At 60.8% G+C, this 115343-nt stretch carries 94 protein-coding genes, 1 other RNA gene and 1 pseudogene (2 of these 96 running past the window's edge); 48 read left to right on the top strand and 48 right to left on the bottom strand.

Features of this window, described 5'->3' with window-relative positions:
• Positions 1-349, bottom strand: the 5' portion of a protein-coding gene (locus J3P94_RS10155; RefSeq protein WP_434573065.1) for a hypothetical protein. It extends 248 nt beyond the left edge of the window; the window shows 349 of its 597 coding nt (coding positions 1-349); the start codon lies at positions 347-349; its stop codon lies beyond the left edge, outside the window.
• A gap of 134 nt (positions 350-483) precedes the next feature.
• Here J3P94_RS10155 and J3P94_RS10150 point away from each other — a divergent pair, with 134 nt between their 5' ends.
• Positions 484-753, top strand: a complete 270-nt coding sequence (locus tag J3P94_RS10150; protein ID WP_434573063.1) for a pyocin activator PrtN family protein — start codon at positions 484-486, stop codon at positions 751-753.
• Between the two features lie 12 nt (positions 754-765).
• On the opposite strand, the gene J3P94_RS10145 is transcribed toward J3P94_RS10150, so the two are convergent.
• On the bottom strand, positions 766-1347 hold the full coding sequence (locus J3P94_RS10145) for a hypothetical protein (protein ID WP_434573062.1): 582 nt from the start codon (positions 1345-1347) through the stop codon (positions 766-768).
• A 24-nt stretch (positions 1348-1371) separates the two neighbouring features.
• Positions 1372-2463, bottom strand: a complete 1092-nt coding sequence (locus tag J3P94_RS10140; RefSeq protein WP_434573060.1) for a tyrosine-type recombinase/integrase — start codon at positions 2461-2463, stop codon at positions 1372-1374.
• 102 nt (positions 2464-2565) lie between these two features.
• Here J3P94_RS10140 and dusA point away from each other — a divergent pair, with 102 nt between their 5' ends.
• Positions 2566-3585 (top strand): tRNA dihydrouridine(20/20a) synthase DusA, encoded by a 1020-nt coding sequence (gene dusA / locus J3P94_RS10135; RefSeq protein ID WP_434573058.1) that lies wholly within the window; start codon positions 2566-2568, stop codon positions 3583-3585.
• Positions 3586-3763: 178 nt separating this feature from the next.
• On the top strand, positions 3764-4690 hold the full coding sequence (gene tal, locus J3P94_RS10130; RefSeq protein ID WP_305500037.1) for a transaldolase: 927 nt from the start codon (positions 3764-3766) through the stop codon (positions 4688-4690).
• 197 nt (positions 4691-4887) lie between these two features.
• On the opposite strand, the gene rssC is transcribed toward tal, so the two are convergent.
• The 3 genes from rssC to J3P94_RS10115 form a co-directional block, all read right to left on the bottom strand.
• Positions 4888-5370 (bottom strand): anti-sigma factor antagonist RssC, encoded by a 483-nt coding sequence (gene rssC, locus J3P94_RS10125; RefSeq protein ID WP_305500035.1) that lies wholly within the window; start codon positions 5368-5370, stop codon positions 4888-4890.
• A complete protein-coding gene (gene rssB, locus J3P94_RS10120; protein ID WP_434573055.1) occupies positions 5370-6551 on the bottom strand; it encodes a two-component system response regulator RssB in 1182 nt (393 codons plus the stop codon). The genes rssC and rssB overlap by 1 nt, the downstream gene beginning before the upstream one ends.
• A gap of 346 nt (positions 6552-6897) precedes the next feature.
• Entirely contained in the window at positions 6898-7587 is a 690-nt protein-coding gene (locus J3P94_RS10115; protein WP_434573053.1) for an MlaA family lipoprotein, read from the bottom strand.
• Between the two features lie 201 nt (positions 7588-7788).
• Between J3P94_RS10115 and J3P94_RS10110 the strand changes: the two genes are divergently transcribed.
• Positions 7789-8409, top strand: coding sequence for an HAD family phosphatase (locus J3P94_RS10110; RefSeq protein WP_305500030.1), 621 nt, complete (start codon positions 7789-7791; stop codon positions 8407-8409).
• A gap of 109 nt (positions 8410-8518) precedes the next feature.
• The gene (locus J3P94_RS10105; RefSeq protein ID WP_434573051.1) at positions 8519-8785 is read left to right on the top strand and encodes a DUF4404 family protein; all 267 of its coding nucleotides are present in this window, start codon (positions 8519-8521) and stop codon (positions 8783-8785) included.
• 213 nt (positions 8786-8998) lie between these two features.
• Here J3P94_RS10105 and queF read toward each other — a convergent pair whose 3' ends face one another.
• Positions 8999-9829 carry an NADPH-dependent 7-cyano-7-deazaguanine reductase QueF gene (gene queF / locus J3P94_RS10100; protein WP_434573050.1) on the bottom strand — a complete coding sequence of 277 codons (831 nt, stop codon included), beginning with the start codon at positions 9827-9829 and terminating at the stop codon, positions 8999-9001.
• A gap of 168 nt (positions 9830-9997) precedes the next feature.
• Between queF and J3P94_RS10095 the strand changes: the two genes are divergently transcribed.
• On the top strand, positions 9998-10678 hold the full coding sequence (locus J3P94_RS10095; protein WP_434573049.1) for a heavy metal response regulator transcription factor: 681 nt from the start codon (positions 9998-10000) through the stop codon (positions 10676-10678).
• The gene (locus J3P94_RS10090; RefSeq protein ID WP_434573048.1) at positions 10675-12027 is read left to right on the top strand and encodes a heavy metal sensor histidine kinase; all 1353 of its coding nucleotides are present in this window, start codon (positions 10675-10677) and stop codon (positions 12025-12027) included. The genes J3P94_RS10095 and J3P94_RS10090 overlap by 4 nt, the downstream gene beginning before the upstream one ends.
• 160 nt (positions 12028-12187) lie before the next feature.
• On the opposite strand, the gene J3P94_RS10085 is transcribed toward J3P94_RS10090, so the two are convergent.
• The 3 genes from J3P94_RS10085 to J3P94_RS10075 form a co-directional block, all read right to left on the bottom strand.
• Positions 12188-13432, bottom strand: coding sequence for a lipoprotein-releasing ABC transporter permease subunit (locus J3P94_RS10085; RefSeq protein WP_434573046.1), 1245 nt, complete (start codon positions 13430-13432; stop codon positions 12188-12190).
• A 62-nt stretch (positions 13433-13494) separates the two neighbouring features.
• Complete coding sequence (lolD, locus tag J3P94_RS10080; RefSeq protein WP_434573044.1) at positions 13495-14178, bottom strand: lipoprotein-releasing ABC transporter ATP-binding protein LolD; 684 nt, start codon at positions 14176-14178, stop codon at positions 13495-13497.
• A 7-nt stretch (positions 14179-14185) separates the two neighbouring features.
• Positions 14186-15436, bottom strand: coding sequence for a lipoprotein-releasing ABC transporter permease subunit (locus J3P94_RS10075; protein ID WP_305500020.1), 1251 nt, complete (start codon positions 15434-15436; stop codon positions 14186-14188).
• A gap of 94 nt (positions 15437-15530) precedes the next feature.
• Between J3P94_RS10075 and J3P94_RS10070 the strand changes: the two genes are divergently transcribed.
• Both J3P94_RS10070 and J3P94_RS10065 read left to right on the top strand, forming a co-directional pair.
• Entirely contained in the window at positions 15531-16121 is a 591-nt protein-coding gene (locus J3P94_RS10070) for a PilZ domain-containing protein (RefSeq protein ID WP_305500019.1), read from the top strand.
• A gap of 2 nt (positions 16122-16123) precedes the next feature.
• On the top strand, positions 16124-16846 hold the full coding sequence (locus tag J3P94_RS10065; RefSeq protein WP_003199672.1) for a glycerophosphodiester phosphodiesterase: 723 nt from the start codon (positions 16124-16126) through the stop codon (positions 16844-16846).
• 42 nt (positions 16847-16888) lie between these two features.
• Here the strand turns inward: J3P94_RS10065 and sthA are convergent, their stop codons facing one another.
• Entirely contained in the window at positions 16889-18283 is a 1395-nt protein-coding gene (gene sthA / locus J3P94_RS10060; RefSeq protein ID WP_245142796.1) for a Si-specific NAD(P)(+) transhydrogenase, read from the bottom strand.
• A 358-nt stretch (positions 18284-18641) separates the two neighbouring features.
• Positions 18642-19628 (bottom strand): FAD:protein FMN transferase, encoded by a 987-nt coding sequence (locus J3P94_RS10055; protein WP_434573041.1) that lies wholly within the window; start codon positions 19626-19628, stop codon positions 18642-18644.
• Between the two features lie 142 nt (positions 19629-19770).
• On the opposite strand from J3P94_RS10055, the gene J3P94_RS10050 reads away from it, so the two are divergent.
• On the top strand, positions 19771-21069 hold the full coding sequence (locus J3P94_RS10050) for an MFS transporter (protein WP_434573039.1): 1299 nt from the start codon (positions 19771-19773) through the stop codon (positions 21067-21069).
• 188 nt (positions 21070-21257) lie between these two features.
• On the opposite strand, the gene J3P94_RS10045 is transcribed toward J3P94_RS10050, so the two are convergent.
• The gene (locus J3P94_RS10045; protein ID WP_305500011.1) at positions 21258-22721 is read right to left on the bottom strand and encodes a glyceraldehyde-3-phosphate dehydrogenase; all 1464 of its coding nucleotides are present in this window, start codon (positions 22719-22721) and stop codon (positions 21258-21260) included.
• Positions 22722-22889: 168 nt separating this feature from the next.
• Between J3P94_RS10045 and mfd the strand changes: the two genes are divergently transcribed.
• From mfd to J3P94_RS10030, 3 genes are read left to right on the top strand one after another with little or no spacing between them, the layout of a single operon-like run.
• A complete protein-coding gene (gene mfd / locus J3P94_RS10040) occupies positions 22890-26339 on the top strand; it encodes a transcription-repair coupling factor (RefSeq protein ID WP_434573037.1) in 3450 nt (1149 codons plus the stop codon).
• A gap of 10 nt (positions 26340-26349) precedes the next feature.
• Complete coding sequence (locus J3P94_RS10035; protein WP_434573035.1) at positions 26350-26916, top strand: CsiV family protein; 567 nt, start codon at positions 26350-26352, stop codon at positions 26914-26916.
• Between the two features lie 11 nt (positions 26917-26927).
• Positions 26928-29621 (top strand): DEAD/DEAH box helicase, encoded by a 2694-nt coding sequence (locus tag J3P94_RS10030; protein WP_434573034.1) that lies wholly within the window; start codon positions 26928-26930, stop codon positions 29619-29621.
• A 260-nt stretch (positions 29622-29881) separates the two neighbouring features.
• Here J3P94_RS10030 and J3P94_RS10025 read toward each other — a convergent pair.
• The 4 genes and pseudogenes from J3P94_RS10025 to J3P94_RS10010 all read right to left on the bottom strand — a co-directional run bounded on the left by J3P94_RS10025 (position 29882) and on the right by J3P94_RS10010 (position 35929).
• Positions 29882-33174, bottom strand: a pseudogene (locus tag J3P94_RS10025) (SNF2-related protein).
• A gap of 114 nt (positions 33175-33288) precedes the next feature.
• The gene (locus J3P94_RS10020; RefSeq protein WP_434573033.1) at positions 33289-34029 is read right to left on the bottom strand and encodes an S-methyl-5'-thioinosine phosphorylase; all 741 of its coding nucleotides are present in this window, start codon (positions 34027-34029) and stop codon (positions 33289-33291) included.
• A gap of 10 nt (positions 34030-34039) precedes the next feature.
• Positions 34040-35050: a beta-N-acetylhexosaminidase gene (gene nagZ, locus J3P94_RS10015; RefSeq protein ID WP_434573031.1), complete on the bottom strand. Its 1011-nt coding sequence runs from the start codon at positions 35048-35050 to the stop codon at positions 34040-34042.
• A gap of 171 nt (positions 35051-35221) precedes the next feature.
• Positions 35222-35929 (bottom strand): TetR family transcriptional regulator, encoded by a 708-nt coding sequence (locus tag J3P94_RS10010; protein ID WP_434573029.1) that lies wholly within the window; start codon positions 35927-35929, stop codon positions 35222-35224.
• A 241-nt stretch (positions 35930-36170) separates the two neighbouring features.
• Here J3P94_RS10010 and lexA point away from each other — a divergent pair, with 241 nt between their 5' ends.
• Positions 36171-36779, top strand: a complete 609-nt coding sequence (lexA, locus tag J3P94_RS10005; protein WP_434573027.1) for a transcriptional repressor LexA — start codon at positions 36171-36173, stop codon at positions 36777-36779.
• 10 nt (positions 36780-36789) lie between these two features.
• Entirely contained in the window at positions 36790-37263 is a 474-nt protein-coding gene (sulA, locus tag J3P94_RS10000) for an SOS-induced cell division inhibitor SulA (RefSeq protein WP_434573025.1), read from the top strand.
• 72 nt (positions 37264-37335) lie between these two features.
• On the opposite strand, the gene J3P94_RS09995 is transcribed toward sulA, so the two are convergent.
• The 7 genes from J3P94_RS09995 to J3P94_RS09965 all read right to left on the bottom strand — a co-directional run bounded on the left by J3P94_RS09995 (position 37336) and on the right by J3P94_RS09965 (position 45757).
• A complete protein-coding gene (locus J3P94_RS09995; protein ID WP_003183419.1) occupies positions 37336-37569 on the bottom strand; it encodes a hypothetical protein in 234 nt (77 codons plus the stop codon).
• 105 nt (positions 37570-37674) lie between these two features.
• Positions 37675-38199: a DUF6586 family protein gene (locus J3P94_RS09990; RefSeq protein WP_434573023.1), complete on the bottom strand. Its 525-nt coding sequence runs from the start codon at positions 38197-38199 to the stop codon at positions 37675-37677.
• 209 nt (positions 38200-38408) lie between these two features.
• A complete protein-coding gene (gene topA / locus J3P94_RS09985) occupies positions 38409-41021 on the bottom strand; it encodes a type I DNA topoisomerase (RefSeq protein WP_434573021.1) in 2613 nt (870 codons plus the stop codon).
• A gap of 115 nt (positions 41022-41136) precedes the next feature.
• Complete coding sequence (locus J3P94_RS09980) at positions 41137-41373, bottom strand: DUF1653 domain-containing protein (protein ID WP_072389007.1); 237 nt, start codon at positions 41371-41373, stop codon at positions 41137-41139.
• Positions 41374-41482: 109 nt separating this feature from the next.
• Positions 41483-42658 carry an acetyl-CoA C-acyltransferase FadA gene (gene fadA / locus J3P94_RS09975; RefSeq protein ID WP_305499994.1) on the bottom strand — a complete coding sequence of 392 codons (1176 nt, stop codon included), beginning with the start codon at positions 42656-42658 and terminating at the stop codon, positions 41483-41485.
• Positions 42659-42688: 30 nt separating this feature from the next.
• A complete protein-coding gene (gene fadB / locus J3P94_RS09970; RefSeq protein WP_434573018.1) occupies positions 42689-44836 on the bottom strand; it encodes a fatty acid oxidation complex subunit alpha FadB in 2148 nt (715 codons plus the stop codon).
• 483 nt (positions 44837-45319) lie between these two features.
• Positions 45320-45757, bottom strand: a complete 438-nt coding sequence (locus J3P94_RS09965; protein ID WP_305499990.1) for a hypothetical protein — start codon at positions 45755-45757, stop codon at positions 45320-45322.
• A 102-nt stretch (positions 45758-45859) separates the two neighbouring features.
• Here J3P94_RS09965 and J3P94_RS09960 point away from each other — a divergent pair, with 102 nt between their 5' ends.
• Positions 45860-46300, top strand: a complete 441-nt coding sequence (locus J3P94_RS09960; protein WP_305499988.1) for a universal stress protein — start codon at positions 45860-45862, stop codon at positions 46298-46300.
• Between the two features lie 168 nt (positions 46301-46468).
• Here the strand turns inward: J3P94_RS09960 and J3P94_RS09955 are convergent, their stop codons facing one another.
• Positions 46469-48388 carry an ATP-binding cassette domain-containing protein gene (locus tag J3P94_RS09955; RefSeq protein ID WP_305499986.1) on the bottom strand — a complete coding sequence of 640 codons (1920 nt, stop codon included), beginning with the start codon at positions 48386-48388 and terminating at the stop codon, positions 46469-46471.
• Between the two features lie 213 nt (positions 48389-48601).
• Between J3P94_RS09955 and J3P94_RS09950 the strand changes: the two genes are divergently transcribed.
• Complete coding sequence (locus tag J3P94_RS09950) at positions 48602-50530, top strand: transglycosylase SLT domain-containing protein (protein ID WP_434573016.1); 1929 nt, start codon at positions 48602-48604, stop codon at positions 50528-50530.
• A gap of 145 nt (positions 50531-50675) precedes the next feature.
• Here the strand turns inward: J3P94_RS09950 and J3P94_RS09945 are convergent, their stop codons facing one another.
• The gene (locus J3P94_RS09945) at positions 50676-52454 is read right to left on the bottom strand and encodes an ABC transporter transmembrane domain-containing protein (RefSeq protein ID WP_434573014.1); all 1779 of its coding nucleotides are present in this window, start codon (positions 52452-52454) and stop codon (positions 50676-50678) included.
• Between the two features lie 250 nt (positions 52455-52704).
• On the opposite strand from J3P94_RS09945, the gene J3P94_RS09940 reads away from it, so the two are divergent.
• Positions 52705-52884, top strand: coding sequence for a PA1571 family protein (locus tag J3P94_RS09940; protein ID WP_123341965.1), 180 nt, complete (start codon positions 52705-52707; stop codon positions 52882-52884).
• Positions 52885-53047: 163 nt separating this feature from the next.
• Here J3P94_RS09940 and pdxB read toward each other — a convergent pair whose 3' ends face one another.
• On the bottom strand, positions 53048-54190 hold the full coding sequence (pdxB, locus tag J3P94_RS09935; protein WP_434573012.1) for a 4-phosphoerythronate dehydrogenase PdxB: 1143 nt from the start codon (positions 54188-54190) through the stop codon (positions 53048-53050).
• 349 nt (positions 54191-54539) lie between these two features.
• Between pdxB and J3P94_RS09930 the strand changes: the two genes are divergently transcribed.
• The gene (locus J3P94_RS09930; RefSeq protein ID WP_434574149.1) at positions 54540-55877 is read left to right on the top strand and encodes an MATE family efflux transporter; all 1338 of its coding nucleotides are present in this window, start codon (positions 54540-54542) and stop codon (positions 55875-55877) included.
• Here the strand turns inward: J3P94_RS09930 and tusA are convergent.
• Both tusA and rlmM read right to left on the bottom strand, forming a co-directional pair.
• Complete coding sequence (gene tusA / locus J3P94_RS09925; RefSeq protein WP_434573010.1) at positions 55874-56125, bottom strand: sulfurtransferase TusA; 252 nt, start codon at positions 56123-56125, stop codon at positions 55874-55876. The two genes, J3P94_RS09930 and tusA, sit on opposite strands and share 4 nt — an antisense overlap.
• Before the next feature lie 198 nt (positions 56126-56323).
• Positions 56324-57397: a 23S rRNA (cytidine(2498)-2'-O)-methyltransferase RlmM gene (gene rlmM / locus J3P94_RS09920; protein WP_434573009.1), complete on the bottom strand. Its 1074-nt coding sequence runs from the start codon at positions 57395-57397 to the stop codon at positions 56324-56326.
• A gap of 172 nt (positions 57398-57569) precedes the next feature.
• Between rlmM and acnA the strand changes: the two genes are divergently transcribed.
• Entirely contained in the window at positions 57570-60311 is a 2742-nt protein-coding gene (acnA, locus tag J3P94_RS09915) for an aconitate hydratase AcnA (protein WP_434573007.1), read from the top strand.
• Between the two features lie 181 nt (positions 60312-60492).
• Here acnA and J3P94_RS09910 read toward each other — a convergent pair whose 3' ends face one another.
• Positions 60493-62469 (bottom strand): fibronectin type III domain-containing protein, encoded by a 1977-nt coding sequence (locus J3P94_RS09910; RefSeq protein WP_434573005.1) that lies wholly within the window; start codon positions 62467-62469, stop codon positions 60493-60495.
• A gap of 372 nt (positions 62470-62841) precedes the next feature.
• On the opposite strand from J3P94_RS09910, the gene J3P94_RS09905 reads away from it, so the two are divergent.
• Positions 62842-63630, top strand: coding sequence for a lysostaphin resistance A-like protein (locus J3P94_RS09905; RefSeq protein ID WP_434573004.1), 789 nt, complete (start codon positions 62842-62844; stop codon positions 63628-63630).
• Between the two features lie 76 nt (positions 63631-63706).
• On the top strand, positions 63707-65272 hold the full coding sequence (locus tag J3P94_RS09900; RefSeq protein WP_434573002.1) for a methyl-accepting chemotaxis protein: 1566 nt from the start codon (positions 63707-63709) through the stop codon (positions 65270-65272).
• Between the two features lie 174 nt (positions 65273-65446).
• Here J3P94_RS09900 and J3P94_RS09895 read toward each other — a convergent pair whose 3' ends face one another.
• On the bottom strand, positions 65447-66133 hold the full coding sequence (locus J3P94_RS09895; RefSeq protein ID WP_434573000.1) for an alpha/beta family hydrolase: 687 nt from the start codon (positions 66131-66133) through the stop codon (positions 65447-65449).
• 97 nt (positions 66134-66230) lie between these two features.
• Between J3P94_RS09895 and ccoN (J3P94_RS09890) the strand changes: the two genes are divergently transcribed.
• The 18 genes from ccoN (J3P94_RS09890) to J3P94_RS09805 all read left to right on the top strand — a co-directional run bounded on the left by ccoN (J3P94_RS09890) (position 66231) and on the right by J3P94_RS09805 (position 82790).
• Positions 66231-67655 carry a cytochrome-c oxidase, cbb3-type subunit I gene (gene ccoN, locus J3P94_RS09890; RefSeq protein ID WP_305499963.1) on the top strand — a complete coding sequence of 475 codons (1425 nt, stop codon included), beginning with the start codon at positions 66231-66233 and terminating at the stop codon, positions 67653-67655.
• A gap of 10 nt (positions 67656-67665) precedes the next feature.
• Entirely contained in the window at positions 67666-68274 is a 609-nt protein-coding gene (ccoO, locus tag J3P94_RS09885; protein ID WP_434572998.1) for a cytochrome-c oxidase, cbb3-type subunit II, read from the top strand.
• A 5-nt stretch (positions 68275-68279) separates the two neighbouring features.
• Complete coding sequence (locus J3P94_RS09880; RefSeq protein WP_305499961.1) at positions 68280-68480, top strand: cbb3-type cytochrome oxidase subunit 3; 201 nt, start codon at positions 68280-68282, stop codon at positions 68478-68480.
• On the top strand, positions 68477-69430 hold the full coding sequence (gene ccoP, locus J3P94_RS09875) for a cytochrome-c oxidase, cbb3-type subunit III (RefSeq protein ID WP_434572996.1): 954 nt from the start codon (positions 68477-68479) through the stop codon (positions 69428-69430). The genes J3P94_RS09880 and ccoP (J3P94_RS09875) overlap by 4 nt, the downstream gene beginning before the upstream one ends.
• A gap of 481 nt (positions 69431-69911) precedes the next feature.
• Positions 69912-71354, top strand: coding sequence for a cytochrome-c oxidase, cbb3-type subunit I (gene ccoN, locus J3P94_RS09870; protein WP_186636610.1), 1443 nt, complete (start codon positions 69912-69914; stop codon positions 71352-71354).
• Positions 71354-71962: a cytochrome-c oxidase, cbb3-type subunit II gene (gene ccoO / locus J3P94_RS09865; RefSeq protein ID WP_305499959.1), complete on the top strand. Its 609-nt coding sequence runs from the start codon at positions 71354-71356 to the stop codon at positions 71960-71962. Before ccoN (J3P94_RS09870) ends, ccoO (J3P94_RS09865) begins: the two co-directional genes overlap by 1 nt.
• 5 nt (positions 71963-71967) lie before the next feature.
• Complete coding sequence (locus tag J3P94_RS09860) at positions 71968-72153, top strand: CcoQ/FixQ family Cbb3-type cytochrome c oxidase assembly chaperone (RefSeq protein WP_003175465.1); 186 nt, start codon at positions 71968-71970, stop codon at positions 72151-72153.
• On the top strand, positions 72150-73133 hold the full coding sequence (ccoP, locus tag J3P94_RS09855; protein WP_434572993.1) for a cytochrome-c oxidase, cbb3-type subunit III: 984 nt from the start codon (positions 72150-72152) through the stop codon (positions 73131-73133). Before J3P94_RS09860 ends, ccoP (J3P94_RS09855) begins: the two co-directional genes overlap by 4 nt.
• 148 nt (positions 73134-73281) lie before the next feature.
• Complete coding sequence (locus tag J3P94_RS09850; protein ID WP_434572991.1) at positions 73282-73536, top strand: type II toxin-antitoxin system Phd/YefM family antitoxin; 255 nt, start codon at positions 73282-73284, stop codon at positions 73534-73536.
• Positions 73537-73947 (top strand): type II toxin-antitoxin system VapC family toxin, encoded by a 411-nt coding sequence (locus J3P94_RS09845; RefSeq protein WP_434572989.1) that lies wholly within the window; start codon positions 73537-73539, stop codon positions 73945-73947. It begins immediately after the preceding gene.
• 229 nt (positions 73948-74176) lie between these two features.
• Entirely contained in the window at positions 74177-75592 is a 1416-nt protein-coding gene (gene ccoG / locus J3P94_RS09840) for a cytochrome c oxidase accessory protein CcoG (protein WP_434572988.1), read from the top strand.
• Between the two features lie 11 nt (positions 75593-75603).
• Positions 75604-76143: a FixH family protein gene (locus J3P94_RS09835; RefSeq protein ID WP_434572987.1), complete on the top strand. Its 540-nt coding sequence runs from the start codon at positions 75604-75606 to the stop codon at positions 76141-76143.
• 161 nt (positions 76144-76304) lie between these two features.
• Positions 76305-78755: a heavy metal translocating P-type ATPase gene (locus tag J3P94_RS09830; protein ID WP_434572986.1), complete on the top strand. Its 2451-nt coding sequence runs from the start codon at positions 76305-76307 to the stop codon at positions 78753-78755.
• 23 nt (positions 78756-78778) lie between these two features.
• Entirely contained in the window at positions 78779-78997 is a 219-nt protein-coding gene (gene ccoS / locus J3P94_RS09825) for a cbb3-type cytochrome oxidase assembly protein CcoS (protein ID WP_434572984.1), read from the top strand.
• The gene (locus J3P94_RS09820; protein ID WP_434572982.1) at positions 78990-79673 is read left to right on the top strand and encodes a sulfite exporter TauE/SafE family protein; all 684 of its coding nucleotides are present in this window, start codon (positions 78990-78992) and stop codon (positions 79671-79673) included. Before ccoS ends, J3P94_RS09820 begins: the two co-directional genes overlap by 8 nt.
• A 280-nt stretch (positions 79674-79953) precedes the next feature.
• Complete coding sequence (gene hemN / locus J3P94_RS09815; protein ID WP_434572980.1) at positions 79954-81336, top strand: oxygen-independent coproporphyrinogen III oxidase; 1383 nt, start codon at positions 79954-79956, stop codon at positions 81334-81336.
• 94 nt (positions 81337-81430) lie between these two features.
• Positions 81431-82165, top strand: a complete 735-nt coding sequence (gene fnr / locus J3P94_RS09810; protein WP_305499946.1) for a fumarate/nitrate reduction transcriptional regulator Fnr — start codon at positions 81431-81433, stop codon at positions 82163-82165.
• A gap of 76 nt (positions 82166-82241) precedes the next feature.
• Positions 82242-82790: an adenine phosphoribosyltransferase gene (locus tag J3P94_RS09805; RefSeq protein WP_434572978.1), complete on the top strand. Its 549-nt coding sequence runs from the start codon at positions 82242-82244 to the stop codon at positions 82788-82790.
• 143 nt (positions 82791-82933) lie between these two features.
• Here the strand turns inward: J3P94_RS09805 and recR are convergent, their stop codons facing one another.
• From recR to dnaX, 4 genes are all read right to left on the bottom strand, one after another.
• A complete protein-coding gene (recR, locus tag J3P94_RS09800; RefSeq protein WP_305499942.1) occupies positions 82934-83536 on the bottom strand; it encodes a recombination mediator RecR in 603 nt (200 codons plus the stop codon).
• A gap of 66 nt (positions 83537-83602) precedes the next feature.
• Positions 83603-84631 (bottom strand): NADP-dependent oxidoreductase, encoded by a 1029-nt coding sequence (locus J3P94_RS09795; RefSeq protein ID WP_434572976.1) that lies wholly within the window; start codon positions 84629-84631, stop codon positions 83603-83605.
• Between the two features lie 274 nt (positions 84632-84905).
• Complete coding sequence (locus tag J3P94_RS09790) at positions 84906-85244, bottom strand: YbaB/EbfC family nucleoid-associated protein (RefSeq protein ID WP_003183512.1); 339 nt, start codon at positions 85242-85244, stop codon at positions 84906-84908.
• Positions 85245-85306: 62 nt separating this feature from the next.
• A complete protein-coding gene (dnaX, locus tag J3P94_RS09785) occupies positions 85307-87385 on the bottom strand; it encodes a DNA polymerase III subunit gamma/tau (RefSeq protein ID WP_434572974.1) in 2079 nt (692 codons plus the stop codon).
• Between the two features lie 142 nt (positions 87386-87527).
• Here dnaX and J3P94_RS09780 point away from each other — a divergent pair, with 142 nt between their 5' ends.
• Positions 87528-88289: a substrate-binding periplasmic protein gene (locus tag J3P94_RS09780; protein WP_434572972.1), complete on the top strand. Its 762-nt coding sequence runs from the start codon at positions 87528-87530 to the stop codon at positions 88287-88289.
• On the opposite strand, the gene J3P94_RS09775 is transcribed toward J3P94_RS09780, so the two are convergent.
• Complete coding sequence (locus J3P94_RS09775) at positions 88247-89983, bottom strand: putative bifunctional diguanylate cyclase/phosphodiesterase (protein ID WP_434572970.1); 1737 nt, start codon at positions 89981-89983, stop codon at positions 88247-88249. The two genes, J3P94_RS09780 and J3P94_RS09775, sit on opposite strands and share 43 nt — an antisense overlap.
• A gap of 336 nt (positions 89984-90319) precedes the next feature.
• On the opposite strand from J3P94_RS09775, the gene J3P94_RS09770 reads away from it, so the two are divergent.
• The gene (locus J3P94_RS09770) at positions 90320-90634 is read left to right on the top strand and encodes a helix-turn-helix domain-containing protein (RefSeq protein ID WP_434572969.1); all 315 of its coding nucleotides are present in this window, start codon (positions 90320-90322) and stop codon (positions 90632-90634) included.
• Between the two features lie 7 nt (positions 90635-90641).
• Here J3P94_RS09770 and J3P94_RS09765 read toward each other — a convergent pair whose 3' ends face one another.
• The 8 genes from J3P94_RS09765 to J3P94_RS09730 form a co-directional block, all read right to left on the bottom strand.
• Positions 90642-90932, bottom strand: a complete 291-nt coding sequence (locus J3P94_RS09765; RefSeq protein ID WP_434572967.1) for a type II toxin-antitoxin system RelE/ParE family toxin — start codon at positions 90930-90932, stop codon at positions 90642-90644.
• The gene (locus J3P94_RS09760) at positions 90925-91170 is read right to left on the bottom strand and encodes a type II toxin-antitoxin system ParD family antitoxin (protein ID WP_434572966.1); all 246 of its coding nucleotides are present in this window, start codon (positions 91168-91170) and stop codon (positions 90925-90927) included. Before J3P94_RS09760 ends, J3P94_RS09765 begins: the two co-directional genes overlap by 8 nt.
• Positions 91171-91371: 201 nt before the next feature.
• Positions 91372-91468: signal recognition particle sRNA small type (gene ffs / locus J3P94_RS09755), an RNA gene on the bottom strand.
• Between the two features lie 268 nt (positions 91469-91736).
• Positions 91737-92897 (bottom strand): zinc-binding metallopeptidase family protein, encoded by a 1161-nt coding sequence (locus J3P94_RS09750; RefSeq protein WP_434572964.1) that lies wholly within the window; start codon positions 92895-92897, stop codon positions 91737-91739.
• Positions 92898-93125: 228 nt separating this feature from the next.
• Positions 93126-95483, bottom strand: coding sequence for an NAD-dependent DNA ligase LigA (ligA, locus tag J3P94_RS09745; protein ID WP_434572962.1), 2358 nt, complete (start codon positions 95481-95483; stop codon positions 93126-93128).
• Positions 95484-95632: 149 nt separating this feature from the next.
• Positions 95633-96484, bottom strand: a complete 852-nt coding sequence (gene zipA, locus J3P94_RS09740) for a cell division protein ZipA (RefSeq protein WP_434572960.1) — start codon at positions 96482-96484, stop codon at positions 95633-95635.
• Positions 96485-96741: 257 nt separating this feature from the next.
• Complete coding sequence (smc, locus tag J3P94_RS09735; RefSeq protein WP_434572958.1) at positions 96742-100230, bottom strand: chromosome segregation protein SMC; 3489 nt, start codon at positions 100228-100230, stop codon at positions 96742-96744.
• A 1-nt stretch (position 100231) separates the two neighbouring features.
• A complete protein-coding gene (locus J3P94_RS09730) occupies positions 100232-100891 on the bottom strand; it encodes a GntR family transcriptional regulator (RefSeq protein ID WP_305499923.1) in 660 nt (219 codons plus the stop codon).
• Between the two features lie 368 nt (positions 100892-101259).
• Between J3P94_RS09730 and xdhA the strand changes: the two genes are divergently transcribed.
• The 4 genes from xdhA to guaD all read left to right on the top strand — a co-directional run bounded on the left by xdhA (position 101260) and on the right by guaD (position 107391).
• Complete coding sequence (xdhA, locus tag J3P94_RS09725) at positions 101260-102714, top strand: xanthine dehydrogenase small subunit (protein WP_434572957.1); 1455 nt, start codon at positions 101260-101262, stop codon at positions 102712-102714.
• A complete protein-coding gene (xdhB, locus tag J3P94_RS09720) occupies positions 102707-105106 on the top strand; it encodes a xanthine dehydrogenase molybdopterin binding subunit (protein WP_434572955.1) in 2400 nt (799 codons plus the stop codon). The genes xdhA and xdhB overlap by 8 nt, the downstream gene beginning before the upstream one ends.
• 123 nt (positions 105107-105229) lie before the next feature.
• Positions 105230-106066 carry a xanthine dehydrogenase accessory protein XdhC gene (gene xdhC, locus J3P94_RS09715; RefSeq protein ID WP_434572953.1) on the top strand — a complete coding sequence of 279 codons (837 nt, stop codon included), beginning with the start codon at positions 105230-105232 and terminating at the stop codon, positions 106064-106066.
• A 20-nt stretch (positions 106067-106086) separates the two neighbouring features.
• Positions 106087-107391: a guanine deaminase gene (gene guaD / locus J3P94_RS09710; protein ID WP_434572951.1), complete on the top strand. Its 1305-nt coding sequence runs from the start codon at positions 106087-106089 to the stop codon at positions 107389-107391.
• 173 nt (positions 107392-107564) lie between these two features.
• Here guaD and J3P94_RS09705 read toward each other — a convergent pair whose 3' ends face one another.
• Positions 107565-108329, bottom strand: coding sequence for a GntR family transcriptional regulator (locus tag J3P94_RS09705; RefSeq protein ID WP_305499918.1), 765 nt, complete (start codon positions 108327-108329; stop codon positions 107565-107567).
• 242 nt (positions 108330-108571) lie between these two features.
• On the opposite strand from J3P94_RS09705, the gene J3P94_RS09700 reads away from it, so the two are divergent.
• On the top strand, positions 108572-109762 hold the full coding sequence (locus J3P94_RS09700) for a benzoate/H(+) symporter BenE family transporter (protein WP_434572949.1): 1191 nt from the start codon (positions 108572-108574) through the stop codon (positions 109760-109762).
• Positions 109763-109927: 165 nt separating this feature from the next.
• On the opposite strand, the gene J3P94_RS09695 is transcribed toward J3P94_RS09700, so the two are convergent.
• Entirely contained in the window at positions 109928-110269 is a 342-nt protein-coding gene (locus tag J3P94_RS09695; protein ID WP_434572947.1) for a YggL family protein, read from the bottom strand.
• Between the two features lie 234 nt (positions 110270-110503).
• Here J3P94_RS09695 and dacB point away from each other — a divergent pair, with 234 nt between their 5' ends.
• Positions 110504-111970 (top strand): D-alanyl-D-alanine carboxypeptidase/D-alanyl-D-alanine endopeptidase, encoded by a 1467-nt coding sequence (gene dacB / locus J3P94_RS09690; protein WP_434572945.1) that lies wholly within the window; start codon positions 110504-110506, stop codon positions 111968-111970.
• A gap of 44 nt (positions 111971-112014) precedes the next feature.
• On the opposite strand, the gene J3P94_RS09685 is transcribed toward dacB, so the two are convergent.
• Together J3P94_RS09685 and rlmKL are read right to left on the bottom strand one after the other, a co-directional pair.
• Positions 112015-114399, bottom strand: coding sequence for a sensor domain-containing diguanylate cyclase (locus J3P94_RS09685; protein ID WP_434572944.1), 2385 nt, complete (start codon positions 114397-114399; stop codon positions 112015-112017).
• Positions 114400-114541: 142 nt separating this feature from the next.
• A protein-coding gene (gene rlmKL / locus J3P94_RS09680) for a bifunctional 23S rRNA (guanine(2069)-N(7))-methyltransferase RlmK/23S rRNA (guanine(2445)-N(2))-methyltransferase RlmL (RefSeq protein WP_434572942.1) crosses the window boundary here: on the bottom strand, positions 114542-115343 show its final stretch. Its footprint extends 1469 nt past the window's final position; 802 of the gene's 2271 nt are visible here — the last part of the coding sequence; its start codon lies off the right edge, out of view; its stop codon occupies positions 114542-114544.

Raw genomic sequence — 115343 nt, 5'->3', positions numbered from 1 at the left:
GCCTGGAGACCATACGTCTGTCGCCAGCATTGTCGCTAAGGTAACGGCTGGCATCGCCCGATACATTTGCAACGAAATTCGCGACGGCAAACAATTTATCCAAAAGCTCACGCTCCGCCTGCTTCCCGGCTTGATATGCCCGCTGGTTTTGCGAACTGGCTACGGCAATTGCAACGATAATCGCAAGGACAGAACCGACAGCTTGCACCCATGCCGCCGCGTCCTTCTTGGCATCAAAAGCATCAAGCAATACAAACAGAGCCCACCCCAAAGCGCCGATAGCCAAAAACAACCACACCACCCATACCGTGGCCACGATCATAAGCGGTGGAACGTTCAACCCTTTCATTCAACCCGACACCTTACTATCAAAAAATCCGAGATATTGCCCAGCTTCATTGCTCCCCGTCCACGGAGGCCAAGCATGATGGCATTGATACCTCCAAATGTGGATGGACAATCAAACGGCATGATGGAGGCCGCATGAACACTCTTTTCCTGTTAATGGCCCAGTATGAAGGGCAAGCGGTTATCCCTCTTGATCGCGTCTGTAGTGACTATATGAATTTGACCGTGGAAAAATTCAAAAGAAAAAGACTCGATGGGGAAATCGACATTCCCGTTGTGAGGCTCGGTGCTGACAGTCAAAAGGCGGCATTAGGCATACACCTTCGTGACTTGGCAGAGTACATCGATAAGCAACGCGAGAAAGCAGCAAAGGAACAGAACCAGCTGATGGGACGCGCTGCTTAATATAAAGGGGCATCAGCCCCTTTTTTGCCCTGAAGGACATGCAAAGCTAGTTACATTTTGCCCATTATGAAATAAAAAATAATTGTACTTTTTATGAAGCGCGTAAGTTTTAGCCAAGTCATAAATCTCATAATATTTAGAGCTCGCAGTATTATAGCGCTTAACGTCCTCTGCCGTTCCACAATGCGGATTCGAGTCTAAATCCACTCCTAGAGCAGAAAATTCTGACATTAACAACTGAAGCTTAGTCTCGACATCCTTACGTGCTTGAGCCTCACTTAATGCACTTTGCTGATCTCTTAATTGCGCCAAAGATTTTTCATTCGCGCTTTTCTGTGATTTTATCTCAGATACAGTTCTGGCGACTTCATCCTCAGCTTTTTGCACATTGTACTCACGCTTCTGCAACTCAATTTCACGATCACTTTGAGTTTCCATGACCGAAGCTTTTTCCTCTAAGAATTCTATTTTCTTAGCGTTCAAATCCTCATAACCTTTCCAGAGAAATCCAAGCCCACTGGCATACATCACCAACAGAACAATCACTACTACAAAGTGCTGCTTAACAACGTCTATCATCCCCTTGAAACTCATAGTGAAGCTCACCCACCAATAAAATTAATCGTACAGATTTTCTAGCCACTTCCACGAGGCATATCGATCCCCGCGCCCCCTTAAGTGAGTATACCGTCGCAAGGAGTTCCAATCACGATGACCTGAAACACTCGACACCCTTGGAATATCCCAGTCCATCTCGAACAACCGACTCACCCCTTCATGCCGGAGGTCATGAAAATGAAGGTCAACTATCCCAAGCAACGGACAAGCCCTGGTGAAAGAGGCTGATACCGATTTACCGTTGAAAGGGAAAATCTCCCGCTCCACTTTGGGCATTGAATTCAAGATCGCCCATGCCTCGTCCGGCAAGTGACACCAGACGTCGTTACCTATTTTCTGACCAGGGTTCTTCATGTCTCGAACCAGCACCGCCTGCCTGGATTCGTCGATGTCCTCCCAGCGTATCCGAGTGATTTCTTCCTGCCGACGTGTCGAAAAGATAGCAAAAGCTATTATTTTTGGCATGGGGATCGAGTTATTTCCCCGAGTCTGCATTTCAAAGTAATGCTTCATCAGCTTGTCCAACTCATCAAGAGTAGGTCGGCGATTGCGCTCTTTGCTCTTGGTGACCATTCCGAGCTTACGCAACACCTTTCGAGCGTCAGTCATGGCAAGCGGATCTATCTCATACCCCCAGGCCGGCCGAGCGACCGACAGTACCGCTCCCAAATGCGACAAATCGTTGCCCACCGTCTGCGCCTGGACACCGCCCCCCTCTTTGCTCATTCGCCACTGAGCAAACTCCACCAGCTTCTGACTATTCAGCGCCGAATCATCGACCTCGCCCAGCCACGTCTCCTTGATCGCCGTCAGGGTTGCTCGTTTAGTCTTCCCCAGCGGCCGGATCTTTTCGTACTCGTCCAGGTACTGATCGATCATTTTTTGGATCGTCACGCCCTTCCGGTTCGCACGTTCGATAGCACCTGGCGCGGCCAGCTCCGTCTCCCGTCGCTTGATCCATGCCTGAGCCACCTGCTTCCGGTCGAAGGTTTGGCTTTCCTGATAAACTGTCTTCCCGTCCCGATTAATCCGTATCTGCGCCGTGTAGGCCGTCGAATTGTCCTTGCGCTTGCGTGATGTGATCGTGCCCATATCCAGTTGCTACATTGCCGAGACCGGTTGCTACAATGTAGCAACCGCTTTCCAAAAACAAGGAAAAATGGGTAAAAACTGCTGTATAAAAGATCAGTATTAATGAACTTAGAAAAACCTGAATCGCCTGTAAACACTGGATTGTCCCACCAAGAGCTGTCCCGCCGCTTCAGCGTTGCCCCCATGATGGATTGGACTGACCCCCATTGCCGGTACTTCCTGCGCATCCTCTCCAAACACGCCCTGCTCTACACCGAGATGGTCACCACCGGCGCCCTGCTCAACGGTGATCACGAGCGTTTCCTGCGTCACCACGAAGCCGAGCACCCGCTGGCCCTGCAATTGGGCGGCAGTGTTCCCGCCGACTTGGCCGCCTGCGCCCGAATGGCCGAGGAACATGGCTACGATGAAGTCAACCTGAACGTCGGTTGCCCCAGCGACCGGGTGCAGAACAACATGATCGGCGCTTGCCTGATGGGGCATCCGGAGCTGGTGGCCGATTGTGTGAAGGCCATGCGTGATGCGGTGTCGATTCCAGTGACGGTGAAGCACCGGATTGGAATAAATGGTCGAGACAGCTACGAACAATTGTGCGATTTCGTCGGGACAGTGCGTGAGGCCGGGTGCGGCAGTTTTACCGTGCATGCACGAATCGCGATTCTGGAGGGGTTGTCGCCCAAGGAGAACCGCGACATTCCACCGCTACGTTATGACGTGGTGGCGCAGCTGAAAGCTGACTTCCCTGAGCTGGAAATCGTCCTCAACGGCGGCATCAAGACGCTGGAGGCGTGTCATGAACACCTGCGGACGTTCGACGGCGTGATGCTCGGACGCGAGGCATACCACAACCCTTATCTGCTGGCCGAAGTGGACCAGCAATTGTTCGGCAGCACTGCGCCGGTCATCAGCCGCGCCGAGGCCCTGGCGCAATTGCGGCCTTATATCGCCGCCCACTTGGCGGCTGGCGGCGCCATGCATCACATCACCCGGCATGTGCTGGGGCTGGGCACGGGATTTCCGGGGGCGCGGCGGTTCCGGCAGTTGTTGTCGGTGGACATTCACAAGACGAAGGATCCGTTGGCGCTCCTGGATCAGGCCGGGCAGTTGCTTGAAGGGCGCTAACCATCACTTGCTTTGAACCTGCGCGCTGTTTTGGCATCGTATCTACCGATAGTTGCCCCGGCCTTTCAAACAGCCGTTTCCGGGTTGTTGCCGCTGGGGCCATCGATACCTCTTCACGCCCTTGAGTGGCTGCCGGCCCTCGGGTAATGTCAACGGACCCATAGGACAGAGCACGCTCATGACTTCCAAGCTGGAACAACTCAAGCAGTTCACTACCGTCGTGGCCGATACTGGCGACTTCGAAGCCATCGCCCGCATCAAACCGGTGGACGCCACCACCAACCCTTCCCTGCTGCTCAAGGCTTCGGCCATTCACGGTTATGCCGAACTGCTGAACGCCTGCGTGGCGGACTGCAAGGGCGACGTGGGCCTGGCCAGCGACCGTTTTGGTGTAGCGGTCGGGCAAGAAATCCTCAAGGTGATCCCGGGGCGCATCTCCACCGAAGTGGATGCACGCCTGTCGTTCGATACCGAGGCCATGTTGAAGCGCGCCCATCGCCTGGTCGACCTGTACGAAAAGGCCGGTGTGGGCCGGGATCGCGTGCTGATCAAGATCGCCTCCACCTGGGAAGGCATCCGCGCCGCCGAGCAACTGGAGCGCGAAGGCATCCAGTGCAACCTGACGCTGCTGTTCTCCTTCGCCCAGGCCGCGGCCTGCGCCGACGCCGGGGTGTTTCTGATTTCGCCATTCGTGGGCCGTATCTATGACTGGTACAAAAAGGCCAATGGCAATGACTACACCGGGGCCGACGATCCCGGCGTGCAGTCGGTGACGCGCATCTACAACTACTACAAGGCCAATGACTACAAGACCGTGGTCATGGGCGCCAGCTTCCGTAATCTCAACCAGATCGAGCAACTGGCCGGCTGCGACCGCTTGACCGTCAGCCCCGAACTGCTGGAAAAACTGGCCGCCGACGAGGGCAAGCTGGAACGCAAACTGGCGCCTGGCCAGGCCGGGGAAGCGCGCCTGAGCCTCAATGAGGCGCAGTTCCGCTGGTTGTCCAATGAGGATGCCATGGCAACCGAGAAACTGGCTGAAGGCATTCGTCAGTTCGCTCGGGATCAGGAGAAGCTGGAAGCGTTACTGCAAGCCAAACTCTGAGCTGAACCGACGGCATGCAAAAGGGCGAACCTGGATGGGTTCGCCCTTTTTTGTTCTGTTTGGCTCAAGAGATGGCGGATCGACAAACGCCACCGCGAGCAAGCTCGCTCCCACAGTTTCTGACCGAGTCCAACCTTGAACCCTGTGGGAGCGAGCCTGCTCGCGAAGGCCTCAGCTCGGTCTACAACACCCAGGAATCAGGGCCGCTCCAACGCACTCACCAAGTCATGGAACGCTTCACGATTGGAGTCGTTCAGCCCCATGAGGATCTTGTGCGCTTCAAGCACCTTGATCCGCACGTCCTCTTCGGACTGGTCCTGATCAGGCAGATCATCCAGGCATTCCGGGCATGGCACCGGATCGCCCACGATATTGAACACCTGATCGAAGCCCATCGACTGCAGCAAACGGGTAATGTCGTTGTGGGTGGTGACAACGGTCGGCAGCAGGCCAACCTTTTGCCGCGACAGGATCGACAATTTGGCCAGCAGGCCCAGGGTGGTGCTGTCGATGCTGCGGGTTTCGGTCAGGTCGATCACGATGGCGTTGAAGTTCAACGCGGTGAAGATCTTCTCGATTGTCGCATCCAGCGCCGAACACAGGGTCAGGCGCACTTCACCGACAAACTTCAGGACGAAGGTGCCGTCCTGCTCGGCGAACTGGATTCTACCGGTACTCATCAAAGATTCCTGCTCAACACTAACAGGGCGATATCATCCGGCATCTCCCCTAGCGTGGCTAATCCAAACACTTGCCGCAGGCCTTCCAGGCTGCCGCCCGCCGCACTTACCCGTTCAGGCAAGGCCGCTTCTTTCTCTTTGAGTGTAGGTTCCGACAAAAGGTCCAGAATGCCATCAGACATCAGCGTCAGGCTGAAAGCCGGAGGCAGTTCCAGCACGTGATCTTCATAGGTGGCCTCGTTGAACAGGCCTACCGGCAAGCCACGCCCTTCCAGGTAACGAACACTGTCAGGTGTGTACAACACGGGCAACGGCAGGTGACCGCCGATGCTATACGTCAACAAACCAGTCTCCTCGTCGATGACTCCACCGACCATTGTGACGTGTTTGCCCAGCTTACAACTGATCAGGCCTCGGTTGATATGCCCAAGGACCTCCGAAGGCTTGAATTCGGGCAACGTACCATTGCGCTTGGATTCGAACAGCAGGCGCGTGGTCATGAACTTCAGCAGTACGGTCACGAATGCCGACGAAGCACCGTGTCCGGAAACATCCGCCAGGTAGAAAGCCACTCGGCGCTCATCGACCCGGAAATAATCGACAAAATCCCCCGACAGGTACAACGACGGGATGATCTGGTGGGCAAAACGGAAACCGTCGACGGTCCAGGGGCTGACCGGCAGCATGTTCATCTGCACCTGACGCCCGGCGTTCTGGTCTTCCTGCAACAGGTTCAGGCTGGCTTCCAGCTCACGGTTGGCCGTTTCCAGCTTCTCGCGATAGCGCTGGTTCTCGACCAACAGGCGCGAGCGGTCCAGGGCTCGACGCACCGAATGCTCGAGCACTGCAAGGTCTTCCAGGGGCTTGATCAGGTAATCCGCCGCGCCCAGGCGCAATGCCTCGACCGCGTCGTTCATCACCCCCGCGCCCGACACCACGATCACCGGAGTCTGTGACGATAGCTCGGTGACCTGGCGAATGAGTTCGAGTCCGCCCATCTGCGGCATGCGCAGGTCGCAGATGACCAGGTCGGGCTTGTCCTGCTCGAATACCTGAAGACCCTGCTGGCCGTTGCTGGCCTGCAGGACGCTGAAACCACTGTCTTCCAAGTAGGCGGCGAGGCTGGCTCGCACCACTTCGTCATCATCGATTATCAGCAGCGTGGCACTGGTTTTTGGCATGTGGGCAAACGGCGCCAGAATTAGGTTGGCGTAGGGGGCTGGGCAACTGGGCCTGGCACGCACTACTGGATTCGCTTTCTAGCCTCTCTGTCGTACAGGTTTCAGGCCTTTGCCCTACACGCATATACATCAGAGGTGCCCTTCTAAGGCGCAGACGGTACTCCCATCCGCGGGGCGTTTCAAGCTCATGCAGATAGCCCGCTCGAGCTCTTTATTTGTCAAAGCACAGAGAGTTATAAGAACCGAGCGAAGCGTAACTCAATGGAAGGTTGATCCCGGCCCTGGACAGAAGCCAAAGCACGAAAGGCGGCCTTTCGGGCCGCCTTTCACATTCAACCGGCCGAAATCAGAAATCGTCTTCGACCTGGCCATCCTTGACCTTGAATTCACGGTTCTGCAGAAAGGCGTTGCGCAAGAACACATACTTGTCGCCACTGACCATTTTCTCGGCCGACAGCAGGCTGGCGCGGGTGTCGACGATGTTCAGGCCCCAGACCGAATTACGCACCGAGACGTTGTCGATGTAGGGGTATGGGGTGGCGTAGCTGTCGACCAGCTTGGCCGGCGCATCACGCAGAGTGCTCGGCCCGAGCAGTGGCAACATCAGGTAGGGGCCGCTGCCCAGCCCCCAATATCCCAGGGTCTGGCCGAAATCTTCATCGTTGCGCTGCAGCCCCATCTGGGTCCCGACATCGAAGAAGCCCAGCAGGCCGAACGTCGTGTTGAAGATCAACCGGGCAGTATCAACCCCGGCGGCAGCCGGCTTGGCTTGCAGCACATCGTTGGCCAGGTTGCCGACGTCACCGATGTTGCGAAACATATTGTGGATGCCGTCCTCGAGGAACTGCGGCGTCACGTACTGGTAACCCTGGGCCAGCGGCTTCAGCGCGTAGGTGTCGATGGTGTCGTTGAAGGTGAATATCGGACGGTTGACGCTTTCCCAAGGATCTTCTTCCGTGGCGGCGTGAGCGGCGAACGGCACCAGCAGAACGCTGGCAGATAGACACAGCTGAGCTAGACGATGGCTCCAGCGCATAGGGAAAAACTCCTTGGATTATTCAGGCAAGGGCGCCGAGCCCAGGCGGTAAGGTGGCTAGTATAAGGCGGAACGCGTGGATAGGCAGCACAGAAAAAGGAAGCTCTCCGTAGGAATTTTCCATACGGGTCGCCTTCATCCCACTGTAACCGGACTGTCATCGTGCCTCGTTAGGCTGCGGGTTATTTCAAGGACGTCCACATGCCCCGCGCCGAAGCCAAGCCCCTCCCCGCCCCCAGCCTGACGGCCGTCCTGTTTGGCCTCAGCGGATGCCTGGTTGATTTCGGCTCGCGTGCTCGCCAGCCAGGGATTGTGCCGGCCGAGCACACGCAACTTACACCCGGGGCGTTGGAAAGCCTGCAACGCCTGCGGCAGCTCGACATCCCCTGCGCCTGGCTTGACGAATTGCCGCCCGCCATCAGCCACGGGTTGGCGGCCTCACTGCCGGCATGGGTGAAATCTCCGCAACTTCCTGCAACAAATAATCCGTGGCCAGCGCCCCATGCCTGTTGGCAAGCCCTTATGGCGCTGGATGTCAGGCAACTGGATGGCTGCGTATTGGTCAGCGGCGAACCGAAGCTGTTGCAGTCGGGGCTAAACGCCGGTCTATGGACCATCGGGCTGGCATCCTGCGGCTCGCTGTGCGGCCTTACGCCCGCCGAATGGCAAGCCTTGAGCCAGCAGGAACGGGAAATCAAACGGGCCAAGGCCACGGTCCAGTTGTTCGGCCTGGGCGTGCATTCGGTGATCGATCACCTGGGCGAACTCGATACCTGCCTGGCCGATATCAGCCTGCGTCGCCTCAAAGGCGAGAAGCCGTGACCAGGATCATGCAGGGCGCTTGAGTGTGGATTACTCTTAAGGCAAGCCATGGACTTTTGACGCTGCGTCGCGGTCCATGGCAGTGCCTATCAATAAAGGGAGTACGCCAATGCCTGCCCGCCGCGAATTGCAAGAACAACTGAATGCCCTGCGCGAGCAATTGGAACAGAACCCGCCGCTGTCTGAGTCAGAGCGCGAAAACCTGCACCAGTTGATGGCGCAGATCGACTCTGAGATCCAATTGGAAAACCAACTTCAGGACAACAACCTGGTCGACGGCGTGAACCTGGCCGTGGAACGTTTTGAAGTGGACCATCCAACGATCGCCGGAACACTGCGCAATATCGTTAACACCTTGGGCAGCATGGGGATCTAAGCCCGTCAGACGCCAAAAGCCCTGCTATCGCCAGCAGGGCTTTTTAGTATCTGCGAATTGAAATGCAATCCACTGTGGGAGCGAGCTTGCTCGCGATAGCGGCGCGAAAGTCAGCACATATGTTGAATGAATGACCGCCTTCGCGAGCAGGCTCGCTCCCACAAGAGTCCTCCCACAAGGTCTCTTCCACAAGAACTCTTCAGGAAGGAAATTTTATTGCCGAACCAGACGCTGGTTCGGCAGTTGCACATCCTCGGTGCTGCGATACGGATTGATATCCAACCCACCCCGGCGCACATACCGCGCAAATACCGTCAACTTCTCCGGCTTGAGCAAGCGTTGCAGGTCGAGGAAGATCCGCTCGACGCACTGCTCATGGAAGTCCGAATGCTGGCGGAAGCTGACGATGTAAGCCAGCAGGCTGGCGTGGTCCAGCGCCGCGCCGCGATACTCCACCGCCACGCTGCCCCAGTCCGGCTGGCTGGTTACCGGGCAGTTGGACTTGAGCAGATGGCTGTGCAGGCTTTCCTCGACGATACGCGATGCATCGCAACGCAGCAGCTCCGGACGCGGGTGCTCATAGGAGTCGACAGTGATGTCCAGGTCGTCAACGCAGACACCGGGTAATTCAACGATGCCTTCGCTCTCGACATCCTTGAGGCTGCGAATCCGCACGCCTACCGGCTTGCCCGCCGCGGCCGAAAGGTCCTGGCGCAGCGTGGCTTCCAGGCTCGCGCTGTCGTTGAATGCCGTCTGGTTCAAGGAGTTCAGGTACAGCTTGAAGGATTTGGATTCGATGATATTTGGCGAATCCGCCGGGATCGCGAATTCACCGATGGCGACAACCGGCTTGCCGGACGGCAGCAGCCATGACAGCTCGAAACAGTTCCAGAAATCCACGCCCTTGTACGGCAAGGTCTCGGCCGTCAGGCCCAGTTCCGCCCATTTCGCGGTGCGCGGGATCGGAAACAGCAGTGACGGCGTGTACGTGGCGATGTATTCGCTGGATTTGCCCAGCGGCGAGTGTTCGGCTGCGGGATGCATGACGGAAACCTGACTGAAGAATCAGCGGATTCTACCAGCCTTTACGGTTTCCTTGAGCGCTTGCTCCGCCAACTGGCTTACAGTTGCATTACAACTTTGTCAGCTTGCCCCATGGCACCATGCACCACGGTATAACGCCCACGTTCAAACACAGCCTTGAGCCCTACCATGAAACTGCTGATCGTCGAAGACCAACTGAAAACCGGCCAGTACCTGCGCCAAGGCTTGAGCGAAGCTGGGTTCAACGCCGATCTGGTGGCTGATGGCAGCACCGGCCAGCAACTGGCCGTGAGCGGTGAATACGCGCTGTTGATTCTTGACGTGATGCTACCCGGCCGTGATGGCTGGCAGATTCTGCAAGCGGTGCGCGGCGCCGGGCTGGACACGCCAGTGCTGTTTCTCACCGCGCGGGATGCGGTAGAGGATCGTGTGCATGGCCTGGAACTGGGTGCCGATGATTACCTGGTCAAGCCCTTCGCCTTTTCCGAACTGCTGGCCCGGGTGCGCAGCCTGCTGCGCCGAGGCAGTTCGGCGGCCCAGGAAACCAGCCTGCAACTGGCGGACCTACGGCTGGACTTGATCCGGCGCCGGGTAGAGCGCGGTGGCAAACGCATCGACCTGACCGCCAAGGAATTTGCCCTGCTGGAGATGCTGCTGCGGCGCCAAGGCGAAGTATTGCCAAAGTCGTTGATTGCCTCACAAGTCTGGGACATGAATTTCGACAGTGACACCAATGTCATCGAGGTGGCGATCCGGCGTCTGCGGATCAAGATTGACGACGAGTTTCCCGACAAGCTGATCCACACCGTGCGCGGCATGGGCTATGTCCTTGAAGAGCGCAACCTGTGAGTCGCCGATGGTCGCTGAGCAATCGGTTGGCGCTGCTTTTCGCCGCCTGCACCGCCATCGTGTCGTTGTTTGCCGGCGTGCTGTTCAGCCGCGGCAGCGAGGCGCACTTCATCGAACTGGACCAGCAGTTGCTCGAAGCCAAATTGACTGGCGTGCGCCGCGCCCTGCAAGATGGCCCCAACCCCCAGGCGCGCCTGGCGGACGAGTTGAGCCGTCAGCCGGACCTTGCCTTGCGCATCAAGGACCGCGATGGCGTGCGCTGGCATGACAGCTCGATCCGCCTGCCGGTCCAGGTGCCTGAACGGCCCGGCCTGTCGACCCTCAACGACACCGACAATGACTACCGCGTATTAAACGCGCCGCTGGATCCCAATCGTGCGGATTCGCCCCAACTGACACTGCTGCTGGACATCACCCACCACCAGCATTTCCTGCAACGCATGCAGCGCCTGATCTGGCTGACCGTCGGCCTCTCGGCGCTGGCGACCGCCCTGCTTGGCGCCTGGGCCGCCCGGCGTGGCTTGCGCCCCCTGCGCCGTATGGGCGCCATTGCCAGCAGCGTCTCGGCACGTTCGCTCAATGCTCGACTGCCAGAAGAACACATGCCCGCCGAACTGGCGGAACTGGCCCACAGCATCAACGACATGCTTGGACGCCTCGACGATGCCTTCCAGCGCCTCTCCGCATTCTCCGCCGACATCGCCCATGAACTGCGTACGCCGTTGTCGAATCTGCTGACCCATACCCAGGTCACGCTCACCCGCGAACGCTCGTTGGGCGACTATCGCGAAGCCCTGCACAGCAATCTCGAAGAGCTGCAATGGATGGCACAACTGGTCAACGACATGCTTTACCTGGCCAAGGCCGACCATGGCTTGCTGGCCGTCCAGCGCGAACCACTGGAGCTGGCGCTGGAAACGGACCTGCTGCTGGAGTTTTTCGCGCCGCTGGCCGAAGACGCCGAGGTAAAGCTGAGCCGCGAAGGGAACGCACGCATCGAGGGCGACCGCAGCATGCTGCGCCGCGCGCTGTCCAATCTGCTGGACAACGCCCTGCGCTTCAGCCCAGGTGGTGGCGAGGTGCGGATACGGATTGTCGACGGGCCGCAGACTGTGCGCATCGACGTGGAAAACAGTGGCGGGGAAATTCCGGCGGCGCTGCTGCCGCGCCTGTTCGACCGTTTTTACCGCGCCGACCCGGCTCGCCAGGAAGGCAGCAGTGAACACGCCGGGCTGGGGCTGGCCATTACCCGCTCGATCATCCGCGCCCATGGCGGGGATATCCGCTGTGAATCGGCCGATGGCTGGACGCGGTTCGTGGTGGAGTTGCCAAAGGCCGGTCAGCCCTGACAAAAAACCCTGTGGCGAGGGAGCTTGCTCCCGCTGGAGTGCGAAGCGCTCCCAAAAAATCTGAAAGTCTGCACATCATCCATAATAAGCCCGCCGCCTTTGGGGCTGCTGCGCAGCCCAGCGGGAGCAAGCTCCCTCGCCATGGGGGCTTCCCGCGTTATCAGGAATACCGCAACGCCTGTGCAGGTTCGATCTTCGCCGCGCGCCAGGCCGGGTATACGGTGGCGAGGAAGCTGAGGATGAACCCGGCGGAGCAGATCAGCACCACGTCGCCACGCTGCAGTTCCGACGGCAGGTTGCTGACGAAGTACACGTCGGAACTGAAGATATGCTGGCCGCTGACCCGTTCCAGCCAGCCCACCAACGCGCTGACATTCAATGCCGCAATCACCCCCAGCACGCCGCCGATCAACGTGCCCACCACGCCGATCACCGTGCCCTGGACCATGAAGATTGCCATGATCTGTCGCGGCGTGGCGCCGATGGTACGCAGGATCGCGATGTCCGCGCCCTTGTCGTTCACCACCATGATCAACGTGGCGATGATGTTGAACGCCGCCACCGCGACGATCATCAACAGCAGCAGGCCGATCATGGTTTTTTCCATTTTCATGGCGCTGAACAGGCTACCCTGGGTGTGGGTCCAGTCGTCGGCCTTGTAGGCCGCGCCAAGCCCGCTGGCGATGTCACCGGAGACTTTCGGCGCTGCGTACAGATCTTTCACCGCCAGGCGCACGCTCTGTACCTGGTTCGGTTGCCAATGCTGCATCTGCGCGGCGTCGGCCAGGTGAATCAGCGCCATGGATCCGTCCAGCTCGGCGCCGACCTTGAACACCCCCACCACATTCAGCCGTTGCATCCGCGGGGTGATGCCCCCCGGCGCGGTGCTGACTTCCGGCACGATCAGGGTGACCTTGTCGCCGACATTCAAGCGAAAGCGCCGCGCGGTGATCTCACCGATCACCACGCCGAACTCGCCGGGCTTCAAGGCGTCGAGACGCCCCTGGACGATGTGCTGGGCGACAATCGAGACCTTGCCTTCCTGGGCCGGATCGACGCCGCTGATCTGGATCGGCTGCATCGAACCTTTATGGCTCAGCATCCCTTCCATCTCGGTGAACGGCACCGCAGCCGTCACTTCAGGATTTTTTAATGCCGCGGCGGCCACCGGTTGCCAATCGTCGATCGGGTTGACGCCGACGATAGTGGCGTGAGGCACCATGCCGAGGATGCGCGAGCTCATTTCGCGCTGGAAGCCGTTCATCACCGACAACACGACAATCATCGCCAACACGCCAAGGGCGAGGCCAATCATCGAAGTCATGGAAATGAACGAGACAAAACGATTGCGGCGCTTGGCGCGGGTATAGCGCGTGCCGATGAAAATCGATAACGGTCTGAACATTCGCTGGGCACCGTATGAAAATAAAAGACCCGGCGCCGTATCAGCTACCGGGTTTCGGTCGGTCAGATCGGCGTCAGGCGACCTTCCTGCAAATGCAGGACGCGGTCCATCTGCCGGGCCAGGTTCATGTCGTGGGTCACCACCAGGAACGCCGTGCGCATCGAGGTGCTGAGTTCCAGCATCAAGTCCTGGATGCCTTGCGCGGTATGGGAGTCGAGGTTGCCGGTCGGCTCGTCGAGCATCACCAGCCCAGGCTTGTTGACCAGGGCCCGGGCAATCGCCACGCGCTGGCGCTCGCCGCCGGACAGCTCGGCCGGCTTGTGCTCCAGGCGATGGCCCAGTCCCACGCGCTCCAGCAACGCCGTAGCTCGCTGGCGGGCTTCGGGAATTGCGGTGCGGCCGATCAACAGCGGCATGCAGACGTTTTCCAGCGCGGTGAACTCGGGCAGCAGATGGTGGAACTGGTAGACGAAGCCCAGGGAGCGGTTACGCAACAGGCCGCGGGCCTTTTCGTTCAGCGCCGAAAGCTCTTCGCCCGCCAGCCAGACGCTGCCGGCGGTCGGCGTATCGAGGCCACCGAGCAAATTCAACAAGGTACTTTTTCCGGAGCCGGAAGTCCCGACAATCGCCACGCGCTCACCGGGATGCAGCTCCAGTTGCAGGCCCGACAACACCACCACCGATTCCGGGCCTTCCTCGTAGGACTTGCCCAGGTTGCGGCAGCTCAAGATTGCTTTTTCACTCATGCCCGACTCACTCATAACGTAACGCCTCCGCCGGCTGGGTGCGCGCGGCACGCCAGGCTGGATACAGGGTGGCGAGGAAACTCAGGATCAACGCGGCGCCGCAGACCATCAACACGTCATCGGCCTGCAACTGCGAGGGCAGGTAGTCGATAAAGTACACGTCGGCGTTGAGAAACTTGTGCCCGATCAGCCCTTCGAGGGCGGCAATCGCGGCGCTGACATTCAGTGCGGCGAACATCCCGACCAAGGCGCCTACAAACGTGCCGATGACGCCGATGACGGTGCCCTGGACCATGAAGATCCGCATGATCTGCCCCGGCGTGGCGCCGAGGGTGCGCAGGATGGCGATGTCGCCTTTCTTGTCGTTCACCACCATCACCAGCGTGGAAATGATGTTGAACGCCGCCACGGCGACGATCAGCAACAGGAGCAGGCCGATCATGGCTTTTTCCATGCGGATCGCCTGATACAGGTTGCCATGGGTGCGGGTCCAGTCGCGGGCGTAATAACGGTCTTCGCCGAGCTGCTGGGCGATGTTCCACGCCACGCGCGGCGCCTGGAACAGATCATCGAACTTCAACCGCAGGCCCTGGACCTGATCCGGCTTCCAGCGATGCAGACGCGCGAGATCCTGAAGGTTGGTCACCCCCAGGTAACCGTCCAGCTCGCCGGCACCGACATGGAAGATGCCGACCACGGTGAAGCGCTTCATGCGCGGGAACATGCCGCCTGGAGTGACAGTGACTTCCGGCGCGACAAACGTCAGCTTGTCGCCGATGGCCACGCCGAGCTTGGTCGCCGCCTTGTCGCCGATCACGATACCAAAGCTGCCCGGCGCGAGGTCGTCGAGTTTGCCCTGCCGCATGAAGTTGTCGATGATCGACACCTGCCGCTCCAGCCCGGGATCGATGCCATTGAGCAAGACCTTGGAGACCTTGCCGTCGTTGGTCAGTAACCCCTGCATCTGGGTGAAAGGCGCAACGGCCAACACCTGCGGGTTCTGCTTGACCTTGGCGGCCAGGCTTGGCCAGTCGCTGATGGCTTCGCCGGTTTCGAGGGTCGCGTGGGGCACCATGCCCAGCACGCGGGTGCGCATTTCATGGTCGAAGCCGTTCATGACCGACAGCACGACGATCATCACGACCACGCCGAGGGCCAGGCCGATGATGGACGTCAGGGAAATGAACGATACGAAATGATTGCGACGCTTTGCACGGGTATAACGCGTGCCGATGAATACGAAGAGAGGTCTGAACATGTCGGGGCTTGTTCGGAGGGAAAAGGAACGTCCTTGTGGCGGGGGTCACAAACCAGCTTTACACTCAGACCACCGCCGCTACCATGGGTTCGCCATGTCGACATTAGATGAAGAAGATCGCCGCGAATACTACCGTATCGAGGACACGATCGCACTGGAAATTCGGCCCCTGTCCATTCCTGAAGCAGCCAGCCAGGAAGTGTTGCAGGATGAGTCCCCACTGTTCAACCTGCTCAGCGAGCTGCACCTGAGCGAGTTCGAATCACAACACCTGTTGCGCCAGATCAGCGAGCGCGAGCGCAGCATCGCGGCCTACCTCAAGGCCATGAACAAACGCATCGACCTGCTCAGCCAGGTCATCGCCGTAACGGTGCTCGGCGAAATCGGCGATCCCCAGCCGGTGATCATTTCCGAAGGCGGCATCGATTTCCAATACCCCAGCGCCATTGCCGTCGGCGCGCACCTTTCGGTCAAGCTGGTGCTGATGCCCCAGGCCCTGGGGCTGTTGTTGCGTGCCCGCGTCACCCATTGCGACCCCAAGGGCAACGGTTATGACGTAGGCACCGAGTTTGAGCACCCGACCGACGCCCAGCGCCAATTGCTGGCCCGCTACATCCTGCAGAAGCAGGCGCAGGAACGGCGCCTGGCCCGGGAACTGAACGAATCTGGCATCGATAAGGAATAACCGTGACCCTCATTTATGGCCACCGCGGCGCCAAGGGCGAAGCACCGGAAAATACCCTCACCGGTTTCCAGGAATGCCTCAAGCACGGCGTACGCCGTTGCGAGCTGGACCTGCACCTGTCCATGGACGGCGAGTTAATGGTCATCCACGACCCGACCCTCAAGCGCACCACCGATCGCCGGGGCAAGGTGGTCGAACACACCGCCGCTGAACTGGTGACTTATGACGCGCGCAAGGGCGGCCCGGGCTGGATCAAGCCGTGCCCGATTCCACGCCTGGAAGAGTTGTTCGAGAAGTGTGATTTCGAGCACTGGCAACTGGAGGTGAAAAGCGCCTCACGCACCCGCGCCGCCGCCACCGTGCTGGGCATCCGGGAAATGGCCCAGCGCTTCGGCCTGCTGGACAAGATCACCATCACTTCCAGTTCCCGGGAAGTGCTCAAGGCCGCGCTGGACCTGACTCCGGACATTTCCCGTGGACTGGTCGCCGAATACGCCTGGCTCGACCCGTTGAAGGTCGCCCAGAGCTATGGCTGTGAGATTCTGGCGCTGAACTGGACCCTGTGCACGCCGGAACGCCTGATCAAGGCGCAGCGCCAGGGGCTGCATGTGTCGGTGTGGACGGTCAACGAGCCCGCGCTGATGCGCAGGCTCGCCGACTTTGGCGCTGACAGCCTGATTACAGACTTTCCCGGTTTGGCCACTGCCACCCTCGAGAATTGCTGAAATCGGTCTCCCCGGCCGGCTCAGGCCACCGGCCGGAGCCGCTCAAAAAAGCCGGTTGAGCCCGTCGTAGGCCGCTACCCGATAGGCTTCGGCCATGGTCGGGTAGTTGAACGTGGTGTTGACGAAGTACTTCAACGTGTTCAGCTCGCCCGGCTGGTTCATGATCGCCTGGCCGATGTGGACGATTTCCGAGGCCTGGTAGCCGAAGCAGTGCACACCCAGCACTTCCAGGGTCTCGCGGTGGAACAGGATCTTCAGCATGCCTTGCGGCTCGCCGGCGATCTGCGCACGCGCCATGCTCTTGAAGAATGCCTTACCCACCTCGTACGGCACCTTGGCCTGGGTCAGCTCCTGCTCGTTCTTGCCGATCGAGCTGATCTCCGGAATGGTGTAGATGCCGGTCGGCACGTCGTTGACGAAGCGCCAACTGCCGTTGTCGACGATGCTGCCGGCGGCCGAGCGGCCCTGGTCGTGGGCGGCACTGGCCAGGCTCGGCCAGCCGATCACGTCACCGGCGCCATAGATGTTCGGCACGCAGGTGCGGTAGTTCTCGTCGACTTCGATCTGGCCGCGACTGTTGACCTTCACGCCGATGTTTTCCAGGCCCAGGGTGTCGGTGTTGCCGGTGCGGCCGTTGCACCAGAGCAAGGCGTCGGCCTTGATCTTCTTGCCGGACTTGAGGTGCAGGATCACACCGTTGTCCACGCCTTCGACACGCTCGTAATCTTCGTTGTGGCGCACGGTGATGTTGTTGTTGCTGAAGTGGTAGCTCAGGGCCTGGGAAATTTCCGAGTCCAGGAAGCTCAGCAATTGGCCACGGTTGTCCACCAGTTCCACCAGCACGCCCAGGCCGCTGAAGATCGAGGCGTATTCGCAACCGATCACGCCGGCACCGTAGACGATAAGTTTGCGCGGGGTATGCCCCAGGCTCAGGATCGTGTCGCTATCGTAGATACGTGCGTGGTTGAAATCGATGTCTGCCGGGCGATACGGACGCGAGCCAGTGGCAATGATGATGTGCTTGGCCACCAGTTTCTCGACTACGCCATTGCCGCAGACCACTTCGACCGTTTGCTCGTCGGCGAAGCTGCCCGTGCCGAAAAACACGTCCACACGGTTGCGGGCGTAGTAGCCGGTGCGCGACGCCACTTGCTTGGAAATCACCTTCTCGGCGCTCTTGAGCACGTCCGGGAAGGAGAACCAGCGCGGCTCGCCGATTGCCCGGAACATCGGGTTGGTGTTGAACTGCATGATCTGCCGGACCGAGTGACGCAAGGCCTTGGACGGGATGGTACCCAAGTGGGTGCAGTTGCCGCCGACCTGCCGACGGCTGTCGACCATCGCCACCTTGCGCCCTGCCTTGGCGGCGTTCATTGCCGCACCTTCCCCCGCCGGGCCGGAACCCAGTACCACCACGTCGTAGTTGTAGACAGCCATGCGTACTCCTCAGAACAGGCCGCGATGCCACAGTTGGCACCGACGGCTAAATCATGCCGGCCGGCGGCATGAAGGAACAATTTGGGACCGGTTCACGCGCCCGGCCACAGTCTATAGAAGCGTCAACGCCGCGCACATTACCCCTTGGTCGCGTCGTAGGCTAGGGGGCGCTCCCCTTTACCTGCGCTATTTCGCCACAGGTAACCTTTCATGGCGCTGTCATGCGTATACAAAAACCTGCCTGCATCATCGTGGCGAGGGAGCTTGCTCCCGCTTGAGTGCGAAGCGCTCACAAAAGGGGCCGCTACGCAGCCCAGCGGGAGCAAGCTCCCTCGCCACGGATTCATTGCTGGACGATCTATTGGGGTTTTCCGCCGACCATCCGTTCAAACGCATCGTTTGTGCGTACGACGAAACGCTCTCCATCGCGCAGCACAAAAAATACTCCGATGCCGTGCTCCTGGGCATAGTCCCAACCCTCTTCGGGACCGAGAATCAGCAACAGCGTCGATAGTCCATCGGCCAACATCGCTGAAGGATGAATTACCGTGACTGACGCCAGGTTGTGTAAGACCGGCGCCCCGGTGCGCGCATCAAAGGTGTGGGAGTAACGCTTGCCGCCCTGCTCGAAATATCTACGATAGTCGCCCGACGTTGAAACCCCGTAGCCGTTGACCTCGATGACACGCTCAGCCATTTGCCGATCGTTCCGAGGCTCTTCCAGGGCGATGCGCCAGGCCGACCCATCCGGCTTGTGCCCGGCAGCCTTGAGCTCCCCGGTGGCTTCGGCCAGATAGCTGTCGATGCCCAAAGCCTGGAGCTTCGCGGCGATGCGGTCGACGGCATAACCCGCCGCGATGCTGTTGAAATCGACTTCCACCGCGGCGTCCTTGCATAACCGGTCGCCTTCGATCCGCAAGTAGCCATGGCCAACCTGTCGTCGCGCCAGGGCCAGGGCCTCGGCGCTGGGCACCGCCTCTCGCCGGGATTGCGGGCCGAAGCCCCACAGGTTCAGCAAAGGCTCCACCGTCAGATCGAACGCGCCATGGCTTTGCGAAGATAGCTGCTCACCCACCCGGACAAGTTCAAGCACCGGTCCCGGCATGGTCAGGCAACTGCCGCCAGGCAGCGCATTGAAGCGCTCGATTTCCGAATCGCTGCGATAGGTGGAAAACAGCCGATCCACTTCAGCGAGAATTTTTCCCACCTCGGCCTGCACCACGTTCGGACCGGGCGTGGCGGCATGCCTGACGTACTGGACGGAATAACGGCTGCCCATGGTCGGGCCATCGAAGCGTTCCAGGTTATCGCCCCGGCCGCAGCCGGACACAACGCCGGCCAGCATCACAAGCCCAATCCATCGTCCAGTTAACAAATCTTCATCTCCCCACAAAACCACGCCGGCCATTATGGGCTACAGCGCATGCAAAAAACCCCTGTGGGATTGCAGTGCTTTCATACAAGATTGCCAGAGTGAGTACCTACACATGCCTTCCAACACGAGCAACGGCAAGGCGATTTTTCGCGTTGTCAGCGGCAACTTCCTGGAGATGTTCGACTTCATGGTCTATGGCTTCTACGCCACGGCCATCGCCAAGACGTTCTTCCCGACCGACAGTGCCTTCGCCTCGCTGATGCTGTCCCTGGCGACATTCGGCGCCGGATTCCTGATGCGTCCGCTGGGCGCGATCTTCCTTGGCGCCTACATCGACCGGCACGGCCGGCGCAAAGGCCTGATCATCACCCTCGCGATGATGGCCGCCGGCACGGTGCTGATCGCCTGTGTACCGGGTTATGCCACGTTGGGCGTGGCGGCGCCGCTGCTGGTATTGCTGGGCCGATTGCTGCAGGGCTTTTCCGCAGGCGTGGAACTCGGTGGGGTCTCGGTGTACCTGGCGGAAATCTCTACGCCGGGGCGCAAGGGCTTTTTTGTCAGTTGGCAGTCCGCCAGCCAACAGGCCGCCGTGGTCTTCGCCGGTCTGCTGGGGGTTGGCCTCAATCACTGGCTGAGCCCGCAGGAAATGGGCGAATGGGGCTGGCGCGTGCCGTTCCTGATCGGTTGCCTGATCGTACCGGTCATTTTTGTAATTCGCCGCTCGCTGGAAGAAACGCCGGAATTCCAGGCGAGAAAACATCGCCCTAGCCTGGCGGAAATCGTCCGCTCCATTGGCCAGAACTTCGGCATTGTCCTGGCCGGCATGGCACTGGTGGTGATGACTACGGTGTCGTTCTACCTGATCACGGCCTACACGCCGACATTTGGCAAGGCTGAGCTCAACCTGTCTGACCTGGATGCGTTGCTGGTCACGGTGTGTATCGGCTTGTCGAATTTCTTCTGGCTGCCAGTCATGGGCGCGCTTTCCGACAAGATCGGGCGCAAACCCCTGCTGCTGGCTGCGACAATCCTGGCGATCCTGACCGCCTGCCCGGCGCTGTCCTGGCTGGTGGCGAACCCCAGCTTCAGCCATTTACTGATCGTCGAGCTGTGGTTGTCGTTCCTGTATGGATCGTACAACGGCGCCATGGTGGTCGCCCTGACGGAAATCATGCCGGTTGAAGTGCGTACTACTGGCTTTTCCCTGGCCTATAGCCTGGCGACGGCAACGTTCGGCGGGTTCACGCCGGCGGCCTGTACCTATCTGATCCATGTGCTGGATAACAAGGCTGCACCGGGAATCTGGCTCAGTGGCGCGGCGGTGTTGGGGCTGATTGCGACGTTGGTACTGTTCAAGGGTAATAGGCATGAGCTGCGCACGGCGCAGGCCTCTGTAGTGGGCGGTGCCTGACAGATCGCCATCGTCGGATCGCCGCCCGGAGCAAGCTCGCTCCCACAGTTGACCGAGTTGTTGCTGATGTATGCGGTCCAATGTGGGAGCGAGCTTGCTCGCGATGACGCCCGCCCAAACACAGCAAAACCCAGACAAAAAAACGCCCCGACAAGTCGGGGCGTTTTTTACCAGCAGCTAAAGCTTACTTAGCGCGGAAACGCAGGCGGATTCACATCAGCCATGTCTTCCATTACGCGAACTACCTGACAGCTGTAGCCAAACTCGTTGTCATACCAGACGTACAGGACAACACGATTGTCCTGGACGATGGTCGCTTCGGCATCGACAACGCCAGCGTGGCGCGAACCGACGAAGTCGGTGGACACCACTTCCTGCGAGTTGACGAAGTCGATCTGCTTGTGCAGGTCGGAGTGCAGCGCCATGTAGCGCAGGTACTCGTTCATCTCTTCACGGGTGGCGGCTTTCTCAAGGTTCAGGTTGAGAATGGCCATCGACACGTTCGGCGTCGGCACACGGATCGCGTTGCCGGTCAGCTTGCCAGCGAGCTCAGGCAAGGCCTTGGCGGCAGCAGTGGCGGCACCGGTTTCGGTGATGACCATGTTCAACGCGGCGCTACGGCCACGGCGATCGCCCTTGTGGAAGTTGTCGATCAGGTTCTGGTCGTTGGTGTACGAGTGAACGGTTTCGACGTGACCGTTGATGATGCCGAACTTGTCATTCACGGCTTTGAGCACCGGCACGATGGCGTTGGTGGTGCAGGAAGCGGCGGAGATGATCTTGTCGTCAGCGGTGATTTCGGTGTGGTTGATACCGTGAACGATATTCTTCAGCTTGCCCTTGCCAGGTGCGGTCAGGACAACGCGGTCGATACCCGGGCAGGCCAGGTGCTGGCCAAGGCCATCGGCATCGCGCCATACACCGGTGTTATCCACCAGCAGGGCGTCCTTGATGCCGTACTGGGTGTAATCCACCTCGGTCGGGTTCTTCGCGTAGATCACCTGGATCAGGTTACCGTTGGCGGTGATGGTGTTGTTTTCTTCGTCGATGGTAATGGTGCCGTTGAAGGAACCATGCACCGAGTCGCGGCGCAGCAGGCTGGCACGCTTGGTCAGGTCGTTCTCGGCGCCCTTGCGCACGACGATGGCGCGCAGGCGCAGGCCGTCGCCACCACCGGTTTTCTCGATCAGGATACGCGCCAGCAGACGGCCGATACGACCGAAGCCGTACAGGACCACGTCGGTACCTTTACGAGCCGAAGCGTTCTGCTGACCAACCACGTCAGCCATTTCTTCGCGCACGAACTGTTCGGCGCTACGGCCATTGGCTTCGTTACGGAATTTGAACGCCAGCTTGCCCAGGTCCACCGAGGCCGCGCCGAGCTTGAGCTCGCTCATCGCCTTGAGCAGGGGGAATGTTTCGTGGACGGAGAGTTCGCTGTCGTCGGAAGAACGGTGGCGAGCAAAGCGGTGGGCCTTGAGGATCGCGATGACAGACTGGTTGATCAGGCTGCGGCCATAGATCGAGCTCACCACGTTGTTATTGCGGTAGAGCTGACCGATGAGAGGGATCATCGCTTCTGCGAGTGCTTCACGATCAATCCATTCACCAAGACACTGGTCGGGCTTCTGAGTCACGGTAACCTTCCACATGTAGGGGCTGAAAAAAGGGGCTACATTATGCCGCCGAGTCATCGGCGGAGCAATGCGCGCCCGTCGCGCCGTGGTTTTGCGTTCCTGCAGCATAGTCCGCGACTGACAGAAGCCCCCTTCCCCCGCTACAATTGTCGACTTTGTCGCAACGCTGGAGCTCAACCTTCCGTGCCCGTTCTGCGTCTTCCGCTTCTCCCTGCCGCGGCAGGTAAACAGCACTGGGGCAACCTGCCCGGTGCCGCCCTGAGCCTGGCCATCGCCGAGGCTGCCAGCGCTGCAAAGCGCTTTACCCTGCTGCTGACCGCCGACAGCCAAAGCGCCGAACGGCTGGAACAGGAGCTGGCTTTCTTCGCCCCGGATTTGCCAGTGCTGCATTTCCCGGACTGGGAAACCCTGCCCTACGATCTTTTTTCGCCGCACCAGGACATCATTTCCCAGCGCATCGCCAGCCTTTACCGGCTGCCGGAGCTCAGTCATGGCGTTTTGGTAGTGCCGATCACCACAGCCCTACATCGCCTGGCGCCGACCCAATTCCTGCTGGGCAGCAGCCTGGTGCTGGACATCGGCCAGAAGCTCGACGTCGAGCAAATGCGCACCCGGCTTGAGGCCAGCGGCTATCGCTACGTCGATACCGTGTACGAGCACGGCGAGTTCACGGTCCGCGGCGCGTTGATCGACCTGTTCCCGATGGGCAGCAAACTGCCCTATCGCATCGACCTGTTCGATGACGAAATCGAGACCTTGCGCACCTTTGATCCGGAAAACCAGCGTTCCATCGACAAAGTACAGTCGATCCGCCTGCTGCCGGCCAAGGAATTCCCCCTGCAAAAAGACGCGGTAACGCGTTTCAAGGCGCGGTTTCGCGAGCGCTTCGACGTGGACTTCCGGCGCTGCCCGATTTTCCAGGACCTGAGCAGCGGCATTACCCCGGCCGGTATCGAGTATTACCTGCCGCTGTTCTTTGAAGAAACCTCCACCCTGTTCGATTACCTGCCCCAGGATACCCAGGTATTTTCCCTGCCCGGCATCGAGCAAGCGGCGGAAAACTTCTGGAATGACGTGCGCAACCGCTACGAAGAGCGGCGTGTCGACCCGTCCCGTCCTCTATTGCCACCCGCCGAGTTGTTCCTGCCGGTTGAAGACTGCTTCGCCCGCCTCAAGAACTGGCCGCGCGTGGTGGCGAGCCAACAGGACGTGGAGACCGGCGTCGGTCGCGAACGCTTCCCCGCCAGACCGCTGCCGGACCTGGCGATCGAAGCCAAGGCCACGCAACCGTTGGCGGCCCTGGCCGGTTTCCTCGACCAATTCCCTGGCCGCGTGCTGTTCACCGCCGAGTCCGCCGGCCGTCGCGAAGTATTGCTGGAGCTGCTCGAACGCCTGAAGCTGCGACCGAAGACTGTCGACAGCTGGCCGGATTTCGTCGCTGGCAAGGAGCGCCTGGCAATCACCATCGCGCCGCTCAATGACGGGCTGGTCCTGGATGACCCCGCCCTGGCACTGGTCGCCGAGAGCCCGTTGTTCGGCCAGCGGGTGATGCAGCGTCGCCGTCGCGAGAAGCGCGCCGACGCTGCCAACGACGCGGTCATCAAGAACCTCACCGAACTGCGCGAGGGCGCGCCGGTGGTGCACATCGACCATGGCGTGGGCCGCTACCTGGGCCTGGCGACCCTGGAGATCGAAAACCAGGCCGCCGAATTCCTCACTCTGGAATACGCCGAGGGCGCCAAACTCTATGTGCCGGTGGCGAACCTGCACCTGATCGCCCGCTACACCGGCAGCGACGATGCGCTGGCGCCGCTGCATCGCCTGGGCTCGGAAACCTGGCAGAAAGCCAAGCGCAAGGCCGCCGAACAGGTGCGTGACGTGGCCGCCGAATTGCTTGACATCTACGCCCGTCGCGCCGCGCGCGAAGGCTACGCGTTCGCCGACCCGAAAGCCGATTACGAAACCTTCAGCGCCGGCTTCCCGTTCGAGGAAACCGTCGACCAGCAGACCACCATCGAAGCCGTGCGCGCCGACATGCTCGCGCCCAAACCGATGGACCGATTGGTCTGCGGCGACGTCGGCTTCGGCAAGACCGAAGTGGCGATGCGCGCCGCGTTCATCGCCGTGCACGGCGGCAAGCAGGTGGCGATACTGGTGCCGACCACCCTGCTCGCCCAGCAGCACTACAACAGTTTCCGCGACCGCTTCGCCGACTGGCCGGTGACCGTGGAAGTGATGAGCCGCTTCAAGTCGACCAAGGAAGTGAATGCCGCCGTGGCCGACCTGGCCGAAGGCAAGATCGACATCGTCATCGGCACGCACAAACTGCTTCAGGACGACGTGAAATTCAAAAGCCTCGGGCTGGTGATCATCGACGAAGAGCACCGTTTCGGCGTGCGCCAGAAAGAACAGCTCAAGGCCCTGCGCAGCGAAGTCGACATCCTGACCCTCACCGCCACGCCGATCCCGCGCACGCTGAACATGGCGGTGTCGGGCATGCGCGACCTGTCGATCATCGCCACGCCGCCGGCCCGTCGCCTGTCGGTGCGTACGTTCGTGATGGAGCAGAACAAAAGCACGGTCAAGGAAGCGCTACTGCGGGAGCTGCTGCGTGGCGGCCAGGTCTATTACCTGCACAACGACGTGAAGACCATCGAGAAATGCGCCGCCGACCTGGCCGAGCTGGTGCCGGAGGCCCGCATCGGCATCGGCCACGGACAGATGCGCGAGCGCGAACTCGAACAGGTGATGAGCGACTTTTATCACAAGCGTTTCAACGTGCTGATCGCCTCGACCATCATCGAGACCGGCATCGACGTGCCAAGCGCCAACACCATCATCATCGAGCGCGCCGACAAGTTCGGCCTGGCCCAGTTGCACCAGTTGCGCGGCCGGGTCGGCCGCAGCCACCACCAGGCCTATGCCTACCTGCTGACGCCGCCGCGCCAGCAGATCACCCCAGACGCGGAAAAGCGCCTGGAGGCCATCGCCAACACCCAGGACCTCGGCGCCGGCTTCGTGCTGGCCACCAATGACCTGGAAATCCGTGGTGCCGGCGAATTGCTCGGCGACGGCCAGAGCGGCCAGATCCAGGCCGTCGGCTTCACGCTGTACATGGAAATGCTCGAGCGCGCGGTCAAGTCGATCCGCAAGGGCGAGCAACCGAACCTCGACCAGCCCCTGGGCGGCGGGCCGGAGATCAACCTGCGGGTGCCGGCGCTGATCCCGGAAGACTACCTGCCAGACGTCCATGCCCGGCTGATTCTCTACAAACGCATCGCCTCGGCCACCGACGAGGAAGGCCTGAAAGACTTGCAGGTGGAGATGATCGACCGCTTCGGGCTGCTGCCGGAGCCGACCAAGAACCTGGTGCGCACCACGCTGCTCAAGCTCAAGGCCGAGCAACTGGGCATCAAGAAAGTCGACGGTGGGCCCAACGGCGGCCGCATCGAATTCGAAGCCCAGACGCCGGTCGATCCGCTGGTACTGATCAAGCTGATCCAGGGCCAGCCCAAACGCTACAAGTTCGAAGGCGCCACGATGTTCAAGTTCATGGTGCCCATGGAACGCCCGGAAGAGCGTTTTAATACCGTGGAGGCGCTGTTCGAGCGCCTCACTCCGACCACTGCTTGAAGGACGCCCAATGCGCCTGTTTCGCTCCTTGACGTTGTTGATGACCCTGGTCGCCCCCCTGGCCTTCGCCGACGACCTGTATCAGGTGGAAATGATCCTGGTTCGCCAGAATGCCGAACCGGCCATTATCAGTCGCGCCGCGCCGGAAGACTGGGACGCCGGCGCACAACGCCTGGGCGCGGACAGCCAGCGCACGCCAGCATTGGGCAACATCGTCGAAAAACTCAACGCCAGCGGCCAATACAGCGTGCTGATGCACAAGGCCTGGCAACAGAACCTGGGCGAACAGGGCAGCAAGGTCGCGGTCAGCGAAGGCACCGAACAGTTCGGCCAGTTTCCCATCGAGGGCACCCTGGAACTGAAACTGGGCCGCTTTACCGATGTCGACGCCGACTTCTGGGTCAACCAGATCGACGCCAATGGCCTGGTCACCGCCAGCGAACGCCTCAAGCAACAGAGCCACACCAAGAACGGCCAGCTGAATTTCCTCGATAACGGTCACCTCGGCCTGCTGATCAAGATCACCTCGCTGACCGCGCCCGCGCCACGGCAGGCGCCCGAAGCGATTCCGGACTGACCGGCGCGCCTATGCCCTCGCCCCTGAGCAAACCCCTGGCACCCTCCTGGGTCAATCGATTCAAGGAACAAAGCCTGGAGCGCGGACGCCGATACGCGCTGGAAAATCGCGTCAGGATCGTCGAGACCGGAGACAGCACCATCATCGCCAGTTGCGAAGGCTCTGGCGGCAGCGTCTATCGTCAGACCATTCGCCTCAAGGAGTCAGCCAAGGGCACGCTGATCCTGCTCGAAGCGGCTTGCTCCTGCCCGGTGCGCATCAACTGCAAACATTGCGCGGCGGTCTTGTTGCAGGTCCAGGAAACCCTGGCCTACCCAGCCGCCGAGAAAGACGCGCATCTGCTGGAAAAACTCCAGACCGTGCTCGACAACCGCAGCCCCAAGGCCCCGCCGCAGGTGCTCGTGGACAACGTGCAACCGGTGCCGCGCCTGTGGCTGGCGAGTATCGAGTTCAGCGCCTTCGAGCCACGCAACGGCAAGATGCAGCGCTACATCCAGCACCGCGCAGCCCTGTCTTTCAGCTATCTGGACGAATACGTCAGCGGCCAGCGCAACACCGACGTACTGATTCGCCAGGAAACCCAGACGCTGCGAATCAAACGCCAGACCGATGTGGAACAGTCCTACCGCGAACAACTGCGAATCCTCGGTTTCAAGGTCGCCACCCGGCAAAGCAAGGCGCTGCCGGAAAGCGCCGGCGAGCTTTATGAGATGGTCAACGACAGTGCCTGGTTGACCTTTACCCTTAATGACCTGCCAAAACTGCGCAACCAAGGCTGGGAGCTGCAGATCGACGAAGACTTCGGCTTCGACCTGACGGCTGTGGACGAGTGGTACGCCAGCGTCGAGGAAACTCCGGAGCGAGACTGGTTTGATCTGGAACTGGGGATCATCGTCAACGGCGAGCGCTTGAGCCTGCTGCCGATCCTGCTGAACCTGATGCGCTCGCACATCGAGCTGTTCAACCCGGAACGCCTGGCCCGGCGCCGCGACGACGAACTCATCCTGGTCAACCTGCCGCACCGTCCCAATTCGGAATTCGGCCCGCAGCAAGTCGCCCTGCCCTATGGACGCCTGAAGCCGGTGCTGGCGACCCTCGGCGAGTTTTACCTGCAAGAACCCGGCACCAGCAAACTGCGCCTGAACAGCGCGGACGCCCTGCGCCTGAACCCGCTGCAAGACATGCCGCTGCGCTGGGAAGGGGGCGAACACATCCGTGGCCTGGCCCAGCGGCTGCGCGACATCAAGGACTACACCGCGGCGGCACCGGAAGGCTTGAACGCAACGCTGCGGCCCTATCAGCTCGAAGGCCTGAGCTGGATGCAATCGCTACGACAACTGGAGGTTGGCGGCATTCTCGCGGATGACATGGGCCTGGGCAAAACCCTACAGACCCTGGCGCACATTCTCAGCGAAAAAAACGCCGGCCGCCTCGACAGGCCGTGCATGGTGGTGATGCCGACGAGCCTGATTCCCAACTGGCTCGATGAAGCCAGCCACTTCACCCCGCAGCTCAAGGTATTGGCCTTGTACGGTGCCGGACGCAAGAAACATTTCGAGCGGTTGGCCGATTACGACCTGATCCTGACCACCTATGCATTGCTGCCCAAGGATGTCGAGCGTCTCAAAGCGCAACCGCTGCACGTATTGATCCTGGATGAAGCCCAGTACATCAAGAACCCCACCAGCAAGGCCGCCCAGGCCGCCCGTGAGCTCGATGCCCGGCAGCGGTTGTGCCTGTCCGGGACACCGCTGGAAAACCACCTGGGTGAATTGTGGTCGCTGTTTCATTTCCTGTTGCCGGGCTGGCTCGGCGACATCAAGGATTTCAACCGCGACTACCGCGTGCCGATCGAAAAACGCGGGAGCGCCGTACGATTGCAGCACCTTAACGGTCGGATAAAACCGTTTCTGCTGCGCAGGACCAAGGAACAGGTCGCAACCGAATTGCCGCCCAAGACCGAGATCATCCATTGGGTCGAACTCAGCGACGCCCAACGGGATGTCTATGAAACCATGCGCCTGGCGATGGACAAGAAGGTGCGTGACGAAATCACCCGCAAAGGCGTGGCGCGCAGCCAGATCATCATCCTCGAGGCGCTGCTCAAGCTGCGCCAGGTGTGCTGCGACCTGCGCCTGATCAGCGACGCCGCCCTGCCAGCCCGAGGCAGTGCTTCGGGCAAGCTCGACAGCCTGATGGAGATGCTCGAGGAGTTGTTTGAAGAAGGTCGGCGGGTGCTGCTGTTTTCCCAGTTCACGTCCATGCTGGCGCTGATCGAAGACGAACTGAAAAAGCGCGGTGTGGAATACGCCATCCTGACCGGCCAGACCCGGGACCGACGCACGCCTGTGAAGGAATTCCAGAGCGGCAAGCGTCAGATCTTCCTGATCAGCCTGAAGGCCGGCGGCGTGGGTCTGAACCTGACGGAAGCGGACACGGTGATTCACTACGACCCGTGGTGGAACCCGGCCACCGAAAACCAGGCGACCGACCGCGCTTATCGCATCGGCCAGGAAAAGCCGGTGTTCGTCTACAAGCTGATAGCCCGGGGAACAGTGGAAGAAAAGATCCAACTGCTGCAGAAGGAAAAGTCCGATCTCGCGGCCGGCGTGCTGGATGGGCGCGTAGCCGGGGACTGGAAACTGCAGAACGAAGACATCGAGGCGTTGTTCGCACCGCTGCCGGATAAGCTGGAGAAGCGCTGACACTCCCTCAACTCATCTTGTTGGGTGTCCATGAGCCTGGTGTTCACCGCAGATCCACTGTGGGAGCGAGCTTGCTCGCGATAGGGGTGGTTCAGTTGATGCAGATGTTGACTGTGCAGCCGTCATCGCGAGCAAGCTCGCTCCCACAGGGAATTTGCAGCGCTCACAAAAACCAGAACCCACATCACTTCCAATGTGGGAGCGAGCCTGCTCGCGATGACTGACTATCAGGTGACATAACCAGTGAATGTGTCGGCGGATCAGGCCTTGGGCAACGGAGCAAACAACGCTTCGATGTCACTTTGCTCAAGCTTCCATCCGCCCGTTGTTCCGCCATCCAAAACCCCGCCTGTCAATGCAGCCTTATTCTCCTGAAGGGCCTGTATCCTCTCCTCCACCGTACCTCGGGCAATCAGCTTGTAAACGAAAACAGGCTTGTTTTGACCGATCCGATAAGCCCGGTCGGTCGCCTGATTTTCCACCGCCGGATTCCACCAAGGATCGAAGTGAATAACGGTATCGGCAGCCGTCAGATTGAGTCCCGTACCCCCTGCCTTAAGGCTGATCAGAAAAAGCGACACCTTGCCGCTCTGAAAATCCCTAACCGGCGTACGGCGATCAACTGTACTTCCGGTCAACAACGAAAAAGCAACGCCGCGCTTCTGCAGTTCCTCCTCGATCAACGCCAGCATGGACGTGAACTGGGAAAACAACAGGATCTTGCGCCCTTCGCTGAGCAACTCTTCGAGCATCTCCATCAAACTGACCAACTTGCCGCTGCCAAAGCGCGGTGTTTTGGTGGTCTGTGGGGTATTGAGCAATCGCAGATCGCAACAGGCCTGGCGCAGCTTGAGTAACGCATCAAGGATGATGATTTGGCTACGAGCCACGCCGCTGCAAGCAATTTCGTCGCGGACTTTCTTGTCCATGGCCACGCGCACCGTTTCATAGACATCCCGTTGCCCGTCGCTGAGATCGACCCAATGGGTGATTTCGGTCTTGGGCGGCAGCTCGGTCGCGACCTGTTCCTTTTTTCGGCGCAGCAAGAAGGTTTTATGCGGGCAGTCAAATGCCGCATGCGCTCTTGATTGCCGTGTTTTTCGATGGGCGTGCGGTAGTCACGATTGAAGGTTTTGCTATCCCCCAACCAGCCGGGCAATAAAAAGTGAAACAACGACCAGAGTTCACCCAAGTGATTTTCCAGCGGCGTGCCGGACAGGCAAAGACGCTGCCGGGCGCCGAGGTCGCGAGCAGCCTGGGCGGCCTTGCTGGCAGGATTCTTGATATTTTGTGCCTCATCAAGAATCAGCACACTCCAGGCCTGGGGCTTCAATACTTCCAGATCCCGCGGCAACAAAGTATAAGTGGTCAATATCAAATCGTACTGACCAAGGCTGGCAAAGTCTTTTTGCCGGGCCGCACCATGAAGTGCCAGCACGCTGAGCTGTGGCGTAAAGCGTGCTGCTTCGTCGAGCCAGTTGGGAATCAGGCTGGTGGGCATGACCGCTAGCGCCGGGACATCGAGACGCCCTGCTTGTTTCTCGCACAGCAAATGAGTCAGGGTCTGTAGAGTTTTGCCCAAGCCCATGTCATCACCCAGAATGCCGCCCACTTCCAGCTCGCGCAGGGTTTGCATCCAGTTAAGCCCTTCGAGTTGGTAGGGTCGCAGCACAGCCTTGAGCCCATCTGGCGCTGGCACATGCACATGAGTCGCCTCATGCAATTGTTTGGCAAATGTGCGTAGTCTTTCCCCGCCTTGCCACACCAACGGAACGCCTTCGAGGGCATTGAGCCTGGCCGCATCAAAGGCGTTCAAACGTATCGAGTCACCCCGATGTTCTCTCATGTACAACTCACCGAGGGTAGCCATCAACGGCTTGACGCGCCCATACGGCAACGCGACCCTCACGGAGGGGCCTGCCATGAACGTTCCACTGTTGAGATCAAGCAATAACAACTGTTCATCACTGCGCTGATCGAGATTGGCCGGTTCCATCATCTCGGGATTTGAGCGAAGCAGATAAAGCAAAATCGGCAGAAGACTGTGCCGCTTGCCATTCACGACAATACCCAACTGCAAATCAAACCACTCCCGCCCCGGAGACTCCTCGATGTCAGCGTACAACTGCTCTACGGGTTGCAGGTCGAAGTGAAAGCCATCTTCAATATCGACTTGCCAATGGGCGGCTCGCAATTGGGACAAGCCTCTATCCATGAACGCCAACCAGGCAGCGTCATCCGGCATCTGGAACAGTTCACCCGCGCTGCCCGCGAGTGCGAGGCTTTTGCGGCTGGCCTTTTTGAATCCTGCCTTGCGTAGAGTGGTGCGAAAGGCCTGTTCGAGATCCGGCTTGCGCCGGATGCGCAGAGTCTCGGTCCCGGACAGAATCGAGATCTCGGTGGGGGCTTTATCGTCGGCAGCATGACCATCGTAAACAAAGGTCAACGCCGCACGATGTTCTGGCACCGATTTCCAGTGCCGAAGATTGAGTGCACTTCCCAACGTCAGCACCGCCCGTGGCTCGATATCGTCGATGATGCGTTCAGTGAGTTTTTTCGGGGGAGGGATTGCCAGGCCAGCAGCGTTGATCCGATGGCTGAAAAGCGCAGCCTGGTGAGCGGGCACCTCTGGCGCAAGGCTTAAATGGCAGGCCAGCTTGTCGTCCATTTCATAGGTGAGCCGGCCAAGCTCCTGGCGTGCCACATCCAGATAATGAAGCGGCTCAAGCACCAGAATCCTACCCGCCAGTTGATCGACACTTTGCCACTCAGGCCGGTAGTTACCGCTGGGTTGCTCAGCCCAGGAAAACTGTACCGACTTCTGAGGCCCCGCCCGTAGCGGCTGCGGCGGTTCCAGCTCGAGAAACAGGCGGGAAGACTGCGAGGCAAGCGCAAGCACATCAGCGCCATTGCGTCCGTGCAGCGGATAGCTGTTCATTTGCCCATGAAAACGTTGAGTGCTGATCAACAAGCGACCGATCTGCTGGTCAATGTCGAACAGGTAGTTCGGCAAACTAATCAGCATGTCCGCAAGTTGGTAAAACGCTTTCATATCTCGCAGGGAACCATCATTGAGCTGACGCCCCTTGAAGAGTTCCAGTACCCATTGGCCGGTGTGCGTATTCTTGAGCTTGTAGAGAAGCCGGACATCCGTGTTCTTTTCGATCGCTGCCGAATCAGGTCCCTGCTCAGGTATATGCTCGATCCAGGCCTCAAGAGCGCGGCTCAGACGCTCGCCGCCGGAGCCTGTCTGCAACACTTGCTCATTCCACATCAAGTGGAACATGACCGCCACACAATGTTTGCAGTCGCCGCCCCCTGGGCATGAGCATTCGTAACGAACATCGTCATAACCCCGGTGGCGAACGAGCTCGATCACCTGCTGGTAGACACTGGTACCGGCTCCTTCGCACTCAGCGTGAACCGCTCGTTTGTCTACCTGCAGTATCCGGACTCGTTCTTCCTCGGCATAGTCGAACCCGCGAGCGAGTGTACGATGACCGAACGAATCCGCCCATTCAGTCTCAAGGAGTTCTGCAATCGATTCAATCATGTCCAAGGACTTCATGAAAGATAATGAAACCGGGAATCGGAGCCTTCCGAAAACCGTGTATTAATGCTTTTGCCGGCCGGAGGACGCCCCTGCGCCAGTTTTTCTCCGGCTCCACTATCCAGCCATCAATACCCGCGCCAGGGTCGACTTCACCTTCCCCATCCCGTCATGCAGCGCCTGCTCGATCTCGGCCATGGTGATCACCGCCGTGGATTTGCCTGCCGCGGGATTAACCACCAGGGCCAGGCACGCGTAGTCCAGCTCCAGCTCGCGAGCCAATGCTGCTTCCGGCATACCTGTCATGCCGACGATGTCGCAGCCATCGCGTTCCAGGCGGGCGATTTCAGCCACCGTTTCCAGGCGCGGCCCCTGCGTGCAGGCATAGACGCCGTGGCTGCTGTAGCCGCAGCCTTCGGCGGCCAGGGCGGCAATCAACTTCTGGCGCAGCGTCTCCGTGTAGGGATAGCTGAAATCGATATGGGTAACCGCTTCCAGGTCATCGGCAAAATACGTGTGCTGGCGGCCACTGGTGTAATCGATCAACTGATGGGGCACGCAGAAATGTCCGGTGCCCATCGCCGCGTGGATCCCGCCCACGGCGTTGACCGCCAGGATGGCCTCGGCACCCGCCTGCTTCAGTGCCCAGAGATTGGCGCGATAGTTGACCTGGTGCGGCGTAAAACGATGAGGATGGCCATGACGGGCCAGGAACAGCACCTCACGCCCGGCATATTCGCCAATCTGCACGTCGGCCGATGGCGCGCCATAGGGCGTTTCCACCGCCAGGGACTGGCGAATGGTCAGGCCTTCCAGCTGGGTCAGGCCTGTGCCGCCGATAATTGCGTAAACGGTCATACAAACGTCCTTAATCGATCAGTTGGGCAGCTTTTAACGCGCCGATCGCTGTCAGCCAGCGCGGATCCTGACGGTACTCGGTACTGGCGAAGGCTTGGCCACGCATGCGGGCGATCCGCGCTGATGGCTTGATCTTCAAGCGTTGGGCGGCGCTCAATGCCAACTCTGCGGCCGCGCGATCGTTGCACACCAGGCCCATGTCGCAACCCGCCGTCAATGCGGCCTCGATACGACTGGCGGCATCACCCACCACATGGGCCCCGGCCATCGACAGGTCATCACTGAAAATCACCCCGTCGAACTGCAACTCGCCCCGCAGGATGTCCTGCAGCCAGCGTCGGGAAAACCCGGCCGGGCTGGCATCGACCTGCGGATAGATCACATGGGCCGGCATCACGGCGGCAAGCTGCTTGCTCAGCCTGGCAAACGGCAGCAGATCGTTGGCGCGGATCTGTTCCAGGCTGCGCTCATCATTGGGAATGGCCACATGGGAATCCGCCTCGGCCCAGCCGTGGCCCGGGAAATGCTTGCCTGTGGCGGCCATTCCCGCGGCGTTCATGCCCCGGATAAAGGCACCGGCCAGCAACGCGGCGCGTTCGGGATCGCCCTCGAATGAACGAGTGCCGACGACGGCGCTGCGCTGATAATCAAGATCCAGCACCGGGGCGAAACTCAGATCGAGGCCGACCGCCAGCACTTCGGTGGCCATGATCCAGCCGCATTGTTCGGCCAGGTATTCGGCATTCGGATTATCGGCAACGGCCCGCATCGCCGGCAGACGCACGAACCCTTGGCGCAGGCGCTGGACACGCCCGCCCTCCTGGTCAACCGCCAGCAACAGGTCGGGACGAATGGCGCGGATCGCCGCACTCAGCTCGCGCACCTGGCGCGGATGCTCGATGTTGCGAGCGAAGATGATCAAGCCGCCCACTTCGGGCTGACGCAACAGATGGCGATCCTCGGCCGTCAGCCAGGTACCGGCGACGTCCACCATCAACGAGCCTTGCAGGCCAGCAGTCATAGCAATTCCTTAATAACGATGGATGCGCACGGCGACGCATGCACGATGACGCCGCCAGGCTCCAGGCCTGGCAGGTCGCGCATCGGCGATGAAATTTGATACGAACTCAAAGGGAGAATCGGCATGGGCGGCTAGCTTAGCGGATGTAAGCAGCCGCGCCCACCCGTGGCCTTACGCCTTGGCGAGCGCCGGGGCGGTTTTGCTGCGAGGACGCAGTTGCGCTGCGGCCATTGCCTCATCGGTGACGCCGCTTTCGGCACGCATGCCGGCGGCCAGGAATGGCACCATCAGACGCATGACCTGTTCGATGGACGTATTCACGCCGAAATCGGTTTCGGCGATGGCCCGCAGCGCCTTGATCCCAGACATGCTGAACGCAGCGGCGCCAAGCATGAAGTGCACGCGCCAGAACAACTCGATCGGTGGTATGCGTGGCGCGGCTTCATTGACCAGGAGCATGTAGCGACGGAACACCTTGCCGTACATGTCTTCCAGGTAGCGCCGCAGGTGACCCTGGCTTTGACTGAAGGCCAGGCCCAAAAGGCGCATGAAGATGGAAAGATCATTGCCGCTGCGTGGCTGGACCACGAGGGCCTGCTCGACCAGGATCTCAAGCAGCTCTTCCAGGGTGGGCTTGACGTCAGGCTTGGCCTGACGACGTTCCAGTTCACGGTCGAGGCTGATACAGAACGGCCCGAGGAAACGTGAGAACACCGCCTGGATCAGCGCCTTCTTGGAACCGAAGTGATAGTTCACCGCAGCCAGGTTCACCCCGGCCTTGCTGGTGATCAGACGCAAAGAGGTTTCGGCAAAACCTTTTTCCGCGAACAACTGCTCGGCAGCATCGAGAATGCGTTCAACGGTTTCCGACTGGGCCATGGCTACTCCGCCTGACAAACACTTGTTTGAAACATACGTTTCAGCCCTGGGCTTGTCAAGCCTGCCGGGACGTTTTGCGAACGCTCGGTCAGCTATTTAACCACACCTTCATCCGGGCTGTAGCCCTGCCCTTCATAGCGGCCGAAACGACCGTCGAGCGGCGCACGAAAAAAGGGGCATTGCCAAGCGGCTCGCACTGTATATAATCCCAGTCACTGTATAAAAAGACAGAGCGATCGATATGCTAAAGCTGACGCCACGCCAAGCAGAGATTCTGGCCTTCATCAAACGTTGCCTCGAAGACAATGGCTACCCGCCGACCCGTGCGGAAATCGCTCAGGAACTGGGCTTCAAGTCGCCCAACGCGGCGGAAGAACACCTCAAGGCATTGGCCCGCAAGGGCGCGATTGAGATGACGCCGGGTGCCTCGCGAGGCATTCGCATCCCGGGCTTCGAAGCCAAGGCTGACGAAACCACCCTGCCGATCATCGGTCGTGTAGCCGCTGGTGCTCCGATCCTTGCCCAGCAGCACGTTGAGGAATCCTGCAACATCAACCCTTCGTTCTTCCACCCGCGGGCTGATTACCTTCTTCGCGTGCACGGTATGAGCATGAAGGATATCGGCATCTTCGACGGCGATCTGCTGGCGGTCCACACCACCCGTGAGGCTCGCAACGGTCAGGTCGTGGTGGCGCGCATCGGCGACGAAGTCACCGTCAAGCGGTTCAAGCGCGATGGCAGCAAGGTCTGGTTGATGGCCGAAAATCCTGAGTTCGCCCCCATCGAAGTGGACCTGAAAGATCAGGACCTGGTCATCGAAGGCTTGAGTGTCGGCGTCATTCGCCGCTAAAGGAGGCTTTATGCAATTCCCACACACACCACAGCACGCGCAGCTTCCGCTGTTCGAGGCATTCATGGCCCAACCGCTGGTTCCAGTGCTTAAAGAGGTCATCGAATCGCCTTGGGGCGTCGAACCCGAGGCCTTCAGCGAATTGTCGTTGCGTGGTGCGGCCGGGAATTGCCTGAACCTGCTTGCGCCGATTCTGCGAGAGCTGAGCCAGGACCAGGACGCTCGCTGGCTGACGCTGATCGCGCCACCCGCCAGCGTTACCCAGGCCTGGTTGCGGGATGCCGGCCTTAATCGTGAGCGGATCCTGCTATTGCAACCGCGCGGCGCACAGAGCGCCCAACAATTGACGTGCGAAGCGTTGCGTCTGGGCCGCAGTCATACGGTGGTCAGCTGGCTCAACCCCTTGACCGCGACAGCTCGCCAACAGTTGATCAGCGCCGCACGCACCGGGGACGCACAAAGCCTGAATATTCGATTGGGCTAAGACAAACGCAGGGCTTCTCCAGGGCAGAGAAGCCGGAACAGCTACCGGACCGTCAAAAGTCGCCGAACAGGATCAATGAAGAACCCGCGGCCCCTCTTCCTTGTTAAATTCGCCTTCAACCAGGCGGCCGGCCATCTGGACACCCACGCTCAGCATCGCCTTGGCGACCTCAACGTGTTGACCTTGCAGGAATACCTTGGCGTCCTCAGAGAAGTTCAGGGTAACCAAAGACCCCTCGTCTTCGGCCCGGCGCAGCTCGATGCGGCCATCAGGAAGCTCGACAATTTCTAGAAAGGACGTAGGCATAAAAGTCTGTTCTCCACGAAAGGCGGGGATTATATAGTCATCGGCCAGGCTTCGCTCGGGATCTTGACCAAGCGTCGTTAGCGAACGTTACGGGACGAACTGAACTCAGCACTCGTTCAACCCTTCGCGAAAGCGAATGGCCAGGTTCTTGAGATTCTGCCGCCAGCTCTCCAACTCTTCCCGATTCAGCTCTTGCTCTGGCTCTTCTTCGTCAAGATTGACCGCCACGATAAGCGGCTGGGTCACGTCGCCCTTGGGCTTGCGCGGGGCCCGTGGTGGCTGGAACAGCGCCTGGTGGGCCGCCAGCAATCTGGCCAGCCAGGTTTCCGGGTTCTGCGCCAGCTCGACCATTTCGGCCAGCTCCGGAATTGCGATGGTTTCCAGCACCTCACGAGTCAATACCACCTCGGCCCGTGACGCATTCGCTTGGGGCAAGCGATAAAAACCGGCAATTTCGTGGCACAGGCCCAACAACGCACCGTACAGATGAAACAACGCTGATTCGCGTCCCGCCTGGATCAGCGCAGGGGAATTCATTGCACGCCCATCCTCCGCCCGCGCTAGCGCTTCAAGCGAAAGGCCGGCGAAATAAATTTTCTGATTGGTGCGGGTATAGAGTTCGTGGGCCATGGCGGCATCTCCCCAACGAAATAAAAGCGTCACTCAGGTGCGACAGTGTCGTGGATCAACCGAGGCCACTGCAAGCCAAAAACAGCAAGGCCGCATGAAAACCCATAGGTTGTCATGCGGCCTTTTTTCTGCCTGAAGTGTAAGACTACGACCACGTCGGCGAGTGAGAGCAAGCTCCTTCGCCATCAAAGGCCCTCATGCCATGCCGATCAGCGCTTGTCTTCGACGGTCCACTTACCGCCGTCGTAAAACGCCTTCCAACCGGTAGGCTTGCCGTCGACCTCGGTCTGCACGTATTGCTCTTTGGTCTTACGGCTGTAGCGAATCACCGCCGGGCGGCCGTCCGGATCTTTCTGCGGTGCATCGCAAAGGAAGTGATACTTAGGATCGATTTCGTCCTTGTGCGGGACAATCTCCATCACCAACGGCGCACGGGTTTCACGGTTTTTCGGGAACTGGCTCGCCGCCAGGAACAGCCCGGATGCACCATCGCGCAAGATGTAGGTGTCATTGACCTTCTCGCACTTGAGCTCGGGCATCTTCACCGGGTCCATTTTTGGCGGTGCCGCATCGCCGCTCTTGAGTAGCTTGCGGGTGTTCTTGCAGGTCGGGTTCGTACAACCGAAGAACTTGCCGAAACGCCCGGTCTTCAGCTGCATCTCGCTGCCGCACTTGTCGCATTCCAGACTCGGGCCCTCATAGCCCTTGATACGGTAGCTGCCCTCTTCGATCTCGTAACCGGCGCAATCCGGATTGTTACCGCAGATGTGCAGCTTGCGCTTTTCATCCAGCAGATAGGCGTCCATTGCCGTGCTGCAGATCGGGCAGCGATGCTTGCCGCGCAGCACCAGGGATTCCGATTCACCTTCGTCGTCCGCAGCGATTTCATCACCGGGCACCAGGTTGACCGTTGCCTTGCAGCGTTCCTTCGGCGGCAGGCTGTAGCCCGAGCATCCGAGGAAAACACCGGTCGAAGCCGTGCGGATCTGCATCGGTCGGCCGCAGGTCAGGCACGGAATATCAGTCATCACCGGCTGGTTGGCGCGCATGCCACTGTCAGGGCTTTCGGCCACTTCGAGCTTCTTCTTGAAGTCGCCGTAGAACTCGTCGAGCACGTTTTTCCAGTCCCGCTCACCCTGGGCCACGTCATCGAGGTTCTCTTCCATGCCGGCGGTGAAGCCGTAGTCCATCAGGTTCGAGAAGCTCTCGGACAGGCGCTCGGTCACGATGTCGCCCATCTTCTCCGAATAGAAACGACGGTTGTGCAGCGCCACGTAGCCGCGATCCTGGATCGTCGAAATGATAGCCGCATAAGTCGAAGGGCGACCGATGCCACGCTTTTCCATTTCCTTGACCAGACTGGCTTCCGAATACCGCGCCGGCGGCTTGGTGAAGTGCTGGGTCGGATCCAGCTTGAGCAGTTTCATCACGTCGCCCTGGGCCATGTCAGGCAGGACGTCGTCATCCCCCGGCTTGGTGATCTGCGGCATGACACGGGTGTAGCCGTCGAATTTCAGGATACGGCCCTTGGCACGCAGCTCGAAGTCGCCAGCACCGACGCTGACGGTGGTCGACAGGTATTGGGCCGGCAGCATCTGGCAAGCCAGGAACTGGCGCCAGATCAGCTCGTAGAGACGCTCGGCATCGCGCTCCATGCCAGACAGCTTGCTCGGCGTGGTGTTGGCGTCGGATGGGCGAATCGCTTCGTGAGCTTCCTGGGCGCCTTCCTTGCTGCTGTAGACGTTTGGCGTTTCCGGCAGGTATTTCTTGCCGAACTCGCTTTCTATATAAGTACGCGCCATCGCCACGGCATCGACCGAGAGGTTGGTCGAGTCGGTACGCATGTAGGTGATGTAGCCCGCTTCGTACAGACGCTGGGCCATCATCATGGTTTTTTTCACGCCGAAGCCCAGGCGGTTACTCGCGGCCTGCTGCAGCGTGGACGTGATGAACGGCGCCGAAGGCTTGCTGCTGGTGGGCTTGTCTTCACGCTTGACGATGCTGTAGCTAGAAGCCTTGAGCTTCTCCAGCGCGGCCATGGCCTGCGCTTCATTGAGCGGCTTGAAGGCCTCGCCTTTCTCGCGGGCCACTTCGAAGCGCACGGTGGCGCCCTTGGCGGTACCCAGATCAGCGTGGACTTCCCAATATTCTTCAGGGATGAACGCGCGGATTTCCCGCTCGCGCTCCACTACCAGCTTCACCGCGACCGATTGCACACGTCCGGCAGACAGGCCGCGAGCGATCTTGGCCCACAGCAATGGCGAGACCATGTAGCCCACCACGCGGTCAAGGAAACGTCGCGCCTGTTGGGCGTTGACCCGATCGATATCCAGCTCGCCCGGCTGGGAGAAGGCTTCCTGGATGGCCTTCTTGGTGATTTCGTTGAACACCACACGCTTGTAGCGGCTGTCATCACCACCGATGGCTTCGCGCAGGTGCCAGGCAATGGCTTCCCCTTCGCGGTCCAAGTCCGTCGCGAGATAGATGGTGTCGGCATCCTTGGCGAGCCGGCGCAGCTCTTCGATGACCTTTTCCTTGCCCGGGAGGATCTCGTACTTGGCTTTCCAGCCGTGTTCCGGATCAACCCCCATGCGCGAGACCAACTGCTTGCGCGCCTTTTCCTTCGGCGACAACGCTGGCGCTTCGCCGGCGGCAGCCTTGCCGCGCTTGGCAGCAGGCTCTTTGCTGGCGCTAGCCGAACCGCTGGTGGGCAGGTCTCGGATATGGCCGATACTCGACTTCACCACGTATTGGTTACCCAGATACTTGTTGATGGTCTTGGCCTTAGCCGGGGATTCCACAATGACCAGCGATTTGCCCATGGATCAGAAAATTCCTGAATTCTAAAAAGTGAAAGGCGGTTGGCGCCTGACGCGGCACCGCTATATATAGTGGCTGCAAGGTGAGGTCAAGGGCAGGCTCGCCCTCATGTTGGCCTCAAGGCCTGGAAAAAATGCTCTCCTCGGCCTGCACCAAAGCAAAGCGTGGCACCTGTTCGCCGTCAACCTCGACGGACTCCTGGAACATGCTCAACGGACGCACCCAGAAGCCGTAATCGCCATACAGGGCTTGATAGAAGACCACTTCTTCCTCGGTCTCGGAATGCCGCGCAATACTGAATACGCGGTACTGCGGGCCTTTGTAATGTTGGTAGAGCCCAGGTTGTATCGGCATGCTTTGGCCCTCGCTGAATCTTTCCAAAATAAAAACAAAATTTTTCTTGTTGAAAACCCAGAAAAACAAAAACCGGGGCACTTGGCCCCGGCTTCCATCGACGTGACGCTTAGATGCGCTCGAAGACGGTGGCGATGCCTTGGCCGAGGCCAATGCACATGGTGGACACTCCAAAAGTGCCGCCGTTCTGCTTCATGACGTTGAGCAGCGTGCCGGAGATACGCGCACCGGAGCAGCCAAACGGATGACCCAGGGCGATGGCGCCGCCGTGCAGGTTAACCTTCTCGTTCATCTTGTCGAGTATTTTCAGATCTTTCAGCACTGGCAGGGCCTGTGCGGCGAAAGCTTCGTTGAGCTCGAAGAAGTCGATGTCGGAGATGCTCAGGCCCGCGCGCTTCAAGGCTTTCTGCGTGGCCGGTACTGGACCATAGCCCATGATTGCGGGATCCACACCGGCGACGGCCATCGAACGAATCACCGCCATCGGCTGGATGCCCAGGTCCTGGGCACGCTGGGCCGACATCACGATCATGCACGAGGCACCATCGGTGATCTGCGACGAGGTACCGGCTGTCACGGTGCCGCCCTTTGGATTGAAGGCCGGCTTCAACGTCGCCAGGCTTTCCAGGGTGGTTTCCGGACGAATGGTCTCGTCGTAGTCGAACAGTTTCAGGAAGCCGTTCTCGTCGTAACCCTGCATCGGGATGATTTCATCCTTGAACTTGCCTTCCACCGTCGCCTTGTGGGCGAGCTGGTGGGAGCGCACGCCAAAGGCGTCCTGCTGTTCGCGGGTGATGCCGTGCATCTTGCCGAGCATTTCCGCGGTCAGGCCCATCATGCCCGAAGCTTTTGCAGCGTACAGCGACATGTGCGGATTCGGATCGACGCCGTGCATCATGCTCACGTGGCCCATGTGCTCGACACCGCCGACGACGAATACATCACCGTTGCCGGTCATGATCGCCTGGGCGGCGGTGTGCAGCGCGCTCATGGACGAACCGCACAGGCGGCTGACGGTCTGGCCGGCCGCGGTGTGAGGGATCTGGGTCATCAGCGAAGCCATGCGGGCGATGTTCCAGCCCTGCTCCAGGGTCTGGTTCACACAGCCCCAGATCACGTCCTCGACCTCGTTGGGGTCGACCTTGGCGTTGCGCTCCAGCAGCTTGCTGATCAGGTGCGCCGACATGTCCTCGGCACGGGTGTTGCGGTGCATGCCGCCCTTGGAGCGGCCCATCGGCGTACGACCGAAGTCGACAATCACGACGTCTCTAGGATTCAAGCTCATAAATGTTCTCTCGCTCTAGTCGTTGGGCGCTTAACCGAAGAAACGCTGGCCGTTCTTGGCCATTTCACGCAGCTTCGCGGTCGGGTGGTACAGCGCGCCCAGATCAGCGTACTGGTCAGCCAGGGCAACGAACTCGGCGACACCGATCGAATCGATGTAGCGCAGCGCACCGCCACGGAATGGAGGGAAACCGATACCGTAGACCAGACCCATGTCGGCTTCGGCGGCGGTTTCGACAATGCCGTCTTCCAGGCAACGCACGGTTTCCAGGCACAGCGGGATCATCATCCAGTTGATGATGTCCTCGTCGGTGACTTCGCGTTGCTCGTAGACGATCGGCTTGAGCACTTCCAGCACCGACGAATCGGCGACTTTCTTCTGCTTGCCGCGTTTGTCGGTCTCGTAGGCGTAGAAGCCCTTGCCGTTCTTCTGGCCAAGGCGCTTGGCTTCGTAGAGCACGTCGACAGCCGAACGGCGATCGTCTTTCATACGATCCGGGAAGCCTTCGGCCATGACATCGCGACCGTGGTGGCCGGTGTCGATGCCAACCACGTCCATCAGGTATGCCGGGCCCATCGGCCAGCCGAATTTTTCCATGATCTTGTCGATGCGCACGAAGTCCACGCCGGCGCTGACCAGCTTGGCGAAACCGCCGAAATACGGGAACAGCACGCGGTTGACCAGAAAGCCCGGGCAGTCGTTGACCACGATCGGGTTCTTGCCCATTTTTTTCGCGTAGGCCACGGTGGTGGCGATCGCCTGCTCACTGGACTTCTCGCCACGGATGACTTCCACCAACGGCATCATGTGCACCGGGTTGAAGAAGTGCATGCCGACGAAGTTTTCCGGACGCTTGAGGGCCTTGGCCAGCAGCGAGATGGAAATGGTCGAGGTGTTGGAGGCAAGGATCGTATCTTCCTTGACCTTGTCTTCGACTTCAGCCAGTACCGCCTGCTTGACCTTCGGATTCTCGACAACGGCTTCGACCACCAGGTCGACATGGCCGAAATCGCCATAGGACAGCGTCGGGCGAATGCCGTTGAGCACTTCGGCCATCTTCGCGGCGGTCATGCGACCTTTGTCGACACGGCCGACCAGCAGCTTGGCAGCTTCGGCCAGGCCTTGTTCGATGCCATGTTCGTTGATGTCTTTCATCAGGATCGGCGTGCCCTTGGACGCCGACTGGTAGGCGATACCACCGCCCATGATGCCAGCACCCAACACAGCCGCCTGCTTCACGTCGCGAGCGATTTCGTCGTAGGCCTTGGCCTTTTTCTTCAGCTCCTGATCGTTGAGGAACAGGCCGATCAGGCTTTGCGCAGCCGAGGTCTTGGCCAGCTTGACGAAACCGGCGGCCTCGATTTCCAGGGCCTTGTCGCGACCGAAATTCGCGGCTTTCTGGATGGTCTTGATGGCTTCGACCGGCGCCGGGTAGTTCGGGCCAGCCTGACCGGCGACGAAGCCCTTGGCGGTTTCGAAGGCCATCATTTGTTCGATGGCGTTGAGCTTGAGCTTTTCCAGCTTCGGCTGGCGCTTGGCCTTGTAGTCGAACTCGCCGCTGATGGCGCGCTTGATCGTCTCAAGGGCCGCTTCCTGGAGCTTGCCAGGTTCGACCACGGCATCCACGGCGCCGACTTTCAGCGCGTCTTCGGCACGGTTTTCCTTGCCAGCGGCAATCCACTCGATGGCATTGTCGGCACCGATCAGGCGCGGCAGGCGCACGGTACCGCCGAAGCCCGGGTAGATGCCCAGCTTGACTTCCGGCAGGCCGATCTTGGCGGAGGTGGACATGACACGGTAATCGGCCGCCAGGCACATTTCCAGGCCGCCACCCAGGGCGATGCCGTTGATGGCCGCAACCGTTGGCACGCCAAGGTCTTCGAAATCGCTGAAGATACGGTTCGCTTCGAGGTTGCCTGCGATCAGTTCGGCATCGGGCAGCTTGAAGTTGTCGACGAATTCGGTGATGTCGGCGCCGACGATGAACACGTCCTTGCCGCTGCTGACGATCACACCCTTGATCGAAGCATCCGCCTTGATAGTGTCCACGGCCTGACGCAGTTCGTTCAGGGTTAGACGGTTGAACTTGTTGACGGACTCACCCTTGAGATCGAACTTCAGTTCGACAATGCCACTTTCAAGAGCCTTAACCGTGATGGCTTTACCTTCGTAAATCATCAACTGATCTCCACGATATGGAAGCTGAACAGTACACGTTGAACGCTGACCGCTGGTTCGGCATGGACATTACCGTCGATGCTACGCCAATCCGCCAGGCACACCCGCCAACGCGATCGTCGGGTTCTGTAGGAACGTTCTGAAATACAAACGCTCAATTCATACGCCCGTTTGATTTGGGTACGTCACCTTCACGGAATTTCCGACAATTGTCAATCGCCCTAAACAAGCGCTTGAACGCGACTTTACGGTCATTTCCGTACCCTGCGGATCCGCAACACGACGCCGCATGGGCAGCCATTCATAGAATCAATAATTAGAAAAGTCGCCCTAATTCCGAGCGCGCCGTATTCAACCGGCTAAGCTGGTGGCAAGAAGTTTGGGTTAAATGAAGAAAGGACGTTCGAATGAACGCCCCGAGGAGATGGTTTACCGGCCTGCCTGGCCAACCCGCCCGATGAATCTGTCGGGCTTTTTTATGCGTCAAGCCAATGCGTTGAGCACTGCGGATATATCCTGCAAAACACTCGCCTCGCCCTTTTCGCCCCAGTACAAGGTGATCATCTGCTTGTCGGCTTCGATTTTGTAAACGTTGGCGGGCAGCTTGTGGAAATGCGCCAGCAGCGACTCGTCCAGACAGGGCTCGCGCCACTGATTGACCCACACGCCAGGGGCGCTCTGCCAGTAGCTCCAGAGGGCCGGCTGCTTGCCACGTCGGGGCCGGTGGTACTGAGCGCAAGGGTTGGGCGGCGGCTGACTGAGCCAGTGGGGCCACTCCTGGGAAGCCAGTTGCATGGCCAGGCCGAGGCGTCGCGCCTCCATGCGCAGGGCCATGCGACCGCTCTGAACACGCGATGGCCGCAACCATGCCAAGGGGCTCAATACCACCAGCAGGATTGACACCACTATCCAGACCGTCATATCTGTACTCCCGAATTCTGATGAGCCCGTTGACCCGCATCGCCGTCAATGCGCTTGAAACCAGCCATACTTACCGTATCGCCATTCTCTGGAGTGCTTTTCATGTACTACGAACACGTCCTGGTCGCCGTCGACCTTACTGAAGAATGCGATCCTGTCGTCAAGCGAGCCCTCGCTCTCTGCGAAGGCCGGGACAACAAACTGTCGCTGGTGCATATCGTCGAGCCGATGGCCATGGCCTTCGGCGGCGACGTCCCAATGGACCTTTCCCAGTTGCAGCAGCAGCAATTTGACCAGGCCAAGGAACGCCTTGATCGACTGATCGTGAAATACCCGGCATTAAAAAAGGAAAACAGCCACCTGACCTACGGCCAGCCGCGCCAGGAGATTCATCACCTGGCCAAGGAGCAGGGCTGCGACCTGATCGTTGTAGGCAGCCATGGCCGCCACGGCCTGGCGCTGCTGCTGGGCTCCACTGCCAACGACGTATTGCATGGCGCGCCATGCGACGTGCTGGCGGTGCACCTGGTCAAGCGCTCGTAAACGGCAAACCGGAGGGAGCGAGCCTGCTCGCGAAAGCGCCATGACAGCCGACGTTCAAGTCGCCTGATACACCGCTTTCGCGAGCAGGCTCGCTCCCACAAGGGCAAGCGTTTCGAACAAAAATCCCGGTACTCATCGCTGAGTGCCGGGATTTTTTACGTCAACGGATCAGGCGTCCAGCTCAGCCCAGCGCTCGACCAGCGCATCCAGCTCGGCCTGCAACTGCTCCAGGTGGGCAATCACCTTGGCGGTTTCGGCCGCGGGTCGCTGGTAGAAACCGGCGTCAGCCATCTCGGCCTCCACCGCTGCAATCTGCTGCTCCTTCGCCTCGATATCGCCAGGCAATGCCTCCAGCTCACGCTGCAGTTTGTAGCTGAGCTTCTTTTTCGCAGGGGCAGGCGCGGCAGTGGCGGCAACCGGAGCCGGCTCAGCCTTGACGACCGCCGAATTCAGGTCGGCCTTGCCGGATTTGCTCTCGGTCACCCCCAGGAGACGTGGCGAGCCTCCCTGGCGCAGCCAGTCCTGGTAACCTCCGACGTACTCGCGAACCAGCCCTTCGCCTTCGAAAACCAGGGTGCTGGTAACCACGTTGTCGAGGAAGGCCCGGTCGTGGCTGACCATCAGCACGGTGCCGTTAAAGGTCAGCAACACCTCTTCCAGCAGTTCGAGGGTTTCCACGTCCAGGTCGTTGGTCGGCTCGTCGAGCACCAGCAGGTTCGCCGGCTTGCTGAACAGCTTGGCCAGCAACAGACGAGCGCGCTCGCCACCCGACAACGCCTTCACCGGGGTACGGGCGCGCTGCGGGCTGAACAGGAAATCGCCGAGGTAACTCAACACGTGGCGGCTCTGGCCGTCGATATCGATGAAGTCGCGACCTTCGGCCACGTTGTCGATCACGGTTTTTTCCAGATCCAACTGGTGGCGCAACTGGTCGAAATAGGCGACATCGATTTTTGTCCCCTCTTCCACCTTGCCGCTGGTCGGCACCAGACCGCCAAGCATCAGCTTGAGCAAGGTCGTCTTGCCGGTACCGTTGGCGCCCAGCAGGCCGATCCGATCGCCGCGCTGCAGAACCATGGAGAAGTCCTTGACCAGGAACGGGCCACCCGGGTGGGCGAAGCTGACGTTCTCCAGCACCATGACCTGCTTGCCCGACTTGTCGGCGGTTTCCAGCTGGATATTCGCCTTGCCGGTGCGCTCGCGTCGCTCGCTACGCTCAACGCGCAAGGCCTTGAGGGCGCGTACGCGACCTTCGTTACGGGTACGTCGGGCCTTGATGCCCTGGCGGATCCAGACTTCTTCCTGGGCCAGGCGCTTGTCGAACAGCGCGTTGGCGGTTTCTTCCGCCGCTAGCACTGCTTCCTTGTGAACCAGGAAACTGGCGTAGTCGCCGTTCCAGTCGATCAAGCCGCCGCGATCCAGTTCGAGGATGCGGGTCGCCAGGTTCTGCAGGAAAGAACGGTCGTGAGTGATGAACAGCACCGCGCCCTGGAAATCCTTGAGGGCCTCTTCAAGCCAGGCGATGGCGCCGATGTCGAGGTGGTTGGTCGGCTCGTCGAGCAGCAGCAGGTCGGGTTCGGACACCAGGGCCTGGGCCAGCAGGACGCGGCGACGCCAGCCACCGGACAGCTCGGCCAGGGTCTTGTCGGCCGGCAGTTGCAAGCGGCTCAGCGTGCTGTCGACCAATTGCTGCAGGCGCCAACCGTCACGGGCTTCGAGGTCGTGCTGGACATGCATCAGCTTGTCCAGGTCGGCATCGGTGACGATGTTCTGGCTCAGGTGATGATATTCGGCCAACAGCGCGCCGACACCGTCCAGGCCTTCGGCGACCACATCGAATACCGTCCGCTCGTCGGCTACCGGCAGTTCCTGGGGCAATTCGCCGATCTTCAGGCCTGGCGCGCGCCAGACCGAGCCGTCGTCGGGCTTCTGGTCGCCCTTGACCAGCTTCATCATGCTGGACTTGCCAGTGCCGTTGCGGCCGATGATGCACACCCGCTCTCCACGGGCGATCTGCCAGGACACCTTGTCCAACAACGGCATCGCGCCGAAAGCAAGGGACACATCGCTGAATTTGAGCAGGGTCATGAGCTTCTCCAAAAACCGGGCGCGCATTCTACCTGAGAAGAGGCCTCAAAGGTCCGCCAATTTCGCCTCCGAAGCACTCTGCACAACAATTGTTGCGAACTTGCGCGAACGGCCCTGCAAAGCTTTCGCCGGTTGCTGGCAAAAGGCTAAGCTACAGACAGTTACCCCGGGCTTCCCCCCGGGCTTGTCTTGTTTTTTCTGCCCGGACGTATCATGCGCAGTCGCCTTTTCAGTGTCTTATCTTGTTTGTTTGTGTGTGCCACTGCCGTTCAGACCGCCCAGGCGGTGGATATTTCCACCCAGCGCCAGTATTACGATGAGGCCAAGCGCGCCCTGGCCAAAGGTGATTCCGGCCCCTATTTGCGCTACAGCCAGGCCCTGCGCGATTATCCGCTGGAGCCCTACCTCGCCTACGATGAATTGACCGCTCGCCTGAAAAGCGCGAGCAATGCCGAGATCGAGAAATTCCTCGCCGAACATGGCGACCTGCCCCAGGCCAACTGGATGAAGCTGCGCTGGTTGCGTTGGCTGGCCGAGCGTGGCGACTGGGCGACCTTCGTCAAGTATTACGACCCCAAGCTCAACTTCACGGAACTCGATTGCCTCAATGCTCAATATCAACTGAGCCATGGCCTCAAGGCCGAAGGCTACGCCAACGCCGAGAAACTCTGGCTTACCGGCAAATCCCAGCCGGCGGCCTGCGATGCGCTGTTCGGCATGTGGGCGGCCCAAGGCCAACTGACTGAACAGAAACGCTGGGAGCGCGCCAAGCTCGCCGCCCAGGCGCGTAACTATCCGCTGGCCAACAGCCTGGTGAGCGGCCTGACCACCCTGGCGCCTCGCGGCAGTCTGTTGATCGACGTGGCGCAGAAGCCCGAACTGCTCAACCAGCCTTCGCGCTTCGCGCCCGCCGATGAACCGATGTCCGATGTCGTGAGCCTCGGCTTGCGCCGCCTGGCACGCCAGGACCCGGAAAAAGCCATGGCGTTGCTGGACGGGTATGCCAGCACCATGCATTTCTCTCGAGACGAGAAAGTGGCAATCGCCCGGGAAATCGGTCTGACCCTGGCCAAACGCTTCGACAGCCGCGCCCTCGACGTGATGACCAAATACGACCCGGAGCTGCGCGATGACACTGTCTCGGAATGGCGTTTGCGCCTGCTGCTGCGCCTGGCCCGCTGGGAAGATGCCTATCAGTTGACCCGCCGCCTACCCGAGTCGCTCGCCACCACCAACCGCTGGCGTTACTGGCAGGCCCGCAGCCTGGAACTGGCGCAACCGCAGAATCCGCAAGCGGTGACGCTCTACAAGCAACTGGCCCGGGAGCGTGACTTCTACGGCTTCCTGGCGGCCGACCGGTCCCAGTCACCCTATTCGCTCAACAACAAACCGCTGGTGATGAGCCAGGCGCTGATCAACAAGGTGCGCAACACCCCGGGCGTGCGCCGCGCGCTGGAATTTCATGCGCGCGGACAGATCGTCGATGGCCGCCGCGAGTGGTATCACGTCAGCCGTCATTTCAGCCGGGACGAAATGGTTGCCCAGGCGAAACTGGCCTATGACCTGAAATGGTACTTCCCAGCCATCCGCACCATCAGCCAGGCCAAATACTGGGACGACCTGGATATCCGCTTCCCGATGGCCCACCGCGACACCCTGGTGCGCGAAGCGAAGATCCGTGGCCTGCATCCAAGCTGGGCGTTCGCCATCACCCGCCAGGAAAGCGCATTCATGGACGATGCCCGCTCCAGCGTCGGTGCCAGCGGCCTGATGCAATTGATGCCAGGCACCGCCAAGGAAACTGCCCGCAAGTTCAACATTCCCCTGGCATCGCCCCAGCAAGTGTTCAACCCGGACAAGAACATCCAGCTCGGCGCGGCTTACCTGAGCCAGGTGCACAGCCAATTCAACGGCAACCGGGTCCTCGCCTCCGCCGCGTATAACGCCGGCCCCGGCCGTGTGCGTCAATGGCTGCGTGGCGCTGACCACCTGAGCTTCGACGTCTGGGTCGAAAGCATCCCTTTCGACGAAACCCGCCAATACGTACAGAACGTGCTGTCATACTCGGTGATCTACGGCCAGAAACTCAACTCGCCACAGCCGTTGGTGGACTGGCACGAGCGCTATTTTGACGACCAGTAATCACCAAAAATCCTGATAGAGAACCTGTGGGAGCGAGCCTGCTCGCGAAAGCGGTGTGACAGTCAACATCAATGTTGCTGGCTTATCGCCTTCGCGAGCTGGCTCGCTCTCACATCGGTTTCCCACACTGGATTTCGGCTCGTTGCTATCTTTCAGACGAGTCATGCTGACTGAACTGCAACGCCGCCAACCGCGCATACAGCGCATTGCTGGCTACCAGCTCCTGGTGAGTGCCTACGGCAACTACCTGGCCCTGATCCATCACCGCGATCCGATCGGCGTTTTTTACCGTGGCCAAACGGTGGGCGATGACCAGGGTGGTGCGGTTTTTCATCAGGCTGGGCAGGGCTTGCTGGATCAGGTGCTCGCTTTGCGCGTCCAGGGCACTGGTGGCCTCGTCCAGCAGCAGGATCGGCGCATCCACCAGCAACGCCCGGGCGATGGCCAGGCGTTGGCGCTGGCCACCAGACAAACCCAGGCCGCCATCACCCAGATGGGTCTGGTAGCCATCCGGCATTTTCTCGATGAAGTCATGGGCGTGAGCGATCCGCGCCGCTTCGCGCACCTGTTCGTCGGTGGCTTGCGGATTGCCGTAGCGAATATTTTCTTCCACCGTGCCGAAAAACAGTGCTGGGCTCTGTGAGACCAGGGCGAAGTGACGACGCAGGTCCAACGGGTCAAGCAAGGTCAGCGGCACACCATCGAGCAATATCTGCCCCTGCACTGGATCGTAGAACCGCAGCAGGAGGTCGTACACGGTGGATTTGCCCGCCCCGGACGGACCGACCAGCGCGACGGTTTCGCCAGCGTTGACGCTCAGGTTCAGGCCATCGAGCGCGTAGCTTTCCGGCCGCGACGGGTAGGAAAACCGTACACCTTCAAGGCGCAGGTCGCCCCTGACCCGCTGCGGCAACGTGACAAGGCCCGTCGCCGGCGGCTGGATGATGTTCTGCGAACGCAGCAACTCGGCAATTCGCTCAGCGGCGCCAGCCGCCCGCTGCAGCTCGCCGATCACTTCGCTGAGCGTACCGAAAGCGCTCCCGACAATCAGGCTGTAGAACACGAATGCCGCCAGCTCACCGCCGGAAATGCGCCCGGCGATCACGTCCATGCCACCGACCCAGAGCATTACGCCCACCGCACCCAGTACCAGAACGATCACCAGGGTAATCAACCAGGCGCGCTGGGCGATGCGCTTGCGGGCAGTGTCGAAGGCCTGCTCCACGGTAGCAGCGAAACGATGCTCGTCCTGGACCTGGTGGTTATAGGCCTGCACCGTCTTGATCTGGCCGAGGGTTTCGGAAACGTAACTGCCGACATCGGCGATGCGGTCCTGGCTTTCGCGGGACAGGCTGCGCACTCGCCGGCCAAAGACCAGGATCGGCGCCAGCACCAGCGGCAACGCAACCACGACGATGCTGGTGAGCTTGGGATTGGTGACGAACAGCAGCACGATGCCTCCGACCACCATCAGCGCGTTGCGCAGAAACAGTGACAACGACGAACCGATCACCGATTGCAGCAGCGTGGTGTCGGCGGTCAGGCGTGACTGGATTTCCGAACTGCGGTTGTTTTCGTAGAACCCGGGATGCAGATACACCAGGTGGTTGAAAACCTGTCGGCGGATATCGGCCACCACCCGCTCGCCAATCCACGACACCAGGTAGAAACGGGCAAACGTACCGACCGCCAACCCCGCCACCAGGACCATGAACAACCCGATCGATTGATTGAGCAGATGTGGCGAGCGCGTCATGAAACCCTGATCCACCAGCAACCGGATACCCTGCCCCATGGACAAGGTAATGCCGGCGGTGACGATCAGGGCCAGCAAAGCGCCAACGACCTGCTTGCGGTAAGGAGCGATGAAGCCGCTGGCCAGGCGTATGGCACGGCGTTGTCGGGAAGAAAGCATCGAGGGCATCCGATAATGCAACGGGAAAAGGAGTCGGTCACGAGCACCGAAACGCAGCGGAACCAATTTGAATCAGGATGAGTCAGGTTAGATATGACCGCCAAGATCAGGCTCTAGATGTTATCGGTCTAAAGTCTGGCTGGAAATGCGTCGGCGTTTCTGGTTGAGTGGAGCTGTCGCCGTGAACCTTCAAGGAGTGTCATGGCTCGGTCACCTGGCGACATTACTATAGGCACGCAACCTGATGAGGAGACAGGCCATGTCCTTGCAACACAGCAGCGAAGACAAGATTCAAGTGATCCGCACGCAACCGGACCAGTCCCTGGGCTGCTCGTTCATCGATGCCCAAGGGCGCGAAGTACCGATCACCGAAGACATGATCCAGAAAGCCTGCAGCGAACTGGAAAAACGACTGGTCAAACCTGCCGAACAAAAGTGATACAGCCCGTCTTCAACTGAACCCGACCTTGATGTCGGGTTTTTTATGCCTTTGATTTGCCGGCTTACGGGGTGAAGGAGCTTGCTCCCGCTGGACAGTTGCAGTCGGCGACTGCTTCGCAGCCGAGCGGGAGCAAGCTCCCTCGCCACAAGGCGCTCTACGCTCAAGCAATGGCGGCGCCCAGGGCTGCCACGATATTTTCCAACGTCGGCGATTGCCCTTCGATACGCACCTTCAAGCTGTCGATTTCCCGGCGTGGCGGATAGTGCTTGCGCAAGGCATCAAAGGCGCTACGTTGCTCGCTGTCGGTGCCGATCAGGCTGCGGCGAAAGTCTGCATCGTCACGGCGCGGGTCGTACACGCTCCGGCACAACGCCGCCAGGGCCCAGGCCGGGTCGGTGGCGGCATCCAGCGTGAGGCCGGCGAGCCACGGCCGTGGCAACAGCTCGGCCAGGCTGACTTCCACCGGCCGCTGCAAGAATCCGCACAAGGCTTCATAAATCTGCGCCGTGCCACGCTGGCGACCGTCAAGGCTATAGCCGGCGATGTGCGGAGTGGCGATCACACAGAGGTCGGCCAGATCGACGTCGACTGTCGGCTCATGCTCCCAGACGTCCAGCACTGCTTGCAGATCCTCACGCTCCAGCAGCACTTCACGCAGCGCCGTGTTGTCGATGACCGGGCCGCGCGCGGCGTTGATCAACCAGGTCCCCGGCTTGAGGTTGTTCAATCGTTGCTCGTCGAAAAGGTGCCATGTCGGTTGCTCGCCATCGCGGGTCAGGGGCGTGTGCAGGCTGATCACATCGCACTGCTCGATAATCTGCTCCAGGCTCAGGTAATCGCCGCCTTCGGCAGCCTGACGCGGCGGATCACAGACTTTAACGACCCAGCCCAGGTCTTTGAGTACCTTGATCAATCGCCCGCCCACCTGCCCCGCGCCGACGACGCCAAAGGTGCGCTGCGCAAGATCTGCGCCTTCGATTTCCGCCAGGGTCATGAGACTGCCCAGCACATAGTCCACCACACCACGGGCGTTACAACCCGGGGCGCTGGCCCAGCGGATGCCGACTTCGGCGAAATATTCCAGGTCCAGGTGATCGGTGCCGATGGTGCAGGTGCCGACAAAACGCACCTTGCTGCCTTCCAGCAACGCCCGATTGACCTGGCTGACCGAACGCACCAACAGCACGTCAGCCTGCTCGACCAGCGCCCGGTCGATGCCCCGCCCCGGCACTCGGCGGATTTCACCAAAACCTTGAAAAAACGCATCGAGCAGGGGAATGTTTTCGTCGGCAACGATCAGCATGGCAAAGCTCCATTGGCGGGGTGGGCAGTGTAGGCGTTCCGGTTGCTTCGCGCATTACCAGGAGCGAGCAATACCATTGTGGCGAGGGAGCTTGCTCCCGCTGGCCTGCGAAGCGGGCCCAAAATGCCAGCGACTGCTGCGCAGCCGAACGGGAGCAAGCTCCCTCGCCACGAAAGCTGCCGTACTGCCCGATTACAAATCCCCAACACAGTTTTTTTCCTGACCGATGCGTCAAGGCATAGAATTCGCCGCCTTGCGCTTAATATTTTGGGATGCCTGCCCTGTGAATCCTGTGATCGCCCCCCCCATCACTCTCTCCCGCCCGGCCCGGGTGCGCCTGGAGCTCAAGATGTTGCTGGCCCTGGCCCTGCCGATCATGGTGGCGCAATTGGCGACCACTGCCATGGGCTTTGTCGACGCGGTGATGGCCGGCCGGGTCGGGCCGCGGGATCTCGCGGCGGTGGCGCTGGGCAACTCGATCTGGGTTCCGGTATTCCTGTTGATGACCGGCACGCTGTTGGCTACCACGCCGAAGGTGGCCCAGCGTTTCGGTGCCGGTACGTTTGAACAGATCGGTCCATTGGTGCGTCAGGCATTGTGGCTGGCGCTGATGGTGGGCCTGGTCGCGACCGTGACGCTGCTCAATGCCGAACCGGTCCTGCAAGCCCTGAAAGTCGACCCCGAGCTCACCGCCCTGTGCATGGACTACCTGCGAGGCATCGCCATGGGACTCCCCGCCGCGGCGCTATGCCATGTGCTGCGCTGTTTCAGCGATGGCCTGGGTCGAACGCGCCCCTCGATGGTACTGGGGCTTTGCGGGCTGGCGCTGAACATCCCGCTAAACTACATCTTCGTCTACGGGCACCTGGGCGTCCCTCCCATGGGGGGCGCCGGGTGCGGCTGGGCCACGGCCGTCGTGATGTGGTTCATGGCCTTCGGCATGGCCGGCTGGGCACGCTGGGCGCCAGCGTATCAATCGAGCCGGTTGTTCAGCCGTTTTGACTGGCCGCAATGGACCGTCATCAAGCGTTTGCTGCGTATCGGCCTGCCGATCGGTATCGCTATATTTGCCGAAACGAGTATTTTCGCCGTGATCGCCCTGCTGATCGGCAGCCTCGGCGCTACCGTGGTGGCCGGGCACCAGATCGCCCTGAACTACAGCTCCCTGGTTTTCATGATCCCTTATTCCCTGGGCATGGCCGTGACGGTGCGGGTCGGCCAAGCCCTGGGGCGCCGCCAGCCTCGCCAAGCGCGCTTTGCCGCCGGGGTCGGCGTCGGCACGGCCATGGTGATCGCCTGCCTGTCGGCGAGCCTGACATTCTGGTGGCGCGAACCCATTGCGGCGATCTACACCACCAACCCACGTGTGATCGAAGTGGCATCGATGCTGATCGTATACGCCGCGTTGTACCAATTTTCCGAGGCCGTCCAGGTCACGGCTGCGGGCGCGTTGCGTGGTTACCAGGACACCCGCGCGACGATGTTGCTGACGTTGCTGGCCTACTGGGGGATCGGCTTGCCAGTGGGTTATGCGCTGGGCCTGACCGACTTGCTCGGTGCGGCCAGCGGCCCGAGCGGTTTGTGGCAAGGTCTGATCGTCGGCCTGAGCTGCGCAGCATTGATGCTGTCGATCCGCCTGGCGTTCAGCGCGCACCGGCGGATCCGTATCAGTCATTCGACGGGTTAGACGGGTTTCTTGCGGATCCAGTAGCGATAAGTGCCATCCACTTCGTCCTGGCTCACCAGTTCGTGATCGAGAAACACGCAGAACTTGGGGATATCACGACGCGTCGACGGGTCGGTGGCAATTACTTTCAGCAGTCCGCCGGGGGCCAGGTCACGGATATGCTGATGCAGCATCATCACCGGCTCCGGGCAGTTGAGGCCGGTGGCGTCCAGCGTGCCGTCGACCGGCGTTTCGTTCATTTCACTCATGTTCTACTCCTGAAACTGGCCGGCATTGTCGCGCAATGCCGGCGTTCTTAACAGATCTACATCAACCCTGTGGCGAGGGAGCTTGCTCCCGCTCGACTGCGAAGCAGTCGTCGCTTTTAGGAGCCCAGCAGGACATTGGGGTTGCTTCGCAATCCAGCGGGAGCAAGCTCCCTCGCCACAAAAGCTCGCTTCTTACTTTCAGCGAGACTTCGGCTTCTTGCTATCCAGCCGCCGCAGATGGCACGTCACTTCCTCACGGTCGTGATACAGCTGCTTGCAGCCAATCTCGACCTTGATACCCCGGGCCTTGAAACCCTCGGCGATGCGTTCGAGCAGACGCTTCACCTCGGCGTAACGCTGCTTCATCGGCAATTTCAAGTTGACCACCGCTTCACGGCAATGCCCCTCGCCAATCCACTCTTCCAACATCGCCGCATTGCGCGCGGGTTTTTCGACGATGTCACAGACCATCCAGTCCACCGGCTGCTTGGGCTTGAACGTGAAGCCGTCCGCCATCAAGTGCTGCACCAGGCCCGTGTCCATCAGGCTTTCAGCCATCGGACCGTTGTCGATGGCCGTCACCAGCATGCCCCGGTTGACCAATTGCCAGGTCCAGCCACCCGGCGCGGCGCCGAGGTCCACGCCGGTCATGTCGCTGTGCAGCCGCTCGTCCCATTGGTCACGAGGAATGAAATGGTGCCAGGCTTCTTCGAGCTTGAGGGTCGAGCGGCTCGGCGCTTCCCGAGGGAATTTAAGCCGCGGAATACCCATCGGCCACATTGCCGAATTGTCAGCTTCCGCCAGGCCAAGGAACACTTCGCGACCACTCTTGAACGTCAGCAGCAGGCGCGGCTTGTGCGCATCGTCCACCAGCTTGCCGGCGCCACTCAAGGCCTTGCGCAACGGACCTTCGAATTTCTTGCAGAAGTTCGACAGCTCCTTGCCGTCGTTGGTATCGACCACTTCCAGCCACAGGCTGCCGCACGTCGGGAAAGCCGCCAGATGGGCGAGGATGACGCTGATGCGGTCGGTCTCCGGCAACTCGATGAACGAGCCGCGCGCCCACTGGCGCGGGAAAATCAGCTCGGCAAAGCGCTGTCCACGCATCAGCCGCTCGGCGCCGTCTTCTTCAGTGCAGACGAATTCGGCGCACGCGCTGGCCGGCTTGGCCTTGGCGTAGCCGGCCACGTTCAGCCGCGCGGCATGTTCGGCGATCTCGGAACAGACCTCGCCTTCGAAGCCCGGTCGGCAGTGCATAAAAAGCGTGTTCATTGAAACTCCGTAGCAAAGCCTGTCACGAAAACCGCCGCATGATAGCGGAGTTCGGAACCGCGAACCTGTCCATAGAGTCCAGTGATTAGTCATACGCTCAAAACAGGGCTAGGTTAAAGGCTCTGTCCGTTCCGTCAGTCCGTAGCCGTGCGGACTCAAAGGAGTGATTTCAATGCCGTCCCTCGATAGCCTGAAAACCCTTAAAACATTGCAAGTCGACGCCAGGACTTATCACTATTTCAGCTTGCCGGACGCCGCGCGAAGCCTCGGTGATCTGGATAAACTACCGATGTCCCTCAAGGTGCTGCTGGAAAACCTGCTGCGCTGGGAAGATGAAAAAACCGTCACCGGCGCCGATCTCAAGGCCCTGGCCGGTTGGCTCAAGGAGCGCCGCTCCGACCGCGAAATCCAGTATCGCCCGGCACGGGTGCTGATGCAGGACTTTACTGGCGTGCCCGCCGTGGTCGACCTGGCCGCCATGCGCGCCGCCGTGGAAAAGGCCGGAGGCGATCCCCAGCGAATCAACCCGTTGTCACCGGTCGACCTGGTGATCGACCACTCGGTAATGGTGGACAAGTTCGCCAGCCGCCAGGCCTTCGAGCAGAACGTCGACATCGAAATGCAGCGCAACGGCGAACGTTATGCCTTCCTGCGCTGGGGCCAGAGTGCCTTCGACAACTTCAGCGTGGTGCCACCGGGCACCGGCATCTGCCACCAGGTGAACCTGGAATACCTCGGTCGCACGGTCTGGACCAAAGAGCAAGACGGCCGCACCTACGCCTTCCCGGACACGCTGGTCGGCACCGACTCTCACACCACCATGATCAACGGCCTCGGCGTGCTCGGCTGGGGCGTCGGCGGGATCGAGGCGGAAGCGGCGATGCTCGGCCAACCGGTATCGATGCTGATCCCCGAGGTTGTCGGCTTCAAGCTCACCGGCAAGCTGCGCGAAGGTATCACCGCGACCGACCTGGTACTGACCGTCACGCAGATGCTGCGCAAGAAGGGTGTGGTGGGCAAATTCGTCGAGTTTTATGGCGACGGTCTCGCCGACCTGCCCCTGGCCGACCGCGCCACCATCGCCAACATGGCCCCGGAATACGGCGCCACGTGCGGTTTCTTCCCGGTGGACGACGTAACGCTGGACTACTTGCGCCTGTCCGGGCGCCCCGCGGAAACCGTGAAACTGGTGGAGGCCTATTGCAAGGCTCAGGGCCTGTGGCGCCTGCCTGGCCAGGAACCGGTGTTCACCGACACGCTGGAACTGGACATGGGCAGCGTCGAAGCCAGTCTCGCTGGCCCCAAGCGTCCCCAGGACCGGGTCTCGCTGCCGAATGTCGGCCAAGCCTTCAGTGATTTCCTCGGCCTGCAGATCAAACCCACCAGCAAGGACGAGGGCCGCCTGGAAAGCGAAGGCGGCGGGGGCGTTGCGGTAGGCAATGCCGATCAGGTAGGGGAAGCCGAGTACGAATTCGATGGCCAGACCCATCGCCTGAAAAACGGCGCGGTGGTGATTGCCGCCATCACCTCTTGCACCAACACCTCCAACCCCAGCGTGATGATGGCCGCCGGGCTGTTGGCAAAAAAAGCCGTGAAAAAAGGCCTGACTCGCAAACCCTGGGTCAAGAGCTCCCTGGCGCCTGGCTCCAAGGTGGTGACCGACTACTACAACGCCGCAGGGCTGACCGAGTACCTCGACAAACTCGGCTTCGACCTGGTGGGCTACGGCTGCACGACCTGTATCGGCAACTCCGGCCCTCTGCCCGACCCCATCGAAAAAGCCATCCAGAAAGCCGACCTGACCGTGGCTTCGGTGCTGTCGGGTAACCGCAACTTCGAGGGCCGGGTGCATCCGCTGGTGAAAACCAACTGGCTGGCCTCGCCGCCATTGGTGGTCGCCTACGCCTTGGCCGGCACCGTGCGCATCGATGTCAGCAGCGAACCGCTGGGCAACGATCGAGACGGCAATCCGGTGTACCTGCGCGATATCTGGCCAAGCAGCAAGGAAGTAGCCGACGCCGTGGCCCAGGTCGACACCAGCATGTTCCACAAGGAATACGCCGCCGTGTTCGCCGGTGACGAACAGTGGCAAGCCATCGAAGTGCCGCAGGCGGCTACTTATGTCTGGCAGGACGACTCGACCTACATCCAGCATCCGCCATTCTTCGACGACATCGGCGGGCCTCCTCCGGCGGTCAAGAACGTCGAGGGCGCACGCGTCCTCGCGCTGCTTGGGGACTCGGTGACCACCGACCATATTTCGCCAGCTGGCAATATCAAGGCAGACAGCCCTGCCGGCCGTTACCTGCGCGAACAAGGCGTGGAGCCGCGGGACTTCAACTCCTACGGTTCGCGACGGGGCAATCACCAGGTGATGATGCGCGGCACCTTCGCCAACATCCGTATCCGCAACGAGATGCTCGGCGGCGAAGAAGGCGGCAATACGATCTATATCCCCAACGGCGAAAGAATGTCGATCTACGATGCGGCCATGTTGTACCAGGCCACCGGCACGCCCCTGGTGGTCATTGCCGGGCAGGAATATGGCACCGGTTCGAGCCGGGACTGGGCGGCCAAGGGTACCAACCTGCTGGGCGTAAAGGCCGTGATTGCCGAAAGCTTCGAACGCATCCACCGCTCCAACCTGGTGGGCATGGGCGTGCTGCCGCTGCAATTCAAGCTCGATCAGAATCGCAAGAGCCTGAACCTCACTGGCAGGGAGACCCTTGATATCCTCGGGCTGAGCGATACCGAGCTGACGCCGCGCATGAACCTGCCCGTGGTCATCACCCGCGAGGATGGCAGCCAGGAGCGGATTGAAGTGTTGTGCCGGATCGACACCTTGAACGAAGTGGAATACTTCAAGGCTGGCGGGATCCTGCATTTTGTCCTAAGGCAAATGTTGGGAGCGTGAAAGATTCCTGACGAAATCCGGAAGGCAGCCAAGTTTTAAAGCTGCCTTCCTTGGAATCCGACCGACGGAATCCGTCGCCCCAACTGCCGCTATGACTTCACCGAACAGGCCAGATTACCTTTGGCACAACTTTCGCTCGCTCAGTCGCGGGTTGAAAACTTCCGGGTAACTGAAGTCCAATTCAATTGCGGGTTTCCACCGATGCCGGCTCAGAGGCGTTCCCAAAAATATCCAAGGCGCGAACCTCAAATAGGTGAACGCCAGATAAAGGACCGTATTGCCGGTAAGTACCGCGCTGAGTATTGAGGAGCACCTTGTCGAGGTAGACGGCATAACCCCACATGCAGACGTCGTCTGTTGATTCCTCCCACGTCAGGACGGCCAATGCAGGCGTTGAAAAAGTTACACGAAAGTTGCGCGGCACACTGGGCGGAGTGACGTCTTCAGGACCACCAATGATTTTGCCAACTAATGCTGGCTCGGAGGTATTACCAAAAGCATCCACGGCCACGACTTCAAATAAATGGAAACCGGGTACCAGATCGACGGCGGTGTACTGACCAAGCGTTGTACTGTCGACATATTCATGATTGTTGTAGATGACATATCCATACATACCGATATCGTCCGTTGATTCATCCCAGGCCAGCGTAGCTGAATCGGGGGTTGAAGAAATAATCCGTAACATGCCCGGAACGCTCGGCGGTGCAGTGTCCGTCTGCTCAAAGGTAAGAGTAGTGGGCTCGGAGAATTGTCCATTTAACCAATTTAGAGTAATCAGCGTGATTGAATACTCAGTCCCCGGAACTAAATTTTCCAGTTGCTTTTGATAGTGAGGCTCCAGAACCGGATCCAGATATTCGTCATCAACTTTGATGACCACACCCAGAGCCCCGGTTCCTGCATGCTCGAATGACCAGTTGATTTCAACTGAAGTTGACGACGTGTGAACGATATCTATGTCGATCGGCGGCGTTGGGCGGGGCTTGGACGCCACCCCAGTGGTCTGGAACCAAACCTCACTTGGAACGGAGATGTTTCCAGCCTCATCCTCCGCACGCACGGTGGCGAGGTACCAGACACCGCGTTTCAGTTGGGTGAATGTTGTTGTCGTGAGCGATACGTTCTTAGTTACCAGATTGCAGCGTATCTTGTAACCAGTTACACCTTTATTATCGCTCGACGGTGCCCACGCCAGCGTCGCCGAAGTGTCCGTTATATTACTCAACACTGGGATCCCGGGCTGATTCGGGGGAAGAATGTCGTCGACCACTGCTTCCAAATTACTCGCTTCGGAATAATTATCACCCAGCTTGGCACGAACCGAAAACTCTAAATGCAACGGGACGGGGCCTGAGGTTACGTCCGCCAGTTTGAACTTGAAACTCAAACGACCCGGACCTGTACTAAAGGCGTGGCCGTTTATGGTCCCCTCATGCGACGGAAAATTCCAGTAGTATGGAGCCCACGCCAGCCTGCCGACTCCGTTACGTTGGCTGAATTTCAGTATAGGTGGACGCAACAACGTCTTAAATTCCAAAGAGGCGAACCTGGAAGCACGCTTTGTTCCAGTCTTGATAACCGCCCCTATTCGAACGTGGTAGACAGCAAGATCCTTGAGACAAGAAATTGTGTAAGTCAGCTGTTTGGTCTCTGCTCTGAGGACGCCATTGAGATAAATCAGGTAAAAAATTTCGCCGCTGTGGCTCTCTGATGCCCCCCAACTGAGTTCTGCACTATTGTGTGTCACTCCACTAGCCTTGAACGCCCTCGGCTTGGTAGGAGGCACTCTATCGTGGGTCACCACAAGAATGGACTGCGGGGTCCCTGGTGGATTGCCGTCACCTCTGTATGGCGTGACTTGATAAACGTATTCAACCTCTGGTGTCAGGCCCCTATCAATGTATTCACATAACGTAGTATTGACCGTTTCCCGACCTGGGCAGCTAACTTCGTAGCCAAGCAGATCCGAGGAATCGACAGGAGGATCCCACGTTAACCATGCCTCGCAATAAGTTTTCCCTGGGTTATGAAGGTTACGAGGTTGTGTCGGGTCTGCAACCAATGTCGCAATGGTTTCCTGAATCTTCGGTACGTCTCTCCCACGTTCAGCGCTGTGGCGTGGAAGAAAGGGACCCGCTTCGTCGGTGCTGTTCATATTTAATCTCCGCTGAGCTTGGAGTTTCCATTGCGCAAAAGCGTCCATTGCCGTCCCAGCTGACATTGCCGGAAATCCAGGCGATGCTTGACTGGCAACACCGCGCCGGCATGGTTCTCTCTTGGCTGAAGTAAGCATGCTTTTCTCGTGCATCGAAACTGTCAGAGTTGACAGTTGTGGATGCTGCCGACGAAGCTCCATATGGCAAGACTGTGATATCAAGCGCGCCAGGCATGGCCTCCGAACATTTGGGCGAGAAATCGCCCCCTACGAAAATTCCGTTACTTCAAAGTCGATGTTTTTGTACTCATCTGCTTATAAACTCGCGCCCCTGATAGCCTCTCACTGCAGAATTTTCCCTCAAGGACGTTTATGCCCGCCCTACCCTGGCCGTACCTGGCCCTTCTCTCGATCGGTTATGGTCTGGCCCTCGCGTACGGCCATCTGGCCTGGACTGCCATCATCTCGGTCGCGCTGCTGCTGTTCGCCGGGTACGCGGTTCGCCAGCGGCAGACGCCGGTCGGGCAGTTTCTCGGGCATTGCTTGTTCATCGTCCTGGCGGTCGCGTTGGCATTGCATTGGATGCCGGGTTTCTTCAACGGCCGGGCGATCGCGGCGCAACGTTTGAGCGATGACGCCGTGCGATTTGCGATGTATCTGAACCAGGACAAGCCCCTGATCGGTTTCTGGCTGTTGCTGGCGTGCCCCTGGATCGTTGGCCGCCGCTCGTTTCGTGGCGCTGTCTACGGCACGGCGCTGGGGCTTGCGCTAAGCGCGATAATGGCCTTGGGCGGGGCCATGTTGCTGGGCATGATCCATTGGGCACCGAAATGGCCGCACCAGGCCTGGATCTGGGTGCTCAACAATCTTTTATTGGTGACCTTGGTCGAGGAAGCACTGTTTCGTGGCTACATCCAGGGCGGCCTGAGCCGACGCTTCGAACATCTGCGCCATGGCGACAACCTCGCATTGCTGCTGGCCTCGCTGCTGTTCGGCCTGGTACATGCCGGTGCCGGCTGGCAGTGGGTATTGCTGTCGGGGCTGGCCGGGATCGGTTACGGCCTGGCTTATCGGTTTGGCGGCCTGGGCGCGGCGATAGCCACACATTTCGGCCTCAACCTGCTGCATTTCGCCCTGTTTACTTACCCGATGCTGGCGTGACGCCGCCGGGCAGAATTTTTTCAACAAAAAGCTGACGGTGCCGACAACCTTTCAAAGCCTTGCGGACTACACCACCATGCGTAACAATCAACCTATTACACAACGCGAAAGGACCTTCCCGGCCCAGCAGAGATTGATTTCCACCACCAATACCAAGGGTGTGATCACCTACTGCAACGACGCGTTCGTTGAAATCAGTGGGTTCTCGAAGGAAGAGCTGATCCATGCGCCGCACAACCTGGTACGCCATCCCGACGTTCCGTCGGCCGTGTTTGCCCACATGTGGGACACGCTGAAACAAGGCTTGCCATGGATGGGCATCGTCAAGAACCGCTGCCAGAACGGTGACCATTACTGGGTCAACGCCTACGTCACGCCTGTATTCGAAGGCAATCAGGTGGTCGGCTATGAATCGGTACGGGTCAAACCCAGCGCCGAGCAGATCTCCCGGGCCGAAGCGCTCTATCAACGCATCAACCAGGGCAAGGCCGCGGTACCCGGCAGCGACAAATGGCTGCCGATCCTGCAGGACTGGCTGCCATTCATCCTGGTCAGCCAGTTGAGCTTCGTCGTCGGCGCGTTCCTCAATTCTTCCTGGGGTTTTGCCCTGGCTGCGCTGCTGTCGGTGCCGTTGGGGTTGATGGGCCTGCAATGGCAGCAACGCGGGATCAAGCGCCTGCTGCGCCTGGCCGAACAGACCACTTCCGACCCGTTGATCGCGCGGATGTATACCGACAGCCGCGGTGTCCAGGCACGCCTGGAGATGTCGATCCTCAGCCAGGAAGCACGTCTCAAAACCTGCCTGACCCGCCTGCAGGACACCGCCGAACACCTCAACGCGCAAGCGCGGCAATCCAATTCCCTGGCCCACGACAGTTCCACTGGCCTGGAGCGTCAGCGGGTGGAAACCGAACAGGTGGCCACCGCCGTCAATCAGATGGCCGCGACCACCCAGGAAGTCGCCAGCCACGTGCAGCGCACCGCAGATGCCACCCAGGAGGCCAATCGCCTGACCAGTCGCGGTCGTGACATTGCCGGAGAAACCCGCGAAGCCATCGAGCGCCTGTCGGTGGTAGTGGGCGAGACCGGGCAGACCGTGACCCAGCTGGCCAAGGACAGCGACGAAATCGGTGGTGTGGTCGACGTGATCAAGGGCATCGCCGACCAGACCAACCTGCTGGCGCTCAACGCCGCCATCGAAGCGGCCCGCGCCGGTGAAATGGGCCGCGGCTTTGCCGTGGTGGCCGACGAAGTGCGCCAACTGGCCCAGCGTACCAGCGAATCCACCGGGCAGATCCATGCCCTGATCGCCAAGCTCCAACAGACCGCCAACAACGCCGTACAGACCATGGACGCTGGCCATCGCCAGGCCGAAGAAGGTGTGGCGCGGGTCATGGAAGCGGACCAGGCCCTGGTCGGGATCAGCGAAGCCGTGGCCCACATCACCGACATGACCACGCAGATCGCGGCTGCCACCGAGGAGCAGAGCTCGGTGGCCGAGGAGATCAGCCGCAACATCAGCAACATCTCGGAACTGGCCGACCAGACCTCGGGACAGGCCCACAGCTCGGCGCTGCTCAGCGAAGAACTGACTCGAACGGCCAATACCCAGTATTCGTTGGTGGAGCGGTTCAACCGCTGATTTCAGTGGCAAACTGAAAACCCGGACAGCGAAAGCTTCCGGGTTTTTTGTCGTCTGGCAGGCCGCTATCGCGAGCAAGCTCGCTCCCACAGGGGTTCACCGTGGTTCATTCAACCGGGTTCCAATGTGGGAGCGAGCTTGCTCGCGATGAGGCCGGGACAGGCTGCCGAGAACCTACCGGAGAAACTCGGCTACCTTGCGCGCCGCCGCCTCCAGATGCTGCTCGTGACTGAATCCCGAAGCCTTCAGCGGCTTCAAGTCATGATCCCCGGCCGCCAACCACAGCACTTCGATGCCAGGTGACAAGGCATAACCTTCGACCGCCTCACGATTACCCAGCGCATCCCGCTCGCCCTGGACAATCAGCGCCCGGGTGTTCAACGCCGCCAAATGTTCGACCCGCGGTTTCTCCGGTTTGCCCACGGCATAGAAGGGATACCCGAGGCACACCAGCGCATCGGCACCCAGCTCATCGGCCACAAGGCTTGCCATGCGCCCGCCCATGGATTTGCCGCCAATCGCCAGTCGCCCAGCGACATAGGGTCGCACCGTGGCGTACACCTCACGCCAGCATTCCAGCAGCTTAGGCGCCGGGTTGGGTGGACGTTTGCCCCCGTCCACGCGCCGTTGGGCCATGTAGGGAAACTCGAAGCGCAGCACATTGACGCCTTGTGCGGCAAGGCGCGCGGCCATTTCGTTCATGAAGCCGCTGTCCATCGGCGCACCCGCACCATGGGCCAAAATCAGCGTCGGCGATTCGGCACCCGCGCCTGGTTTCGCGGCTGTCCACAACCAGCCGCGCTCGGTCACGCATCGCGCCCATTGATCCCCGTCAATACTGGCCTTGTGCTGTTTGTTCATGCTTGCCTCGCTTTTAGTCTGCCTATAACTCCAGGCGAAGAACGCCGCACCTGCCCTGCGCGGGTGCGCACTTCGGCTGAACCGTGGATGGGGAACCATGAACACTTCAATCAGTACCGCCTACAACTACAAGGTGGTCCGCCAATTCGCCATTATGACGGTGGTGTGGGGCATCGTCGGCATGGGCCTCGGGGTTTTTCTCGCGGCCCAATTGGTCTGGCCACAGCTCAATTTCGATTTGCCCTGGACCAGTTTCGGCCGCTTGCGCCCGCTGCACACCAACGCGGTGATTTTCGCCTTCGGCGGCTGCGCCCTGTTCGCCAGTTCGTTCTACTCGGTGCAACGCACCTGCCAGACCCAGCTGTTTGCGCCGAAACTCGCCGCGTTCTGCTTCTGGGGCTGGCAGCTGGTGATCCTGCTGGCGGCCATCAGCCTGCCACTGGGCTACACCAGTTCCAAGGAATATGCCGAGCTCGAGTGGCCAATCGACATCCTCATCACCATTGTCTGGGTCGCCTACGCCATCGTGTTCTTTGGCACCGTGGCCAAACGCAACACCAAACACATCTACGTCGGCAACTGGTTTTTCGGCGGGTTCATCCTGACCGTGGCGCTCCTGCACATCGTCAACAACCTGGAACTGCCGGTGAGCCTCACCAAATCCTACTCGGTGTATGCCGGCGCCACGGACGCGATGGTGCAGTGGTGGTACGGGCACAACGCCGTGGGCTTTTTCCTCACCGCCGGTTTCCTCGGGATGATGTATTACTTCGTGCCGAAACAGGCCGAGCGCCCGGTGTATTCCTATCGCCTGTCCATCGTGCACTTCTGGGCGCTGATCACCCTGTACATCTGGGCCGGCCCGCACCATCTGCACTACACCGCGCTGCCGGACTGGGCACAGTCGCTGGGCATGGTGATGTCACTGATCCTGCTCGCGCCCAGCTGGGGCGGCATGATCAATGGCATGATGACCCTCTCGGGGGCCTGGCATAAATTGCGCAGCGACCCGATCCTGCGCTTCCTGGTGGTATCCCTCGCGTTCTACGGCATGTCGACCTTCGAAGGCCCGATGATGGCGATCAAGACCGTCAACGCCCTCTCCCACTACACCGACTGGACCATCGGCCACGTACACGCCGGTGCGCTCGGCTGGGTCGCGATGATCTCCATCGGTGCGCTGTACCACATGATCCCGAAAGTCTTTGGCCGCGCGCAGATGCACAGCATCGGCCTGATCAATGCGCACTTCTGGCTCGCCACCATCGGCACCGTGCTGTACATCGCCTCGATGTGGGTCAACGGCATCGCCCAGGGCCTGATGTGGCGTGCGGTGAACGAGGACGGCACGCTCACCTACTCCTTCGTCGAAACCCTGGTGGCCAGCCACCCCGGCTTCATCGTGCGGCTGGCGGGCGGGGCGATCTTCCTCGCCGGCATGCTGCTGATGGCCTACAACACCTGGCGCACCGTGCGGGCCTACCAGCCTGCCGAAGCCGCCGCTGCCGCGCAGATGGCTTGAGGAGTCCGCCATGAAACACGAAACAATCGAAAAAAACGTCGGCCTGCTGATGCTGCTGATGGTCCTGGCCGTGAGTGTCGGCGGCCTGACCCAGATCGTGCCGCTGTTCTTCCAGGACGTGACCAACAAACCGGTGGACGGCATGAAGCCCTACACCGCCCTGCAGCTCGAAGGCCGCGATATCTATATCCGCGAAGGCTGCGTCGGCTGCCACTCGCAGATGATCCGTCCGTTCCGCGCCGAAACCGAACGTTACGGGCACTACTCCGTCGCCGGCGAAAGCGTCTGGGACCACCCCTTCCTGTGGGGTTCCAAGCGCACCGGACCGGACCTAGCCCGGGTCGGCGCGCGTTACTCCGATGACTGGCATCGCGCCCACCTGTACAACCCGCGCAACGTCGTCCCCGAGTCGAAAATGCCGGCCTACCCATGGCTGGTGACCCAGGCGGTCGACAGCAGCCACACCGAAGGCAAGCTGCGCGCCATGCGCACCCTCGGCGTGCCGTACAGCGACGACGACATTGCAGGCGCGACAGCCTCGCTCAAGGGCAAGACCGAGATGGACGCACTGGTGGCCTACCTGCAAGTGCTCGGCACTGCCATCAAGAGCAAGAGGTAAGCGCGATGTTCCTTGAAATGAGCACTGGAATGATCCGCGGCCTGGGCACGGTCGTGGTGTTCGTGGCCTTCATCGGCCTGACCCTGTGGGTATTCAGCAGCAAGCGCGGCCCGGAATTCGCCCAGGCGCGCCTGCTGCCGTTCGCCGACGAGCCGCCCGCTGACGCTACCCCCCAAGACCCCGCACCAAGGAGTACCCGGTCATGAGCACTTTCTGGAGTACGTGGATCTGCGTACTGACCCTCGGCAGCCTCATCGGCCTGACCTGGCTGCTGATCGGCACCCGCAAGGGCGAGACCAAGGGCAGCGTCGACCAGACCATGGGGCACAGCTTCGACGGCATCGAGGAGTACGACAACCCCTTGCCACAATGGTGGTTCCTGCTGTTTGCCGGCACCCTGGTGTTCTCCGTCGGCTACCTGATCCTGTATCCCGGCCTGGGCAACTGGAAAGGTATCCTGCCCGGCTACGAGAATGGCTGGACCGGCGCCCACGAATGGGAAAGGGAAATGGCCAGGGCCGACGCCAGGTTCGGGCCGATCTTCGCCAAATTCGCCGCAATGCCGGTGGAGGATGTCGCCAAGGACCCGCAAGCGTTGAAGATGGGGGGCCGCCTGTTCGCCTCCAACTGCTCGGTCTGCCATGGCTCGGATGCCAAGGGCGCCTTCGGCTTTCCGAACCTGGCCGACAGCAACTGGCGCTGGGGCGGTAATGCCGAGACCATCAAGGCAACCATCATGGGCGGTCGCATGGCGGCGATGCCGGCCTGGGGGGAAGTACTCGGGGACGCCGGGGTCAGGAACGTCGCCGCCTATGTGCGCCACGACCTGGCTGGCCTGCCTCTACCGGCCGACAGCGGTGCCGACCTGCAAGCCGGCCAGCAAGCCTTCAACACCACTTGCGTGGCTTGCCACGGCGCCAACGGCCAGGGCACCGAAGCCATGGGCGCGCCGAACCTGACGCAACCGGCCGGTTTCATCTACGGCACCAGCCTGGCCCAGTTGCAGCAGACCATCCGCCATGGCCGCCAGGGCCATATGCCAGCGCAGAATGAATTGCTCGGCAATGACAAGGTGCAACTGCTCGCCGCCTACGTCTACAGCCTTTCCCACGGCGCCGGTACCGAGCGCCTGCAAGCTGAACGCGAAGGCGAATAAATCCTGTCCACTTGATCAGTCGCATTCCTCCGGATGCGGCTGATCCATGTCATTGCGCGACGCATTGTCGCACCCTTCCAAGGTCTTCCTTTCGGTTCGCTGCAATCGCGTCTAAGCTTGCCCCAAAGCATGTGGGCGACTGCCGGGACCTGGTCGAGCCGACCCGATGTGTTTGCCGCTCGTTCGACAAAAACCCCGCGAAGTCAGGTAGATACCGACGGTTGCGAGGACACCTGGGCACCCCCCGAACGCAGCGTTTGAACACACCCCGTTACAACCGACCCGCCCCCCTCGCCTCGTACATTTGACACGACAATTTGTCGGGGGCGATTTTTGTCCCTACGCGGCGCATGGAAAGGCCGCAGAATCAGCGTTGGAAAGCATTGACGCAGGTCATGGCGCGTTGCAATGACCCCCCGCTTTCTCCATACTTGCGGCCGATTTTTATCCTAATAAAATACCCAAACCGTGGAACCTTAGAATGAGCACAGCAATCAGTCCGACTGCTTATAACTATAAGGTAGTCCGCCAGTTCGCCATCATGACGGTGGTCTGGGGGATCCTTGGCATGGGGCTCGGTGTCTTCATCGCCTCGCAACTGGTCTGGCCGGAGTTGAACTTCGATCTGCCATGGACGACATTTGGACGCCTGCGCCCGCTGCACACCAACCTGGTGATCTTCGCCTTCGGTGGTTGTGCGTTGTTTGCCACCTCCTACTACGTCGTGCAGCGAACCTGCCAGACGCGACTGATTTCCGACAGCCTCGCCGCCTTCACCTTCTGGGGTTGGCAAGCGGTGATCGTCGGCGCGATCGTGACCTTGCCAATGGGTTTCACCACCACCAAGGAATACGCGGAACTGGAATGGCCCCTGGCTATTCTGCTCGCCATTGTCTGGGTGACCTACGGTCTGGTGTTCTTCGGCACCATCGTCAAACGCAAGACCAAGCACATCTACGTCGGCAACTGGTTCTACGGTGCATTCATCGTCGTGACCGCCATGCTGCACATCGTCAACCACGCGTCGCTGCCGGTCAGCTTCTTCAAGTCCTACTCGGCCTACTCGGGCGCGACCGACGCGATGATCCAGTGGTGGTACGGCCACAACGCCGTGGGCTTCTTCCTGACCACCGGCTTCCTGGGGATGATGTACTACTTCGTGCCGAAACAGGCCGAGCGTCCGATCTATTCCTACCGCCTGTCCATCGTGCACTTCTGGGCGCTGATCACCCTGTACATCTGGGCCGGTCCGCACCACCTGCACTACACCGCGCTGCCGGACTGGGCGCAATCCCTGGGCATGGCAATGTCGATCATCCTGTTGGCACCTAGCTGGGGCGGCATGATCAACGGCATGATGACCCTTTCGGGCGCCTGGCATAAGCTGCGCACCGACCCGATCCTGCGCTTCCTGGTGGTATCCCTGGCGTTCTACGGCATGTCGACCTTCGAAGGTCCGATGATGGCGATCAAGACCGTCAACTCCCTGAGCCACTACACCGACTGGACCATCGGCCACGTACACGCCGGTGCGCTCGGCTGGGTCGCGATGATCTCCATCGGCGCCATCTACCACATGATCCCGAAACTGTTCGGTCGTGCGCAGATGCACAGCACCGGCCTGATCAACGCGCACTTCTGGCTCGCCACCATCGGTACCGTGCTCTACATCGCCTCGATGTGGGTCAACGGCATCACCCAGGGCCTGATGTGGCGCGCGATCAACGACGACGGCACCCTGACCTATTCGTTCGTCGAAGCACTGCAAGCCAGCCACCCCGGTTTCATCGTCCGTGCCCTGGGCGGCGCGTTCTTCGCCAGCGGCATGCTGCTGATGGCCTACAACGTGTATCGCACCGTTCGTGCCTCTGACCCGGTTGAAGCAGAAGCCGCCGCCAAGATCGCCGTAGTTGGAGCTCACTGATGAAGCACGAAGCAGTAGAGAAGAATATCGGCCTGCTGGCCTTCTTCATGGTCATCGCCGTCAGCATTGGCGGCCTGACCCAGATCGTTCCGCTGTTTTTCCAGGATGTCACCAACAAGCCGGTCGAAGGCATGAAGCCGCGCACCGCCCTTGAACTGGAAGGCCGCGACGTCTACATCGCCAACGGTTGTGTCGGCTGCCACTCGCAGATGATCCGTCCGTTCCGTGCTGAAACCGAACGCTACGGTCACTATTCCGTTGCCGGTGAAAGCGTCTGGGACCACCCGTTCCTGTGGGGCTCCAAGCGCACCGGTCCGGACCTGGCCCGCGTCGGTGGTCGCTACTCCGATGACTGGCAGCGTGCGCACTTGTACAACCCGCGCAACGTAGTGCCTGAATCGAAGATGCCGGCCTACCCGTTCCTCGTAGAAAACAAGCTCGACGGCAAAGACACCGCCAAGAAAATGGAAGTCCTGCGTGCCCTCGGCGTGCCCTACACCGACGAAGACATCGCCGGAGCAAGGGATGCCGTGAAAGGCAAGACTGAAATGGACGCGCTGGTGGCCTATCTGCAAGGCCTGGGCACCATCATCAAAAGCAAACGGTGATCTGGATGGATATCGGGATGATTCGTGGCCTGGGCACCGTCGTTGTGATGGTGGCCTTTATCGGCCTGGCCCTGTGGGTGTTCAGCCCCAAGCGCAAGTCGGAGTTCGAAGACGCGACCTTGCTGCCGTTCGCGGATGATCCCGAAGCCATCAAGCACGTCGAGCAAGCTTCTAGGAGTAACAAAGAATGACTACGTTCTGGAGTCTGTACGTCACAGTCCTCAGCCTGGGAACGATCTTCGCCCTGACCTGGCTGCTGCTGTCGACCCGCAAGGGCCAGCGCAGCGAAGCCACCGAAGAGACGGTTGGCCACTCCTTCGACGGGATCGAGGAGTACGACAACCCGCTGCCGAAATGGTGGTTCATGCTGTTCATCGGCACCATCGTGTTCGCCCTTGGTTACCTGGTGCTCTACCCTGGCCTGGGCAACTGGAAAGGCTTGCTGCCAGGCTATAACTACCTGGACACTGAAAAGCAGACATCTTTTGCCAACGGACAGACCGGCTGGACCGGCGTGCACGAGTGGGAAAAGGAAATGGCCCGCTCGGATGCCAGGTTCGGTCCGATCTTCGCCAAGTTTGCCTCCATGCCGATTGAAGAAGTCGCCAAGGACCCGCAGGCCCTGAAGATGGGTGGCCGCCTGTTTGCCTCCAACTGCTCGGTCTGCCACGGCTCCGACGCCAAGGGCGCCTACGGCTTCCCTAACCTGACCGACGCCGACTGGCGCTGGGGTGGCGAGCCAGAGACCATCAAGACCACCATCATGGGCGGTCGTCATGCCGTCATGCCGGGCTGGGCTGCCGTGGTTGGCGAACAAGGCGTCGCCGACGTGGCTGCCTATTTGGTAACCGGCCTGCACAGCCGCAAACTGCCGGAAGGCGCCAAGGCCGATCCGGCCAACGGCCAGAAGCTGTTCGCCGCCAACTGCGTGGCCTGCCACGGCCCCGCCGGCAAAGGCACGCCCGCCATGGGCGCACCCGACCTGACGCACCCGGCCGGTTTCATCTACGGTTCGAGCTTCGCTCAGTTGCAGCAGACCATCCGCTACGGTCGCCAAGGCCAGATGCCGGCCCAGGCCGATCTGCAGGGCAACGACAAGGTCCACCTGTTGGCTGCCTATGTCTACAGCCTGTCCCACGGCGAAAAGGCTCCGGCTGCTGACGCTCAGTAAGGCAAGCAACTGATACACGAAGGCCCCGCCAATCACATTGGCGGGGCCTTTTTTGTCCACAGGGAAACATGCTGCACCTGTTCACCCTTGCTTGCATCCGGCGCCGGTAGTAACGTGCCTACATTCACACTCAATGGGGGACGCCGCCGTGTCCATCACCACCATTTCCAGCCGCGAGTTCAACCACGACACAAGTGGTGCCAAAAAAGCTACCCGAGAAGGTCCAGTCATTATCACCGACCGTGGCAGGCCGGCCCATGTGCTGCTAAGCATTGAGGAGTACCAGAAACTGACCGGCGCTGGCACCAGCATCGTCGAGTTGCTGGTCATGCCCGACGCGCCGGATATCGACTTCGATCCCGAGCGCGCCGTCATCACGCCCCGCTCGGTGGACCTGTCCTGAATGTTCCTACTCGATACCAACGTCATCTCGGAGCTGCGCAAGCCCCAGGCCGATAAAAACGTACAAGCCTGGGCGCGCAGTGTCCCCGCTCCCAGCCTGTATGTTTCGGCCATCACCGTGTTGGAACTGGAAACCGGGGTCTTGCGCTTTGAGCGCAAGGACCCGGCGCAAGGCAGCCGTTTGCGCGCATGGCTGGATAACCACGTCATGTCCGCGTTTGCCAGCAGGATCCTCGCGGTCGACCGCGCCGTGGCCCTGCGCTGCGCCCGCCTGCATGTCCCGGACCGCAGCAACGAGTGCGATGCGCTGATCGCCGCCACGGCGCTGGTCCATGGGCTGACCGTGGTGACCCGCAACGTGGCGGATTTCAGAAGCAGCGGCGTGGCGCTGATCAATCCATGGGCTAGCTAGCCAAGCAACAGATGCGCGCGCCGGAAGCCATGACATGGCTATAGTCAATTGATCCAGATCATGACTTGTTACATCCGCTACACCATTCGGACCAGACACCCAACGCGACCAAAGGTCGCACCACCGGGCCAGAGCGACAGGCGTATCATTGCGCCATTGCAACACCCTTTCTGACCGTGGTCGGCACGTACTGGCCTCGGCATTTTTCCACTGCCGTGGGATGCAATTGATGAGCAACCAGATTCCGGTACATGACGTTACCCCGCCTGCCAAGGACGCCAACAAAAGCGTCGACCTCTATGCCTCTCGGGAAAAAATCTACACCCGCGCCTTCACTGGCCTGTTTCGCAACCTGCGCATGGTCGGCGGGGCGGTTCTGTTCCTGCTGTATTTCGGTACCGTCTGGCTGAACTGGGGCGGTCATCAGGCCGTCTGGTGGAACCTGCCGGAACGCAAATTCTTTATCTTCGGCGCGACCTTCTGGCCCCAGGACTTCATCCTGCTCTCGGGGCTGCTGATCATCGCAGCCTTCGGCCTGTTTTTCATTACCGTCTATGCCGGTCGGGTCTGGTGCGGCTATACCTGCCCACAAAGCGTATGGACGTGGATTTTCATGTGGTGCGAAAAGGTCACCGAAGGCGACCGCAACCAACGCATCAAGCTCGACAAAACGCCCATGAGCGCCAACAAATTCCTGCGCAAGTTCGCCAAGCACAGCCTGTGGCTGCTGATCGGTTTTGTCACCGGCATGACCTTCGTTGGCTACTTCACCCCGATCCGTGAGCTGGTCTTCGAGTTCTTCACCGGCCAGGCCGATGGCTGGTCGTATTTCTGGGTCGGTTTCTTCACCCTCGCCACCTATGGCAACGCCGGCTGGCTGCGTGAGCAAGTGTGCATCTACATGTGCCCGTACGCCCGCTTCCAGAGCGTGATGTTCGACAAGGACACCCTGATCGTCTCCTACAACCCGCGTCGCGGCGAAGCCCGGGGCCCGCGCAAGAAAGGCATCGACTACAAGGCCCTGGGCCTGGGGGACTGCATCGATTGCACCATGTGCGTCCAGGTCTGCCCTACCGGGATCGACATCCGCGACGGCCTGCAGATCGAATGCATCGGCTGCGCAGCCTGCATCGATGCCTGCGACAACATCATGGACAAGATGGACTATCCCCGCGGCCTGATCAGCTACACCACGGAACACAACCTCTCGGGGCAGAAAACCCATAAACTGCGCCCGCGCCTGATCGGTTATGCCCTGGTGCTGCTGGCCATGATCAGCCTGTTGGTGACCGCGTTCTTCATGCGCTCGCTGGTGGGCTTCGATGTCAGCAAGGACCGCGTGCTGTACCGCGAGAACGCCGAAGGCCGGATCGAGAACGTCTACAGCCTGAAGATCATGAACAAGGACCAGCGTGACCATACCTACGTGCTGGAAGCCACCGGTTTGCCGGATCTGAAGCTACAGGGTAAACGGGAGATCAAGGTCGCGGCCGGTGATATCTACAGCCAGCCGGTAGAGCTGTCCAGCGCACCGGAACAATTGCCGTCCAGTACCAATGAGGTGACCTTCATCCTCAAGGATGCCGATGACGACAGCGTCCATGTTGAAGCCAAGAGCCGGTTCATCGGCCCACAGACTCGTTGAGAGAAATGCACATGCCTGCAGCAACCGCCACCAGCCCTTGGTACAAGCACCTCTGGCCGTGGATCATCATCGGGATCCTCGCTTGCTCGGTGACCCTGAGCCTGACCATGGTGACCATCGCGGTGAAGAACCCGGACAACCTGGTCAATGACAACTATTACGAAGCCGGCAAGGGCATCAATCGCTCGCTCGAACGCGAACTGCTGGCCCAGACCCTGCAACTACATGCCAACGTGCAACTGGACGACCTCACCGGTGAAGTAAGCCTGCGCCTGAACGGCAACAGCCGGCCCCAGACCGTAGAGCTGAGCCTGATCTCCCCAACGCAGCCGGAGAAAGACCGCAAGATCGTGTTGACCCGCAACGACAGCGAACCAGGACGCTATGTCGGCCAACTGGCGGACAAGATCGAAGGTCGGCGTTTTGTCGAATTGCTGGGTGTGGAACACGATCGGACCTGGCGCTTGTTCGAAGAAGAACAGATCACCCACGGCCAGGACATCCAGCTTGGCGACGAGCCGCTGCAAGGCGCTGAAGACCTGAAAAAATAAACCGCTGTTGTGTGGCGAGGGAGCTTGCTCCCGCTGGGCCGCAAAGCGGCCCCTGTTTTTGATCCAGCAATCCTCAGGCGTATTGTTGTACTCAGACTGCGACTGCTTCGCAGCCGAGCGGGAGCAAGCTCCCCCGCCACAAAAGGTTTTCACGCGACAACATGACCACTCCACAGCCCTGCTACCACTGCGCCCTGCCGGTACCTCCCGGCAGTCGCTTCACCGCCGTTGTCCTCGGTGAGACCCGCGAGCTGTGTTGCCCCGGTTGCCAAGCGGTGGCCGAAGCAATCGTTGCCGGCGGTCTTGAGCACTATTACCAGCACCGTAGCGAAGCGTCGGCCAACCCGCAAACCTTGCCCGTTCAATTGACCGACGAGCTGGCGTTGTACGATCGCCCCGATGTGCAGCAATCGTTCGTCCGCCATGAAGGCGAGCTGGCCGAAACCACTCTGCTGATGGAAGGCATCAGTTGCGCCGCCTGCGGCTGGCTGATCGAAAAGCAACTGCGCAGCCTGCCGGCCGTGGCCGAGGCGCGATTGAACCTGTCCAATCACCGCCTGCACGTACGCTGGGCCGACGCGCAACTGCCGCTGAGCACGCTGCTCGCCGAACTGCGCCAGATCGGTTATGCCGCGCACCCGTATCAGGCCGATCAGGCCAGCGAGCAGCTCGCCGCGCAAAACCGCCTGGCCCTGCGTCAGTTGGGCGTGGCCGGGCTGCTGTGGTTCCAGGCGATGATGGCGACCATGGCCACCTGGCCCGAATTCAACATCGACCTGAGCCCGGAGATGCACACCATCCTGCGCTGGGTCGCACTGTTTCTCACCACGCCTATCGTGTTCTACAGTTGCGCGCCCTTCTTCAAAGGTGCGCTGCGAGATTTGCGCACCCGCCACCTGACCATGGACGTTTCGGTGTCCTTGGCCATCGGCAGCGCCTATATCGCCGGAATCTGGACCTCCATCACCGGAGTGGGCGAGCTGTACTTCGATGCGGTCGGCATGTTCGCCCTGTTCCTGCTCGCCGGCCGCTACCTGGAACGCCGGGCCCGGGAGCGCACTGCTGCGGCCACCGCCCAACTGGTCAACCTGCTGCCAGCGTCGTGCCTGCGCCTGGACGAGCGCGGCCAGAGCGAACGCATCCTGCTCAGCGAACTGCGCACCGGTGACCGGGTGCTGGTCCAACCCGGAGCGATCCTGCCCGCCGATGGCACGATTCTCGACGGCCAGTCCAGCGTCGACGAATCACTGCTGACCGGCGAATACCTTCCGCAACCGCGCCAGGCAGGCGACGCGGTAACGGCAGGCACGCTCAACGTCGAAGGCGCCCTGACGGTCGAGGTACGGGCGTTGGGACAGGACACGCGGTTATCGGCCATCGTGCGCCTGCTCGAACGGGCCCAGGCCGAAAAGCCACGACTGGCGGAAATCGCCGACCGCGCCGCCCAATGGTTCCTGCTGTTCTCCCTGGTCGCAGCGGCGGCCATAGGCCTGTTGTGGTGGCAGCTGGATGCTTCGCGTGCGTTCTGGATAGTCCTGGCGATGCTGGTCGCGACCTGTCCTTGCGCGCTGTCCCTGGCGACACCAACCGCCCTGACAGCTGCCACCGGAACCCTGCACAAACTCGGCCTGCTGCTGACGCGTGGTCATGTGCTGGAAGGCCTTAACCAGATCGACACGGTGATTTTCGACAAGACCGGCACCCTCACCGAAGGCCGCCTGGCATTGCGCGCCATTCGGCCACTGGCCACTCTCGACGGTGATCAATGCCTGGGTTTGGCCGCGGCCCTGGAAAACCGTTCGGAACACCCCATCGCCCGAGCTTTTGGTCGCGCACCGTTGGCCGCCGAACAGGTACACAGCAGCCCAGGGCTGGGACTCGAAGGCCTGGTCGCCGAACAACGCCTGCGCATCGGCCAGCCCGGTTTTGTCTGCGAACTGAGCGGCTCGGCCGTACCGCCGATGCCGGACGAACCCGGACAATGGCTGTTGCTGGGCGACGACATCGGGCCACTGGCCTGGTTCGTCCTCGATGACCGCCTGCGCGCTGATGCGCCGGCGCTGCTCGCCGCCTGCAAGGCGCGGGGCTGGCGTACGCTATTGCTCTCCGGCGACAGCTCGCCGATGGTGGCCAGTGTCGCCGCCGAGCTGGGCATCGACGAGGCCCGCGGCGGCTTGCGTCCGGATGACAAGCTGGCCGTGCTCCAGCAGTTGCACCAGCAGGGTCGCAAGGTATTGATGCTTGGTGATGGCGTGAATGACGTGCCGGTGCTGGCGGCGGCGGACATCAGTGTCGCCATGGGGTCGGCCACCGACCTTGCCAAGACCAGCGCCGACGCAGTGCTGCTGTCCAACCGCCTCGATGCCCTGATTCATGCATTCGGCCTGGCCCGGCGTACCCGCCGCGTGATCATTGAGAACCTGGTCTGGGCAGGGCTGTACAATGGCCTCATGTTGCCGTTCGCCGCCCTCGGCTGGATCACGCCGGTGTGGGCCGCGGTCGGCATGTCCATCAGTTCGTTGACCGTGGTGCTGAATGCCTTGCGGCTGACCCGCCAACCGCAAGCGCAGGTTGGCGAAACCACGCCCGATACCCGTCCGCTGCCGGCCTGAGCCGCGCGGCATGGAGTTCCGAGATGCCAGCTCTCTACGTGATGATCCCGGCCGCACTGTTGATCGTGGCCGTCGCCGTCTACATTTTCTTCTGGGCCGTGGACAGCGGCCAGTACGACGACCTCGACGGCCCGGCCCATAGCATCCTGTTCGACGACCAGGACCCGAACCACAAGGCGGCCGTCGAGGAAGCCAGCAGCGCGGACCACAAACCGGACGACAAGGCGCCTCCCCATGCTTGACCTGGCGCCAATGCTGGTTTCCGCCGTCATCCTCGGCTTGCTCGGTGGCGGGCATTGCCTGGGCATGTGCGGCGGGTTGATGGGCGCCCTGACCCTGGCGATTCCCAAGGAACAACGCAGCCGCCGCTTGCGACTATTGCTCGCGTACAACCTGGGACGCATCGTCAGCTACGCCGCGGCCGGCCTGCTGATCGGCCTGGCCGGCTGGGCCGTGGCGAACAGCCCGGCGGCGATGATCCTGCGCGTGCTGGCCGGTTTACTGATGATCGTCATGGGACTCTACCTGGCAGGCTGGTGGAGCGGCCTGACCCGTATCGAAAGCCTGGGCCGTGGTTTGTGGCGGCGTATCCAACCCATCGCCAACCGCCTGCTGCCGGTGTCGAGCCTGCCCCGGGCCCTGCTGCTCGGCGCGCTGTGGGGCTGGCTGCCCTGCGGACTGGTCTACAGCACCCTGCTGTGGTCCGCCAGCCAGGGTAACGCCCTGGACAGTGCACTGCTGATGCTCGCCTTCGGCCTGGGCACCTGGCCGGTCCTGCTCGCCACCGGCCTCGCGGCAGAGCGCGTCACGGCGCTGCTGCGCAAACGCAGCGTGCGCATGGCCGGCGGATTGCTGGTGATTGTCTTCGGCATCTGGACACTGCCGGGGCCGCATCAGCATTGGCTCATGGGGCATTGAACAAGCTCACAGACAATGAGGAATGCCCGGCAACCCTGTGGCGAGGGAGCTTGCTCCCGCTGGCCTGCAAAGCAGGCCCCAACGATCCCAGGCAAGGCTCATAAGTTGACATTGCGTCTGCTGCGCAGCCGAGCGGGAGCAAGCTCCCTCGCCACGGGTTTTGAGTTGCCTGGGCTGGCATGATCACTGACTACCCCATGCCCCGTTGACGCAAATCAACACGCCCCTTCCCTTCGCCTCATAGACTTCAAGCATGCCAGCCTAACCGGGGAATGCCCGCATGCTCGACGCCATTCGTTGGGACTCAGACCTGATCCGCCGCTACGACCTGGCGGGACCGCGCTATACCTCGTACCCGACCGCGGCCCAGTTCGCCGGCCAGGTGGGCACGTTCGACCTGCTCCATGCCCTGCGCGACAGCCGCAAGGCCCGCAGGCCTTTGTCGCTTTATGTGCACGTGCCGTTTTGCGCGAACATTTGCTACTACTGCGCCTGCAACAAGGTCATCACCAAGGACCGCGGCCGCGCCCATGCCTACCTGCAACGCCTGGAGCAGGAAATCCAGCTGATCGGCTGCCACCTGGACCCGGCCCAGCGCGTGGAACAGTTGCACCTGGGCGGTGGCACGCCAACCTTCCTCAGTCACGACGAGCTGCGCCAGTTGATGGCCAGGCTGCGCGAGAGTTTCAACCTGATGGACGATGACTGCGGTGACTACGGCATCGAAATCGACCCGCGGGAGGCGGATTGGTCGACCATGGGCCTGCTGCGGGAATTGGGTTTCAACCGGGTCAGCATCGGCCTGCAGGACCTTGACCCTACCGTGCAGCGTGCCGTCAACCGCCTGCAAAGCCTGGACGAAACCCGTGCGGTGGTCGAAGCCGCCCGGACCCTGCAGTTTCGCTCGATCAACATCGACCTGATCTATGGCTTGCCCAAGCAGACCCCGGAAAATTTCGCCCGCACTGTCGAGGAAGTGATCAGCCTGCAACCGGACCGTCTCTCGGTGTTCAACTACGCCCACCTGCCGGAGCGTTTCATGCCGCAGCGGCGCATCAACAGCCAGGACCTGCCGAATCCTGTGCAGAAACTGGCCATGTTACAAGGCACCATTGAACAGCTGACCGCCGCCGGTTATCGCTACATCGGCATGGACCACTTCGCCCTGCCCGATGACGAACTGGCGATCGCCCAGGAGGAAGCGACTTTGCAGCGCAACTTCCAGGGCTACACCACCCACGGCCATTGCGACCTGATCGGCCTCGGGGTCTCGGCCATCAGCCAGATCGGCGACTTGTACTGCCAGAACAGCAGTGACCTGAACCAATACCAGAACGCCCTCGCCGACGGGCAATTGGCAACCAGCCGTGGCATCGTGTGCAATGCAGACGACAGGCTGCGACGCGCGGTGATCCAACAACTGATCTGCCATTTCAGCCTGGCATTCGCCGAGATCGAGCACACCTTCAATATCGATTTCCGGGGGTATTTCGGCTCTATATGGCCGCAACTACAGGCGATGGACGACGACGGGCTGGTTGAACTGACGGCTACGCACATCAAGGTACTCCCTGCCGGACGTCTGTTGGTGCGTTCGGTTTGCATGGTATTCGACGCGTATCTGCAGCAGCAGAATCGGCAGCGTTTTTCCCGCGTCATCTGAGCGCGACAATTTGACGGCAATACCGCACTGGCCGGTGTTTGCGTGCTGAGTTACCCTTACGGCTTATGTGTGTTTTCCCACAAGGATTTAAGAAATGTCCGAGCCAGTCAAATCGCGCGCTCATAACCAGGCCCATTGCAAGGACTGCAGCCTGGCCCCTCTGTGCCTGCCACTTTCGTTGAATCTGGAGGACATGGACGCGCTGGACGACATCGTCAAACGAGGCCGCCCGTTGAAAAAAGGCGAGTTCCTGTTCCGCCAGGGCGATGCCTTCGATTCGGTCTACGCCGTGCGCTCGGGCGCCTTGAAGACCTTCAACCTGAGCGACGGTGGCGAAGAACAACTCACCGGTTTCCACTTGCCCAGCGAGCTGGTCGGCCTGTCGGGCATGGACACCGAGACCCATCCGGTCTCGGCCCAGGCGCTTGAAACGACCTCGGTGTGCGAAATTCCGTTTGATCACCTGGACGAACTGGCCTTGCAACTGCCGCAACTGCGTCGTCAACTGATGCGCGTGATGAGCCGGGAGATCCGCGACGACCAACAGATGATGCTGCTGCTCTCGAAGAAAACCGCCGACGAGCGCATCGCGACCTTCCTGGTCAACCTCTCGGCGCGTTTCCGCGCCCGTGGCTTTTCGGCCAATCAGTTTCGCCTGAGCATGTCGCGCAACGAGATCGGCAACTACCTGGGCCTGGCGGTGGAAACCGTGTCCCGGGTGTTTACCCGTTTCCAGCAGAGCAAACTGATCGCCGCCGAGGGCAAGGAAATCCATATCCTTGACCCGATCCAGCTCTGCGCCCTGGCCGGCGGCTCGGTCGAAGGCTGATGCGCCTGCGCGGCTGAGGCTTTTGCCGCCGCCGCGCTATACTGCCGCGTTTGCAGCCAGCCAGGACACCTCGACGATGGTCTTCGACTCCTTCGACATCAAATCCCTGATCCGCCCGGTAATCGACTTCCCCAAGCCAGGCGTGATCTTTCGCGACATCACCCCACTGTTCCAGTCCCCTACCGCGCTGCGGCTGGTCATGGACAGCTTCGCCCATCGCTACGTCGAGGCCAGCTTCACGCACATCGGGGCGATGGACGCGCGCGGCTTCCTGATCGGCTCGATCCTGGCCTATCAGTTGAACAAACCGCTGGTGCTGTTCCGCAAGCAAGGTAAATTGCCGGCCGACGTGTTGGCCGAGGGTTACCAGACCGAGTACGGCGAGGCTTTCCTGGAGGTCCACGCCGATAGCCTGTGCGAGGGCGATTCGGTGGTGATGTTCGATGACCTGATCGCCACCGGCGGCACGCTGATCGCCGCCGCCAACCTGATCCGCCGCATGGGCGCCAAGGTCCATGAAGCCGCCGCGATCATCGACTTGCCGGAATTGCTCGGTTCCCGGCGGCTGGAGGACATGGGAATACCGACGTTCTGCCTGACCCGGTTTTCGCTTAGCGAAAAATAATCCCCGCCAACAAAACATCTATCCCTTGTGGGAGCGAGCCTGCTCGCGAAGGCGCTGTGTCAGTACATGATTTTTTGACTGATCCACCGCTTTCGCGAGCAGGCTCGCTCCCACAGTCCACAGGGAGGACTTTTGTAGGGTGGTTACAGAGCGATCGGCTTGCGCCCGGCAAACGAATGCGCCAGCGTCCCGCCATCCACCAGCTCCAGCTCGCCACCCAATGGGACGCCATGGGCGATGCGGGAGGCAACCAGGCCCTTGTTGCCCAGCAACTGAGCGATGTAATGGGCGGTAGCTTCGCCTTCCACCGTAGGGTTCGTCGCGAGGATGACTTCGGTGAACGTGCCCGCCTCTTCGATGCGCGCCATCAGTTGTGGAATGCCGATGGCCTCCGGCCCCAGGCCGTCAAGCGGCGACAAGTGACCCTTGAGTACAAAGTAGCGGCCACGGAAACCGGTCTGCTCCACCGCGTAGACATCCATCGGCCCCTCCACCACGCAGAGCAGGCTGTCGTCCCGGCGCGGGTCGGCACACTGCGGGCAGAGGTCGTCTTCGGTGAGGGTGCGGCATAAGCGGCAATGCCCTACCCCTTCCATGGCCTGGCTCAAGGCCTGGGCCAGGCGCGACCCGCCGCTGCGATCACGCTCAAGCAATTGCAACGCCATGCGCTGGGCGGTTTTCTGACCCACACCCGGCAAGGTTCGCAGGGCATCGATCAGTTGGCGGATCAAAGGGCTGAAGCTCATGGAGGAAACGTCCGACATAACAACGAGACGCGGTTTATACCCGCGCCTCCGTTTAGCGTCAAATACTCAATCCTTCGACACGCGTATCACCAATTTGCCGAAGTTGCGCCCTTCCAGCAGGCCGATGAAAGCCTGAGGCGCGTTCTCCAGGCCATCCACCACATCTTCGCGGAACTTGACCTTGCCATCGCGCACCCACGGCGCCATCGCGCTGATGAACTCCGGCTGGCGGTCGCCGTAGTCGTCGAACACGATGAAGCCCTGGATCCGCACGCGTTTGGTCAGCAACGTGCGTTGCAGTTGCGGCAAGCGATCCGGACCGCTTGGCGGCTGATGATCGTTGTAGGCCGCGATCAAGCCGCAAAGAGGGATGCGTGCCTTGGCATTGAGCAGCGGCACCACCGCGTCGAAGACCTTGCCACCGACGTTTTCGTAATAGATGTCGATGCCCTGGTCGCAGGCCCGGGCCAGTTCGTCGGCGAAATTCGCACCCTTGTGATCGATGCAGGCGTCAAATCCCAACTCGTCGACCACGTATTTGCATTTTTCACTGCCACCGGCCACGCCCACCACTCGCAGCCCCTTGATCTTCGCCACCTGGCCGACCACCGAGCCCACGGCGCCCGATGCCGCCGCGACCACCAGGGTCTCGCCTGCCTTGGGTTGGCCGATGTCCATCAGTCCCATGTAGGCGGTCATGCCCGGCATGCCCAGTACTCCGAGCGCCATCGAGGGGCTGGGGAGTCCGGACGGGATAGGGATAACGTTGCGGCCATCGCTGATGCAGTGGCTCTGCCAGCCCGTAGCGCCGACCACTAGATCACCTTCCTGGAATTTCGGGTGCATCGATCGCTCCACACGACTGACGGCGCCACCGGTCATCACTTCGTCGATTTGCACCGGCGCGGCGTAGGAAGGCGCGTCACTCATACGGCCACGCATGTAGGGATCGAGCGAAAGGTACAGCGTCTTTAGCAGGATCTGCCCGTCCGCCAGGTCCGGCAGCGTCACGTCTTCAAGACGGAAATTTTCCGGGGTTGGCGCACCTTGGGGGCGCGAGGCCAGGACGATGCGCTGATTGGAAATCAGTGACATGGAGGCGGTCTCCTTGTTCGGTGAGTGGACACGTATAGGGAGCAGACCATTGCCGAGGGGGCGGCGTTCGATGTTTGTTCAGTTGGTCCGCAGTGTGGCCTTCGCGAGCAGGCTCGCTCCCACATTTTGATCGCAACCACCTATCCATGTGGGAGCGAGCCTGCTCGCGAAGGCGGCCTGGTATTCACTCAAAGCACCCGGCCCACAAACAAAAAAAAATGCCAGGCGCGATGCCTGGCATTGTATGTAGCCCATCCCGAGCGGGGATGGCGAATCAGAACGGCAGCTTCATGCCCGGCGGCAGTTGCATGCCGGCGGTCATGCCGGACATCTTGTCCTGGCTGTTGGCTTCGATCTTGCGCACCGCGTCATTGACGGCGGCGGCAAACAGGGCCTCGAGCATTTCCTTGTCGTCTTCGCTCAAGCCCTCGACCACGCTCGGGTCGATGCTGACGCGCTTGATGTCGTGGCGACCGGTCATGACCACGGTCACCATGTCGCCGCCGGACTTGCCGGTGACTTCGGCGTTGGCCAGCTCTTCCTGCATCTTGGCCATTTTTTCCTGCATCTGCTGCGCCTGCTTCATCAGGCCGGCCATGCCACCTTTCATCATGGGAATCACCTCGAAAGTACGTGGATAAACACAGCGCCCGGCGTTCAGGCCGGCGCTTTCAATTATGAGCCCTGGGTAACCGGGGCCTCGACAGGTTCGATAGTATCGTGACGGACCACGGCGCCGAACTGTTGCATCATCTGCTGGATGAACGGATCGTTGTGGATCGACTCCTCGGCTTCGCGCTGGCGGTCGGCACGCCGGCGGGATGCGGCCTGGGCCGGGGTTTCCTGCTCGGGCTTGATCAGCTCGATGGTCAACGTCAGGGTGCGCTGGTGATATTGGTTCAGCGCATCGTTCAGGCGACGTTGCTGGGTCGCGTTGAACAGCGCGCTGTGGGCCGGATCCAGGTGCAGCAGCCAATGGTCGCCGTCCACCGAAATCAAGGTGCAGTTGGCGGCGATGCTGCCGGTCATGCCACTGATCTGCAGTTTCGGGAACAACTCCAGCCATTGCAGCGCCAGCCCGGTGGCCGGCATTGCCGCCGGTTCCGGTTCGGGCTCCGGCGCGGGCTCGGCGGCGTGCTCGCTGGCCAGGTCGTCCAGGTAGCTGTAGGCCGAGTCCATGTCCGGCTCGATGTAGTCCTCATCCAACGGTGGCTCATCGTCCAGGTCGATGCCCGGCGTGGCGACAGCAACGTCAGCCACCGTCGGCTCAGGCATCGGCGCGGCCACCCACTCGGGTGCATCGGGTACCACGCTGTCAGGCGTGGGCATAGGCATCGGCGGCAGCTCAGGCTGCTCGGCGACGGTTTCCAGCACCGGTTCCACTGCAGGTTGCTGGACGATCTCTGGCTCGACCGGGTCATTCCAGGGCAGGTCGACAATGGTTTCGGCGACCGGCTCGGATGGCGCCTCGACAGCCGGCTCAGGCTGCGACTCGACGACAGGCTCTGTAGCGACGACAGCTGTCGGCTCGGCCACGGGCGCCACCGCTGCCGGGGCAGAAGCCGCTGCCGACGCAACAACGGGCGTGGCAGCCACTGGCTTGGCGGAATCAGCTGTGGCCTGGCTGATTCCCACTGGCTTTAGCGCTTGTCTCGGCGCGTCCGGCGTATCGGCCGGCCGGAACGCGAGCATGCGCAGCAGGACCATTTCGAAGCCGCCACGCGGATCCGGGGCCAAAGGCAGGTCGCGTCGACCGATCAGGCCCATCTGGTAATAGAACTGCACGTCTTCGGCCGGCAGCGCCTGGGCCAATGCCAGTACGCGATCGCGGTCCCCGTGACCGTTATCGACACCCTCGGGCAAGGCCTGGGCGATGGCGACACGGTGCAGTACGTTGAGAATTTCCGAAAGCACGCCATTCCAGTCCGGCCCCTGCTCGGCCAGGTGACGCACCGCTTCAAGCAGCGCCTTTGCGTCACCTTCTATCAGCGCGTGCAAGACGTCGTAGACCTGGCCGTGATCGAGGGTACCGAGCATGGCGCGCACATCGGCAGCCATGACCTTGCCCTCACCAAAGGCGATCGCCTGGTCGGTCAGGCTCATGGCGTCGCGCATCGAACCATCGGCAGCGCGGCCCAGCAGCCAGAGCGCGTCGTCCTCGAAGGGTACGTTCTCGACGCCCAGGACGTGCGTCAGGTGCTCGACCACCCGTTCCGGCGTCATGTTCTTCAGAGAAAACTGCAGGCAGCGCGACAGAATCGTTGCTGGAAGTTTCTGCGGGTCGGTGGTGGCCAGGATGAACTTGACGTAGGGCGGCGGCTCTTCGAGGGTCTTGAGCAGCGCATTGAAGGAATGGCTGGAAAGCATGTGCACTTCGTCGATCAGGTAGACCTTGAAGCGCCCACGGCTCGGGGCGTATTGCACGTTGTCGAGGAGCTCGCGGGTGTCTTCGACCTTGGTGCGGCTGGCGGCGTCGATCTCGATCAGGTCGACGAAACGACCTTCGTCGATTTCCCGGCAGACCGAACATTCGCCGCAGGGCGTCGAGGTGATACCGGTTTCACAGTTCAGGCATTTGGCAATGATCCGCGCAATGGTCGTCTTGCCCACGCCACGGGTGCCGGTAAACAGGTAGGCATGGTGCAGCCGCTGGCTGTCCAAGGCGTTGATCAGAGCCTTGAGCACATGGGTCTGGCCGACCATTTCGCGGAACGAGCGCGGACGCCATTTACGTGCAAGAACCTGATAACTCATCGAAAACCGTCGCAACGAAGGAACATAAGCGGCTAATGCTAGCGGAGCAGGGCCGAAATTGCATCCGGTGTGCTCGTCTAATCTGACTAAGCTTGAGTTGGGGCTCGGTTGTCGACGCGGTTTTGCACAGTCAGGAGAGTTTATGCGCTCAGCCATGGGGGCTTTGCTGTTGCTGGGTACAGGATGTTTCGCCGCCGAAGTGCCCTTGCGCTTCGCCATTACCGATGGCTGGGCCATGCCCATGGTACAGATCGAACGGGGCCGTCCGACCCAGGGCATTCTTCCGGACGTCATGACCAGCCTGGCAACTCAGGTCGGCATACCGGCACAGTTTCATGTCCTTGCCCGCGCGCGATTGGACAGCGCCATGGAACACGGCGAAATAGACATGCGATGTTACGTCTCGCCCGACTGGGTGAAGGATAAAGGGGGCGATTACCTTTGGAGCGTCCCGCTGTTCTTTCAGCGCGATGTGCTCGTTGGCTCGCCCAGCGCCCCCGCCCGAGTGACCCCGGCAACACTCGGCCAGCAGTCCATCGGCACAGTGCTCAGCTATCGCTACCCGACGCTGCAACCCTTGTTCGACAGCGGCCATCTGCGTCGTGACGACGCGCGCAGCCAGGACCAAGTGCTGGCGAAACTGCTGGCCGGCCGCTACCGCTATGCGGTCAGCAATCAATGGGCACTGGACTGGTTCAATCAACGGCATGGCGCCGACCGGCAACTGCATGAGGTTGCCATCCTCCAGGAACAGCAACTGAGCTGTTATGTGCGCAATGATCCGGACATCCCGGCGCAACGCATTCTGCGCACCTTGCTGAAGATGAAGATGTCCGGGGAAATCGACGCGATCATCCAGCTTTATACCGGCCGCAACGAAGGGTCGCAGGCCGCCTCCCCTTGACTGCCCGGGTGGGCCTGCCACTGCGGTGGCGAGATGAAGTCCCTTACCCAGCCCGGTACCTCGTCGGCCGGCATGGGCCGGGCGATGAAGTAACCTTGGGCCACTTCGCAGCCCAGGCGCAGCAACAATTGCCCATGTTCGAGACTGTCCAGGCCTTCCGCGACCACTTGCCGGCCGAACGCCCGGGCCAGGCCGATCACTGCCTCGGTCAGTGCCAGGTCGTCCCGGTCGTCGAGGATGTCGCGCACGAACGTCTTGTCGATCTTGATGGTTTGCGTGCGCAAGTGCTTGAGGTCATTGAGCGAGCAATAACCCGTACCGAAACCGCCCAGTGAAAACCCTACGCCCAAGGCTTGGCACGCTTGGAGGCAGGTACTGACATGGGCCAGATTTTCCACGGCTACCGACTCGACGATCTGCAGATCGAGCATCCGCGGCGGCACCGTCGGATGCTGTTCCAGCATGCGTTGCAGCCGCTCGACGAAATCCGCCCGCTGGAAATGCCGCGCCGAAATATTGATGCTCACCGGCCAGCCCTGCCCCGCCTGCTGCCATTGCTGAAGCAGCGTCAGGACCTGGCCCATGACCCATTCGCCGATCTCGACAATCAGGTCGGTCTCTTCTACCAGTGGCAGGAATTCGCGCGGCGGCACCAGGCCTCGTTGCGGATGCTTCCAGCGCAACAAGGCTTCGAGACCGACTACCGCGCCGTTGCGCATATTGACCTTGGGCTGGAAATGCAGCCGCAACTCATCGCCGGCGAGTGCCTGCCGCACCCGATCGACAATCTGGTAAGTGGCCCGCACTTCCTTGTCCCGGGATACGTCAAACAGATGGAAACGATTGCGGCCGCTCTGCTTGGCGACATACATCGCTTGATCGGCGTGGCGCAGCAACGTATCGGCGTCTTCGTTATCCCACGGTGACAACGTGACACCAATACTGGCGAAGACGTTGATACTCTTGCCGTCGATCGCATAGGGCAGGGAAACCGCAATCAGTACCCGGTTCAATGCGGCATGCAGTTCGTCCATTCCAAGCACATGACGCAGCACCAGTACGAACTCGTCGCCAGCCAGGCGCGCCACCACATCCTCGCCGCGCACAATGCTGCGCAGCCGCCGGGCCACTTCCACCAGCAATCGGTCACCGCTGGCATGGCCATAACCGTCGTTGACGGCCTTGAAGCCATCCAGATCGAGCATGCACACCGCCAGGGGCAGACTTTCCCCCCGCGAAAAGTCCAGGGCCTGGTCCAGCAGCTCGGACAGATAGGTGCGATTGGGCAACCCGGTCAGCACGTCATGCCCGACACGCCATTGCAACGAGTGCAACAACCGGCGCTTTTCGCTGACATCGAAGCGAATCGCCAGGTAGCGCTCGATATGCCCGGTCGTTTCGTCGGCTACCGGTACCAGGGTGGTATCGACCCAATGCAGCGTGCCGTCCTTGGACCGATTGCAGATTTCACCTTTCCAGACGTTACCCAGGGCGATGGTGCGCCACATCGCAGTGAAAAATTCGCTGGGGTGCTGGCCCGAGTTGAGCAACCGGTGGTTGGACCCCAGCAGCTCATCGCGCCGGTAGCCAAACAGGGCGCAGAATTGATCGTTGACGTAGGTGATGCGCCCGCTCAAATCGGTTTCGGAAAAGATCGCGGCGGCGTCAACAGCCCTGCGGTACTTCTTATCCATCGAAGCAGTCATCCATGAGTCAGGCTCGTTTGTCGCGCGCGGTTGCACCGCCCCCGGACGGGCGAAAATCAACTAGGCTCAAATACCTTGAGAAAGCTGGAGCACGGACGCTGGCGGTGCGACCTGTATGCTCCAGGCCCCGCCTTGTGTCGCTGCAAAGAAGCGCGAGCCCCGGTCTTTTCACACACCCGGCTTCTGAAGCAGGTCACCAAATCCCCATGCCAAAGGCCGATTCTACGAAACACATCACATTTTGCAAAGCAAGGTGATGGAACGCGCGGTTGCCTAATGCGAAAATCTATCGTTAAGTTCTTGATTCTGAATGGGAATTAAGCGATGCAAATTTCAAGTCTGGGCTCGGCCATCAGACGCTACCGCAAAGTAGCGGGGCTCACTCAGGCTGAACTTGGCGAAAAGACCGGTTTTGACCCCAAAACCATCAGCCGCTTCGAGACCGGCACCTACACGCCCAGCGTCGAAGCCTTGTTCCTGCTGGCCAACGCGCTGGACGTACAGCCCAAGGCTTTTTTCGCCGACATGGGCGAGGAAGATGAACAGCGGGCATACCTGTTCAATGTCATTCACAAAGCCACTTCGAAGGATCTCGGGAAACTGATTGCCGCGGTTGAGCAGGCGTTGGCCAAGTCTTGAGACACCGTCACAGCCTCCGAAATGTATCCATCCGATCATGGAGCACACGAACAATCACAACCCCGTAGGTTGTGATTTTGAAGTAAATCATGTGCCGTTCGACACTACGCCGACGGTACCCAACTCGGATGTGGTCACATGCTGGAGCTGTTTCCGGCTGTTGCGCCAGTTCCTGAAACGCCGTTGAGATGACATCGATGTATCGATTGGCCTGCCCTACGCCCCAATGCTGGACGGTGTAGGTCCAGACTTTTTCAGGATCACGCTCGGCGGCCGGTGCAAGGCGATACTCAGCCATGCGCTTCCAGCATTCTCTTTTTGAATGCATCGGGATCGAATGATTGCGGATTTCCGCTGGACTCACCCTCTTTCAGGGCTGACCGGATAGCTTCGAGTTCGGCGCTACGCTCCTGCTCGCGCCGAATCAGATCGCGGATGTATTCGCTGTCATTGGTGTAGTGACCCGCTTCGATCTGAGACTTGATCCAGCCGTCCTGCTGGTCGGTAACGGTGATGGTTTTTCGCACGGTACCCATGAATAGCCTCGCGAGAGAATGACCGATTCAGGCGAAATTATCATACTATTGGTGCGATATCGAGATAGCCACGGGCTTATCCCGGCCCAAATCTGGACAATGGAAAACCGCCGCCTCGATCAGACCTCGAACCGAGCAGTGAAGCAAAAATGAGGGATTGGCAAACCTTGCGAACGAAGGCCTGAGGCGTTATGGAGGCAACCCCACCAGCCACACCCCGGCACACAATGTTCCCGCTGTGGCTGCTTCCTTCCGGATCTGACCAGGTTCACGGGTAATCGTTGCGGGGGGACCGATGGGGTCACCATAACGACGCCCGCCTGACGGCGAGCCGCGCCATTGTACCTATCTGACAAGAAGTTACAACCGTTCGTGCGGGATTAAAAACTGATTAAGCTCAAGCACTTGCTTCGGCTGATCTGCACACATCAACCCGGATGCAGGCGGGCCGGACGCTTTCGCGAGCAGGCTCGCTCCCACAGAACAGATAAGGTATCCAAGGTGGGAGCGAGCCTGCTCGCGAAGGCGTCGGTACATTCGAGACAGGGGCAGCCTCCTTCCACAGACTACAACAGCACCTCATCCGCCCGGCCACCCTCCTCCTGGATCACCAGATGGATGAAATGCAGCTTGGTGATCACCGCCGCCGGCACGACGAACGGGTAGAAATCCGGCTGGCCCATGCTGCGCGAGAGTTCGTTGAGCATGCCGGCCAGTTCGATCCAGGCGTTGACGAATGACAGGAACGCCGCGCCGCCGGCGTGCTCGGGGTCGAACAGGGTTTCGGGGGGAAATGGCTGGTAGTCGAAATCCATTTCCCGCGCGCTCATGCCAAAGCCCAGCGCCGTATCCACCGCGTCCATCATGTGCAAGTAATGAGCCCAGGTTTCGGCCCAGTCCTCCCACGGATGCATGGTGGCGTAGGCGCTGACGTAACGGGACTGCCAATCCACCGGCGCGCCTTGCTGGTAGTGCCGCTCCAGGGCTTCGGAATAACTGGCGCGCTCGTCGCCGAACAGCTCGCGGAAAGGTTCCAGCCAATGGCTGTCGGCAATAAGGCGATCCCAGTAGTAATGACCCACCTCATGGCGAAAGTGCCCGAGCAAGGTGCGATATGGCTCGCGCATCTGCTGACGCACGTGTTCGCGGTGAGCATCGTCGGCCTCTTTGATATCGAGGGTGATGAGCCCACTGGCGTGCCCGGTCATAGGCGGCTTGCCGTCGAGGTCGACGCCGATGAAATCGAAGGCCAGGCCAATATTCTCGTCGACGGTCTTCGGAAGGACCGGCAAACCGAGGGTGATCAGTTGCGCTACCAGTCGACGCTTGGCGGTTTCGACCTTGCGCCAGCGCTCGGGATTTTCCGGGACCGACAGGTCGGGAATCGTGCGGTTCAGGCTGCAAGCGATGCACAGCGTGTCTTGCGCGTTGGCAGGCAGCAGCCAGTTACACGACGCCGGGGTATCGAGATTGGCGCAGCGACGAAACAGTCCCGCCTGCGGATCGACATCCAGGGTCCAGGTATCCGGTTGCGCGCCGGGTTGCAGGGACGACAGGCGGCTCTGCTCCGGCTGATAGCCCAGCGCCGCCAGGCAGGCCAGGCACTGGCTGTTGCGAAAGAACAATGACTGGCCGCAGCGACACGGCCAGATCTTGCTGTTGCGTGATCGGTCGCCCAGGAACGGCGCAGCGATGCGTGAGCTCAGTTGTTCGAAGAAGCGGTACATGGCGATCTCTCCCTGGAGCCTGCAAGACTAGATCACCCTGCGTGCATGATCGTTCCCACGTTCTGGCCACGGACCACAACCCGTGGCGAGGGAGCTTGCTCCCGCTCGGCGGCGCAGCCGTCGTAAACCGGCTGATGCGGTCCACCTGGAGGGTTGCGTCGTTCCGGTTGGGGCGGCTGCGCCACCCAGCGGGAGCAAGCTCCCTCGCCACAAGAGCGGGCTGCCCACTCACACTGTGATGCCATGCCCCTTCAAGAAATCGACGAAGGCTTGTTCGTCGAGCACCTTGAGCCCCAGCTCATTGGCCTTGGCCAACTTCGAACCGGCGCCCGGCCCGGCCACCACGCAATGGGTCTTTGCCGACACGGAACCGGCCACCTTGGCGCCGAGGCTTTCCAGCTTGTGCTTGGCGACGTCGCGACTCATCAATTCCAGCGAGCCGGTCAGCACCCAGGTATGCCCCGCTTCAGGCAAACCCTCGACGACTTTTTTCTCGCTCTGCCAGTGCATGCCGAAATCCCGCAGTTGCTGCTCTGCGGCCACGGCCAGCTCGCGGTTGGCGGCGTTGGCGAAGTACTCCCGCACGGCGTTGGCCTGCTTTTCCGGCAATGCCTGGCGCATGTCCAGCCAGTCGGCATTCATGACCGCTTCGAGGGAGCCGAATTTGTCCGCCAGTTTTTGCGCCCCGCCCGGTCCGACCGAAGGGATGTGCAGCTTGTCGAGGAAGCCGCCCAGGGTGGTGCTGGCGGAAAACTCGGCGCCGAGTTCGCCCTGGTCCTGAATCTCCAGGCCATGACGCAGCAAATCCTTGATGACCTGGCGATTGTGCGGATCTTCAAAAAAGCTGTGGATCTCATGAGCGACTTCCAGGCCGACATCCGGCAAGTACGTCAGCACTTGGGGCAAGGCCGCCTGCACGCGCTCCAGCGAACCGAGGGAGCGGGCCAGGACCTTGGCGGTTTCCTCGCCCACGTCTGGAATGCCGAGGGCATAGATGAAGCGCGCCAGGCTCGGCTTCTTGCTGTCGACGATAGCCGCCAGCAGGTTCCTGCTCGACAACTCGGCGAAACCTTCCAGATCGACCACTTGCTCGAACGTCAGCGCGTAGAGATCGGCTGGCGAGCCCACCAGACCTTCATCCACCAACTGCTCGACGCTTTTTTCACCCAGGCCTTCGATGTCCATCGCCCGGCGCGAGACAAAGTGGATGATCGCCTGCTTGAGTTGCGCGCCGCAGGCCAGCCGACCGACGCAGCGGTACACCGCGCCTTCGCTGACGGTTTCGCGGCCCTTGCTGCGTTTGATCAGTTGCGTGCGCTCGACATGGGAACCGCAGACCGGACACTGCTCAGGCACCTGCACCGCCCGGGCGTTGTCCGGACGACGCTCGGTGACGACCTGCACCACCTGCGGAATGACGTCGCCGGCGCGACGAATGATCACCGTATCGCCGATCATCAAGCCCAGCCGCGCCACTTCGTCCATGTTGTGCAGCGTGGCGTTGGCCACGGTCACGCCAGCCACCTTGACCGGCTTGAGCCGCGCCACGGGGGTGACGGCGCCGGTGCGGCCCACCTGGAACTCCACGTCCAGCAACTCGGTGAGTTCTTCGCTGGCGGGGAATTTATGTGCGATGGCCCAGCGCGGCTCCCGTGCCCGAAAACCCAGCTCGCGCTGCGAAGCGATGCTGTTGACCTTGAACACCACGCCGTCGATTTCGTAGGGCAACGAATTGCGCCGCTCACCGATGTCGCGATAGTAGTCCAGGCATTCGTCGATGCCGTGGGCCAGCTTCAGCTCGCGGCTGACGGGCATGCCCCAGGCCTTGAGCTGCTTGAGGTTGCCGATGTGGGTATCGGCGATATCCGAGGTCACCTGGCCGATACCATAGCAGCAGAACTCCAGGGGACGGTTGGCGGTGATCCTCGAATCCAGCTGGCGCAAGCTGCCCGCCGCGGCGTTGCGCGGGTTGGCGAAAGTCTTGCCGCCCGCCTCCAGTTGCGTAGCGTTGAGCCGCTCGAAACCGGCCTTGGACATGTACACCTCGCCACGCACCTCCAATACCGGTGGCCAGCCGCTGCCCTGCAGCTTGAGAGGAATATTGCGCACGGTGCGCACGTTGACACTGATGTCCTCGCCCGTGGTTCCGTCACCGCGCGTCGCCCCGCGCACCAGCATGCCGTCCTGATACAACAGGCTGACGGCCAGACCATCGAGTTTCGGTTCGCAGCTGTACTCCACCGCCGCGCCAGCGCCGAACAAATCGCCCGTGGGCAAGTCCAGACCTTCCGTCACCCGGCGGTCGAACTCACGCATGGTGTTTTCATCGAAGGCGTTGCCCAGGCTGAGCATCGGGATTTCATGACGCACCTGGCTGAACGCCGACAGCGCCACGCTGCCGACCCGTTGGGTCGGGGAATCGCTGGTCACCAGCTCCGGGTGCTGCTCTTCCAGGGCCTTGAGTTCGTGGAACAGGCGATCGTACTCGGCGTCCGGGATGGTGGGTTCGTCAAGGACGTGGTAGCGATAGTTATGCTGGTCCAGCTCGGAGCGCAGCTCCAGGATGCGGGTTTCGACTGCGTTCATGGTGTTCTCTCATAAAGCAAAAGAGCAGCCTGGGCTGCTCATTTTTCAAGACTTTCTGGGAGGGCTTCGCCCTCCAGCGGGAGCAAGCTCCCTCGCCACCGCAAGCTCCCTCGCCACAAAAAGCCCTAGCCATAAAGACTCTGGCGACTTCAGCGTTTCTGGGTCAATGCCCGGCGCTCGAACTCGACGATGCGCTGGCGGTAATGCTCGATGGTCTGGGCGGTCAGCACGCTGCGCTGGTCATCCTTCAATTCACCGTTGAGTTCCTGGGCCAGCTTGCGAGCCGCGGCCACCATCACATCGAAAGCCTGTTTTGGATGGCGCGGGCCTGGCAGCCCGAGGAAGAAGCTCACCGCCGGGGTACTGAAATGATCGATGTCGTCCAGATCGAACACGCCTGGCTTGACGGCGTTGGCCATGGAAAACAGCACCTCGCCATTGCCTGCCATGCTTTCGTGGCGATGGAAAATATCCATTTCGCCAAAACGCAGGCCACTTTCGAGGATGTTCTGCAGCAGCGCCGGGCCCTTGAAGCCGGCTGGATCGCGGCAGATCACACTGATCACCAGCACTTCTTCAGCCTGGGCCTGGTCCTTGTCACCGTTGGAACCGGAGGCCTTGCTTTCGTCCGGGAAATCACCGTCGCGGCTGCTGAAGCCTGGACCACCATCAAGATCCAGGTTCAGGTTCAGGTCGCCCTGGGACGGCTCACTGTTGCGCTTGCCGCGCTTGGAGCCCGACTCACGTGGCTCGCGCGCCGGCGCGCTCATGGACGGCAGGTCGTGTTCGTCCAGCTGCGGCTCCTTGTGGGTATCCAGCACCCGGGGCGGGCCCAGCAGTTCCGCACTGTCATCTTCATCCGGCAGGTTCGACAGGCTGCGATCCAGGCGAAACTTGAGTTTCCCCTTGCCGCCGCGCATGCGACGCCAGCCGTCGAAAAGAATACCGGCAATGACAATGATGCCGATGACGATCAGCCACTCGCGCAGACCGATTTCCATGTAATCCCGTGCCTCTATAAAAATGCTGATAAATAAGGGGCTTAGCTATTTGCAAACCGCTTTAAAACGTGGCGCCAACTCTATGTTCTGAATGGCGTTTTGCCCACGCACACGAAAAATTGACATTAAACTAGCACGACCAAAGACAACTTTACACCGTCTGTCGCATTGGCTTATGCCCAATCTGTGAATTGAGTGACAAGCCAAAAGGGTAAAAAGGCCTACAACGCCCCACGCGAAGCGCCTACAGACATGCTTTACGCATCAACCATCGCCATGGCCTCTTCCACATCCACCGCCACCAGTCGCGAGCAACCCGGCTCATGCATGGTGACGCCCATCAACTGATCGGCCATTTCCATGGCGATTTTGTTATGGGTGATGTAGATGAACTGCACCGTTTCAGACATTTCCTTTACCAAGCGTGCGTAACGGCCCACGTTGGCGTCGTCCAGTGGCGCATCGACTTCGTCGAGCATGCAGAACGGCGCCGGATTCAACTTGAAAATGGCAAAAACCAGGGCCAATGCGGTCAGGGCCTTTTCGCCACCGGAAAGTAAATGAATGGTGCTGTTCTTCTTGCCGGGAGGACGCGCCATGATTGTCACCCCAGTATCGAGTAGATCTTCGCCCGTCAGTTCCAAATAGGCACTGCCGCCGCCGAAAACTTTCGGGAAAAGTGCCTGCAAACCGCCGTTGATCTGATCAAAGGTATCCTTGAAGCGATTGCGGGTTTCCTTGTCGATCTTGCGAATGACGTTTTCCAGGGTCTCCAGCGCCTCCACCAGGTCATCGTTCTGGGCGTCGAGGTAGCGCTTGCGCTCGGACTGCTGCTGATACTCGTCGATGGCGGCCAGGTTGATCGCGCCCAGGCGCTGGATGCGCGCGGCGATGCGTTCGAGTTCTTCCTCGGCCTCTTTCTCGTTGGCACCTGCCACGAGGGTGGCGAGCACTCCGTTGAGGTCGTAGCCGTCCTCCAGCAACTGGTCCTGCAAGGCTTTGCGGCGGACCGTCAGGGCCTGCCATTCCATGCGCTGCTGCTCCATCTGGCCGCGAATCAGCTGGGATTGCTGCTCGGCCTGGCTGCGGCGCTTCTCCGCGTCGCGCAGTTCGCGGTCGGCGTCCTCCAGCGCGATCTGCGCGGTCTTGAGTTCTTCGTCGACGCTCATGCGTTTGTCGAGCAATTCCTCGAGTTTCAGGCGCAGCTCCTCCAGCGGCGCCTCGCCCTCCTCCAGGTTGAGGCTCAGCTGTTCGCGCTTTTCGGTGAGCCGTTCGGATTGCATTTCCAAACGCTCCAACGCTTGGCGCGTGGAATCGTACTGGGCCTGGAGCGAGCCCAGGCGCACTGCCAGCTGATGGGCATGATCCTTGTGTTGGCGCGCTTCCTGGCGCACCCGATCGAGGCGTTCGCGCAGGCTGTCACGCTGGGCCAGGAGCAATTCGCGTTGTTCGGTGTCCAGCGCCATGGCGTCGAGGGCTTCCTGCAATTGCAGGCGCGCCTCGCCGATCTGTTCGTGCTCCAGCGCTCGCTGTTCGCCCAACTCGGCGATTTCTTCATCGAGACGGGTGCGCCGCAGGGCCAGTTGTTCAACCTTGGCCTTGCCGGCGGACAGCTGCGCCTTGAGTTCGCCCTGCTGGCGCGCCTCGTCCTGCAACAACCGGCGCAGGTGTTCGCGACCGTTTTCCTGCTGGCGCTGTTGCGCCCGCAGGTTCTGCAATTCGGTTTCCAGGGCTTCGACGCTGGCCTCGCGCTCTTCGCGCTCGGCGACCAGACGCTGGATTTCCTGGCCACGGGCGAGCATGCCGCTTTCGGCCTCGCCGGCCCGGCGCACCCGCAGGAAATGCCGGCCGAGCCAATACCCGTCACGACTGATCAGGCTCTCGCCGACGGCCAATTGACCACGCAAGGCCAGCGCCTGCTCCAGGCTATCCACGGGTTTGACCTGACCCAACCAGGGCGACAAGTCAACCTGGGCCTCGACTTTGTCCAGCAGGCTTCCAGGGATCCGCACGCCATCGCCAGCCGGACTGAGCAGGCGCAAATCGCCTTGGGCAAACCCTGAGAGATCGAAGCCGGCGAAATCATCCACCAGCACCGCTTGCAGGTCGGCGCCCAGCACGGTTTCCACCGCCAGCTCCCAGCCCGTGTCGACTTTCAACCCCTCGGCCAGACGCGGACGTTCGGCCAGATGTTGGTCGCGCAACCACTCGGCCGTGCCGGTGCCTGGGTCCAGCGCGGCCTGTTGCAAGGCTTCCAGCGAGGCCAGGCGGCCGTTGAGGCGCTGCAGTTCGCCCTGGGCCTGCTGCTGGTTCTGCAAGGCCAGTTGCAAGGCTTGGCGCAGTTGTTCCAAACGCTCGACCTGGGCGTCTTCGCTGGCCTGCAAATCTTCCAGGGTCGCTTCGCTGGTGGCGAGCTGCTCGCTCAGGTCGAGGATCGCCGCGTCTTCCGGATCCGCAGCGAGCAACGCCCGCTCTTCAGCCAGGCGCCGTTGCCGTTCAGCCAAACGCTCCATGCTGGTTTCGAGCTGCTGGATGCGCGACTGCTGCACCTCGGCTTGACGCCGCGGTTCGGCGGAAGTCAGGTTGAAACTGTCCCACTGCTCCTGCCAGCCGTGCATGGTCAGCTCGGCTTCCTCCAGGGCCGCCGCGGCCTCTTCGGCCGCGGCGCTGGTGATTTCCTGTTCCGGCACAAGACGGTCCAGTTCTTCGCCAAGGGTCAACAGCAAGGTTCGATCGTGGCCCAGGTGGGATTCGGTCTCCAGGCGGGCGCGCTCGGCTTCCTTCAAATCGTCCTGTAACTGGCGCAAACGCTGCTGGCCGTGCTGGATACTCTGTTCGACCCGGGCAATGTCGCCACCCACCGAATAGAAGCGTCCCTGCACCAGATTGAAGCGCTCGGACAGTTCGTGGTGCCCGTCGCGCAGGCGCTCGATGGCGGCATCGGCATTGCGCTGCTCGGCCACCAGTGCTTCGAAACTGACTTCCTGGTTGCCGATGATCGCCTCTCGCTGGCCGACCTGTTCGTTCAACGCCTGCCAGCGCAACGCTGAAAGCTGGGCCTTGAGCTGGCGCTCCTCGCCCTTGTATTCCTGATACTTCTTGGCGGCCTCGGCCTGGCGATGCAGTCGTTCGAGCTGACGTTCGAGCTCTTCGCGCAGGTCGGTCAGGCGCGCAAGGTTCTCGTGGGTACGGCGGATGCGGTTTTCGGTTTCCCGGCGCCGCTCCTTGTACTTGGAGATGCCGGCGGCTTCCTCGATGAAATTACGCAGGTCTTCCGGCTTGGCCTCGATCAGCTTGGAGATCATGCCCTGCTCGATGATCGAGTAGCTGCGCGGGCCCAGGCCGGTGCCGAGGAAGATGTCAGTGATGTCGCGGCGACGGCATTTGGTGCCGTTGAGGAAATAGCTGTTCTGGCTGTCGCGGGTCACTTTACGACGAATGGAGATTTCCGCGTAGGCCGCGTATTCGCCGATCAACGTGCCGTCGGAGTTATCGAACACCAGTTCGATACTGGCCTGGCTCACCGGCTTGCGACTGGTGGAGCCGTTGAAGATGACGTCGGTCATCGATTCGCCGCGCAGGTTCTTGGCCGAGCTTTCGCCCATCACCCAGCGCACGGCGTCGATGATGTTCGACTTGCCGCAGCCATTGGGCCCGACCACCGCCGCCATGTTACTGGGGAAGTTCACCGTGGTCGGGTCGACGAAGGATTTGAACCCCGCCAGCTTGATGCACTTGAGCCGCACGTCAGGCCGCCGTCAGGGCCGAAACCACCAGATCGCAACTGCGCTGGGCATAGGCCGTCAGCACGATGCGGATCTGCGGCAGATCGCGGGCCAGCACCGCAACAAGCAGGCGCTGGAACAGATCGAGGAATTCACTCATTTCAGCCTTGCGCTGTTCAAGTGCCAGGAAGTAGGCGCGACTCATCGCCGGTTGCAGGTTCTCGACGGTCTCTTGCAGATACGGATTGTCGGCAAACGGATAGGCCGCGCGCATCACGCTGAAGCTTTCATCGACGAAAGTGCGGATGTCCTGGCGCTCGTAAGCTTGCTGGAGGCGTTGCTGGATCGCCACGAACGGGGCCATGTCGGCCTGTTCCTTCCAGCCATGAGCCACCGCGTTGCCCAGCAGGATGTAGAGCTCGCTCATCAAGGCGCACAGGCTGCGCACCTTGTGCTCGGTAAGCTCGGTGACGTGGGCGCCACGGCGCGGCAGGATGGCGATCAGGTGACGCCGTTCGAGGATCAGCAAGGCCTCGCGGACCGAGCCGCGACTGACATTGAGCGCCAGTGTGACCTTCTGCTCCTGGATGCGCTCTCCCGGTTTCATTTCGCCGCGAATGATGCGTTCGGCGAGGTAATGGGCGATTTGCTCGGCGAGGCTGTCCGGGGCCTTGAACGTCATGGTTGTCCTTCAAACTCTTCGATCTGCACAAGCGGCGCAGTGTAGCGCACTCGATACGTCATGGCGCAGGGCCTGCACCGGGTTTTTGGCACGATATAAGCAAAAACTTCAGGAGTTTGTACCGAAACAAAAAACTGTGGGAGCGAGCTTGCTCGCGATAGCGGTCTGTCAGCTTGCATCCATACTGAATGTAACGCCGTCATCGCGAGCAAGCTCGCTCCCACAGGGCTCTACAGTGTCCATAGGTCATTGTGTATCGACAAAACAGCTTTTCTTGACCTTTAAGTCAGAAAATCGTTGACCGAAAAGTCAGAACTGCTAAATTCAGCCCACGTCGATACAACAATAATGAATCTGCGAGGCCTTCCGTGATCCAGTTTTTACTCAACCAGGAACTCCGTAGCGAGCACGCCCTGGACCCGAACCTGACCGTGCTCAACTATCTGCGCGAGCATGTTGGCAAACCCGGCACCAAGGAAGGCTGCGCCAGCGGCGACTGTGGCGCATGCACCGTGGTGGTGGGCGAACTGGAAACGGACGCGAACGGTAGCGAGCGCATCCGCTACCGCAGCCTCAATTCGTGCCTGACCTTCGTCTCGTCGCTGCACGGCAAGCAACTGATCAGCGTCGAAGACCTCAAGCACAATGGCCAGTTGCACAGCGTCCAGCAGGCGATGGTCGACTGCCACGGCTCGCAATGCGGTTTCTGCACCCCGGGCTTCGTCATGTCACTGTTCGCCCTGCAAAAGAACAGCGAACAACCCGACGCCCACAAGGCCCACGAAGCCTTGGCCGGCAACCTGTGCCGCTGCACCGGCTACCGGCCGATCCTGGCGGCGGCCGACCAGGCCTGCTGCGGCAAACAACCGGACCAGTTCGACGCCCGCGAAGCCCAGACCATCGCCCGCCTGAAAGCCATCGCCCCGACCGAAACCGGCGAGCTCAACAGCGGTGACAAGCGTTGCCTGGTGCCGCTGACCGTGGCCGATCTGGCCGACCTCTACGACGCCTATCCGCAGGCGCGGCTACTGGCTGGCGGCACCGATTTGGCGCTGGAGGTCACGCAGTTTCACCGCACCCTGCCAGTGATGATCTACGTCGGTAACGTCGCCGAACTCAAGCGCATCGAGCGTTTTGAGGACCGTTTGGAGATCGGCGCCGCCACCGCGCTTTCCGATTGCTACGAGGCACTGAAAACCGAATACCCGGACTTCGGCGAATTGCTGCAGCGTTTCGCCTCGCTACAAATCCGCAACCAGGGCACATTGGGCGGCAACATCGGCAACGCCTCGCCCATCGGCGACTCCCCGCCCCTGCTGATCGCCCTCGGCGCGCAGATCGTGCTGTGCAAGGGCCAGACCCGCCGCACCCTGGCCCTGGAAGACTATTTCATCGACTACCGGGTAACTGCCCGCCAGGAAAGCGAATTCATCGAAAAGATCATCGTGCCCCGAGCCAGCGCCGAAAAGACGTTCCGCGCCTACAAGGTTTCCAAGCGCCTGGACGATGACATTTCCGCAGTGTGCGCGGCGTTCAACCTGCGTCTTGAAAACGGTCTAGTGGAGGACGCGCGTGTCGCCTTCGGCGGCATGGCCGCAACACCCAAGCGTGCCAGGCACTGTGAAGCCGCACTGATCGGCGCGCCGTGGAACGACAGTACCGTCGAACGCGCCTGCGCGGCCCTGGCCGAGGATTTCACGCCGCTGTCGGACTTCCGTGCCAGCAAGGAATACCGTCTGCTCAGCGCCCGCAACCTGCTGCGCAAATACTTCATCGAGCTGCAAACGCCGCACATCGAGACTCGGGTGACCGCTTATGTCTAACCATCACGCCGTAGAGAAGACCCAGGCCGAACTGGCCGAGCTGTTCGCCCGCGACCTCACCACGGGCGTGGGCCGCAGCGTCAAGCATGACAGCGCCGCCAAACACGTTTCCGGCGAGGCCCAGTACATCGATGATCGGTTGGAATTTCCCAACCAGTTACACGTCTATGCCCGGCTGTCGGACCGCGCCCATGCGCGGATCCTGCGTATCGATACCACGCCCTGCTATGCCTTCGAAGGGGTGCGCATCGCCATTACCCATCAGGACATACCGGGCCTGAAGGACATTGGGCCGTTGTTGCCCGGCGACCCGCTGCTGGCGATCGATGACGTACAGTTCGTCGGCCAACCGGTACTCGCCGTGGCGGCCAGGGATCTGGAGACCGCACGCCAGGCAGCCATGGCCGCAATCATTGAATATGAAGACCTCGAACCGGTGCTGGATGTGGTCGAGGCGCTGCGCAAGCGGCACTTCGTGCTCGACAGTCACACCCACCAGCGCGGCGATTCGGCCACGGCGCTGGCCACCGCTGGACATCGCATCCAAGGCTCGCTGCACATCGGCGGCCAGGAACACTTTTACCTGGAGACCCAGATTTCCTCGGTGATGCCCACCGAAGACGGCGGCATGATCGTCTACTGCTCGACCCAGAACCCCACCGAAGTGCAGAAGCTGGTGGCCGAAGTGTTGGGCGTGTCGATGAGCAAGGTCGTGGTGGACATGCGCCGCATGGGCGGCGGCTTTGGCGGCAAGGAAACCCAGGCCGCCAGCCCGGCCTGCCTGTGCGCCGTCATCGCGCACCTCACCGGCCAGCCGACCAAGATGCGCCTGCCCCGGGTGGAGGACATGCTGATGACCGGCAAGCGCCATCCTTTCTATATCGAATACGACGTTGGCTTCGACGACACCGGGCGCCTGCATGGCATCGCCCTGGAACTGGCCGGCAACTGCGGTTGCTCGCCGGACCTGTCGGCCTCGATTGTCGACCGGGCGATGTTCCACGCCGACAATGCCTACTACCTGGGCGATGCGACCATCAACGGCCATCGCTGCAAGACCAACACCGCGTCGAACACCGCTTACCGTGGTTTCGGCGGGCCCCAAGGCATGGTCGCCATCGAAGAAGTGATGGATGCCATCGCCCGGCACCTGGGGCTCGACCCGCTGGCGGTGCGCAAGGCCAACTACTACGGCAAGACCGAGCGCAACGTCACGCACTACTACCAGACCGTCGAGCACAACATGCTCGAGGAAATGACCGCTGAACTGGAAGAAAGCAGCCAGTACGCCGAGCGCCGCGAAGCGATCCGCCGCTACAACGCAGGCAGCCCGATCCTCAAGAAGGGCCTGGCGCTGACGCCGGTGAAGTTCGGCATTTCCTTCACCGCCAGTTTCCTCAACCAGGCCGGGGCTCTGATCCACGTCTACACCGACGGCAGCATCCACCTGAACCACGGCGGCACGGAAATGGGCCAGGGGCTCAATACCAAAGTCGCCCAAGTGGTGGCCGAGGTGTTCCAGGTGGAAATGGACCGCGTGCAGATCACCGCGACCAATACCGACAAGGTCCCGAACACCTCGCCCACCGCCGCGTCCAGCGGCGCCGACCTGAACGGCAAGGCCGCGCAGAATGCCGCCGAAACCATCAAGCAACGCTTGGTGGAATTCGCCGCGCGGCAATACAAGGTCAGCGAAGAAGACGTGGAATTCCATAACGGTCACGTGCGGGTGCGCGATCACATCCTGACCTTCGAGGCGCTGGTACAACAGGCCTACTTCGCCCAGGTCTCGCTGTCGAGCACCGGGTTCTACAAGACCCCCAAAATCTACTACGACCGCAGCCAGGCCCGTGGCCGGCCGTTCTATTACTACGCCTTCGGCGCCGCGTGTGCCGAGGTGATCGTCGACACCCTCACCGGCGAATACAAGATGCTGCGCACCGACATCCTCCACGACGTTGGCGCCTCGCTGAACCCGGCCATCGACATCGGCCAGGTCGAGGGCGGTTTCATCCAGGGCATGGGCTGGCTGACCATGGAAGAACTGGTGTGGAACGACAAGGGCAAGCTGATGACCAATGGCCCGGCCAGCTACAAGATCCCGGCCGTGGCCGACATGCCGTTGGACCTGCGGGTGCGACTGGTGGAAAACCGCAAGAACCCCGAAGACACGGTCTTCCATTCCAAGGCCGTGGGCGAGCCGCCGTTCATGCTCGGCATCGCCGCGTGGTGCGCCATCAAGGACGCCGTGGCGAGCCTGGGGGATTATCGGCAGCAACCGAAAATCGATGCGCCGGCGACGCCGGAGCGGGTGTTGTGGGGGTGTGAGCAGATGCGTGGGTTGAGGGTGGTCAAGGCTGAGGAAGCTGAAGCCGAAGTGGCTTCGCTCTAGACCGCGGCGCGGCCAATCGCGAGCAAGCTCGCTCCCACAGGGGATTTGTGAACACCGATCCAATGTGGGAGCGAGCTTGCTCGCGATGAGGCCGGAACAGACAACAGAGATGTCGAGGTGAATATGTACAACTGGATCAGCGCCCTCGCCGACCTGCAAACCCGCGGCGAACCCTGCGTGCTGGTGACGATCATCGAGGAGCTCGGCTCCACCCCACGCAATGCCGGCTCGAAGATGGTCATCAGCGCCCGCCAGACATTCGACACCATTGGCGGCGGTCATCTGGAATACAAGGCGATGGAGATTGCCCGGCAGATGCTTGCCAGCGGCCAGCAGGACACCCATTTAGAGCGCTTCAGTCTCGGTGCCAGCCTGGGCCAGTGCTGCGGTGGCGTTACCGTGTTGCTGTTCGAACCCATGGGCCAGGTCCAGGCGCAGATTGCCGTGTTCGGTGCCGGTCATGTCGGCCGCGCCCTGGTGCCGCTGCTGGCGAGCCTGCCTTGCCGGGTGCGCTGGATCGACTCGCGGGAAGCGGAATTTCCTGAGCAGTTGCCCCACGGCGTACAGAAAATCGTGACTGAAGACCCGCTGGACGAAGTCGATGAGCTGCCCGCCGGCAGCTACTGCATCGTCATGACTCACAATCACCAGCTCGATCTGGAACTGAGCGCCGCGATCCTCAAGCGCAACGACTTTGCCTACTTCGGCCTGATCGGCTCGAAGACCAAACGCGTCAGGTTCGAACATCGCCTGCGTGATCGCGGCTTCGACAGTGGCGCCCTGCAGCGTATGCGCTGCCCGATGGGCATCGGCGAAGTCAAAGGCAAGCTGCCCGTTGAAATCGCCATCTCCATCGCCGGCGAAATCATCGCCACCTACAACGCAGATTTCGGCCAGCACACCTCCCGCGCCGAACCCATCGCCAGGTTGCTGCCGGTTTCGCGCCGCAGCCAGCGTTAATCCAGTTATCGAGAATTCCCATGCCCCTGACACGCAAAGCCTACCGCGCCGCCCTGCTCCACAGCCTCGCCGATCCGGCCGAAGTCGGTATCGAGGCGTCCTATGAGTATTTCGAGGATGGCCTGCTGGTAGTGGAAAATGGCCTGATCAGCGCTATCGGCCACGCCAGCGATTTGTTGCCGACCCTGCCGGCGGATATCGAGATCACGCACTACCAGGACGCCTTGATCACTCCCGGCTTCATCGACACCCATATTCACCTGCCGCAGACCGGCATGGTGGGCGCCTATGGCGAGCAGTTGCTGGATTGGCTCAATACCTACACGTTCCCCTGCGAAAGCCAGTTCGCCGACCCGGCCCACGCCGAGGCGGCAGCGGACATTTTCGTCAAGGAACTGCTGCGCAACGGCACCACCACAGCCCTGGTATTCGGCAGTGTGCACCCGCAATCGGTGAACGCTTTTTTTGAGGTTGCCGAGAAACTCGACCTGCGGATGATCGCCGGCAAGGTCATGATGGACCGCAACGCGCCGGACTACCTGGTCGACACCGCCGAATCCGGCTACACCGAGAGCAAGGCGCTGATCGAACGCTGGCATGGCAAGGGTCGCCTGCATTACGCCGTGACCCCGCGCTTCGCGCCGACCAGCACGCCGGAGCAACTGACCCTGGCTGGCCAGTTACTCGGCGAATACCCGGACCTGTACATGCAGACGCACATCAGCGAGAACCTGCAGGAAGTGCAATGGGTCAAGGAGCTGTTCCCCGAGCGCAAAGGCTACCTGGACGTCTACGACCACTACCAATTGCTCGGCGAGCGCTCGGTGTTCGCCCATGGCGTGCATCTGTGCGACGAAGAATGCGCACGCCTGGCACAAACCGGTTCGGCCATCGCGTTCTGCCCGACCTCGAACCTGTTCCTGGGCAGCGGCCTGTTCAACCTGCCGATGGCCGAGAAACACAAAGTCAATGTGGGCCTTGGCACCGACGTGGGCGGCGGAACCAGTTTTTCGCTGCTGCAAACCCTGAACGAAGCCTACAAGGTCATGCAGTTGCAAGGTGCGCGACTGAGCCCGTTCAAATCGCTGTACCTGGCCACCCTTGGCGGCGCCCGCGCCTTGCGCCTGGAAGACCGGATCGGCACGTTGCAGCCGGGCACGGACGCGGACTTCCTGGTGCTGGACTACAACGCCACGCCGCTGTTGAGCTATCGCCTGAAGCAGGCCAAGGACATGGCCGAGCGGTTGTTCGTACTGATGACGCTTGGGGATGACCGGGTGGTGGCGCAGACTTATGCGGCAGGCCGGCTGGTGCACCAGCGCTAACTTTCAGCGCCTGCCAGACCGCTTTCGCGAGCAGGCTCGCTCCCACAGGGTTGCCTGACCCCAGAAGCCAGATTGGTTGGAGACAGTCCAGGATCAGTGTGACCAACACAAATCCACTGTGGGAGCGAGCCTGCTCGCGAAGGGCGCGCCTCGGCATCGCTGACTCAACTCAATCAGAGCTTGGCCGTCGACCGCCCCGGCTTCTTGCTCTGCAACAAATGCGAAAACACCGCATGCAAGTCATCCGAAGCACTTTCTTCGTCGAGGTTGAGCTTGCTGTCGATGTGATCCATGTGATGCATCATCAGGTTCACCGCCAGGGCTGCGTCACGGGCCTCGATGGCGTCGATCAGCTGGGTGTGTTCGTCATAGGAACAGTGGGAACGGTTACCGCTTTCGTACTGGGCGATGATCAACGAAGTCTGTGATACCAGGCTGCGCTGGAAGCTGATCAGCGGCGCGTTTTTTGCCGCCTCGGCCAGCTTGAGGTGGAACTCGCCTGACAACCGGATACCGGCGCCACGGTCCCCCCGGGAAAAACTGTCGCGCTCGTCGCTGACCATCTGCCGCAGCTCGGCAAGCTGTTCGGCGCTGGCGTGCTGTACCGCCAGCTCAGTGATTGCCTTCTCCACCATGCGCCGGGCAAAGAATACCTGGCGTGCCTCTTCGACACTCGGGCTGGCGACCACCGCACCGCGATTCGGGCGCAGCAGCACCACGCCTTCATGAGCCAGGCGCGACAGCGCGCGACGAATGATGGTGCGACTCACCCCGAAAATCTCCCCAAGCGCCTCTTCGCTCAACTTCGTGCCAGGCGCCAGACGCTGTTCGAGGATCGCCTCGAAAATGTGCGCGTAGACAATATCGTCCTGGGTTCCGCTGCGGCCGGCTTTGCCTGCTCGCGGTTGTTTCTTGAGGGGTTGCAACTGTTCGTTCATGGGCACTCGAGTCGGGAGAACTGCGGCGATTTAACCGTGACTGTAATACGGCACAGCGGGTCGCTGGCAAGTATCGCGTAATAAACACGGCGATTGTACACAACCTCTGATGGCAACACGACTGTACGGCTCTTTGCGGGCATGGCTGTATTGCAATCGGCAACTGCGTTGAGTTTAGGCTTGATCCGGCAATCCGTGGCTCCGCCAGTCCAGCCAATCTACAACAAGGACAACCGCTCACCATGACCGAAATCAGCACCGCGCCACTTCGCCCCCTGGCCGATACCTCGCCCTCGGCCATCGTCGCCGGTTTCATCGCCATGATGACCGGCTACACCAGCTCACTGGTACTGATGTTCCAGGCCGGGCAGGCGGCGGGGCTGACCAGCGGGCAGATTTCATCATGGATCTGGGCCATCTCCATCGGCATGGCGGTGTGCTCCATCGGCTTGTCGCTGCGCTACCGCACGCCAATCACCATCGCCTGGTCAACACCCGGCGCAGCCTTGTTGATCACCAGCCTGGGCGGCGTGAGTTATGGCGAAGCCATCGGCGCGTACATCACCTGTGCGGTGCTGGTGACGATCTGTGGCCTGACCGGCAGCTTCGAGCGCCTGGTCAAACGCATTCCGGCTTCGCTGGCGGCCGCGCTGCTGGCGGGGATCCTGTTCAAGATCGGCAGCGAAATATTTGTCGCCGCGCAACATCGCACCGGCCTGGTGCTGGGGATGTTCTTCACCTACCTGATCGTCAAGCGTCTGTCCCCGCGTTATGCGGTATTGGCCGCGCTGCTGGTCGGCACTGCCTTGTCGGGCTTGCTCGGGCTTCTGGATTTCACCAGTTTCGCCCTGGAAGTGGCGACACCGGTCTGGACCACGCCGGAATTTTCCCTGGGGGCCACCATCAGCATCGGTATCCCGCTGTTCGTGGTGGCGATGACCTCGCAGAACATGCCTGGCATCGCCGTGCTGCGCGCCGACGGCTACAACGTACCGGCCTCGCCATTGATCACCAGCACCGGCGTTGCTTCGTTGTTGCTGGCCCCATTCGGTTCCCATGGTATCAACCTCGCCGCCATCAGCGCGGCGATCTGCACCGGGCCACATGCCCATGAAGATCGCGACAAGCGCTACACGGCGGCCGTCTGGTGCGGGATTTTCTACGGCTTTGCCGGGGTTTTCGGCGCAACGCTGGCGGCGCTGTTCGCTGCGCTGCCCAAGGAGTTGGTGCTGTCCATCGCGGCATTGGCGCTGTTCGGCTCGATCATCAACGGCCTGAGCATCGCCATGAGCGAAGCGAAGGAACGGGAAGCGGCGTTGATTACCTTCATGGTCACGGCGTCGGGGTTGACGCTGTTTTCCATCGGCTCGGCGTTCTGGGGGATTGTCGCGGGGGTGGTGACTTTGCTCATCCTGAACTGGCGGAGTGCCTGAATCTTGAAAGCTTCGCGAGCAGGCTCGCTCCCACAGGAGATGTGTGAACACCGACCCAATGTGGGAGCGGGCCTGCTCGCGAAAGCGGCCTGAAGGACAACAATTACCCAACCGACAGGCACAAAAAAACCGGCACCCAAACGGGTTGCCGGTTTTTTCAGACCATCAAGCCTTGTTGATAGGCTTTTCCGGATACCAGACATCCATCAGCGGGCTGACTTCAACACTGGTCAGCTCAGGACGGGCCTTGAGCCAGGCTTCAACGGCAGCGCGCTGCTCTTCGGTCACCGAGCCACGCTTCTGCAGGCAGACCAGACCATAGTCGTCACCGCCGACATAGCCCAGGCCATTGGCTTCCATGGCTTCTTTCAGGAAAGCGTCGAGGAAAGCGTCAATAGCCTCATCGGCCAGATCTTCTTTGAAATCCAGGTTCAGTTCGAAACCCAGCTCTTGAAATTCATCCACGCACAGCTTTTTGCGCAGACGCTGGGAACGGTTAGTCGCCATTGGAACAATCCTCATAAGTAATAACGGCCGGCACTTTACCAGTTTGGTGCGTCGATTGCCCGACTGATCGGGCAAGTCCGCCTACCGCCGGTAAAAAAATACCGCTTCGCTGGGCTTGGGCACGGCACAAGCCGTTGCGCCTTGGGGCATAATGCCGACACTTTCATGACCGTTGAGGGCGTTCATTTTCATGTCCTCGTTCTTTTCCCCCTCGCCTGTAGGGTTTTATTTCACATGATCAAATCTTTGCGCCCATTGCTTCTGGCCAGCCTTCTTCTTCCTTTGGCCCTGCCTGTCACCACCCAAGCCGCCACCATCAACACCGCCCTGTCGCCGAATGTGCAAAAGGCCCTGAAAAACAGCAAACTGCAAGACAACGCCCTGTCCCTGGTGATGGTACCGCTCAACGGCCCCGGCACCCCGACGCTGTATAACGCCGATGTCTCGGTGAACCCGGCGTCCACCATGAAGCTGGTAACGACCTACGCAGCCTTGGAAATGCTCGGGCCGAACCATCAATGGAAAACCGAGTTCTACACCGACGGCACCCTCAGCGGGGGCATTCTCAACGGCAACCTGTACCTCAAGGGCGGCGGCGATCCCAAGCTGAACATGGAAAAGCTCTGGCTGTTGATGCGTGACCTGCGGGCCAACGGCGTGCAGCAGATTACCGGCGACCTGGTGCTGGACCGCAGCTTCTTCATCCAGCCGCAATTGCCCGAGTTCAACGACGACGGCAATGACGAAAACAAACCCTTCCTGGTCAAGCCCGATTCGCTGCTGGTCAACCTCAAGGCGCTGCGCTTCGTGGCCCGCAATGACGCTGGCCGGGTGCTGATATCGGTCGAACCGCCCATCGCCAGCATCCGCATCGAGAACGTGGTCAACGCCGCCAACTCCAAGCAATGCACCGGTGGCGTGCGCTACAACCCGGTGGCCCAGGCAGACGGCAGCATGACCGTGACGGTCAGCGGCCAACTCGGCGAGGGTTGCAGCTCCCAGACCTACCTGTCGCTGCTCGACCATGCCACCTACACCGCTGGCGCCGTGCGAGCGATCTGGAAGGAGCTGGGCGGCAGCATCCAGGGCAGCGACCGCCTGGCCGCGACGCCGAAGAACGCCAAACTGCTGGCCCGGGCGTTCTCGCCGGACCTGGCGGAGATTATCCGCGACATCAACAAATACAGTAACAACACCATGGCCCAGCAACTGTTCCTGAGCCTGGGCGCGGAGTTTCGCAACGAGGCCGACGGCGACGATGCCAAGGCTGCGCAGCGGGTGGTGCGCCAGTGGCTGGCCAAGAAAGGCATCACCGCGCCGCACCTGGTGATGGAAAACGGCTCCGGCCTGTCCCGCGCCGAACGGGTCAGCGCCCGGGAAATGGCGGCGATGCTGCAGGCGGCATGGCGCAGCCCGTATGCGGCGGAGTTCATCAGCTCGATGCCCATCGCCGGCACGGACGGCACCATGCGCAAACGCCTCAAGACCACCGCCATGGCCGGCGAAGCGCACGTCAAGACCGGTACGTTGAACACAGTCCGCGCCATTGCCGGCTACAGCCGGGACATCAATGGCAATACCTGGGCGGTCGTGGCGATCCTCAACGATCCGAAGCCATGGGGCGCCTCCTCCGTGCTGGACCAGGTGCTGCTGGACTTGTATCGCCAGCCGAAACTGCCGCAGACGGCGTCGGTGCTCTGAGCCAGCCCCAACACAAGGCCGGATGGGTCTTGGGGTGAAGTTGGCTATCCCAACTGCACCTCGACCCGATCCCGCCCGGCCTGCTTCGCCGCGTACACACCTGAGTCGGCGCGCAACAGTAGCGCGTCGGCACCTTCGCCGACGCGCCAGCTGGCGATGCCAAAACTGGCGGTGATGGTACCAATGTCGTCGATCGGCGAACCCCGCAGGCCGTCCCATAACCCCAACGCCAGGGTGTAGGCACTTTCATTGTCCGTATCCGGGCAGAGCACCACGAACTCTTCACCGCCCAACCGGCAGAATACGTCCGTGCGGCGCAACCGTTGGGTGATGCGCTGGCAGACCGCCTGCAACACCCGATCACCCACCGCATGGCCATGCTGGTCGTTAATGCGCTTGAAGTGATCGATGTCGAGCATGATGACCGCCAGCTCGCCGGAGCCACGTTCAACCCGGGCCATCTCCGAAGTCAGGCGCTCCTGGAAATACCGTCGGTTGCGAATGCCGGTCAAGGCGTCGGTGATCGACAGTGCCCGCAGTTCTTCTTCCACGCGCTTGAGGTCGGAGATGTCCGAGACATAGCCGTGCCACAACACACCGCCGCCAGGCAATTGCTCGGGCGTGGCCTCTCCGCGTACCCAGCGCAGACCGCGCTGCGGCAGTTGCACCCGGTACTCTTCGCGCCACGGGCTCAATGTATCCGCCGAGATGCGGATCGAAGCACGCACCCGAGCGCTGTCCAGCGGATGGATGCGCGAAAACACCGCTTCGGCGTGCCGTACCAGCACGTCAGGCTCCAGTTCGTAGATGTCGCGGATGCCGTCGCTGGCATAGATCACGCTGAACTCACCGGTAAAGTCCATCTTGAACTGATAGATGCCGCCGGGAACATGAGCGCTGAGTTTTTTCAACAGCAGGTCCCGTGCGGCCAAGGCTTCGTGGACGCGCTTGCGTTCGGTGACGTCGATGCAGATTGCCAGGTGCCCGACCCACAACCCTTGGTCGTCGAGCACGGGCGTGGCCAGCATGTTGACCGTCAGGTGGCTGCCGTCGCGGCGCACCAGGGTCCACTCCCGAGCCTGTTGGCCGCCCTGCTCACCGCCTTCAAGCAGCATCGCATGGCACGTCGGGATTGGCTTGCCGAAACGCACGGCCAGCTGTGCGGCCCGATGCTGCAGCTCACGCGGAACGTGAAGACTTTCCAGGGTCATGCTCTGCAGGACATCGCAGCTGCGGTAGCCGAGCATCTGCTCGGCGCCGGCATTGAATGTGGTGATGACACCGCGCAGGTCGGTGGCGATGATCGCGACTTGCGTCGCGGCGTCGAGCACGCCCTTCAATTGGCCGTGGGTGCCGCGCAGTTCCGATTCCCGGGCATGCAGTTCCCGGGTGCGCTGTTCCACCAGCGCCAAGGCCCGCTGTCGCTGGCTGACCAACGTATACAGCAAGACGCTGAGCATCAGGCTGAGCAGCCCGCCCAACACCGTGACGCTCACGACGCTGGAATGATTGTTCGACAGGAACGCGAGACTGGGCCGCAACTCCACGCGGAAGTCATGATCGGCCAGGCGCAACATCCGGACCGCCGACAGCTCGCTTTTACCCGGTCGGTTGGATGTTTCGAACAGGACTTCCCAAGGGGTATCGTGGGCGGAATCAATCACACGCATCGTCAGACTGTCATCGTCCGCCTCCGGCAGCCCATCGGCGACCAACTGGCGCATGCTGATGGCCGCCACCACGTAACCGAACGGCTCGCTGGCCAGAGGCTTGAGAACGGGCGCCGCCAGCATCACACCTCGGGCAAAGGCCGGATCGCTCCCGATCAGATCAATGGGCTCGGAAACTACCAGGGCGTTACGCTGGCGCGCCCGTTCCAGCGTGGCACGGCGCAGTGGATGCGACAGCAGATCCAGGCCCAGCGGCGCGCCATAGGATGGCTGGCTCTGGATATACAGCAGCGGCGCGTATTCATTCCGCTCAGCGGCCTGGCGCAGGATCCCGGCCTCGTCTCGTTCACGAACGGTAAAGGTAGTGGATACTTCGGCTCGTGCCTCTTGCTCGAATGCCTGGCGCTCATCCCGCAGCACCCGTGGCGCCCAGGCAAAGGCCCGGGTACGCCGCAAGAGTGCTTCGGTATAGCCATGGAATTCGGCGCCAGACACTCCCGCGGAGTTGGCAAAGAACCGCCTCAGACTGTCGAGACGTTGCTCCTGGTCCTGGAAACGCTCTTCGAGGCGGCTATAGCGTTCTTCGGCGAGCAATTCGAAGCGCTGGCGCAATTGCTGGTTGAACTGCTTCAACGTGCCCCAGGCCAACAAACCGGTCAGCAACAGGCCTGCCATCAGGACGACGCAAGCCACGAGCCATGCTGAAACATCTTCGCTGATAAAGCCCAGGATCCTGGGACGCACCTGATGTAATGCCATAAACATGACTCAGAAAGGACCAGGCATTGGTCCAGCCCCGGTCACACACTAAGTTATAGCTATTTGCCATTACTTTTGCCAGTCCCAAAAACGCCTGCAAGCCTTGAATTTCAACGCTTGCATGGATCCAATCGACCGCCGGTCAGCGCGCCATGATTTTCCAGGCGCGGTGAATCTTGCTGTTTCGGGCAAAATCCGGGTCGATGGTCCCGGCGGTGATTTCCTCCACGGCGTAACGCTCGCCCAGGTTGTCCTCGAGCTGGAACTTGCGGAAGTTGTTGGAAAAATACAGCACGCCACCCGGCGCCAGGCGCGCCATGGCCAGATCCAACAGCTGGACGTGGTCGCGCTGCACGTCGAACACGCCTTCCATGCGCTTGGAGTTGGAGAACGTCGGCGGATCGATGAAGATCAGGTCGTACTCGTCGCGACTGGCTTCAAGCCAGGCCATGACATCGCCCTGCTCCAAGCGGTTCTTGTCGGAAAAACCATTGAGCGACAGGTTGCGCCGCGCCCAGTCCAGATAGGTTTTCGACAAATCGACGCTGGTGGTGCTGCGCGCGCCACCCTTGGCGGCATGGACGCTGGCGGTCGCGGTGTAGCAGAACAGGTTGAGGAAGCGCTTGCCGGCGGCCTCTTTCTGGATCCGCAAGCGCATTGGCCGGTGATCGAGGAACAACCCGGTGTCGAGGTAGTCGGTGAGGTTGACCAGCAGCTTCACGCCGCCCTCGTTGACCTCGGTGAACTTGCCCTGGGCGCTCTGGCGCTCGTACTGCTTGGTGCCGCTCTGGCGCTCGCGGCGCTTGATGACGACGCGGCTCTTGTCGACATTCAAGGCTTGGGGAATGGCCGCCAGCGCATCGAACAACCGGGCCGAGGCCTTTTCCGGGTCGATGGACTTCGGCGCGACGTATTCCTGGACGTGCACCCAATCGTGGTACAGG

This window comes from Pseudomonas sp. Z3-8, assembly GCF_051131975.1.
GTDB lineage: Bacteria > Pseudomonadota > Gammaproteobacteria > Pseudomonadales > Pseudomonadaceae > Aquipseudomonas.
The sequence above is the reverse complement of the archived record's forward strand: the minus strand, read 5'-3'. Positions and strand labels throughout refer to the sequence as shown.

Excerpts from the sequence above, each read along its gene's own strand:
- J3P94_RS10095 (WP_434573049.1), top strand. The coding sequence starts at position 9,998 with ATGAAACTGCTGATCGTCGAAGACCAACTGAAAACCGGCCAGTACCTG.
- topA (WP_434573021.1), bottom strand. The coding sequence starts at position 41,021 with ATGGGCAAATCGCTGGTCATTGTGGAATCCCCGGCTAAGGCCAAGACC.
- J3P94_RS09945 (WP_434573014.1), bottom strand. The coding sequence starts at position 52,454 with ATGCCCTCGATGCTTTCTTCCCGACAACGCCGTGCCATACGCCTGGCC.
- queF (WP_434573050.1), bottom strand. The coding sequence starts at position 9,829 with ATGCATCCCGCAGCCGAACACTCGCCGCTGGGCAAATCCAGCGAATAC.
- J3P94_RS09900 (WP_434573002.1), top strand. The coding sequence starts at position 63,707 with ATGCGTAACAATCAACCTATTACACAACGCGAAAGGACCTTCCCGGCC.
- nagZ (WP_434573031.1), bottom strand. The coding sequence starts at position 35,050 with ATGACTGCTGGCCTGCAAGGCTCGTTGATGGTGGACGTCGCCGGTACC.
- J3P94_RS09775 (WP_434572970.1), bottom strand. The coding sequence starts at position 89,983 with ATGGATAAGAAGTACCGCAGGGCTGTTGACGCCGCCGCGATCTTTTCC.
- J3P94_RS10110 (WP_305500030.1), top strand. The coding sequence starts at position 7,789 with ATGCCCCGCGCCGAAGCCAAGCCCCTCCCCGCCCCCAGCCTGACGGCC.
- ccoP (WP_434572993.1), top strand. The coding sequence starts at position 72,150 with ATGACTACGTTCTGGAGTCTGTACGTCACAGTCCTCAGCCTGGGAACG.
- J3P94_RS09830 (WP_434572986.1), top strand. The coding sequence starts at position 76,305 with ATGACCACTCCACAGCCCTGCTACCACTGCGCCCTGCCGGTACCTCCC.
- J3P94_RS09860 (WP_003175465.1), top strand. The coding sequence starts at position 71,968 with ATGGATATCGGGATGATTCGTGGCCTGGGCACCGTCGTTGTGATGGTG.
- J3P94_RS09980 (WP_072389007.1), bottom strand. The coding sequence starts at position 41,373 with ATGCCGATACAACCTGGGCTCTACCAACATTACAAAGGCCCGCAGTAC.
- ccoN (WP_186636610.1), top strand. The coding sequence starts at position 69,912 with ATGAGCACAGCAATCAGTCCGACTGCTTATAACTATAAGGTAGTCCGC.
- J3P94_RS09940 (WP_123341965.1), top strand. The coding sequence starts at position 52,705 with ATGTCCTTGCAACACAGCAGCGAAGACAAGATTCAAGTGATCCGCACG.
- J3P94_RS09820 (WP_434572982.1), top strand. The coding sequence starts at position 78,990 with ATGCTTGACCTGGCGCCAATGCTGGTTTCCGCCGTCATCCTCGGCTTG.
- J3P94_RS09765 (WP_434572967.1), bottom strand. The coding sequence starts at position 90,932 with ATGGCTGAGTATCGCCTTGCACCGGCCGCCGAGCGTGATCCTGAAAAA.
- ccoO (WP_305499959.1), top strand. The coding sequence starts at position 71,354 with ATGAAGCACGAAGCAGTAGAGAAGAATATCGGCCTGCTGGCCTTCTTC.
- guaD (WP_434572951.1), top strand. The coding sequence starts at position 106,087 with ATGCCCCTGACACGCAAAGCCTACCGCGCCGCCCTGCTCCACAGCCTC.
- J3P94_RS10085 (WP_434573046.1), bottom strand. The coding sequence starts at position 13,432 with ATGTTCAGACCGTTATCGATTTTCATCGGCACGCGCTATACCCGCGCC.
- dacB (WP_434572945.1), top strand. The coding sequence starts at position 110,504 with ATGATCAAATCTTTGCGCCCATTGCTTCTGGCCAGCCTTCTTCTTCCT.
- tal (WP_305500037.1), top strand. The coding sequence starts at position 3,764 with ATGACTTCCAAGCTGGAACAACTCAAGCAGTTCACTACCGTCGTGGCC.
- xdhB (WP_434572955.1), top strand. The coding sequence starts at position 102,707 with ATGTCTAACCATCACGCCGTAGAGAAGACCCAGGCCGAACTGGCCGAG.
- ccoO (WP_434572998.1), top strand. The coding sequence starts at position 67,666 with ATGAAACACGAAACAATCGAAAAAAACGTCGGCCTGCTGATGCTGCTG.
- recR (WP_305499942.1), bottom strand. The coding sequence starts at position 83,536 with ATGAGCTTCAGCCCTTTGATCCGCCAACTGATCGATGCCCTGCGAACC.
- xdhC (WP_434572953.1), top strand. The coding sequence starts at position 105,230 with ATGTACAACTGGATCAGCGCCCTCGCCGACCTGCAAACCCGCGGCGAA.
- J3P94_RS09790 (WP_003183512.1), bottom strand. The coding sequence starts at position 85,244 with ATGATGAAAGGTGGCATGGCCGGCCTGATGAAGCAGGCGCAGCAGATG.
- J3P94_RS09965 (WP_305499990.1), bottom strand. The coding sequence starts at position 45,757 with ATGACGGTCTGGATAGTGGTGTCAATCCTGCTGGTGGTATTGAGCCCC.
- J3P94_RS09700 (WP_434572949.1), top strand. The coding sequence starts at position 108,572 with ATGACCGAAATCAGCACCGCGCCACTTCGCCCCCTGGCCGATACCTCG.
- fadB (WP_434573018.1), bottom strand. The coding sequence starts at position 44,836 with ATGATTTACGAAGGTAAAGCCATCACGGTTAAGGCTCTTGAAAGTGGC.
- sulA (WP_434573025.1), top strand. The coding sequence starts at position 36,790 with ATGCAATTCCCACACACACCACAGCACGCGCAGCTTCCGCTGTTCGAG.
- J3P94_RS09955 (WP_305499986.1), bottom strand. The coding sequence starts at position 48,388 with ATGACCCTGCTCAAATTCAGCGATGTGTCCCTTGCTTTCGGCGCGATG.
- J3P94_RS10115 (WP_434573053.1), bottom strand. The coding sequence starts at position 7,587 with ATGCGCTGGAGCCATCGTCTAGCTCAGCTGTGTCTATCTGCCAGCGTT.
- J3P94_RS10105 (WP_434573051.1), top strand. The coding sequence starts at position 8,519 with ATGCCTGCCCGCCGCGAATTGCAAGAACAACTGAATGCCCTGCGCGAG.
- sthA (WP_245142796.1), bottom strand. The coding sequence starts at position 18,283 with ATGGCTGTCTACAACTACGACGTGGTGGTACTGGGTTCCGGCCCGGCG.
- J3P94_RS10020 (WP_434573033.1), bottom strand. The coding sequence starts at position 34,029 with ATGACCGTTTACGCAATTATCGGCGGCACAGGCCTGACCCAGCTGGAA.
- dusA (WP_434573058.1), top strand. The coding sequence starts at position 2,566 with ATGAACTTAGAAAAACCTGAATCGCCTGTAAACACTGGATTGTCCCAC.
- J3P94_RS09780 (WP_434572972.1), top strand. The coding sequence starts at position 87,528 with ATGCGCTCAGCCATGGGGGCTTTGCTGTTGCTGGGTACAGGATGTTTC.
- J3P94_RS09995 (WP_003183419.1), bottom strand. The coding sequence starts at position 37,569 with ATGCCTACGTCCTTTCTAGAAATTGTCGAGCTTCCTGATGGCCGCATC.
- J3P94_RS09910 (WP_434573005.1), bottom strand. The coding sequence starts at position 62,469 with ATGAACAGCACCGACGAAGCGGGTCCCTTTCTTCCACGCCACAGCGCT.
- hemN (WP_434572980.1), top strand. The coding sequence starts at position 79,954 with ATGCTCGACGCCATTCGTTGGGACTCAGACCTGATCCGCCGCTACGAC.
- J3P94_RS10075 (WP_305500020.1), bottom strand. The coding sequence starts at position 15,436 with ATGTTCAGACCTCTCTTCGTATTCATCGGCACGCGTTATACCCGTGCA.
- ccoN (WP_305499963.1), top strand. The coding sequence starts at position 66,231 with ATGAACACTTCAATCAGTACCGCCTACAACTACAAGGTGGTCCGCCAA.
- J3P94_RS10055 (WP_434573041.1), bottom strand. The coding sequence starts at position 19,628 with ATGCTGGCCGGCGTTGTGTCCGGCTGCGGCCGGGGCGATAACCTGGAA.
- J3P94_RS10140 (WP_434573060.1), bottom strand. The coding sequence starts at position 2,463 with ATGGGCACGATCACATCACGCAAGCGCAAGGACAATTCGACGGCCTAC.
- J3P94_RS10045 (WP_305500011.1), bottom strand. The coding sequence starts at position 22,721 with ATGTGGAAGGTTACCGTGACTCAGAAGCCCGACCAGTGTCTTGGTGAA.
- fadA (WP_305499994.1), bottom strand. The coding sequence starts at position 42,658 with ATGAGCTTGAATCCTAGAGACGTCGTGATTGTCGACTTCGGTCGTACG.
- ligA (WP_434572962.1), bottom strand. The coding sequence starts at position 95,483 with ATGAACGCAGTCGAAACCCGCATCCTGGAGCTGCGCTCCGAGCTGGAC.
- J3P94_RS10010 (WP_434573029.1), bottom strand. The coding sequence starts at position 35,929 with ATGGCCCAGTCGGAAACCGTTGAACGCATTCTCGATGCTGCCGAGCAG.
- J3P94_RS09760 (WP_434572966.1), bottom strand. The coding sequence starts at position 91,170 with ATGGGTACCGTGCGAAAAACCATCACCGTTACCGACCAGCAGGACGGC.
- J3P94_RS10150 (WP_434573063.1), top strand. The coding sequence starts at position 484 with ATGAACACTCTTTTCCTGTTAATGGCCCAGTATGAAGGGCAAGCGGTT.
- J3P94_RS09990 (WP_434573023.1), bottom strand. The coding sequence starts at position 38,199 with ATGGCCCACGAACTCTATACCCGCACCAATCAGAAAATTTATTTCGCC.
- J3P94_RS09905 (WP_434573004.1), top strand. The coding sequence starts at position 62,842 with ATGCCCGCCCTACCCTGGCCGTACCTGGCCCTTCTCTCGATCGGTTAT.
- ccoS (WP_434572984.1), top strand. The coding sequence starts at position 78,779 with ATGCCAGCTCTCTACGTGATGATCCCGGCCGCACTGTTGATCGTGGCC.
- J3P94_RS09845 (WP_434572989.1), top strand. The coding sequence starts at position 73,537 with ATGTTCCTACTCGATACCAACGTCATCTCGGAGCTGCGCAAGCCCCAG.
- J3P94_RS09950 (WP_434573016.1), top strand. The coding sequence starts at position 48,602 with ATGCGCAGTCGCCTTTTCAGTGTCTTATCTTGTTTGTTTGTGTGTGCC.
- J3P94_RS10050 (WP_434573039.1), top strand. The coding sequence starts at position 19,771 with ATGCCTTCCAACACGAGCAACGGCAAGGCGATTTTTCGCGTTGTCAGC.
- J3P94_RS09895 (WP_434573000.1), bottom strand. The coding sequence starts at position 66,133 with ATGAACAAACAGCACAAGGCCAGTATTGACGGGGATCAATGGGCGCGA.
- dnaX (WP_434572974.1), bottom strand. The coding sequence starts at position 87,385 with ATGAGTTATCAGGTTCTTGCACGTAAATGGCGTCCGCGCTCGTTCCGC.
- J3P94_RS09695 (WP_434572947.1), bottom strand. The coding sequence starts at position 110,269 with ATGGCGACTAACCGTTCCCAGCGTCTGCGCAAAAAGCTGTGCGTGGAT.
- rssC (WP_305500035.1), bottom strand. The coding sequence starts at position 5,370 with ATGAGTACCGGTAGAATCCAGTTCGCCGAGCAGGACGGCACCTTCGTC.
- J3P94_RS09805 (WP_434572978.1), top strand. The coding sequence starts at position 82,242 with ATGGTCTTCGACTCCTTCGACATCAAATCCCTGATCCGCCCGGTAATC.
- J3P94_RS10070 (WP_305500019.1), top strand. The coding sequence starts at position 15,531 with ATGTCGACATTAGATGAAGAAGATCGCCGCGAATACTACCGTATCGAG.
- ccoG (WP_434572988.1), top strand. The coding sequence starts at position 74,177 with ATGAGCAACCAGATTCCGGTACATGACGTTACCCCGCCTGCCAAGGAC.
- tusA (WP_434573010.1), bottom strand. The coding sequence starts at position 56,125 with ATGAGTGAAATGAACGAAACGCCGGTCGACGGCACGCTGGACGCCACC.
- rlmM (WP_434573009.1), bottom strand. The coding sequence starts at position 57,397 with ATGAACACGCTTTTTATGCACTGCCGACCGGGCTTCGAAGGCGAGGTC.
- fnr (WP_305499946.1), top strand. The coding sequence starts at position 81,431 with ATGTCCGAGCCAGTCAAATCGCGCGCTCATAACCAGGCCCATTGCAAG.
- J3P94_RS10145 (WP_434573062.1), bottom strand. The coding sequence starts at position 1,347 with ATGAGTTTCAAGGGGATGATAGACGTTGTTAAGCAGCACTTTGTAGTA.
- lexA (WP_434573027.1), top strand. The coding sequence starts at position 36,171 with ATGCTAAAGCTGACGCCACGCCAAGCAGAGATTCTGGCCTTCATCAAA.
- J3P94_RS10035 (WP_434573035.1), top strand. The coding sequence starts at position 26,350 with ATGCGCCTGTTTCGCTCCTTGACGTTGTTGATGACCCTGGTCGCCCCC.
- J3P94_RS09795 (WP_434572976.1), bottom strand. The coding sequence starts at position 84,631 with ATGTCACTGATTTCCAATCAGCGCATCGTCCTGGCCTCGCGCCCCCAA.
- J3P94_RS09960 (WP_305499988.1), top strand. The coding sequence starts at position 45,860 with ATGTACTACGAACACGTCCTGGTCGCCGTCGACCTTACTGAAGAATGC.
- J3P94_RS09930 (WP_434574149.1), top strand. The coding sequence starts at position 54,540 with ATGTTGCTGGCCCTGGCCCTGCCGATCATGGTGGCGCAATTGGCGACC.
- J3P94_RS09750 (WP_434572964.1), bottom strand. The coding sequence starts at position 92,897 with ATGTACCGCTTCTTCGAACAACTGAGCTCACGCATCGCTGCGCCGTTC.
- J3P94_RS10030 (WP_434573034.1), top strand. The coding sequence starts at position 26,928 with ATGCCCTCGCCCCTGAGCAAACCCCTGGCACCCTCCTGGGTCAATCGA.
- acnA (WP_434573007.1), top strand. The coding sequence starts at position 57,570 with ATGCCGTCCCTCGATAGCCTGAAAACCCTTAAAACATTGCAAGTCGAC.
- zipA (WP_434572960.1), bottom strand. The coding sequence starts at position 96,484 with ATGGAAATCGGTCTGCGCGAGTGGCTGATCGTCATCGGCATCATTGTC.
- J3P94_RS09770 (WP_434572969.1), top strand. The coding sequence starts at position 90,320 with ATGCAAATTTCAAGTCTGGGCTCGGCCATCAGACGCTACCGCAAAGTA.
- pdxB (WP_434573012.1), bottom strand. The coding sequence starts at position 54,190 with ATGCTGATCGTTGCCGACGAAAACATTCCCCTGCTCGATGCGTTTTTT.
- ccoP (WP_434572996.1), top strand. The coding sequence starts at position 68,477 with ATGAGCACTTTCTGGAGTACGTGGATCTGCGTACTGACCCTCGGCAGC.
- lolD (WP_434573044.1), bottom strand. The coding sequence starts at position 14,178 with ATGAGTGAAAAAGCAATCTTGAGCTGCCGCAACCTGGGCAAGTCCTAC.
- J3P94_RS09880 (WP_305499961.1), top strand. The coding sequence starts at position 68,280 with ATGTTCCTTGAAATGAGCACTGGAATGATCCGCGGCCTGGGCACGGTC.
- J3P94_RS09705 (WP_305499918.1), bottom strand. The coding sequence starts at position 108,329 with ATGAACGAACAGTTGCAACCCCTCAAGAAACAACCGCGAGCAGGCAAA.
- J3P94_RS09730 (WP_305499923.1), bottom strand. The coding sequence starts at position 100,891 with ATGACGTTCAAGGCCCCGGACAGCCTCGCCGAGCAAATCGCCCATTAC.
- J3P94_RS09835 (WP_434572987.1), top strand. The coding sequence starts at position 75,604 with ATGCCTGCAGCAACCGCCACCAGCCCTTGGTACAAGCACCTCTGGCCG.
- rssB (WP_434573055.1), bottom strand. The coding sequence starts at position 6,551 with ATGCCAAAAACCAGTGCCACGCTGCTGATAATCGATGATGACGAAGTG.
- J3P94_RS09685 (WP_434572944.1), bottom strand. The coding sequence starts at position 114,399 with ATGGCATTACATCAGGTGCGTCCCAGGATCCTGGGCTTTATCAGCGAA.